The organism is Micromonospora gifhornensis (assembly GCF_016863515.1).
Classification (GTDB): Bacteria; Actinomycetota; Actinomycetes; order Mycobacteriales; family Micromonosporaceae; genus Micromonospora; species Micromonospora gifhornensis.
In genome coordinates this window covers 1-92998 of record NZ_BOPA01000001.1, presented here as the reverse complement: position 1 = coordinate 92998, position 92998 = coordinate 1, and the positions used below count along the sequence as shown (strand labels likewise).

General features: G+C 71.3%; 90 protein-coding genes and 1 riboswitch. Of the genes, 32 read left to right on the top strand and 58 right to left on the bottom strand.

The genetic code is table 11. The features are described 5' to 3' along the window. Both Vgi01_RS00445 and Vgi01_RS00440 read right to left on the bottom strand, forming a co-directional pair. A partial coding sequence (locus Vgi01_RS00445) for a deoxyguanosinetriphosphate triphosphohydrolase (RefSeq protein WP_204289796.1) occupies positions 1-1213 on the bottom strand: 1213 nt, incomplete at its 3' end. Continuing rightward, positions 1203-1556 carry a VOC family protein gene (locus Vgi01_RS00440; protein WP_013735352.1) on the bottom strand — a complete coding sequence of 118 codons (354 nt, stop codon included), beginning with the start codon at positions 1554-1556 and terminating at the stop codon, positions 1203-1205. The genes Vgi01_RS00445 and Vgi01_RS00440, both read right to left, overlap by 11 nt. A gap of 290 nt (positions 1557-1846) precedes the next feature. Between Vgi01_RS00440 and Vgi01_RS00435 the strand changes: the two genes are divergently transcribed. Beyond that, positions 1847-2350: a roadblock/LC7 domain-containing protein gene (locus Vgi01_RS00435; RefSeq protein ID WP_013735353.1), complete on the top strand. Its 504-nt coding sequence runs from the start codon at positions 1847-1849 to the stop codon at positions 2348-2350. A gap of 44 nt (positions 2351-2394) precedes the next feature. Here the strand turns inward: Vgi01_RS00435 and ppdK are convergent, their stop codons facing one another. Then, a complete protein-coding gene (ppdK, locus tag Vgi01_RS00430; protein WP_204289795.1) occupies positions 2395-5103 on the bottom strand; it encodes a pyruvate, phosphate dikinase in 2709 nt (902 codons plus the stop codon). Positions 5104-5467: 364 nt separating this feature from the next. On the opposite strand from ppdK, the gene Vgi01_RS00425 reads away from it, so the two are divergent. After that, on the top strand, positions 5468-7240 hold the full coding sequence (locus Vgi01_RS00425; RefSeq protein WP_239088739.1) for a beta-N-acetylhexosaminidase: 1773 nt from the start codon (positions 5468-5470) through the stop codon (positions 7238-7240). A 434-nt stretch (positions 7241-7674) separates the two neighbouring features. Continuing rightward, positions 7675-8328: a C39 family peptidase gene (locus Vgi01_RS00420; RefSeq protein ID WP_204289793.1), complete on the top strand. Its 654-nt coding sequence runs from the start codon at positions 7675-7677 to the stop codon at positions 8326-8328. A gap of 72 nt (positions 8329-8400) precedes the next feature. On the opposite strand, the gene Vgi01_RS00415 is transcribed toward Vgi01_RS00420, so the two are convergent. The 4 genes from Vgi01_RS00415 to Vgi01_RS00400 form a co-directional block, all read right to left on the bottom strand. Further along, positions 8401-8817 (bottom strand): nuclear transport factor 2 family protein, encoded by a 417-nt coding sequence (locus Vgi01_RS00415; protein WP_102660622.1) that lies wholly within the window; start codon positions 8815-8817, stop codon positions 8401-8403. A 29-nt stretch (positions 8818-8846) separates the two neighbouring features. Then, positions 8847-9647, bottom strand: a complete 801-nt coding sequence (locus tag Vgi01_RS00410; protein ID WP_102660621.1) for a helix-turn-helix domain-containing protein — start codon at positions 9645-9647, stop codon at positions 8847-8849. A 171-nt stretch (positions 9648-9818) separates the two neighbouring features. Next, positions 9819-10985, bottom strand: coding sequence for a tRNA dihydrouridine synthase DusB (dusB, locus tag Vgi01_RS00405; RefSeq protein WP_373306827.1), 1167 nt, complete (start codon positions 10983-10985; stop codon positions 9819-9821). Positions 10986-11067: 82 nt separating this feature from the next. Continuing rightward, entirely contained in the window at positions 11068-11262 is a 195-nt protein-coding gene (locus Vgi01_RS00400; protein WP_204289807.1) for a hypothetical protein, read from the bottom strand. A 243-nt stretch (positions 11263-11505) separates the two neighbouring features. On the opposite strand from Vgi01_RS00400, the gene Vgi01_RS30370 reads away from it, so the two are divergent. Beyond that, on the top strand, positions 11506-12126 hold the full coding sequence (locus Vgi01_RS30370) for a putative endonuclease domain-containing protein (RefSeq protein ID WP_239088735.1): 621 nt from the start codon (positions 11506-11508) through the stop codon (positions 12124-12126). Positions 12127-12178: 52 nt separating this feature from the next. On the opposite strand, the gene Vgi01_RS00390 is transcribed toward Vgi01_RS30370, so the two are convergent. From Vgi01_RS00390 to Vgi01_RS00380, 3 genes are all read right to left on the bottom strand, one after another. Continuing rightward, positions 12179-13558 carry a glycine--tRNA ligase gene (locus tag Vgi01_RS00390; protein ID WP_102660620.1) on the bottom strand — a complete coding sequence of 460 codons (1380 nt, stop codon included), beginning with the start codon at positions 13556-13558 and terminating at the stop codon, positions 12179-12181. A gap of 113 nt (positions 13559-13671) precedes the next feature. Then, positions 13672-14145, bottom strand: a complete 474-nt coding sequence (locus Vgi01_RS00385; protein WP_204289805.1) for an Rv0361 family membrane protein — start codon at positions 14143-14145, stop codon at positions 13672-13674. A 139-nt stretch (positions 14146-14284) separates the two neighbouring features. Beyond that, positions 14285-14626 carry an antibiotic biosynthesis monooxygenase family protein gene (locus Vgi01_RS00380; RefSeq protein WP_204289792.1) on the bottom strand — a complete coding sequence of 114 codons (342 nt, stop codon included), beginning with the start codon at positions 14624-14626 and terminating at the stop codon, positions 14285-14287. 29 nt (positions 14627-14655) lie between these two features. Here Vgi01_RS00380 and Vgi01_RS00375 point away from each other — a divergent pair, with 29 nt between their 5' ends. From Vgi01_RS00375 to Vgi01_RS00345, 8 genes are all read left to right on the top strand, one after another. After that, positions 14656-14913, top strand: a complete 258-nt coding sequence (locus Vgi01_RS00375; RefSeq protein ID WP_204289791.1) for a hypothetical protein — start codon at positions 14656-14658, stop codon at positions 14911-14913. A gap of 68 nt (positions 14914-14981) precedes the next feature. After that, entirely contained in the window at positions 14982-15956 is a 975-nt protein-coding gene (locus Vgi01_RS00370; protein ID WP_204289790.1) for a metal ABC transporter substrate-binding protein, read from the top strand. Next, a complete protein-coding gene (locus tag Vgi01_RS00365) occupies positions 15953-16717 on the top strand; it encodes a metal ABC transporter ATP-binding protein (RefSeq protein ID WP_204289789.1) in 765 nt (254 codons plus the stop codon). The genes Vgi01_RS00370 and Vgi01_RS00365 overlap by 4 nt, the downstream gene beginning before the upstream one ends. Further along, entirely contained in the window at positions 16714-17583 is an 870-nt protein-coding gene (locus Vgi01_RS00360; RefSeq protein WP_204289804.1) for a metal ABC transporter permease, read from the top strand. The genes Vgi01_RS00365 and Vgi01_RS00360 overlap by 4 nt, the downstream gene beginning before the upstream one ends. Positions 17584-17620: 37 nt before the next feature. Further along, complete coding sequence (locus Vgi01_RS00355) at positions 17621-17920, top strand: ArsR/SmtB family transcription factor (RefSeq protein WP_204289788.1); 300 nt, start codon at positions 17621-17623, stop codon at positions 17918-17920. Next, the gene (locus Vgi01_RS31090; RefSeq protein WP_275409838.1) at positions 17917-18048 is read left to right on the top strand and encodes a hypothetical protein; all 132 of its coding nucleotides are present in this window, start codon (positions 17917-17919) and stop codon (positions 18046-18048) included. Before Vgi01_RS00355 ends, Vgi01_RS31090 begins: the two co-directional genes overlap by 4 nt. Then, positions 18045-18443, top strand: coding sequence for a Fur family transcriptional regulator (locus Vgi01_RS00350; RefSeq protein ID WP_013735369.1), 399 nt, complete (start codon positions 18045-18047; stop codon positions 18441-18443). Before Vgi01_RS31090 ends, Vgi01_RS00350 begins: the two co-directional genes overlap by 4 nt. A 342-nt stretch (positions 18444-18785) precedes the next feature. Next, positions 18786-19421, top strand: a complete 636-nt coding sequence (locus Vgi01_RS00345; RefSeq protein WP_204289787.1) for a hypothetical protein — start codon at positions 18786-18788, stop codon at positions 19419-19421. 110 nt (positions 19422-19531) lie between these two features. Here the strand turns inward: Vgi01_RS00345 and Vgi01_RS00340 are convergent, their stop codons facing one another. From Vgi01_RS00340 to Vgi01_RS00320, 5 genes are all read right to left on the bottom strand, one after another. Continuing rightward, a complete protein-coding gene (locus Vgi01_RS00340) occupies positions 19532-20032 on the bottom strand; it encodes a DUF6328 family protein (protein WP_102661022.1) in 501 nt (166 codons plus the stop codon). Positions 20033-20285: 253 nt separating this feature from the next. Beyond that, positions 20286-21035: a sugar isomerase domain-containing protein gene (locus tag Vgi01_RS00335; protein ID WP_204289786.1), complete on the bottom strand. Its 750-nt coding sequence runs from the start codon at positions 21033-21035 to the stop codon at positions 20286-20288. Between the two features lie 115 nt (positions 21036-21150). Then, positions 21151-21981 (bottom strand): alpha/beta fold hydrolase, encoded by an 831-nt coding sequence (locus Vgi01_RS00330; protein ID WP_204289785.1) that lies wholly within the window; start codon positions 21979-21981, stop codon positions 21151-21153. Between the two features lie 26 nt (positions 21982-22007). Beyond that, positions 22008-22733 carry a TIGR03943 family putative permease subunit gene (locus Vgi01_RS00325; RefSeq protein ID WP_102661025.1) on the bottom strand — a complete coding sequence of 242 codons (726 nt, stop codon included), beginning with the start codon at positions 22731-22733 and terminating at the stop codon, positions 22008-22010. Then, on the bottom strand, positions 22730-23671 hold the full coding sequence (locus Vgi01_RS00320) for a permease (RefSeq protein ID WP_239088738.1): 942 nt from the start codon (positions 23669-23671) through the stop codon (positions 22730-22732). The genes Vgi01_RS00325 and Vgi01_RS00320 overlap by 4 nt, the downstream gene beginning before the upstream one ends. A 322-nt stretch (positions 23672-23993) precedes the next feature. Beyond that, positions 23994-24099, top strand: a riboswitch (TPP riboswitch). Between the two features lie 70 nt (positions 24100-24169). Here Vgi01_RS00320 and Vgi01_RS00315 point away from each other — a divergent pair. The 4 genes from Vgi01_RS00315 (at position 24170) to gnd (ending at position 28846) form a co-directional block, all read left to right on the top strand. Next, positions 24170-24760, top strand: coding sequence for an ECF transporter S component (locus Vgi01_RS00315; protein WP_102661027.1), 591 nt, complete (start codon positions 24170-24172; stop codon positions 24758-24760). Between the two features lie 119 nt (positions 24761-24879). Continuing rightward, positions 24880-26298 carry an ABC transporter ATP-binding protein gene (locus Vgi01_RS00310; RefSeq protein ID WP_204289783.1) on the top strand — a complete coding sequence of 473 codons (1419 nt, stop codon included), beginning with the start codon at positions 24880-24882 and terminating at the stop codon, positions 26296-26298. Further along, the gene (locus tag Vgi01_RS00305; RefSeq protein ID WP_102661029.1) at positions 26295-27095 is read left to right on the top strand and encodes an energy-coupling factor transporter transmembrane component T family protein; all 801 of its coding nucleotides are present in this window, start codon (positions 26295-26297) and stop codon (positions 27093-27095) included. Before Vgi01_RS00310 ends, Vgi01_RS00305 begins: the two co-directional genes overlap by 4 nt. 305 nt (positions 27096-27400) lie before the next feature. Continuing rightward, positions 27401-28846, top strand: coding sequence for an NADP-dependent phosphogluconate dehydrogenase (gene gnd / locus Vgi01_RS00300; protein WP_102659181.1), 1446 nt, complete (start codon positions 27401-27403; stop codon positions 28844-28846). A 155-nt stretch (positions 28847-29001) separates the two neighbouring features. On the opposite strand, the gene Vgi01_RS00295 is transcribed toward gnd, so the two are convergent. The 3 genes from Vgi01_RS00295 to recO form a co-directional block, all read right to left on the bottom strand. Beyond that, positions 29002-29187, bottom strand: a complete 186-nt coding sequence (locus Vgi01_RS00295) for a hypothetical protein (protein WP_013735380.1) — start codon at positions 29185-29187, stop codon at positions 29002-29004. Positions 29188-29252: 65 nt separating this feature from the next. Beyond that, a complete protein-coding gene (locus Vgi01_RS00290) occupies positions 29253-30029 on the bottom strand; it encodes an isoprenyl transferase (protein ID WP_199180260.1) in 777 nt (258 codons plus the stop codon). Between the two features lie 32 nt (positions 30030-30061). Next, the gene (gene recO, locus Vgi01_RS00285) at positions 30062-30874 is read right to left on the bottom strand and encodes a DNA repair protein RecO (RefSeq protein ID WP_013735382.1); all 813 of its coding nucleotides are present in this window, start codon (positions 30872-30874) and stop codon (positions 30062-30064) included. Positions 30875-31000: 126 nt separating this feature from the next. On the opposite strand from recO, the gene Vgi01_RS00280 reads away from it, so the two are divergent. Next, positions 31001-31819 carry a DUF4097 family beta strand repeat-containing protein gene (locus Vgi01_RS00280; RefSeq protein ID WP_239088734.1) on the top strand — a complete coding sequence of 273 codons (819 nt, stop codon included), beginning with the start codon at positions 31001-31003 and terminating at the stop codon, positions 31817-31819. Here Vgi01_RS00280 and Vgi01_RS00275 read toward each other — a convergent pair. The 8 genes from Vgi01_RS00275 to Vgi01_RS00240 all read right to left on the bottom strand — a co-directional run bounded on the left by Vgi01_RS00275 (position 31806) and on the right by Vgi01_RS00240 (position 39262). Continuing rightward, positions 31806-32975, bottom strand: a complete 1170-nt coding sequence (locus Vgi01_RS00275; protein WP_204289782.1) for an acyltransferase family protein — start codon at positions 32973-32975, stop codon at positions 31806-31808. The genes Vgi01_RS00280 and Vgi01_RS00275 overlap by 14 nt on opposite strands. 159 nt (positions 32976-33134) lie before the next feature. Next, positions 33135-34034, bottom strand: coding sequence for a GTPase Era (era, locus tag Vgi01_RS00270; protein WP_204289781.1), 900 nt, complete (start codon positions 34032-34034; stop codon positions 33135-33137). Next, entirely contained in the window at positions 34031-34408 is a 378-nt protein-coding gene (locus Vgi01_RS00265; protein ID WP_102659185.1) for a cytidine deaminase-like protein, read from the bottom strand. Before Vgi01_RS00265 ends, era begins: the two co-directional genes overlap by 4 nt. Further along, positions 34401-35807: a hemolysin family protein gene (locus tag Vgi01_RS00260; protein WP_199180261.1), complete on the bottom strand. Its 1407-nt coding sequence runs from the start codon at positions 35805-35807 to the stop codon at positions 34401-34403. The genes Vgi01_RS00265 and Vgi01_RS00260 overlap by 8 nt, the downstream gene beginning before the upstream one ends. Beyond that, positions 35783-36256, bottom strand: a complete 474-nt coding sequence (gene ybeY, locus Vgi01_RS00255; RefSeq protein WP_102659187.1) for an rRNA maturation RNase YbeY — start codon at positions 36254-36256, stop codon at positions 35783-35785. Before ybeY ends, Vgi01_RS00260 begins: the two co-directional genes overlap by 25 nt. Positions 36257-36272: 16 nt before the next feature. Further along, positions 36273-37331: a PhoH family protein gene (locus Vgi01_RS00250; RefSeq protein ID WP_102659188.1), complete on the bottom strand. Its 1059-nt coding sequence runs from the start codon at positions 37329-37331 to the stop codon at positions 36273-36275. A 186-nt stretch (positions 37332-37517) separates the two neighbouring features. Continuing rightward, positions 37518-38906, bottom strand: coding sequence for a serine hydrolase domain-containing protein (locus tag Vgi01_RS00245; RefSeq protein WP_204289780.1), 1389 nt, complete (start codon positions 38904-38906; stop codon positions 37518-37520). Then, a complete protein-coding gene (locus Vgi01_RS00240) occupies positions 38903-39262 on the bottom strand; it encodes a histidine triad nucleotide-binding protein (protein ID WP_102659190.1) in 360 nt (119 codons plus the stop codon). The genes Vgi01_RS00245 and Vgi01_RS00240 overlap by 4 nt, the downstream gene beginning before the upstream one ends. Before the next feature lie 94 nt (positions 39263-39356). Between Vgi01_RS00240 and Vgi01_RS00235 the strand changes: the two genes are divergently transcribed. Continuing rightward, positions 39357-40118: an SDR family NAD(P)-dependent oxidoreductase gene (locus tag Vgi01_RS00235; protein WP_204289779.1), complete on the top strand. Its 762-nt coding sequence runs from the start codon at positions 39357-39359 to the stop codon at positions 40116-40118. 22 nt (positions 40119-40140) lie between these two features. Here Vgi01_RS00235 and Vgi01_RS00230 read toward each other — a convergent pair whose 3' ends face one another. The 3 genes from Vgi01_RS00230 to hrcA form a co-directional block, all read right to left on the bottom strand. Next, positions 40141-40875, bottom strand: coding sequence for a 16S rRNA (uracil(1498)-N(3))-methyltransferase (locus Vgi01_RS00230; protein ID WP_102659192.1), 735 nt, complete (start codon positions 40873-40875; stop codon positions 40141-40143). Between the two features lie 10 nt (positions 40876-40885). Next, positions 40886-42031 (bottom strand): molecular chaperone DnaJ, encoded by a 1146-nt coding sequence (dnaJ, locus tag Vgi01_RS00225; RefSeq protein WP_102659193.1) that lies wholly within the window; start codon positions 42029-42031, stop codon positions 40886-40888. Between the two features lie 73 nt (positions 42032-42104). Next, positions 42105-43127, bottom strand: coding sequence for a heat-inducible transcriptional repressor HrcA (gene hrcA / locus Vgi01_RS00220; RefSeq protein WP_102659194.1), 1023 nt, complete (start codon positions 43125-43127; stop codon positions 42105-42107). A gap of 207 nt (positions 43128-43334) precedes the next feature. Between hrcA and Vgi01_RS00215 the strand changes: the two genes are divergently transcribed. After that, on the top strand, positions 43335-43934 hold the full coding sequence (locus Vgi01_RS00215) for a DUF4870 domain-containing protein (protein ID WP_204289778.1): 600 nt from the start codon (positions 43335-43337) through the stop codon (positions 43932-43934). Between the two features lie 15 nt (positions 43935-43949). On the opposite strand, the gene hemW is transcribed toward Vgi01_RS00215, so the two are convergent. Further along, on the bottom strand, positions 43950-45173 hold the full coding sequence (hemW, locus tag Vgi01_RS00210; protein WP_204289777.1) for a radical SAM family heme chaperone HemW: 1224 nt from the start codon (positions 45171-45173) through the stop codon (positions 43950-43952). Positions 45174-45193: 20 nt separating this feature from the next. On the opposite strand from hemW, the gene Vgi01_RS00205 reads away from it, so the two are divergent. From Vgi01_RS00205 to Vgi01_RS00195, 3 genes are all read left to right on the top strand, one after another. Further along, positions 45194-45982: an enoyl-CoA hydratase-related protein gene (locus Vgi01_RS00205; protein WP_204289776.1), complete on the top strand. Its 789-nt coding sequence runs from the start codon at positions 45194-45196 to the stop codon at positions 45980-45982. 121 nt (positions 45983-46103) lie between these two features. Beyond that, positions 46104-46967 (top strand): hypothetical protein, encoded by an 864-nt coding sequence (locus tag Vgi01_RS00200; protein WP_043721689.1) that lies wholly within the window; start codon positions 46104-46106, stop codon positions 46965-46967. Between the two features lie 218 nt (positions 46968-47185). After that, positions 47186-48091: a phytanoyl-CoA dioxygenase family protein gene (locus tag Vgi01_RS00195; RefSeq protein ID WP_204289775.1), complete on the top strand. Its 906-nt coding sequence runs from the start codon at positions 47186-47188 to the stop codon at positions 48089-48091. 171 nt (positions 48092-48262) lie between these two features. Here Vgi01_RS00195 and Vgi01_RS00190 read toward each other — a convergent pair whose 3' ends face one another. The 3 genes from Vgi01_RS00190 to Vgi01_RS00180 form a co-directional block, all read right to left on the bottom strand. Next, complete coding sequence (locus tag Vgi01_RS00190; RefSeq protein WP_013735401.1) at positions 48263-48550, bottom strand: GlsB/YeaQ/YmgE family stress response membrane protein; 288 nt, start codon at positions 48548-48550, stop codon at positions 48263-48265. A 224-nt stretch (positions 48551-48774) separates the two neighbouring features. Further along, positions 48775-50652 carry a translation elongation factor 4 gene (gene lepA / locus Vgi01_RS00185; RefSeq protein WP_204289774.1) on the bottom strand — a complete coding sequence of 626 codons (1878 nt, stop codon included), beginning with the start codon at positions 50650-50652 and terminating at the stop codon, positions 48775-48777. A 94-nt stretch (positions 50653-50746) separates the two neighbouring features. Further along, complete coding sequence (locus Vgi01_RS00180) at positions 50747-51280, bottom strand: DUF4240 domain-containing protein (RefSeq protein ID WP_102659219.1); 534 nt, start codon at positions 51278-51280, stop codon at positions 50747-50749. Positions 51281-51449: 169 nt separating this feature from the next. On the opposite strand from Vgi01_RS00180, the gene Vgi01_RS00175 reads away from it, so the two are divergent. Next, positions 51450-52436, top strand: a complete 987-nt coding sequence (locus Vgi01_RS00175; protein WP_239088733.1) for a phosphotransferase family protein — start codon at positions 51450-51452, stop codon at positions 52434-52436. Between the two features lie 123 nt (positions 52437-52559). Further along, complete coding sequence (rpsT, locus tag Vgi01_RS00170; protein WP_102659200.1) at positions 52560-52826, top strand: 30S ribosomal protein S20; 267 nt, start codon at positions 52560-52562, stop codon at positions 52824-52826. 116 nt (positions 52827-52942) lie between these two features. Here the strand turns inward: rpsT and Vgi01_RS00165 are convergent, their stop codons facing one another. From Vgi01_RS00165 to pepN, 10 genes are all read right to left on the bottom strand, one after another. Continuing rightward, entirely contained in the window at positions 52943-53398 is a 456-nt protein-coding gene (locus Vgi01_RS00165; RefSeq protein WP_204289773.1) for a hypothetical protein, read from the bottom strand. Then, positions 53395-54375 carry a DNA polymerase III subunit delta gene (holA, locus tag Vgi01_RS00160; RefSeq protein ID WP_204289772.1) on the bottom strand — a complete coding sequence of 327 codons (981 nt, stop codon included), beginning with the start codon at positions 54373-54375 and terminating at the stop codon, positions 53395-53397. The genes Vgi01_RS00165 and holA overlap by 4 nt, the downstream gene beginning before the upstream one ends. A 145-nt stretch (positions 54376-54520) precedes the next feature. Next, complete coding sequence (locus tag Vgi01_RS00155; RefSeq protein WP_373306826.1) at positions 54521-56902, bottom strand: ComEC/Rec2 family competence protein; 2382 nt, start codon at positions 56900-56902, stop codon at positions 54521-54523. An 89-nt stretch (positions 56903-56991) separates the two neighbouring features. Continuing rightward, a complete protein-coding gene (locus tag Vgi01_RS00150; RefSeq protein WP_373306825.1) occupies positions 56992-58032 on the bottom strand; it encodes a ComEA family DNA-binding protein in 1041 nt (346 codons plus the stop codon). 110 nt (positions 58033-58142) lie between these two features. Next, positions 58143-58910 (bottom strand): SDR family NAD(P)-dependent oxidoreductase, encoded by a 768-nt coding sequence (locus tag Vgi01_RS00145; protein WP_204289771.1) that lies wholly within the window; start codon positions 58908-58910, stop codon positions 58143-58145. 19 nt (positions 58911-58929) lie between these two features. Then, on the bottom strand, positions 58930-59778 hold the full coding sequence (locus Vgi01_RS00140) for a DegV family protein (RefSeq protein ID WP_102659222.1): 849 nt from the start codon (positions 59776-59778) through the stop codon (positions 58930-58932). Positions 59779-59947: 169 nt separating this feature from the next. Next, on the bottom strand, positions 59948-60574 hold the full coding sequence (locus Vgi01_RS00135) for a histidine phosphatase family protein (RefSeq protein WP_102659204.1): 627 nt from the start codon (positions 60572-60574) through the stop codon (positions 59948-59950). Beyond that, the gene (gene rsfS / locus Vgi01_RS00130) at positions 60571-60975 is read right to left on the bottom strand and encodes a ribosome silencing factor (protein ID WP_204289770.1); all 405 of its coding nucleotides are present in this window, start codon (positions 60973-60975) and stop codon (positions 60571-60573) included. Before rsfS ends, Vgi01_RS00135 begins: the two co-directional genes overlap by 4 nt. 109 nt (positions 60976-61084) lie before the next feature. Next, positions 61085-61681: a nicotinate-nucleotide adenylyltransferase gene (nadD, locus tag Vgi01_RS00125; protein WP_043721701.1), complete on the bottom strand. Its 597-nt coding sequence runs from the start codon at positions 61679-61681 to the stop codon at positions 61085-61087. Between the two features lie 72 nt (positions 61682-61753). Further along, entirely contained in the window at positions 61754-64267 is a 2514-nt protein-coding gene (pepN, locus tag Vgi01_RS00120; protein WP_102659206.1) for an aminopeptidase N, read from the bottom strand. A 65-nt stretch (positions 64268-64332) separates the two neighbouring features. On the opposite strand from pepN, the gene Vgi01_RS00115 reads away from it, so the two are divergent. Continuing rightward, complete coding sequence (locus Vgi01_RS00115) at positions 64333-64551, top strand: DUF397 domain-containing protein (RefSeq protein WP_012014682.1); 219 nt, start codon at positions 64333-64335, stop codon at positions 64549-64551. 63 nt (positions 64552-64614) lie between these two features. On the opposite strand, the gene Vgi01_RS00110 is transcribed toward Vgi01_RS00115, so the two are convergent. From Vgi01_RS00110 to Vgi01_RS00100, 3 genes are all read right to left on the bottom strand, one after another. After that, positions 64615-65001: a hypothetical protein gene (locus Vgi01_RS00110; RefSeq protein WP_204289769.1), complete on the bottom strand. Its 387-nt coding sequence runs from the start codon at positions 64999-65001 to the stop codon at positions 64615-64617. A 231-nt stretch (positions 65002-65232) separates the two neighbouring features. Beyond that, positions 65233-66405 carry a zinc-dependent alcohol dehydrogenase gene (locus Vgi01_RS00105; protein ID WP_102659208.1) on the bottom strand — a complete coding sequence of 391 codons (1173 nt, stop codon included), beginning with the start codon at positions 66403-66405 and terminating at the stop codon, positions 65233-65235. After that, on the bottom strand, positions 66402-67040 hold the full coding sequence (locus Vgi01_RS00100) for an SRPBCC family protein (protein WP_102659209.1): 639 nt from the start codon (positions 67038-67040) through the stop codon (positions 66402-66404). The genes Vgi01_RS00105 and Vgi01_RS00100 overlap by 4 nt, the downstream gene beginning before the upstream one ends. A 252-nt stretch (positions 67041-67292) precedes the next feature. Here Vgi01_RS00100 and Vgi01_RS00095 point away from each other — a divergent pair, with 252 nt between their 5' ends. Continuing rightward, positions 67293-67769, top strand: coding sequence for a DUF4383 domain-containing protein (locus Vgi01_RS00095; protein ID WP_102659210.1), 477 nt, complete (start codon positions 67293-67295; stop codon positions 67767-67769). 24 nt (positions 67770-67793) lie between these two features. Here the strand turns inward: Vgi01_RS00095 and obgE are convergent, their stop codons facing one another. The 6 genes from obgE to Vgi01_RS00065 form a co-directional block, all read right to left on the bottom strand. Beyond that, the gene (gene obgE, locus Vgi01_RS00090) at positions 67794-69278 is read right to left on the bottom strand and encodes a GTPase ObgE (protein ID WP_204289768.1); all 1485 of its coding nucleotides are present in this window, start codon (positions 69276-69278) and stop codon (positions 67794-67796) included. Positions 69279-69368: 90 nt separating this feature from the next. After that, positions 69369-69623, bottom strand: coding sequence for a 50S ribosomal protein L27 (gene rpmA / locus Vgi01_RS00085; RefSeq protein WP_013735421.1), 255 nt, complete (start codon positions 69621-69623; stop codon positions 69369-69371). Positions 69624-69634: 11 nt separating this feature from the next. Continuing rightward, a complete protein-coding gene (gene rplU / locus Vgi01_RS00080) occupies positions 69635-69949 on the bottom strand; it encodes a 50S ribosomal protein L21 (RefSeq protein WP_013735422.1) in 315 nt (104 codons plus the stop codon). Positions 69950-70224: 275 nt separating this feature from the next. Next, positions 70225-73323, bottom strand: a complete 3099-nt coding sequence (locus tag Vgi01_RS00075) for an Rne/Rng family ribonuclease (protein WP_204289767.1) — start codon at positions 73321-73323, stop codon at positions 70225-70227. 131 nt (positions 73324-73454) lie between these two features. After that, positions 73455-74189 carry a TIGR03936 family radical SAM-associated protein gene (locus Vgi01_RS00070; protein ID WP_275409837.1) on the bottom strand — a complete coding sequence of 245 codons (735 nt, stop codon included), beginning with the start codon at positions 74187-74189 and terminating at the stop codon, positions 73455-73457. 74 nt (positions 74190-74263) lie between these two features. Beyond that, positions 74264-76249, bottom strand: coding sequence for a TIGR03960 family B12-binding radical SAM protein (locus tag Vgi01_RS00065; protein WP_102659214.1), 1986 nt, complete (start codon positions 76247-76249; stop codon positions 74264-74266). A 173-nt stretch (positions 76250-76422) separates the two neighbouring features. On the opposite strand from Vgi01_RS00065, the gene Vgi01_RS30365 reads away from it, so the two are divergent. Further along, positions 76423-77961 (top strand): hypothetical protein, encoded by a 1539-nt coding sequence (locus Vgi01_RS30365; RefSeq protein WP_275409836.1) that lies wholly within the window; start codon positions 76423-76425, stop codon positions 77959-77961. A gap of 51 nt (positions 77962-78012) precedes the next feature. Further along, positions 78013-79485, top strand: a complete 1473-nt coding sequence (locus Vgi01_RS00055) for a cryptochrome/photolyase family protein (protein WP_204289766.1) — start codon at positions 78013-78015, stop codon at positions 79483-79485. 10 nt (positions 79486-79495) lie between these two features. Here the strand turns inward: Vgi01_RS00055 and Vgi01_RS00050 are convergent, their stop codons facing one another. Both Vgi01_RS00050 and ileS read right to left on the bottom strand, forming a co-directional pair. Further along, a complete protein-coding gene (locus tag Vgi01_RS00050; RefSeq protein ID WP_102659216.1) occupies positions 79496-80197 on the bottom strand; it encodes a lysophospholipid acyltransferase family protein in 702 nt (233 codons plus the stop codon). Positions 80198-80424: 227 nt separating this feature from the next. Further along, positions 80425-83601: an isoleucine--tRNA ligase gene (ileS, locus tag Vgi01_RS00045; protein WP_204289765.1), complete on the bottom strand. Its 3177-nt coding sequence runs from the start codon at positions 83599-83601 to the stop codon at positions 80425-80427. A gap of 509 nt (positions 83602-84110) precedes the next feature. Between ileS and Vgi01_RS00040 the strand changes: the two genes are divergently transcribed. Together Vgi01_RS00040 and sigJ are read left to right on the top strand one after the other, a co-directional pair. Beyond that, complete coding sequence (locus Vgi01_RS00040; protein ID WP_199180372.1) at positions 84111-84542, top strand: carboxymuconolactone decarboxylase family protein; 432 nt, start codon at positions 84111-84113, stop codon at positions 84540-84542. Next, the gene (gene sigJ / locus Vgi01_RS00035; RefSeq protein ID WP_239088732.1) at positions 84491-85417 is read left to right on the top strand and encodes an RNA polymerase sigma factor SigJ; all 927 of its coding nucleotides are present in this window, start codon (positions 84491-84493) and stop codon (positions 85415-85417) included. Before Vgi01_RS00040 ends, sigJ begins: the two co-directional genes overlap by 52 nt. Before the next feature lie 27 nt (positions 85418-85444). On the opposite strand, the gene ndk is transcribed toward sigJ, so the two are convergent. Then, positions 85445-85870, bottom strand: a complete 426-nt coding sequence (gene ndk / locus Vgi01_RS00030; protein WP_102660988.1) for a nucleoside-diphosphate kinase — start codon at positions 85868-85870, stop codon at positions 85445-85447. A gap of 143 nt (positions 85871-86013) precedes the next feature. Here ndk and Vgi01_RS00025 point away from each other — a divergent pair, with 143 nt between their 5' ends. Next, positions 86014-87465, top strand: a complete 1452-nt coding sequence (locus Vgi01_RS00025; RefSeq protein ID WP_204289764.1) for a VOC family protein — start codon at positions 86014-86016, stop codon at positions 87463-87465. 7 nt (positions 87466-87472) lie between these two features. On the opposite strand, the gene Vgi01_RS00020 is transcribed toward Vgi01_RS00025, so the two are convergent. From Vgi01_RS00020 to Vgi01_RS00010, 3 genes are all read right to left on the bottom strand, one after another. After that, positions 87473-87838: a DUF4233 domain-containing protein gene (locus Vgi01_RS00020; RefSeq protein ID WP_102660990.1), complete on the bottom strand. Its 366-nt coding sequence runs from the start codon at positions 87836-87838 to the stop codon at positions 87473-87475. Further along, complete coding sequence (locus Vgi01_RS00015) at positions 87835-89106, bottom strand: bifunctional folylpolyglutamate synthase/dihydrofolate synthase (protein WP_239088736.1); 1272 nt, start codon at positions 89104-89106, stop codon at positions 87835-87837. Before Vgi01_RS00015 ends, Vgi01_RS00020 begins: the two co-directional genes overlap by 4 nt. Before the next feature lie 173 nt (positions 89107-89279). Continuing rightward, positions 89280-91898: a valine--tRNA ligase gene (locus Vgi01_RS00010; protein ID WP_204289763.1), complete on the bottom strand. Its 2619-nt coding sequence runs from the start codon at positions 91896-91898 to the stop codon at positions 89280-89282. Positions 91899-91969: 71 nt separating this feature from the next. On the opposite strand from Vgi01_RS00010, the gene Vgi01_RS00005 reads away from it, so the two are divergent. Further along, positions 91970-92653 (top strand): hypothetical protein, encoded by a 684-nt coding sequence (locus tag Vgi01_RS00005; protein WP_102660992.1) that lies wholly within the window; start codon positions 91970-91972, stop codon positions 92651-92653. The last annotated feature ends 345 nt before the right edge of the window (positions 92654-92998 follow it).

Below are 92998 nucleotides of genomic sequence, written 5' to 3'. Positions count from 1 at the left end.
GGCGGGCGTGCCAGGCCAGGGCGGCCGGGTCGGTGAGGGAGGCCACCTGGTCGACCACCACCCGCAGCCGGCCCGCGTCGTCCGGGGCGGCGTGCCACAGCGGGGCGAACACCGGGTCGAGGGCCTCGGGGGCCTGATCGGTGAGCACCCGTACCAGGTCGGTGATGATCTCCTGTTGCCGCTGGTAGCGCCCCTGGGCCCCGGGGCGACGCATGACGTAGCGCAGGGCGATGCCCTTGAGCAGGGCGCACCGGGCCCGCAGCGAGCGGGGCACCACGAGATCGGCCGCGTAGCGACGGTGCGGTCCGGGACCGAACCGGGCGGTGGTGGCGGCGACCGCGTCCGCCACGAAGCGGCCGGTGAGCACGCTGGTCGTGGCCTTGAGCGCGGCCTGGGCGCGGTGGCTGCCGTCGTAGCCGGCCAGCGGGGCGAGCAGCGGGTCGGCCAGCACCTCCATCAACACCTGGCCGAGGTAGTCGGGCGGCTCGGCGGAGTAGGTGGCGGCCACGTCGGCGCAGAGGGCGGCCCGCTCGTCGGCGTCGGCGAGCAGCAACCCCAACGTGAGGTATCCGCCGTGGATGCCGTCCTCCACGTCGTGCACCGAGTACGCGACGTCGTCGGCCCAGTCCATCACCTGCGCCTCCAGGCAGCGCCGCTCGCCGGGCGGCGCACCCTGGCGCAGCCAGTCGAAGACCGGCCGGTCGTCGGCGTACACCCCGAACTTGCGCCGGCCCGGCCGGCGTGGCCACGGGTACTTGCTGACCGCGTCGAGGCAGGCGCGGGTGAGGTTGAGCCCGACCGAGGTGCCGTCGGCGTCGTACACCTTGGCTTCCAGGCGGGTCAGCACCCGCAGCGTCTGCGCGTTGCCCTCGAAGCCGCCGCAGGCGGCGGCCACCGTGTCCAGGGCGGCCTCGCCGTTGTGTCCGAACGGCGGGTGTCCCAGGTCGTGCGCCAACCCGGCGGTGTCCACGACGTCCGGATCACAGCCCAGCCGCGCGCCCATCTCCCGGGCGATCTGGGCCACCTCCAGCGAGTGGGTCAGCCGGGTACGCAGGAAGTCGTCCGTGCCGGCCGTGTGCACCTGGGTCTTCGCGGCGAGCCGGCGGAACGCCGCCGAGTGCAGCACCCGGGCCCGGTCCCGCTCGTACGGCGAACGGCCTCCCCCGGCGTCCTTGACCGGCTCCGTCACCCGCCGCTGCGCGTCAGTCGTCACGCGGTGCGAGTATGCAGAACTCGTTGCCCTCCGGGTCGGCGAGCACCGTCCAGTCGGTACCGTCCTGGCCCACGTCGACGTGCCGGGCACCCATGTCGACGAGCCGTTCCACCTCGGCCTCCCGGTCGGCCGGGCGCAGGTCGAGGTGGAGCCGGTTCTTGCTCTCCTTGGCACCGGTGACCGGTACGAAGACGATGCCGGGCAGCCGGTCGACGGACTGCCGGATCTCCACCTCGTCGGGCTGCTCGGTGATCACCTGGTAGCCGAGCGCCTCGGCCCACCAGCGGGCCAACCGGGCCGGATCGCGGGCGTCGATGGTCAGGCTCGCCCAGACGACGGTCATGCCGACACCTCCGGTCGGTCACCGGCAGGACCCGACAGCCCGGTACGCACACTCATCCGGCCACCCCTTTGCGACGACGGTCCTCCGGCGAGCATCAGGTTACGCCCGACCGCGCCGGACGGCGCGACGACGAACTGAGGCCGACGAGTTCACATCCTCCGATCAGACTAGAGTTGTCGTCCGATTGCCGACGGTCACGGGATCGCGTTTATCGACGCCCACGGGTAGCGTCGCCAACGCGGAACGTCACCTGTTGAGGCGGAGACACGACCGGTGGGAGAGACACGCTCGTGAACGCGGAAACGATGATGGGCACCGAGTTGCAGGCGCTGCGCCGACGCCGACCCGAGGTCACCGGCGCGGTGCTCGCCGGCACGGACGGCCTGTTGATTTCCAGCGACCTGCCCACGACGGACGCCACCTACCTGGCAGCCCTGGCCGCCGCGAACTTCGGCGTCGGCAACCGGATGGCGGCAACGGTCCGGCAGGGCCCGTTCCACGAGTCCGTGGTGCACACCGCAGCCGGTTGTGTGATCACCTATCCGGCCGGCGGGGATGTCCTGTTGACCGTGGTCACCGCCCCCGGCGCCGACCTGGTGGCGCTGCGCGAGGAGGCGCTGGCGATGGTGCATCGGGCCGGGCCGACGCTTGCCGCCTGCCGCCGATCGACGCCGATGCCACCGCTGCAGACCGACGGGCGCGCCCCGCTGGCCGTACGCACCCCGATGGCCAGCCTGCCCGGCCCACGTCCCCGTCGGGACCCGCACATCACCTGGCGGCGGCCACCGATCTGAGCACCGGCCGGGTCGGCGGACGATCGCCCGCCGACCCGATCAGTTCAGCGACTGTCCGAGCCCGCCGTGACCACGGCCGCCCGGCCCGCCTCCAGCCGGGCCACCGGCACCCGGAACGGCGAGCAGGAGACGTAGTCGAGCCCGACGGAGTGGAAGAAGTGCACCGAGTCGGGGTCACCGCCGTGCTCGCCGCACACGCCCAGCTTGAGGCCGGGGCGGGCGGCCCGACCCTCCTCGGCCGCGATCCGCACCAGCCGGCCGATGCCGTCGGCATCGATCGACTCGAACGGCGAGATGCCGAAGATGCCCAGTTCCAGGTAGCGCCAGAAGAAGGCACCCTCCACGTCGTCGCGGGAGAAGCCCCAGCCCATCTGGGTCAGGTCGTTGGTGCCGAAGGAGAAGAACTCGGCCGCCTCGGCGATCTGCCCGGCGGTCAACGCCGCCCGGGGCACCTCGATCATCGTGCCGATCAGCACCTCGACGTCGCTGCCGCCGACCACCTCGGCGATGATCTTTTCGGCCTCGGTGCGTACCGTCTCCAGTTCCTGCACCGCGCCGACCAGCGGGACCATGATCTCCGGGCAGGCGCGCACACCCTGGCGGGTGCACTCCACGGCGGCCTCGGTGATCGCCCGGACCTGCATCGCGAACAGGCCGGGGATGACCAGACCGAGGCGTACGCCGCGCAGCCCCAGCATCGGATTCTCCTCGTGCATCCGGCGTACGGCAGCCAGCAGCGCCTCCTCCTTGGCCACGTCCTCGCCGCGTTCCTGGGCCACCGCCACGTCGACGGCGAGTTGTTCCAGCGGGGGCAGGAACTCGTGCAGCGGCGGGTCGATCAGCCGGACGGTGACCGGCTGTCCGTCCATCGCCCGGAAGATCCCCACGAAGTCGGCCCGCTGCAACGGCAGCAGCGCGGCGAGCGACTCGTCCCGCTCGTTGGCGTCGCGGGCCAGGATCAACCGCTCGACCAGTTCCCGCCGATCGCCGAGGAACATGTGCTCGGTGCGGCACAGGCCGATGCCTTCCGCGCCGAAGCGCCGCGCCCGCGCCGCGTCGGCGGCCGTGTCGGCGTTGGTGCGTACCGTCAGCCGCCGGGTGGCATCGGCGTGCGACATGATCCGGTGTACGGCCCTGACCAGCGCGTCGTCGGTGGCCGCCGGGTCGAGTTCGCCCTCGAAGTACTGCACCACCTCCGACGGGGTGGCCGGCACCTGGCCCAGGTAGACCTTGCCGGTGGTGCCGTCGATGGAGACCACGTCGCCCTCGGTGACCGTCTGCCCGGCCACGGTGAACCGCCGCCTGGGCACGTCGATGTCGAGTGCGTCGGCGCCGGAGACGCAGGTCTTGCCCATCCCCCGGGCCACCACGGCGGCGTGGCTGGTCTTGCCGCCGCGTGAGGTGAGGATGCCCTTGGAGGCGATCATGCCGTTCAGGTCGTCCGGGTTTGTCTCCCGCCGGACCAGGATGACGTCCTCGCCCTGACCGGCCAGCTCGACGGCGCGGGCCGAGGTGAAGACCACCTTGCCGACCGCCGCGCCCGGCGAGGCGCCGATGCCGGTGGCGACCGCCTCGAAGCCGTGGTCGAGCTGGAAGCGCGGGAACATCAGCTGGGCCAGTTGGGCGCCGTTGACCCGGTGCAGCGCCTCGTCGAGGTCGATCAGGCCCTCGTCGACAAGTTGGCCGGCGATGACGAACGCGGCGGCGGCGGTGCGTTTGCCGACCCGGGTCTGCAGCATCCACAGCTTGCCGCGTTCGATTGTGAACTCGATGTCGCAGAGGTCCTTGTAGTGCCGCTCCAGCCGGGCCATGTAGTCGAGCAGTTCGTCGTAGGCGGCCTTGTTGATCCGCTCCAACTCCTGCAACGGCACGGTGTTGCGGATGCCGGCGACCACGTCCTCACCCTGGGCGTTGGCCAGGTAGTCGCCGTAGATGCCCTGCGCGCCGCTGGCCGGGTCACGGGTGAAGGCGACGCCGGTGCCGGAGTCCGGGCCGAGGTTGCCGAAGACCATCGCCACCACGTTGACCGCGGTGCCGAGGTCGGCCGGGATCCGTTCCTGCCGGCGGTAGATCACCGCCCGCTCGGCGTTCCACGAGTCGAACACCGCACCGATGGCCAGGTCGAGCTGCTCACGGGGGTCCTGCGGGAACTCCCGCCCGGTGTGCTTGCTGAAGATCTTCTTGTACGTATCGACGAGCGCACGCAGGTCGTCCGCGTCCAGGTCCAGGTCGTCGGCGCTGCCCTTGGCCCGCTTGGCCTCGTCGATCGCGTGCTCGAACTCCTCGCCCGGCACCTCGCAGACGGTCTTGCCGAACATCTGGATCAGTCGCCGGTACGAGTCCCAGGCGAACCGCTGGTTGCCGTTGGCCTGCGCGGCCAGCCCGACCACGCTGCGGTCGTTGAGCCCCACGTTGAGGACGGTTTCCATCATTCCGGGCATGGAGAACTTCGCTCCGGACCGTACCGAGACCAGCAGCGGGTCGTCCGGGTCACCGAGGCGTCGACCCATGCCCTGCTCCAGGGCGGCCAGGTGCACGGCGATCTGGTCGGCCAGCCCGGCGGGCTGCTCCCCGCTGGCCAGGTACGCCTGGCACGCCTCGGTGGTGATGGTGAAGCCGGGCGGGACCGGCAGGCCGAGGTTTGTCATCTCGGCCAGGTTGGCACCCTTGCCGCCGAGCAGGTCCTTGAGATCCTTGTTGCCTTCGGCGAAGTCGTAGACGTACTTGTGCTCGACCGTTTCCTGCGCTGCCACCAGAGCCTCCCACGCGCCCGGACTGACACTTAACGAAGGTTCAGTTTTGTACCCCGGAAGTACTTGCCGGCAATCCAGGGAGTTGTACCGATCGGTGGGCGAAGGTTAAGCGAACAACGAGTGGCTCGGGGCCGTTCGGTGACAATAGGCACAGCAATCACGACTGTCCGCGATCGTCGTGGTTTCTGGGAACGTTTCCATACGCACGAATACGCATTGGACGGCCTCGCCGTACTCTTGACGACACGCATTGTGACCACACCTCGCACCATTGCCACCCCTGCCGCGAATACACCCCTCGGAGCCGTCGTTGTCCTCGGAGCCCTCGTTGTCGTCGCCGCCCAGCAGCACCCCACCGCAGCCGCTGCACCCGGCCGAGAGCACCGCCACGCGTACCGCCGGGGAGTTGGCGGGCGCGGCGGACCGGGCGGCGGCGACGCAGCTCGCCCCGGCCGCGCCGGTCCGGCTCGGCGCGGCGGTACGGCTCGGCGCGGTGGTCCCGGCGCCCGAGCGGGTCGCGCCGGATCCCGACGCCGACCATGTGCTGCCCGCCGACGCGGTGATCCGGGTCAGCGCCGACCCGGCCGCACTGGCCGTCGGCGAGCAACTCGCCGCGCTGCTCCGCCCGGCCACCGGGTACCCGTTGCCGGTGACCGACGTCGTCGGGCAACCGCCGGCCGGCGGCATCGCCCTGCAACTGACCGATGAGGCCGACCTCGGCGCCGAGGGCTACCGGCTCGATGTCACACGGGACGGGGTACGCCTGCGCGCCCGCACCGCCGCCGGTCTGCACCACGGGGTGCAGACGCTGCGCCAACTGCTACCCGCCGCCATCGAGAGCCGCACGCCGGTCGCCGAGCGGTGGGTGCTGCCCGGAGGGTCGATCCTCGACCGCCCCCGGTACCCGCACCGAGGCGCCATGCTCGACGTGGCCCGGCACTTCTTCGGCGTCGCCGACGTGCTGCGGGTGATCGACCACCTGGCCCGGTACAAGCTCAACCGGCTGCACCTGCACCTCACCGACGACCAGGGGTGGCGGATCGCCATCGACTCCTGGCCCCGACTGGCCGCCGTCGGCGGCGCGACCGAGGTCGGTGGTGGTCCCGGCGGGCACTACACCCAGGCCGACTACCGGCGCATCGTGGCGTACGCCGCCGCCCGGCACATCACCGTCATCCCCGAGATCGACCTGCCCGGCCACACCAACGCCGCGCTGGTCGCCCACCCTGAGCTGGCACCGCCGGGAACAACCCCGTCGCCGTACGCCGGCACCGAGATCGGGTTCAGCTACGTCGACCCGACGAGCGAGCGGACGTACGACTTCGTCGCCGACGTGCTCGGCGAACTCGCCGCGCTCACCCCCGGCCCGTGGCTGCACATCGGCGGCGACGAGGCGTTCAAGGTGCCCGCCGAGGTCTACACCCGCTTCGTCGAACGGGTACAACGGATCGTGACCGGGCTCGGCAAGACGGTCATCGGCTGGCACCAGATCGCCCCCGCCGCGCACGCCGACGGCCGGGTCCTGCAATGGTGGGGCACCCGCCCCGACGACCCGACCACCGCCGACGCGGTACGCCGGGGCGCCAAACTGATCCTCTCCCCCGCCAACCACGCCTACCTGGACATGAAGTACGCCCCGGACACCCCGATCGGGCATGACTGGGCCGCCCACATCGACGTGCACCAGGCGTACGGCTGGGACCCCGCCACCCACCTGACCGACGTACCGGCCGAGGCGGTGCTCGGCGTCGAGGCACCGCTCTGGACGGAGTCCGTGACCACCCGCTCCGAGATCGAGTTCATGCTCTTCCCCCGCCTACCCGCGATCGCCGAACTGGCCTGGTCACCCCCGTCCGCCCAGCCCCACCGGTCCGCCCGATCCGCACAGTCTGGCGAGGCCGCCCCATCGGACCTGGCCCACCGGTCCACCCAGTCCGACGCGGCCGCCCAGTCCGACCGGGCCGCTCACGACTGGTCCGACTTTCGGCAGCGACTGGCCGGCCACGCCCCGCGCTGGACAGCGGCGGGCATCGCCTTCCACCGCTCGCCCGACCTACCCTGGCCGGCGCAGCCCTCGGTCCCCGCGCCCCGACCCGCGCCGCCTGCCGAAAGCGCGCCCCATACCGCCCAAGGGTGACGGACCCACCTGACCGGCGTGATCGACTCCGTTACGCCGGAATGGCGGTTTCCTGCCGCTCTGGACCCCGCCGTTTCGGCGTAACAGCGAGGGCGGACGGCGACGCTTCAGGCGATATGTCCGACGGATGCCCCGGTGGCCAGTGGGCTGGGTCACCGTGGTGGCGGAATCATGCCCCCAGCCCCGGCGTTGTACAGGGGGTAACCGCGAAGCCCCCTCGACGGCGACGCCCCCGGGACCGGGCCGGAATGACCGCCCCCCACCCGGCGTTACACATCCCCCGGACATCAGGGCTCACCGCCGAGAGCAGCAGCCCAACACGATGCTGCATGAGACGGCCCATCTGCTTCGCAGGATCTTCCCCCTTTCGCGCGGCACCCGCGACCCCCTACCGCTCGCCGCGCGCACCCCCGAATGAAAGGCGGAACACCATCATGCGTACCACCATGCTGCGTAAGACCGCTCTGACCATCGCCGCTGCCGCCGCCACCGCCGGTGGCATCGCCGGCCCCGCCGTCGCCGCCCAGGCCGCACCCAGCACCCCCACCGCCGTGCAGGCCGACCGCAAGCCCGGCGGCGAGCGCCAGCTCGACGTGCGCTACGAAGCTCAGCCCAACTTCTACTACTGCGGCCCCGCCGCCGCCCGTAACGCCCTGAGCGTGCAGGGCAAGAACATCGACGTCCACACCATGGCCAAGGAGATGGGCACCACCGAGAACGGCACCGACTCCATCAACGACATCACCCCGGTGCTGAACAAGGAGACCGGCAAGGACGTCTACAAGTCGGTGGAGCTCCCCGGCGCCAAGGCCGATGACAAGCAGACCGACAAGCTGCGCGAGGACATCAAGCGCACCGTCGACAGCGGCCACGCCGTGGTAGCCAACATCGCCGGCACCACCACCGACACCGACGGCGTCGTCCACAGCTTCGAAGGCGGCCACTACATCAGCGTCACCGGCTACCAGGACGACGGCGACACCGTCACCATCGCCGACTCCGCCAACCCCGCCACCGCCACCTACCAGCTCACCACCGACGACCTCGCCGACTGGATCGCCACCCGCGGTTACACCGCCACCAGCTGACGATCCACCACCGCGAACGGCAAGGGCCGACTCCGTACGGGGTCGGCCCTTGCCGTTGTTCAGCTGCGGGCGTCAACTCCGGCAGGCGGCCTCGATGGCGAGGCTGTCCTCGTAAACGTGGTGCCGGACGATCCGGCCATCGGCCACCGTGAGGTGCAGCGCGAAACGAGCGGTGAACCGTTTGCCGGTACGGCGTACGGTCTGGGCGACCTGGCCGAACACCACGGCGTCCGGCCCGTCGACGAGGATGCCGGTGACGGTCGCCTCGGCCTGACCCGGCACGGTGGCCGCAGCCAGCGTGCGGTGGTGGTCGGCGACGTCGGCACGGGTCGAGCGCGGACGGATCCACGGCACGTCGAGGTGCTCGGTGCTCGGCCAGTTGACCTGCCAGTCGACCTGGTCGGCGTACAGCTCGGCGATTCGCTCGGGTGCCGCACCGGCGACGATGCGGGACAGCAGCGTGTCGACGGTCTGCCGGGTAGCGGACACTTCACGACCTCCAAGGGCAGGGGACACGGTCACCGTCGGCTGCGTTCGCGCAGCACTGCCGCCGTACGCTCGTCCGCCGGATAGAACGACTCGATGGACAGTTCGGCCAACGTGACGTCCAGTGGCGTACCGAACGTCGCGATGGTGCTGATGAAGGCCAACTCTGCACCGTCGTGCCGCAGTCGCAGTGGCACCACGATGTCGCCTGGGCCGGGCAGTTCGACGTCCGGTTCCGGGCCGTCGCTCGGATAGCCACGTAACTCGCCGTCCAAGGCGGCCAGCCCCGCGTCACCTGTCAGTTCGACCTGCCGTGCCAGCCGAGCCAGCAGGTGCGCACGCCACTGGCCGAGGTTCGCTATGTGCGGGGCGAGGCCGTCCGGATGCAGGCTCACCCGCAGCACGTTCACCGGAGGCGCCAGCAGGTCGGGCGCGACCAGGTCGGTGAAGATGGTCAGGCTCTGATTGGCGTCCACCATCTGCCACCTGCAGTCGACCACCACCGCCGGGTACGGCTCGTGGCCGGCCAACACCTGCCCGACGGCGGCGCGGGCCGGCGCCATCCGGGGGGCGGTCAGCGCGGTCTGCGGGTACGCCGGGGCGTAGCCCGCCGCCAACAACAGCCGGTTGCGTTCGCGTAGCGGCAGGTCGAGGTGCTCGGCGAGGCGAAGCACCATCTCCGGGCTCGGCCGCGACCGGCCCGTCTCGACGAAGCTCAGATGGCGGGTGGAGATGTCGGCCCGCACGGCCAACTCCAGCTGACTCAACCGCCGCACCTCCCGCCACCGGCGCAGCGCCGGGCCGACCGAGAGCGCCGGCACGGTGGCGGTCACGGCAGCTCCGGCGGTACCGCGTCCAGCGCGGACGGGCGCAGGCTCGATCGACACAGCGGTGGGGGCAGGTTCATCGGGTTCCTCGTCCTCGGGCGTGCACGCCAGCGTGCCGGACCACCCGCGCGGAGTCGATTACCTGCCAGGTAATGCCCGAAGGCCGCCGGTCTGCGCTCAGCCGCCGGAGTCGTCCAGCTCGGCACCCTGGGGGACGGTGTCGTCGTCGCGGCTGGCCAGCCAACCGTCGGGCAGGAAGACCTTGCCCGGGGAATTGGTGCGTCCGCGTGGTTGGCCAAGCGTTTCGGTCGGGAAGGGCACTGTCGGGTCCAGCTTGCCGAGCAGGTCGTCGAGCTGGGCCAGGCTGTCGATCATGGCCAGGGCGCGGCGCAGCTCGCTGCCGATCGGGAAGCCCTTGAGGTACCAGGCGACGTGCTTGCGGAAGTCGGTGCAGCCGTCCCGCTCGCCCCGAGCCGGGTTGCGCGCCCCGGCGGTGAACTGGTCGACAAGCAACTCGGCGTGCCGGCGCATGGTCAGCGCCACCTCGCCCAGGGTGGGCAGCCGCCGGTCGGTACGCCCCGCGAAGGCCGCCTCCAGGTCGGCGAAGAGCCACGGCCGGCCCAGGCAGCCCCGTCCGATCACCACCCCGTCGACGCCGGTGTGGGCCACCATCCGCAGTGCGTCGTCGGCCTCCCAGATGTCGCCGTTGCCGAGCACCGGCACGTCGAGGGCCTGCTTGAGGGTGGCGATGGCGTCCCAGTCGGCGGTGCCCGAGTAGCGTTGTGCGGCCGTACGCCCGTGCAGGGCGACCGCGGCGACCCCGGCGTCCTGGGCGGCCAGCCCCGCCTCGACGTACGTCAGGTGGTCGTCGTCTATGCCCTTGCGCATCTTGACCGTGACCGGCACCCCGGCGGGTGCGGCGGCATCCACCGCAGCCTTGACCAGGCGGGCGAAGAGGCGGCGTCGCCAGGGCAGGGCCGCTCCCCCACCGCGCCGGGTGACCTTCGGGACCGGGCAGCCGAAGTTGAGGTCGATGTGATCGGCCAGATCCTTCTCGACCACGATCCGCACGGCGGCGGCGGTGATCTCCGGGTCGGTGCCGTAGAGCTGGAGGCTGCGCGGGCTCTCGTCCGCCCCGAAGGCGATCATCCGCAGGGTCTTCGGGTTCCGCTCGACCAGGGCGACCGTGGTGATCATCTCGCAGACGTAGATGCCGCCGCCCTGCTCCCGGCAGAGCTGCCGAAAACCGACGTTGGTGATGCCCGCCATCGGCGCGAGCACCACAGGCGGCCACACCTGGTGCCGTCCGATGCTCAACGGCCCCAGCGCAGCACTCGACATCATCACCGCCCAAGTGTAAGGAAGGGCCCCTTCTTAACGCCTCGTGCATAGGAAGGGCCCCTTGTTAACGCGACGCATAACACACTCACGGCGAGGTCGGGGCGCTGTCCACAGCGTGCGCGGTCGTCCACAGGTGCCCGGCTCGGGCGGGACACAGGCCGGCGAGTGCGGTGATGCTGCGCGGCATGCGTACCCATCCACCCGAGTTCTCCGAGCTGGCGGAGCGGCAACAGCAGATCGTCAGCCGCACCCAACTGCTGACCTGCGGCTTCGACGACATGTACCTGTACCGGCAGACCCGGCGCGCCCTCTGGCAACGGGTCCTGCCCGCGACGTACGCCCTGGTCACCGGCACCCTGACCGACGAGCAGCGGCGGATCTCGGCGGCGCTGTACGCCGGTGGCGAGGCACAGCTCACCGGCCTGGCCGCGCTGACCTGGTACGGCTTCCGACAGAGCCCGCGCAGCGACGACGTACAGCTGATCGTGCCGCATCACGCACGACGCAGATCCGCAGGTTCGCGGTGGTCTCGCGGGCTCTGGCCCTGGACGACCGGGCCCGGGCCACACCGCTGTACCCGGTGTGCTCTCCGGCCCGCGCGGTGGTCGACGCGGCGCGCGACCTGCGGCAACTCCGCCCGGTGCGCGCCATCGTGGCCGAGGCCGTGCAGCGGGGGTACGCCGATCTCACGTCCCTGGACGAGGAGATCAGGCGAGCGCGACGCAGCCGGACTGCGTTGATCAGGAAGGCGTTCGAGGAGGTGGCGGCGGGCACCCGGTCCGCGCCCGAGGCGGAGTTGCGGGAGTGTCTGGCGGGCAGCAGCGTGCTGAGCGAGATCCACTGGAATCCCCGGCTGCTCGGCGCGGATGGCACGTCGCTGCCGACACCTGACGGCTATCTGGCCGACGCGGCGGTGGCGCTGGAGGTCGACTCGCAGGAGTACCACTTCCGACCTGCGGACTGGACGCGCACGCTGGACCGGCACAACGAGCTGAGTCGGCACGGCATCCTGGTGCTGCACTTCACGCCCGCGCAGATCCGCCGCGAGCCACGCCGGGTGCGCCGCACGGTGGAGGACGCGTACGACTCCCGGCGCGGTGTCGGTGCCACTGCCCGGGTACGCGTCGGCCAGCCCAGTTGTTAACAAGGGGCCCCTCCTCTACGCCAGGCGTTAAGAAGGGGCCCTTCCTTACACCTCAGCAGCCGGGGAGGTGGTCGATCAGGTAGCGCTCGACCTGGTCCAGGGCGATGCGCTCCTGGGCCATGGTGTCCCGGTTGCGGATGGTCACCGCGTTGTCGTCCAGGGTGTCGAAGTCGACAGTGACGCAGAACGGGGTGCCGATCTCGTCCTGGCGACGGTAGCGGCGGCCGATCGCCTGCGAGTCGTCGAACTCGACCACCCAGCGCTTGCGCAGCTGCGTGGCGAGATCCTTGGCCTTGGGCGAGAGCGCCTCGTTGCGCGACAGCGGCAGCACCGCCACCTTGACCGGGGCCAGCCGCGGGTCGAAGCGCATCACGGTGCGCTCCTCCATCTTGCCCTTCGCGTTGGGGGCCTGGTCGACGTCGTACGCCTCGAGCAGGAACGCCAGCACCGCGCGGGTCAGGCCGGCGGCCGGCTCGATCACGTACGGGACCCAGCGCTCGCTCTTGGTCTGGTCGAAGTACGACAGGTCGACCCCGGAGTGCTTGCTGTGCGTGGAGAGGTCGAAGTCGGTGCGGTTGGCGATCCCCTCCAGCTCGGCGAACTCGCTGCCGCCGAACTGGAATCGGTACTCGATGTCGACGGTGCGCTTCGAGTAGTGGGAGAGCTTCTCCTTGGGGTGCTCGTAGAAGCGCATGTTCTCCGCGGAGAGCCCGAGGTCGACGTACCAGTTCCAGCGCTCGGAGAGCCAGTACTCGTGCCACTGCTCGTCGGTGCCGGGCTCGACGAAGAACTCCATCTCCATCTGCTCGAACTCGCGGGTCCGGAAGATGAAGTTGCCCGGGGTGATCTCGTTGCGGAACGACTTGCCGGTCTGCGCGATGCCGAACGGCGGCTTCTTCCGCGCCGCGTTGGCCACGTTGTTGTAGTTGACGAAGATGCCCTGGGCGGTCTCCGGGCGCAGGTAGTGCAGGCCCTCGTCGCTCTCCACCGGGCCGAGGAAGGTCTTCATCAGCCCGTTGAACATCTTCGGCTCGGTGAACGTGCCCTTGTTGCCGCAGTTCGGGCAGTTCAGCTCGGTGAGCGAGGCGAGCGGCTTGCCGTGCTTCTCCGCGTACGCCTCTTCCAGGTGGTCGGCGCGGAACCGCTTGTGGCAGGACTGGCACTCGGTCAGCGGGTCGACGAAGGCGTCGAGGTGGCCGGAGGCCGCCCACACGTCCCGGGCCAGGATCACCGCGGAGTCCAGCCCGACGACGTCGTCACGCTGCTGGACCATGGTCTTCCACCACTGCCGGCGGACGTTCTCCTTGAGCTCCACGCCGAGCGGGCCGTAGTCCCACGCCGATCGGGTGCCTCCGTAGATCTCGCTGGAGGGAAAGACGAAGCCTCGGCGCTTGGCGAGGCTGACGATGGCGTCGATACGGTCTGCTGGCATGTTTCCTCCTACGCCGACTGGCGGTCGGCGGGGACGCGGTGGGATGGAACGAACAGTTCGGGACAACGGTACGACTGCCGTGGTCCCGAACCCAGCACATTACCTGCGGCCGGTCAGTTGACTCCGCAGACCTCCATGGCACCGGTCTGCTGGTCCTGGCCGAGCACGACCTGCTGCCGTTCCTGACCACCGCCGGCGAGGGTGACGTCCACCGGCACGGTGAGCGTGGTGGTGTCCACGTTGCCGACCCGGTAGGAGACGATCTGCGGCTCGGCGGCGGCCCGGCGTTCGAACTCCTGCCGGGACTCGCGCCGCTTGGCGTCCTCGCAGAGCTGGTCGTACGCCTGGCCGTACTTGCCGTCGGCCAGGGCGCGGTAGTAGTCGCTGGAGACCGTACGGCCCTGTTCCTCGATCGCCTGCACCCCGCTGACCAGCAGGCCGACCACCGCGGTGCCCCCGCCACCGCAGCAGAGCACCAGCGCCAACGCCCCGGCACCGAGGCCGAGCCAGAGTCGGGAGCGGCGGCCCTCGGTCGGCGGCGCCGCGAACGGCGGTGCCACTCCGGGGCCGGTCGGCGGTGTCGGCACGCCTGACTCGACCGCACCGGGCGGTGCGAAGCCACCTTGGCTCGGCGGCTGGGGATTCGGCTGGCCGGGCAGCGGGGGCTGGGGTGGTGGGGCCGCCGGTCCGGGATCGGTCATAGCAGCCAGCGTAGTGCCCGACAGCTCAGCGGTAAGGACCCGCAGCGCGATCGCTGTCGACCACCACCACGTCGCCGTCGGGCGCAGCGCTGGCCAACGTCTCGTACGCGGACGGCTCGTCGATGCTCTCGGCGAGCAGCGGGATCGCCGTGACCTTGACGTCGAAGCCACCGAGCGCACGGCGGTAGGTGCCCACCGACTCCCACTCGGTGACCAGGCACCAGTGTCGCGGGTCGTCCAGCGCCCGGACCAGTTGCCCGCGCAGGTAGCCGGGGCGGGCAGCCAGGGCCGCGAGAGCGGCGTGGGCCCGTTCGGCGAAATCCTGCGCGCCGTCGTCGTCGACCACGAACCGGTTGGTCACGAGCACCGGACATTCCTCCTCGTAGAGTCTGTGGGATGCAGCGTACGCAGCGCCGGATCGCTAGCCGCCTGGCCCGGACCAACCCGACGGCCGTGTTCCTGATCACCCTGCTTCTCGTACTTGTCGCGTTCTTCACCCCGGGCCCGCTGGGCGGGCTGTTCACCCTGCTGCTCGCCGCCGTGGTGGCCGCCCTGCTGGTGACGACCTGGCCGGTGCAGACGCCGCCGACCCGGGTGATCCGATTGTTGATGTTGACCCTGCTGGTCACCGTCGGCCTGGTGAAGCTGCTCTGATCGACCTGCTCCGACATGCAATTATGCGTTTTTGACAATCATTGTCATTGTCGCGGACAGTCGATGACATGACCTTCCGCACCACCCCCCGAGTCCTGGCCACCGCCACCGCCGCGCTGCTCGCCCTGACCGGCGTCGCCGCTTGCAGCACCGACACCAGCGCCGGTGGCGACCCGGAGCGGGTCGACGTGGTGGCCGGCTTCTACCCCCTGCAGTTCCTGGCCGAGCGGATCGGCGGGGACGCCGTGACGGTGACCAACCTGGCCCGTCCGGGCGCCGAGCCGCACGACCTGGAGCTGAACCCGCGGCAGGTCGGTCAGATCATCGACGCCGAGCTGATCATCTTCCTGGACGGTTTCCAGCCCGCGGTGGACGAGGCGATCGAGCAGAACGGCGGCGACCGGGCCTTCGACGTGGCTGCGGTCGAGCCCCTGCTGGACGCCACCGCCGGCGGTCACGACCACGACCACGGTGACGAGCACGACCACGATGACGAGCATGCCGACGAGGTGTCCGACGGCGCGAAGGACCCGCACGTCTGGCTCGACCCGACCCGGCTGGCCACCATCGGCGACAAGCTGGCCGAACGGCTCGGCGCCGTCGACCCGGACCACGCCGACGAGTACGCCCAGCGGGCGGCCACCCTGCGTACCGAGTTGGAGCAGCTGGACACCGAGTTCACCGAGGGGCTGAAGACCTGCCAGCGCCGGGAGATCGTGGTCAGCCACACCGCGTTCGGCTACCTCGCCCAGCGCTACCAGTTGGCGCAGATCGGCATCACCGGCCTCTCGCCCGAGGACGAGCCGTCGCCGCAGCGGCTGGCCGCGGTCACCGAGGAGGCGCGCGAGCACGGCGCCACCACGATCTTCTTCGAGACGCTGGTCAGCCCGAAGGTCGCCGAGACGATCGCCCGGGAGGTGGGCGCGCAGACCGCGGTGCTCGACCCGCTGGAGGGCCTGTCCACCGGCAACAGCGGGGAGGACTACCTTTCGGTGATGCGTACCAACCTGCAGACCCTGCGGACGGCGTTGAGCTGCTCGTGACACCTGAAGTCATCACCGTCACGCACGGGGTGGTGGGCTACGACGGCCGCCCCGTGCTGCGGGACGTCTCGCTGACCGTGACCGCCGGTGAGGTGGTCGCGGTCCTCGGCGCCAACGGTTCCGGCAAGTCGACCCTGATCCGCGCCGTACTCGGGCTGGTCCCGCTCAGCTCCGGTTCGGTGACCCTCTTCGGCGAACCGGCACGCCGGTTCCGCCAGTGGCACCGCATCGGGTACGTCCCACAGCGCCTCGGCGCGGGCAGCGGCGTACCGGCCACGGTGGGCGAGGTGGTGGCCTCCGGCCGGCTGGCCCGCCGAGGCATCCTGCGGCCACCGGGGCGCGCCGACCGCAAGGCCGTCACCGAGGCGCTGCACGCCGTCGGTCTGGCCGACCGGGCGAAGGACCCGGTGTCCACCCTCTCCGGCGGGCAGCAGCAGCGCACCCTGATCGCCCGTGCGCTGGCAGGTAAGCCCGAACTGCTGGTGCTCGACGAGCCGACGGCCGGGGTGGACGCCGCCAGCCAGGAGGCGTTCGCCGAGGCGCTGCGCGGCTTCACCGACGGCGGGGGCACCGTCCTGCTGGTGGCGCACGAGCTGGGTCCGCTCCAACCGCTGATCAGCCGGGCGATCGTCGTACACCAGGGTCTGATCGCGCACGACGGCGCGGTGCCGGAACCGGCCGGGCACCACGCGGCGCCGGACCACGACCACGTGCATCCGCACTGTCCCGAGGAACCCGCCGGGCTGTGGGGCACGAATTGACCCTCTTCCAGTACGAATACATGCAGAACGCGCTGATCGGCGCGCTCGTCATCGGGGTGGCCGCACCGGCGCTCGGCATCTACCTGGTGCAGCGGCGGCTCGCGCTGATCGGGGACGGCATCGGGCACGTGGCGTTGACCGGTGTCGGCGCGGGCCTGCTCTTCGGCACCTCCCCCGTGATCATGGCGGTGATCGCAGCCGTGATCGGTGCGGTCGCCATCGAGTTGATCCGCGAACGCGGCCGTACCTCCGGTGACCTGGCCCTGGCCCTGCTCTTCTACGGCGGCATCGCCGGTGGTGTGGTGCTGGTGGGCCTGTCGGACAGCACCAGCGCGAACCTCAACGCGTACCTGTTCGGGGCGCTCACCACCACCTCCCGCAGCGACCTCGTCACCATCGCGGTGCTCGGTGTGGCAGTCCTGATCACGATGATCGCCCTGCGGCCCGCGCTGTTCGCGGTCTGCCAGGACGAGGAGTACGCGCGGGTCTCCGGCCTGCCGGTACGCGCCCTGAACCTGCTGCTGGCGGTCACCACCGCGATCACCGTGACGATCGCGATGCGGGCGGTCGGCGTACTGCTGATCAGCGCGCTGATGGTGGTGCCGGTGGCCACCGCCCAACAGGTCACCCGGGGCTTCCGCGCCACCATGACGGCGGCGATGACCCTCGGCCTGTTCGCCGCCGGCGCCGGCATCTGGGTGGCGGCGGTCGCCGACACCGCGCCCGGCGCCTCGGTGGTGGTGCTCGCCATCGCCTCGTTCGTGGTGATCACCCTGTTCGCCGCCGGCTGGCGTCGGATCCGCCGGACCCGACCGGAGCCGCTGCCCGCACCCGAGCCACCCGAGGTGGTGCTCCACCGGTCCTGACCACGATGACCCTGTCGGTATTGGTTACCGTTGCAGAGTGAGCAGCGAAACCGGCTACGACGCGTACGAGGGCGCCAGTGAGCTCCTGCGCGCCCTCTCCGCGCCGATCCGGCTCGCCATCGTCAGCGAGTTGGCCGGCGGCGAGCGCTGCGTGCACGAGTTGGTCGACAAGCTCGGCGTCGCCCAACCGCTGGTGTCCCAGCACCTACGGGTGCTACGCGGCGCCGGCGTGGTCCGCGGTTCCCGGCGTGGCCGGGAGATCGCGTACGCCCTGGTCGACGAACATGTTGCGCACATCGTCGCCGACGCGGTAAGCCATGCCGGGGAGGGATCATGAGCGAGCGAACCGGTCAGCTCAGAACGTCAATTCCTGAGGCCGACGCCCAGCCCGGCACCATCGTGGTCTGCCAGGTCAGCGCGACCGCGCCTCGGGGTGATGAGCAGCGCAGTGGAGTGCCGTCATGAGCGACAGTGGGACGGCGGTCCGTAACACCCGGCAGCGCTCGGCGGTGAGCGCCCTACTGGCCGAGGTGGAAGGCTTCCACAGCGCTCAGGATCTGCACGCGATGCTGCGGGATCGCGGCGAGCGGGTCGGCCTGACCACGGTGTACCGGACCTTGCAGGGCCTGGCCGACGCGGGCGAGATCGACGTGATGCGCCCGCCGGGCGGCGAGCACCTCTACCGCAGGTGCAGCGAAGGACATCACCACCACCTGGTCTGCCGGGCCTGCGGTCGCACGGTCGAGGTGGCCGGCCCCACGGTGGAGACCTGGGCCGACAAGGTAGCCGCCCAACACGGCTTCACCAACGTCAGCCACACCCTGGAAATCTTCGGCACCTGCCCCACCTGCACCCCCTAACCCCCTCCCCCCTCACCCCGCCCCCACGCCTCCCGCGCCCGCCCCCGCGCCTGCGCCTGCGCCTGCGCCTGCGCCTGCGCCTGCGCGATCTTGCACTTTGTGTCGCCGCAAAAGCCGCGAGAGGGGTATATCCGCGACCGAAAGCGCAAGATCGACGGCGCCACGGCGGGTGAAGGCGAGACGAGGGCGCATGCAGGTGGGGCGTCCACCCAGACCCACGCGATCTTGCACTTTGTGTCGCCCCAAAGGCTATATAAGGGGCGAATCGGCGACCGGAAGTGCAAGATCGATGCGGCTGGGTGGGTGAGGCGGGGGCGGGTTGGGCGTGGCAGGGTGGGCGGCGTGAAGATTTACGCTGATCGCTTTCCGGTGGCGCTGCGGCAGGTACTCACCGATCTACTCGTCGTCGCCTGGGTTTACGCGACGATCCGGGGCGCGTTGTGGTTGCACGACCTGGTGCAGAGGTTGGCCGTACCCGGGCAGAAGTTGGAAGGGGCCGGCGGTGGGCTGGCCGACAACCTGGCCGAGGCCGGCGGGAAGGTCGGACGGGTGCCTCTGGTGGGTGACGAGTTGACGGCGCCGTTCGAACGGGCGGCGGACGCGGCCCGTTCGCTCGCCGAGGCTGGGCGCGACCAGCAGGAACTTGTCGACCAGTTGGCCCTGGCGCTGTCGGTGGGGATGATGATCGTCCCGCTCGGGCTGGTGCTGTTCGGCTGGCTGCCGTTGCGGGTGCGCTGGATGCGCCGGGCCGGCTCGGCGGCGACACTGGCCGCCGCACCCGCCGGTCAGGACCTGCTGGCCCTGCGCGCCCTCGCCAACCAACCACTACGCCGACTCACCCGCATCAACCCCGACGTGGCGCAGGCATGGCGCGACGGCGACGAACAAACCATCACCGCCCTCGCCACCCTCGAACTCCGCCACCTGGGCCTCCGCACCCCCAGTACCCCACCACCCCCAGCCACCCGGCCGCGTTGATCAAGAGGTTTGCGTCAACATCGGCTCGAATCCTGACGCAAACCTCTTGATCAACGGCGAGGCGGGCGCGCGCCAAGCCGGCGGGGCGGGGCGGCGGGGCGGGTGTCGGGTCAGGTGTTGGCCAGGCCGCTGGGGTCTTCGTCGTCGTCGATGTCGTCGTCGCCCCAACTGCGGCGGGAGAACGGCAGGATCAGCCAGAAGGTGAGGAACCAGAGTCCGGTGACGGCGCTGAGCAGGAAGGCGATCGGGCGGGCGAGCACGAAGTCGGTGATCAGCAGGACCGAGCTGACCATCGCGATCAGCATCAGGGCGAGGCCGCCGGAGGCCATCAGGTGCGCGAACCGGACCAACTCCGGTTTACGTCCCTGACGGAACAGCGCGCGGTGGAACGCCACCGGCGAGATGATCATCGCGGTGGCGCCGGCCGCTGCGAGCAACGCGACGATGTAGACGTCCCGCTGGAACGGGCTGGTGCTGCCGAAGCCGTTGCTGAACGGCAGGGTCAGCAGAAAGGCGAAGAGGATCTGCACGCCGGTCTGCGCGACCCGCAACTCTTGCAACAGGTCGGCGAAGTTGCGCTGCCACCGCTGCTTCTCGGTTTCCTTGGACACCGCTGACCTCCGGGGGTACGGCCTGCCGCCGGACCGATTCGGTGACGGCGGCAACGCTGATTGCCCCACCGCCGTCGATCCGAAACCGGTTCGCAGGACCACCGCCCTCGTGCCCCGGCCAACCCGCCGCGCCACTCAAGAGCGCCACGCCACTCAGCAGCCGCACCGCACTCAAAAGCCGCACCGCCCAGCAGCCGCACCGCAATCAAAAGCCGCGCCACTCAGGAGCCACGGCATTCAGGAGCCACGGCATTCAGGAGCCACGGCGGATACGTCCCGCGTACCGGGCCTCCAGGGTGTCGTTGTGCGCGTCGCCGCCGGCGATGTTGGCGGACAGGTAGACCGGCGGACGTTCGCCCGCCGCGAGCAGCCGGGCCACCACCTCCACCACGATCTGCTGGGCCAGCAAGGCGGCGGTGATCGACGAGACCGCACCGACCGCGCCACCGTCGGGCAGCGGCAGGGTCGCGTCGCCGTACGGGGCGCCGTTGTCCAGCACCACGTCGGCGAAGTCGGCGAGCTTGCGGCCCGACGGATGGCGGGACTCCATCCGGGCCGAGTGTTCCGTCGAGGTGATCGCCACCAGCCGGTGGCCGCGCTCGCGCACCAGCGAGGCGAACTCCACCATCGCCCCGTTCACCCCCGAGTTCGAGGCGAGTACGAAGATGTCGGCCGGGTCGACCGGGGCGAGTTCGTAGAGACGGTGGGCCACCGACGGGTCCCGTTCCAGCTTCGGCCCCAGCACCTCGGTGGACGCTCCGCCGTGCAGCACCAGGTCACGCAGGGCGATCCGGTTGGTCGGCACCAGTCCACCGGCCCGGCCGGCGATCTCCATCGCCAGCGCCTCGGAGTGGCCGGTGCCGAAGGCGTGCACCACCCCGTCGGCCCGGATCGCCTCGGCGATCAGGTCCGCGGCGCGGGCCACCTGGTCCCGCTGACTCTGGGCCACCCGGTTCATCGTCGCGGTCACCACGGCCAGGTAGCCGTCGGCACTCAACGTCATCGTCACTCCGCTTCCTCGCCGGCCGGCAACTCCCGCCAGCCATTCCCAGCCCTTCCGCCAGCAACTCCGCCAGCCCGCCGCAGGCATCGAGGCACACCGGCACGCCGTGTCGCGCTCAGGCGGCAGAGCGCACCCGGGCCACGATCGCCTCGGCCAGCCGCGTCGGCACCTCGTCCGGAATCCAGTGGCTGACCCCGGCGATCTCGACGAACCGGTAGTCCCCCTGCACATGCTTGACGCACGCCTCGGCAGCCGTACGCCCGATCGCCACGTCCCGGTCACTCCACACGAAGGTGGTCGGCACGTGCGACGCGCCGGTCGCCGCCAGGTCCGTCCAGGACATCGCCCGGTACCAGTTCAGCGCCGCGGTCAACGCGCCGGGCTTGCGCATCGGTTCGGCGTACGCGGACACCCGCGCCGCGTCGCCGACACCGCGCAGCATCCGGCGCAGCCCGCGGGCCCCCAGGCCCAGCAGCGTCTTCTCGGCCACCCCGGGCCGGCGGAACAGCAGCATGTACGCCGAGCGCGCCTTCTGCTGCGCATCCTCGCTGAGGGCGTACGCCATGGCGGCCGGATGCGGCACGGAGACGGCGGTCAGTGTGCGGACCCGCTCCGGATGCTCGGCGGCCAGCGCCCAGGCCACCACGGCACCCCAGTCGTGCCCCACCACGTGGGCGGAGTCGACGCCGAGGGCGTCCAGCACGGCGGCCGCGTCGGCGACCAGCTCCGCCAACCGGTACGCCTCGACTTCCGTCGGCCGTGCGCCCGGCGAGTAGCCACGCTGGTTGACCGCGTAGGTGCGCAGACCGGCCACGTGCAGGGTCGGCGTCACGTCGTTCCACTCGCCCGCGTGCTGCGGAAAGCCGTGCAGCAGCAGCACCGGCTCACCGTGCTCCGGGCCGCCCGCCGTGACGTCGAACCGCATACCTCGGGCGTCGATGTGCATGACCCGCAGCCTACCGAGGTGGACAGTCAGTCGTACTGCTGCTTGGGGGTGGGTATCGGCCGCCAGGACTCGACCTGGAGGTAGGGGATCTCGGCGTCGTTGACCGGGTCACGACCGATCCGGTCGCTGTACCGGCCGATCACCTCGACCCAGGTGTCGTCGGGCAGACCGGCCGGCACGTCGCCGGTGAGGCCGAGCTTGACCGGCCGTCCGTCGGCCGCGCAGCAGGACAGCACCATGCGGGCCAGGATGGGGCGGCCGTCCTCGCCGGTGGCGAGGAAGCCGGTCAGCAGCACCCGCCGGTCGCCGATCGAGGCGCCTCGGTCGAACAGTGCCCGGGCCGCGTAGTCGAGGACGCTTACCGGCGCGGGGTCGGCGTCGGGCAGCGGCGGGTAGTCCGACTGTCGTGGGGCGTTCAGCGCGGTGCCGGACTGGTTGGCCGCGTACGAGCCGAGGGCCGGCGGGGCGACCAGCAGCAGGCCGAGCACGGGCAGGATGAGCAGCCAGCCGACGCGCGGTTCGTGGTGGGTGTGGTCGTCGTGGTCGTCGGCAGGTTCGTCGGAGCGGGTGAGGACCGGGCGTAGCTCGTACCAGAGGGTCATGATCGCCGCGACCACCAGCAACAGACCGGCGGCGATCAGGAACGGTCGCAGCCCTTCCTTGACGTAGCGCAGGTAGAGGTCGGAGAGGCTGGCCCGCAGCACCGCGCCGCCGAGCAGCAGCAGGACCACCGCCTGCGCCTGCCGGTTCACAGCAGCACCGCCCCGACGGCGGCGGCGACCAGCAGGGCCACCGCGAACGTGGTCGGCGCGAACCGGAAGGCGAACCGGCGGCCGAAGACACCGGCCTGCATCGAGATCAGCTTGAGGTCGACCATCGGTCCCACCACCAGGAACACCAGTCGGGACGTGAGGGAGAACTGCGACAGCGAGGCCGCCACGAAGGCGTCCGCCTCGGAGCAGAGCGAGAGCAGCACGGCGAGTGCCGCCAGCGCCAGGATGGACAGCCAGGCGTTGTCGGCGAGGGTCTGCAGCAGGCGTTCCGGCACCAGGACGTTGATGCTGGCGGCGGCCATCGCGCCGAGCACCAGGAAGCCACCGGCGTGGGTGACGTCGTGCCGGACGGCAGCCCAGAAGGCCCGCCCGCGCCGGGGGTCGTCCAACTCGGGTCGGCGCGGCATCCTGATCCACTCGGTGCGTCCGAGGCGCAGCCAGAGCCAACCCATCACCATGGCCACCACGAGGCTGGCGAGGCCCCGGGCGAGGACCATCTCGGGGTTGCCGGGGAAGGCGACAGCGGTGGCGGTCAGCACGATCGGGTTGACCGCTGGTGCCGCGAGCAGGAAGGCCAGGGCGGCGGCCGGGGTGACCCCGCGGCGGATCAGCGAACCGGCGATCGGCACGGATCCGCACTCGCAGCCGGGCAGCACCACGCCGGCCGCGCTGGCCGCCGGCACCGCCAGGGCCGGGTGCCGGGGCAGCGCCCTTGCCCAGAACGACCGGGGTACGAAGACCGCGATCACGGCCGAGAGCAGCACCCCGAAGACCAGGAACGGCACCGCCTGCACCATGATCGAGACGAACACCGTGGTCCAGGTCTGCAGGCGCGGATCGTCAAGCGCCCCGGCCAGCGGATCCCTGACGATGATCAGCAGGATCAGCAGCGCGGCCAGCACCTCCACCGAGCCGATCCGGTCGCCGAGCCATCGCCGGGATGGTGTGGAACCGTCCGGATGGGTCGCGGGCGCCTCGGTGGTGACGCCGCCGGGACGGCCCTGCGGGTCGTCGGCCGGTACGGCGTGATCCGTGTCTGTGCTCACCCTGTCGTCTCTTCACCCGGGACATTCGGCGGGCTGAGATTACCCTCCGGCACCGACAACGTCGATAAATGTCACGGAAACGGGCGGGTGTGGCGGACGGGCGTACCCGAGGGCCGGTGCCGCACCCGGCGTGACCTGCGTAGATCACATTGCCTGTTGATCTTCAAAGGTGTTAGCGTCGGCGAGACAACTTCACCTCCGACAGGGGAGCGCACAGCGCTGAGAGTGCGGGTTCGCCCGCAGACCCTCCGTACCTGATCTGGGTAATGCCAGCGCAGGGAGTTCGGTCCACCTCCAGCCCGCCACGGCCCGGCGCCGTCGGGCGCGGCGTGCGTCTTACCTGGTTCGAACACTGGACTGGGAGCAATCATGAAACTGCCGACCACCAACCGGTGGCGCACGATCGACATCGTCGTGGCTGCGGTGATCGCCGTCGCCTTCGGTGTGATCTTCTGGGCCTGGGGCCTGCTCTGGCGGGCTGTCGACCCGGCCTTCGCCTTCTTCCCGGCCAGCCAGGCCATCATGTACGGCGTCTGGCTGATCCCCGCGGTGCTCGGCGGGCTGGTGATCCGCAAGCCGGGTGCCGCGCTGTTCTGCGAGGCGGTCGCGGCGACCGTCTCCGCGCTGCTGGGCTCGGAGTGGGGCGGCGTCACCATCGTCCAGGGCCTGATCCAGGGCCTCGGCGCGGAACTGGCCTTCGCCGCCTTCCGCTACCGCTCGTTCCGGCTGCCGACCGCCCTGCTCGCCGGCGCGATGACCGGCCTCGGTGCCGCGCTGTTCGACTTCTTCGTCTGGAACACCGCGTACGAACTGGTCAGCTACCGGATCCCGTACGCGCTGTTCACCGTGCTCAGCGCCGCCGTGATCGCCGGCGCCGGCGCCCACGCCCTCACCAACTCCCTCGCCCGTACCGGCGCCCTGTCCCGCTTCCCCTCCGGCCGCACCCGAACCCTCGTCTGACCCCCGCCCCTGTTGATCAAGAGGTTTGCGTCTGTCGATCCTGCATTCCAGACGCAAACCTCTTGATCAACGGCGATGGTCGGGGTGGGTGGGTGACGGTGGGAGGAGGGAGGTACGGGGTGGGTGGGGTACGGCTGCGGGGGTTCGGGTGGCGGCATGCCGGGCGGCGGGCCTGGGCCGTGCGCGGGGTGGACCTGTGGGTACGACGAGGGGAACGGGTGTTGCTGCTCGGGCCTTCCGGGGCGGGCAAGAGCACCCTGTTGGCGGCGCTGGCGGGGCTGCTGCCGGAGGACTCCGGTGAGCAGGAGGGCACCATCGAGATCGATGGGCGGCCACCGGCCGAGGTCCGCGAACGGGTCGGCATCGTCTTTCAGGATCCGCAGTCCCAACTGGTCATGGCGCGCAGCGGCGACGACGTGGCGTTCGGGCTGGAGAACCGGGGTGTACCGGCAGCACAGATCTGGCCCCGCGTGGACGAGGTGCTGCACCGGGTCGGGTTCCCGTACCACCGGGACCGGCCCACCGCGGCGCTCTCCGGCGGCGAACAGCAGCGGCTCGCCCTGGCCGGTGCGCTCGCGCTGCGCCCCGACCTGCTGCTGCTCGACGAACCCACCGCCAACCTCGACCCGGCCGGTGCCGACCTGGTCCGCGCCGCGATCGCCCGCGCGGTCGACGGCGACACCACACTGATCCTGGTCGAGCACCGGATCGCCGATGCCCTGCCCCTGGTGGACCGGGTGGTGGTGCTCGAAGCCGGTGGCGGCGTACGCGCCGACGGTACGCCGGAAGCCGTCTTCGCCGCGCACGGCGACGCCCTCGCCGCCGACGGCGTCTGGGTGCCGGGTCGACAGTTCCCGCCACGCCCGGCCGCCGCCCCGGCCGGCGAGGTGCTGCTCACCGCCGACCGGCTCGGCCAGCCACCCCGGCTGGCTCCGACCAACCTGACCGTACGCGCCGGTGAGGCGCTCGCCGTGCTCGGTCCCAACGGCGCCGGCAAGTCCACCCTCGCGTTGCTGCTCGGCGGGCTGCTCAAGCCCGGCACCGGACGACTGTCGGCCAGCACGGAACTGGCCGGGGCCGACGCCCGCACGGCACCGCACCGGTGGCGTGCGCCCGCGCTGGCGCGCCGGATCGGCTCGGTGTTCCAGGATCCCGAGCACCAGTTCGTCACCAGCACGGTCTTCGACGAACTGGCGTTGGGCCCGCGCCGGACGGGCGCCACCGATGTGGTGGTCCGTCAGCGCGTCGACGACCTGCTGCAACGGCTGCGGCTGGACAAGCTGGCCGGGGCGAACCCGTACACCCTCTCCGGCGGGGAGGCGCGTCGGCTGAGCGTCGCGACCGCGCTGGCCACCGCGCCCCGGCTGGTGATCTGCGACGAGCCCACGTTCGGGCAGGACCGGCGGACCTGGCAGGAGTTGGTGGACCTCTTCGCAGAGCTGCGCGACGCCGGCCACGGCCTGGTGACGGTCACCCACGACACCGACTTCGTGGCCGCGCTGGCCGACCGCACCCTGACGCTGCGGCCCGTACCGTGATCGACTTCGAACCGGTCGCCCGGCCGGACGCCCCGCTGGCCCGCCGCAACCCGGTGGCCAAGCTGGCGGCGGCGCTGCTGTTCGCCTTCCCGCTGCTGGCGACGCTGGATCCGGTCGCGCCGGCGATCGCACTGGCGGTGGAGTTGGCGGTACTGCCGTTGTTCGGCCTGCGGTACCGGGTGCTGCTCCGTCGGGCCTGGCCGCTGCTGCTCGCCGCCGGTGGCGTACTTGTCACCCTGGTCCTGTTCGCCGCCGACCGGTCGGGACGGGTGCTGCTCGACGCCGGCCCGATCATGGTCACCTCGTCGGTGTTGCTCACCGCCCTCGGCCTGGTGCTACGCCTGTTCGCGGTCGCGCTGCCCGGCGTGATCGTCTTCGCCACCACCGATCCGACCGATCTGGCCGACGCGCTTGTGCAGAACGCGAAGGCGCCGGCCCGGTTCGCCATCGGCGCGCTGGCCGCGTTCCGGCTGTTGCCGCTGCTCAGCCAGGAGTGGCAGATGATCGCCATGGCCCGCCGGGCGCGAGGCGTGGACGCCGGCCGCAACCCGGTGGCCAAGCTGCGACTGTTCGCCTCGACCGCGTTCACCCTGCTCGTCGGGGCGATCCGCCGGGGCACCCGACTCGCCGTCGCCATGGACGCCCGCGGCTTCGACTCCACCACCCCGCGCACCTTCGCCCGCCACCAGCCCTTCTCCACCGCCGACTGGCTCCTGCTCATCTGCGCCCCCGCCCTGGCCGCCACCGCCCTCACCATCAGCATCACCCTCGGCACCTTCACCCCCCTAACCCCCTAACCCCCTGCCCCCTCCCCCTCGCCCTACGTCCCTAGGTTCCCGTCGATCATGCAGTTGTCGTCCCCGCAAAGGGGATAATCTCCGCGTAACGGCGACCGAAACTGCATGATCGACGAGGCGAGAGGGTGCGGGGCGAGAGAGCGCGGGGCGGCGCGGGGCGAGAGGGTGTGAGGACGGGGGGAGAGAGTGGGGTGAGGGGGCGGGGGGCGACCACATGGTGACCAGGGGTGGGGGATGACGCGGGCGGGCATCGAAGCGCGCTACCGTCGCAGCACTACTGACAGACGCGGAAGGTGGCGACGAGGATGGCGGATCGGGCTACGGCGCAGATCGGTGTGACCGGGCTGGCGGTGATGGGCCGCAACCTGGCTCGGAACCTGGCTCGCAACGGGTTCACCGTGGCGTTGCACAACCGCTCGCCGGAGCGGACCCGGTCGCTGGTGGCCGAGCACGGCGACGAGGGCACCTTCGTCCCGACGGAGTCCCTTGCGGACTTCGTCGCCGCGCTGGAGCGCCCCCGCGCAGTGATCATCATGGTCAAGGCGGGCGGCCCCACCGACGCGGTGATCGACGAGTTGGTGCCGTTGCTCGAAGAGGGCGACATCATCATCGACTGCGGCAACGCGCACTTCGCCGACACCCGTCGGCGGGAGGAGGCGCTGCGGGCCCACGGCCTGCACTTCGTCGGCACCGGTGTCTCCGGTGGTGAGGAGGGCGCACTGTGGGGGCCGAGCATCATGCCGGGCGGCTCCGTCGAGTCGTACCGCAAGCTCGGCCCGATCTTCGAGAAGATCGCCGCGCAGGTCGACGGTGAGCCGTGCTGCCAGCACGTCGGGCCGGACGGCGCCGGGCACTTCGTGAAGATGGTCCACAACGGCATCGAGTACGCCGACATGCAGCTCATCGCCGAGGCGTACGACCTGCTGCGGGCCGGTCTGGGCGCGACGCCGTCGGAACTCGCGGAGATCTTCCGGGAGTGGAACACCGGCGAGCTGGAGTCGTTCCTGATCGAGATCACCGCCGACGTGCTGGCGCACACCGACGCCGCCACCGGCGAGGCGTTCGTGGATGTGGTGCAGGACCGGGCCGAGCAGAAGGGCACCGGCCGGTGGACCGTCCAGATCGCCCTCGACCTGGGCATCCCGATCACCGGCATCGCCGAGGCGACCTTCGCCCGGTCGCTGTCCGGGCACGTCGGGCAGCGTGAGGCCGCAGTCCGGGCCTTCCCCGACTCCGGGGAGAAGTGGCAGGTCACCGACCGCGAGGCGTTCATCGAGGATGTCCGCCGGGCCCTGCTGGCTTCGAAGATCGTGGCGTACGCCCAAGGCTTCGACCAGATCCGTGCCGGCAGCGCCGAGTACGACTGGAACATCGACCTGGGCGGCACCGCACGCATCTGGCGGGGCGGCTGCATCATCCGGGCCCGCTTCCTGGACCGGATCAAGCAGGCGTACGACGAGCAGCCGGAGCTGCCCACCCTGCTGGTGGCGCCGTGGTTCGCCGACACCGTGCGCGACGGCGTGCCGAGCTGGCGGCGGGTGGTGGCCGAGGCGGCGCAGGCCGGCGTCCCGACCCCCGCCTTCGCCTCGTCCCTGGCCTACTTCGACGCGCTGCGCGCCGAGCGGCTGCCCGCCGCCCTCATCCAGGGTCTGCGGGACAACTTCGGCGCACACACCTACCGCCGGGTCGACCGCGACGGTTCCTTCCACACCCTGTGGGCCACCCCGGACCGCGCCGAGGTCGAGGCCTGAGGGTCGCACCGGACCGCGCCGAGGTCGAGGCCCAAGGTCACACCCGATCGCGCCGGGGTCGAGGCCTGAGGGGTCACACCGTCAGGTCGACGCCTGAGCTGACGCTGACGCGCCCTGTCCCGGGACACCGGGACAGGGCGCGTCAGGTTACGGGGTCAGAAGAAGCGGCGACGCCGGGCCTTCTGGGGGCGCAGCAGGTCGGCTCCCCGGGTGAGCATGCGGCTGGCCCCGGACGGGCCGCGCCGCGACTCCAGCGTGTGACTGAGCCGGCGAGCACCCGCTGCCGCCAACGGAACCGCCACGGCCATCACCGCCCACTGGGCAACGCGCTTGCGGATCATGTGGTTTCACCTCCGTCAGTGGCTGCTGCCAGCGGTGGTACCCACTCCGGGCGGACACTATGCGTTCAGGTGGTCGGTGCCACCGGGTTGGGTAGCGCGCCACCGAAGCGGCGGTCCCGCTGCGCGTACAGCTCGCAGGCGTACCAGAGGTGGCGGCGGTCGAAGTCCGGCCAGAGCGTGTCCAGGAAGACCAGTTCGGCGTACGCGCTCTGCCAGAGCATGAAGTTCGAGGTGCGCTGCTCACCGGAGGGCCGCAGGAACAGGTCCACCTCGGGCACCTCGGGGTGGTAGAGGTAGCGGGCGACGGTCTTCTCGGTCACCTTCGCCGGGTCGAGCCGGCCGGCGGCCACCTCCCGGGCGATCGCGGCGGCGGCGTCGGCGATCTCCGCCTGCCCGCCGTAGTTGACGCAGAACTGCAGGGTCAGCGTCGAGTTGCCCCGGGACATCTCCTCGGCGGTCTGCAACTCGCTGATCACGCTCTTCCACAGCCGCCCGGCCCGACCCGACCAGACCACCCGCACCCCGAGGTCGATCAGCTGGTCCCGGCGTCGACGGATGACGTCACGGTTGAAGCCCATCAGGAACCGGACCTCGTCCGGCGAGCGCCGCCAGTTCTCGGTGGAGAAGGCGTACGCCGACAGGTAGGGGATGCCCATCTCGATGGCCCCCTCGACGGTGTCGAAGAGCGAGAACTCCCCCGCCTCGTGTCCCTTGGTGCGGGGCAGCCCCCGCTCCTTGGCCCAGCGGCCGTTGCCGTCCATCACCACGGCGACGTGCTTGGGCACCGCCCCCGGCGGCAGCGCCGGCGGCCGGGCACCCGACGGGTGCGGGGTCGGCGGCACCGGCTCGCGCCGGCCGGCCCTGGTGGATCGGATCACTCGGCTCTCCCCTGTTCACGCTCTGGGACCGCTGTGGTCGCCGGGCCACCCCGATCGACCAGCGGCAGCGAGCGTAGCGTGCGCTCCAGATGCCACTGCAGGTGCGCCGCGACGAGCCCGCTGCACTCCCGGCGTACCCCGGTGTCGGTGGCGTTGGCGACCCGCCAGTCTCCGCCGACAAGCGCGGACATCAGGTCGATGGTGGCCGGGGCGGGATGAGCGGCACCCGGGGGACGGCAGTCCGGGCAGACCGCGCCTCCGGCGGGCACCGAGAAGGCCCGGTGCCGGCCGGGGGTGCCGCAGACGGCGCAGGCGGTCAATGCGGGCGCCCAGCCGGCCAGGGCCATGCCCCGCAGCAGGTACGCGTCGAGCACCAGGGTGATGGCGTGTTCTCCCTGGGCGAGGGCCCGCAGCGCGCCCAGGGTGAGTTGGAACAGCCGCAACGACGGTTCCCGCTCCACCGGAGTGAGCCGCTCGGCGGTCTCGGCGATCGCGCTGGCCGCCGTGTAGCGGGGATAGTCGCCGAGGAACCGCTTGCCGTACAGGTCGATCCCCTCGACCTGGCTGACCGTGTGCAGGGAACTGCCCAACTCCCCCTTGGGGTCACCGGCGAGTTGCAGGTCGACGTGGCCGAACGGCTCCAACCGGGCACCGAACTTGGAGGTCGTCCGGCGTACGCCTCGGGCCACCGCCCGCAGCCGGCCGTGCCGCCGGGTGAGCAGGGTGACGATCCGGTCGGACTCGCCGAGCTTCTGTACGCGCAACACCACCGCGTCGTCGCGGTAGAGCTGTCGGCGGTATCCGGCCATCGCGTCATTGTCCCTCCCGGCCGGACACCCGTCGGCACCCCGGGTCGGATTTCAGGGTCCGCTCCGGGTATCGGGGGCCGCTGACCCGGATGTGCCCCCACCAGCACCGGCGTTAGCGTGCTCGGCATGGCTGCACACCCGACCACTCCCCCTCGACCTGCTCGGCGTACCCCGGTCCGTCGGGTCGGCACGGCGATCGCCGCGGCGATCGCCCTGACCGTCCTGGCCGGCTGCAACAACCTCTCCTTCCGTCGGCTCGACTTCGACACCACCGAGGAAGCCAAGATCAGCAGCATCCGCCTGCTGCCGGGTGCCGGTGACGTGGTGGTCCGCGCCGACGGCGAACCGGACCGGATCCGCATCAAGCGGGTGGTCCGCTACCAGGGTGACGAGCCGGGCATCACGTACGAGATCAAGGGCACCGAACTGGTGCTGGACACCTCGTGCGGACGCCGGTGCAGCGTCTCCTACGAGGTGGTCGCGGGCGAGGGGGTCCGGGTCGAGGGCAGGACCGGTTCGGGCAACATCGACCTGAGCTGGGTGGGACAGGTCGAGGTGACTGTCGGTTCGGGCGACGTCCGGGTGGTCGGTGCCGCCGGCCCGGTCCGGGTGGAGAGCGGCTCCGGCGAGATCGAGGTGTACGACCTGACGTCCACCGTGGTGCTGCGGACCGGCTCCGGAGACATCACCGCCACCCGGCTGCGCGGGGAGGTGGACGCACAGGCCTCGTCGGGCAACGTGACGGTCGAGCTGGACGTGCCCGCCTCGGCCCGCGCGCACGCGTCGAGCGGCAACGTCGAGCTGCGGGTACCCGCCGGCAGCTACCAGATCCGGTCCGAGGCCGGTTCCGGTTCGGTCGACGTGAGCGTACCGAACGACCCGGCCGCCGCTCTGGTGCTCGACGTGCGGACGGGCAGCGGCGACATCTCCCTCATGACCCGGTGATGTCCCGGCCCCGCCGACCCGACACGGCGTCCTCCCGAGGCTCGGCCGACCGGTCACGCTGACCCGGTACGGCCATCTCGCCGGGCTCGGCGGCCCGATCGGGCGCGACACCGCGGCGGGGTTCCGCGTGCCCGCGGGCGGCCGGCACGGCGTGGTGGCGTCCGCCGGGGATCAACTCGGGCGGGCGCCCCGCCGCGACGTCCTCGACCCAGCCGACGAGTGCGGTGACCACCCCCACCAGCAGGAAGACCAGGATCACCCGGATCGCCAGGCCCAGCAGGTCCTGATGCGACCAGCCGAACACGTCCACCAGCGGGGTGAGCGCCACCACGAACGCCATGTGCCACAGGTAGACGGTCAACGCCCGGCGGTTCAGCACGGTGACCGCGCGACCGAAGACCGGGTTACGGTCCACCCAGTTCGCACTCGACGGGGCCCGGCCCAGCGCCACCAGGATGAACGCAGCTGACCAGAGGGCGTTGCCGAGCGGGTTGTCGTTCAGGTCGTAGCCGCGCGGCCCGGGGTGGGCCAGCAGCCAGGCACCGCCGGTCACCGCGAGGGCGAGCACGGTCGGCACCAGCACCCGGTTCGCCAGGCGGCGCAGCATCCCCGCCTGGTGGGCGAAGCCGAGCAGCCACGCACCGAAGTAGAGCCCGAACTCCCGCAGCACGCCGGGGGCGTTGGGGTAGATGCCCAACTCGATCGCCAACAGCAGGCAGTACGGGGCGAGCAGGGTGGGCAGTGGATAACGCCGGAACAGCCAGAGCGCGACCGGTGAGGCGAGCACGAACCACAGGTAGTCCCGCAGGTACCAGATCGGGCTCAGCGCCAACGCGCCCCAGTAGTTCGCCGGTGGATCGGCGACCGGGAAGAGCCAGAGCAGCACCTTCGGCGTCAGCGGCAACCCGGTCAGCAGCATCGCCGGTACGAAGATCGCGGCCACCACCCACAGCGACGGCAGCAGTCGACGCAGCCGACGGCCGACCGCGGTGGGGCCGGACCTGTGCAGCGAGGTCGCCATCAGCGACCCGGCCAGGGCGAACATCACCGACATCGCCGGGAACAGCAGGGTCAGCGACGCCCAACCGGTGACGTGGTAGACGACGACTCGCACGATGGCCAGGAAGCGCAGCAGGTCCAGGTATCGATTTCGCATCAGCCTGCATCTGTATCCGGGGGCATAGGTACGTCTCTCTACCCTCCGGGGTGGGCGGCGGAAACGCCCAGAGGCCCGGCCAGATAGTGAACCTTCCCATATGCCTGACCGGTACCGATCAGCCAGATGCGACGCGAGAAGTCCGGATTACCGGCGCTGTCAGAAGCCGAGTTTGCGCAGCTGCTTGGGGTCGCGTTGCCAGTCCTTGGCCACCCGCACATGCAGGTCGAGGTAGACCCGGGTGCCCAGCAGCTCCTCGATCTGCCGCCGGGCCGCGGTGCCCACCGCCTTGAGCCGGCTGCCCCGGTGCCCGATGACGATCGCCTTCTGGCTGGGCCGCTCGACGTACAGATCGGCGTAGATCTTCGTCAGCTGTCCCTCGGGGATCATCTCCTCGACCACCACCGCGATGGAGTGCGGCAGCTCGTCCCGGACACCCTCCAGGGCGGCCTCCCGGACCAGCTCCGCGACAAGCACCTGCTCCGGGTCGTCGGTGAGCATGTCGTCGGGATAGAGCTGCGGAGACTCGGGCAGGTACCGCGTCATCACCTCGACGAGCGTGTCCACCTGGTGGCCGGCGACCGCGCTGACCGGTACCACCTCGGCGAACTCGCCCAGCTCGCTGACGGCGAGCAGCTGCTCGGCCAGCCGCTTCTTGTCCACCAGGTCGGTCTTGGTGACCACCGCCAGCACTGTCGCCTTCAACTCGGCCAGCTCGCCGGTGATGAACCGGTCGCCACGGCCGATCGGCTCGTCGGCGGGGATGCACAGGCCGATCACGTCGACCTCGCTCCAGGTCTGCCGGACCAGGTCGTTGAGCCGCTCGCCGAGCAGGGTGCGCGGCCGGTGCAGACCCGGCGTGTCCACGAGCACGAGCTGCGAGTCCGGCCGGTGCAGCACCGCCCGGATGATGTGCCGGGTGGTCTGCGGCTTGTTCGAGGTGATGGCGATCTTCTGCCCGACGATCGCGTTGGTGAGCGTGGACTTGCCGGCGTTGGGTCGACCGACGAAGCAGGCGAAGCCCGCCCGGTAGGCGCGCGGCGTCGGCTCGGCGCTCACTCGGTCACCGTGCCGAGCACCGTGCCGTCCGGCGCGGCCACGTGCACCGGCGCATCGGCGGCCAGGTCGCGGACGGCCGCGTACCCCGCACCGTCGAGAGTGGATGCCTCGGTGACCACGGCAGCGGCCTCCAACCGGGTGGCGCCGGCCGCCGCCGCCGAGGCGACCGCCAACTGCAACGCGGTGATCGTCAACGAGGGCAGCGACACGCTGGCCGCCGCGTACGTCCGACCGTCCTGGTCGCGGACCGCGGCGCCCTCCACGGCACCCACCCGACCCCGGGCTCCCCGGGCCAGGATGACCAGCTTGCCGTCCTCGGCGCTGAGCTCGGAGCCGGCGGGTACGGCGGCTGGTACGGCAGGTGACTCAGGCATCGGCGGGTTGCCTCTCCTCTGATCGATCGGTGTCGCCCCGGGAGGCGGTCGGCCCACCGCCCGGGTTGTCCTGGGTGTCGGTCGGCTCGACCCGGCGCACCAGCACCGTGTCGATCCGGTTGCGTCGGCCGGTGGTGCCCTCGGCGAGCAGCTGCAGCCCGGCCACCTCGACCTCCGCTCCGGGGATCGGCACCCGGCCGAGGCACTGGGCGAGCAGGCCGCCGACGGTTTCCACCTCGTCGTGCGGCAACTCGGTGTCGAACAGTTCGCCGAGATCCTCGACCGGCAGTCGGGCGGTGACCCGCACCGCGCCGTCGGGCAGTTGCTCGATCGGCGGACGCTCGACGTCGTACTCGTCGGTGATCTCGCCGACGATCTCCTCCAGGATGTCCTCGATGGTGACCAGCCCGCCGGTGCCGCCGTACTCGTCGACGACGATCACCAGATGGTTGCGGGCGGCCTGCATCTCCGACAGCAGGTCGTCGACGGGCTTGGAGTCCGGCACGAACGTGGCCGGGCGCATCAGCTCGGCCACCGGCAGCTGACGGTCCTCGGCGGCACCACCCTGGGTACGCCGGATGAGGTCCTTGAGGTAGAGCACACCGAGCACGTCGTCGACGCTCTCGCCGATCACCGGGATGCGGGAGAACCCGGAACGCAGGAACAGCGCCAACGCCTGCGCCAGCGTCTTGGTCGACTCGATCCACACCATCTCGGTACGCGGCACCATGACCTCGCGGGCGATGGTGTCACCGAGCGCGAAGACCGAGTGGATCATCTGCCGTTCGCCGTGTTCGACGACGCCCCGCTGCTCCGCGAGGTCGACAAGTTCCCGCAGCTCGACCTGGGTGGCGAAGGGTCCTTCCCGGAACCCGCGACCCGGCGTGACCGCGTTGCCGATCAGGATCAGCAGCGATGCGAGGGGGTTGAGTGCCCGGCCGAGCCAGCGCACCAGCGGCGCGGCGAACCGGGCCACCGCGTACGCGTGCTGTCGCCCGATGGTGCGCGGACCCACACCCACCGCGACGAAGCTGACCACGGTCATCGCCCCGGCGGTGACCAGCGCCGCCCGCCAGCCCGCACCGAAGGTGTCCACCGCGACCAGGGCCACAAGCGTGGTGGCGGTCAGCTCGGCAAGCAGCCGCAGCAGGAGCAGCAGGTTGAGGTGGCGGACCACGTCACCGGCGACCAGTTGCAGGGTGGGCGCGCCCCGCGCACCCTCCCGGGCCAGCTCGGCGGCCCGAGCCGGCGAGACCGCGGCCAGGGCGGCCTCGGTCATCGCGATGAGACCGCCGAGCACCACCAGCCCGGCGGCGAAGGCGAGTAGTTGCAGGTCGGGTAGGCCGGTGGCGGACGCGGCCAGCGAGGTATCCATCACTGGGTGCGGGTCGACCGCCAGCTCGACAACAACCGGGCCTGGAGCCCGAACATCTCCCGCTCCTCCTCCGGCTCCGCGTGGTCGTAGCCGAGCAGGTGCAGGACGCCGTGCACGGTGAGCAGGTGCAGCTCGTCGGCGGCGCTGTGACCCGCGGTGGCCGCCTGCTTCGCCGCCACCTCCGGGCAGAGCACGATGTCACCGAGCAGGGCCGGCTCTCCGCCGACGGCCGCGTTCTCGCCCGGCCCGTGGTCGATGCTGCCCTCGTCCATGGGGAAGGCGAGCACGTCGGTCGGGCCGTCGCCGCCCATCCAGCGATGGTTCAGCTCGGTCATGTAGCCGACGTCGACAAGCAGCACGGACAGCTCGGCGAGGGGGTTGACCCCCATCTCGTCGAGTGCGTGCCGGGCGACGGCCAGCACGGCGTCGGTGTCGACGGCGACACCCGACTCGTTGGCGATCTCGATGGACAACTGTCTTCCCTCGGTCTTAGCGGCGCCGACCGGCGCGGTTGCCCTGGGCGTTGCGCCCCGGCACCGCGTGCACGGCCTGCGCCTGCTGATTCTCCCGCTCGGCGTCCCAGCGGGCGTACGCGTCGACGATCTCACCCACCAGTCGGTGGCGTACCACGTCGGCGCTGGACAGCTGCGCGAAGTGCACGTCCTCGACGCCGGCCAGGATCTCCCGGACGACCCGAAGGCCGCTTGTCGTCCCACCGGGCAGGTCGACCTGGGTGACGTCACCGGTCACCACGATCTTCGAGCCGAAGCCGAGTCGGGTGAGGAACATCTTCATCTGCTCGGGCGTGGTGTTCTGCGCCTCGTCGAGAATGATGAACGCGTCATTCAACGTGCGGCCCCGCATGTACGCCAGCGGGGCGACCTCGATCGTGCCCGCCGCCATCAGCTTCGGGATCGTCTCCGGGTCGAGCATGTCGTGCAGCGCGTCGTAGAGCGGACGCAGGTACGGATCGATCTTCTCGTTGAGCGTGCCGGGCAGGAAGCCCAGCCGCTCCCCCGCCTCGACGGCGGGCCGGGTCAGGATGATCCGGTTGATCTGCTTGGCCTGCAACGCCTGGACCGCCTTGGCCATGGCGAGGTAGGTCTTGCCGGTACCGGCCGGGCCGATGCCGAAGACGATGGTGTGCGCGTCGATCGCGTCGACGTAGCGCTTCTGCCCGAGCGTCTTGGGCCGGATGGTGCGCCCGCGCCGGGAGAGGATGTTGAGGGTGAGCACCTCGGCGGGTCGTTCCGTGCCACCCTGTTCGAGCATGCCGACGGTACGCCGGACAGCATCTGTGGTCAGGGTCTCGCCTTTCTCGATGAGTTCGAGCAGCTCGCTGAAGATCCGCTCGGCGAGGGCATTGTCGGCGGGCGCGCCGGTGATGGTGATCTCGTTGCCCCGCACGTGCACGTCGCTGTTCACCGAGCGCTCGACCAGTCGCAGGATCTCGTCACCCGCGCCGAGCAGGTTCACCATGATCTTCGAGTCGGGGACGGTGATCCTGGTCTGCACCCGGGGTGGGCCGGGAGGTGGGGTGCCGGTCATAGGTCGGGCCGAAGGGCCCTGCGCCACCTGCTCTCGATCTCGGTGCCGGGCCTGGCGCCACGGCATGCTGACGTTACCTCCATCGTATCGGGTCGCCCGCGCGGACACGCTGCCCAATTCCGCTGGCACGACACAGGCGTACACGAGCGGACGAAACGCTACAAAAGGCGCGGCTGTCCGGGCGGGTCAGGCCCGGAAGTCGTACCCGTCGAAGGCCTCCTGGTGCCGGGTGAACCGGTATGTCGCCCAGTGCATCCGGACCACCACCCCGTCACCGTCGCGGGTCAGCCGGAGCAACTCGCCGACCTCCCGCCCGGCGACCGTACGGAACACGTCCGGCCGGTCCGGTTGCGGCGCGAAGACCGCCGGCGGCTTGCCCGGCGGATCGTCCGCGCCCCGGGCCTGGAGGGTCCCGTCCCGCCAACTGAACACGTACTGGAAGCCTTCGCCCCACCAGCGGCCGAGCAGCCCACGCAGCTGGGCGGGGGCCGGGTCGCCGGGTCGCCACGGAGTGATCTCGGCGGGGTCGTGCTCGACGGCGGCGGCGAGCAGCCGGTGCGGCAGCTCCAGCAGCTCCGCCGAGGTGCCCGAGGAGCCCAGCACGGCAGCCCCGAAGGCGGCAGGGGTGCCCTCGCCGCCCCGGCGGCCGTACGCCCCGGCCAGGAATCCGGGCATGGCGCCGTCGTGCCCGACGTGCACCACCCGGTCACCCTGCGGCACCAGGATCAGGCCGAGGCCGAACCCGGCGTTCCAGAGCGCCTCGTCGGTGACCGTGACCGGCCAGCGCATCTCTTCCAGGGTGGCCGGGCCGAGCACCCGGCCGGTCGCGTCCATCGCCGCCGGGTCGGCCAGGAAGGCCGCCCAACGGGCCATGTCGGTGGCCGTGCTCCAGAGCTGGGCGGCCGGGCCGACGGCACCGAAGTCGCTCGGCGGCTCCGGATGCGCCTCGTCGGAGTACGCGTCGACCAGGTAACCGGTGGCCGCCCGGGGGCCTGGCGAAACCGTGGTGCTGGTCAGTCCGAGCGGAGTCAGCACCCGCTCGGTAAGCACCTCGGCCCAGGTGCTTGCGCGTACCTGCCCGACCAGCCGGCCGAGCAGCGCCATGCCGAGGTTGGAGTAGTGGAACCGCCGGCCGGGCGGCAACACCCGCTCGGCCCGGTCCAGCTCGGCGACGAGCCGGTCGGCGTCGGGCACCCGCAGCGTGTCCCAGACGTCGCCGTACGGCTCGCGTTGCAGGCCCGCGGTGTGCGACAGCAACCGGCGTACGGTCAGCTCGCCGTGTGCCGGCAGGTCGAGGTGCCGGTCCAACCGATCGTCGAGGTCGAGCAGCCCGTCGTCGCGACACTGCATGACCAGTACGGCGGTGAAGGTCTTGGTCACCGACCCGATCCGGAACCGGGTCTGTTCGTCGAGCGCGGTGTCGTTGCCGGTGCCGCCGACCGTGCACGTCCACAGCGCCCGGTCGGCCCGGTGCACGGCGGCCGAGACCGCCGGCACCCGAGCCTGCGCCTGGACCCGCCGCACCAGCCGTTCGAGCTGCTGGGCGGCGGCGGTACGGCCGGCGGCCGAACTCACGCCACGCTCCGGGCCAACATCGGTCCGAGCGGCGCACCGCCCAGCACGTGCGCGTGCACGTGGAACACCTCCTGGCCGCCGTAGGGGCCGGTGTTGAACATCAGCCGGAAGCCGTCGCCGAGCAGCCCCTCGTCCTCGGCCACCGCGGCGGCCGTGGCGAGCACCTCACCGGCCAGCGCCGGGTCGCCCTGGCCGAGGGTGGCCACGTCGGCGTAGTGCTCCTTCGGGATGACCAGCACGTGCACCGGCGCCTTCGGGTCGATGTCGCGGAAGGCGAGCGTGGTGGGGGTCTCGCGGACCACCGTGGCCGGGATCTCCCCGGCGACGATCCGGCAGAACAGACAGTCAGTACTCACCCGGGCAGTGTAAGGAAGGGCCCCTGCTTAACGCCTCAGGTAGAGCAAGGGCCCCTTGTTAACACCACCGCGCAGGTACGGCAGGATGTCGCCCATGGCGGAACGGGCAGTGCTGGTCACGGGCGGTTCACGGGGCATCGGGCGGGCGGTGGTGCAGGCCTTCGCCGCCTCCGGCGACCGGGTGGCGATCCACCACCGCGACTCGGCCGACCTGGCCGAGCAGCTGCGGGCCGAACTGCCGGGCACCGGCCACACCGTGGTCCGCGCCGACCTCGCCGACCCCGACGCCGTACGGGCGATGGTGGACGAGGCCGCCGACCGCCTCGACGGGCTCGACGTACTTGTCAACAACGCCGGCGTGTTCGGGCCGGCCGACCCGCCGCACCCCGTCTTCGGCAGCAGCTACGAGCAGTGGCGGCAACGCTGGCGCGAGGTCTGCGACACCAACCTGTTCGGGGCGGCCAACGCCGCCTGGTGCGCCGCCCAGCACATGCGCACGCGAGGTGGGCGAATCGTCAACGTCTCCTCGCGCGGCGCGTTCCGCGGCGAGCCGACCAATCCGGCGTACGGCGCCAGCAAGGCCGGTCTCAACGCGATGGCCCAGTCGTTGGCGGTGGCCCTGGCACCGTACGGCATTGCGGTGGCCACGGTCGCGCCCGGCTTCGTCGAGACGGACATGACCAACGAGCACCTGAAGGCACCGCGCGGCGACGCCATCCGGGCGCAGAGCCCGTTCGACCGGGTGGCCCGGCCCGAGGAGATCGCCGCCGCCGTGCACTGGCTGGCCAGCCCCGAGGCGGAGTGGGCCTCCGGCACCATCATCGACCTCAACGGCGCCTCCTACCTGCGCACCTGACGCAGCAGGCCGACAGCGGGGTCTACCAGCGCAGGAGGCGGGTGGCGAGGACGGCCAGGGCGGCCACGCCGGCGGTGGAGGTACGCAGCACCGAGGGGCCGAGGCGGACCGGGTGCGCGCCGGCCTCCTCAAACGTTGCCAGCTCGGCCGGGGTGATGCCGCCCTCGGGGCCGACCACCAGCACGATCTCGCCCGCCTCGGGCAGCTCGACGGTGGTCAGCCGGTCGGTCGCCTCCTCGTGCAGGACGTAGCCGGCGGCGGCGCCGGAGATGCGTCGGGCCACCGATGCGGTGGACTCGTCCGGCGCGCCTGCCACCACGGGCAGCCACGCCCGGCGGGCCTGCTTCGCCGCCTCGCGGGCCGTGGCCACCCACTTGTCCCGGGCCCGTACGCCCCGGTCTCCGCGCCACTGCGCGACCGACCGGCCGGCCGCCCAGGGGACGATCTCGTCCACGCCCGCCTCGGTCATCGCCTGTACGGCCAGTTCACCCCGGTCGCCCTTGGCGATGCCCTGCACCACCACCAGCCGGGGGTTCGCCGCGTCGACGTACCCCCGGTCGGTGATCTCAAGGTCGAGGGTGCCCCGGCCGACGGCGCTGACCACGGCGGCGGCCGTGCCGCCCCGGCCGTCGCCGAGCAGCAGTTCCTCGCCGACCCGTAGCCGTTGCACGGTGGCGGCGTGGTGCCCTTCGGGGCCGTCGAGCACCATCGTGTCGGCGGCGGGCAGCGACTCGACCAGGAACAGCGGAGCGGACACGGGACGCCGGTCAGCCGTGACCGTTGAACGCGTCGCGCATCCGGGAGAAGAAGCCGCCCTGCTTGGTCAGCTCGGCGACCTCCTCGCCCCGGGTCTTGGCGAAGTCGCGCAGCATCCGCTCCTGGTCGGCGTCGAGCTTGGTCGGGGTACGCACGTCGAGGTGGACGTAGAGGTCACCACGACCGGTCCCACGCAGGTGGGGTACGCCCCGGGCCCGCAACCGCAACGTGCTGCCGGGCTGGGTGCCCGCCTTGACGTCGACCGGTTCCTCGCTGTCGAGCGTCTTGATGGTCAGCCGGGTGCCGAGCGCCGCGGCGGTCATCGGCACGGTGACCCGGCAGTGCAGGTCGTCGCCCTTGCGGGAGAAGACGTCGTGCGGCCGCTCGTGGATCTCGACGTAGAGGTCACCGGCGGTGCCACCACCCGGACCGACCTCGCCCTGCTGGGCCAGCCGGATCCGCATGCCGTCCTCGACCCCGGCCGGGATCTTGACGGTCAGCGACCGGCGGGTCCGCACCCGCCCGTCACCGGCGCAGGTCGGGCAGGGGTGCGGGATGGTGGTGCCGTAGCCCTGGCAGACGGTGCACGGCCGGGCGGAGACCACCTGACCGAGGAAGGTGCGCTGCACCGACTGCACCTCGCCCCGGCCACCGCACGCCTCGCAGGTCGCCAGGTGGGTGCCGGCGGCGGTGCCCGCACCGGAGCAGGTGGTGCAGAGCACTGCGGTGTCCACGGTGATCGGCGCTTCCACCCCGAAGGCGGTCTCCTGCAGGTCCAGTTCCAGCCGCAGGATCGCGTCGGCACCCGGTCGGGTACGCGGTCGCGGTCCCCGGCCGGCGCCGGTGGCCCCGCCGAAGAAGGCGTCCATGATGTCCTGGAAGCCGACGAACGGCCCGGCGCCGCCGGGCCCGCCCGGGCCACCGGCACCGCCACCGCCCGGGGCCAACGGGTCGCCGCCGAGGTCGACGATCTGTCGTTTCCGATCGTCCGAGAGGACCTCGTACGCGGCGTTGATGTCCTTGAACTTCTCCTGTGCCTCCGGATCCGGATTGACGTCCGGGTGGAATTGCCGCGCGAGCTTGCGGTACGCGCGCTTGATCTCGTCATCGGAGGCGCCCCGGCTGACGCCGAGAATGCCGTAGTAGTCCCTGGCCACTGCGTTCCGTGTCCTCGTGTTCGTCTCGCGTTACGCCGGTCGGCGGCGGCAGCCCACCGTCGGCCCTGACTGATCAGTTCTGGGCCAGCAGCTCGCCCACGTAGCGTGCCACGGCCCTCACCGTGGCGATGGTCCCGGGGTAGTCCATCCGGGTCGGCCCCAGCACGCCCATCCCCCCGACGATCGTCGCGCCCGGGCCGTAGCCGGTGCTGACCACGGAGGCCGCCCGCAGGTTGTCGATCTCGTTCTCGTCACCGATGCGTACCCGTAGCGTGCTCGGCTCCACCTCGCCGATGAGTTTGAGCAGCACGACCTCCTCCTCGAGGGCTTCGAGGATCGGCCGCAGGGAACCCTGGAAGTCCAGTAGACCGCCGCGGGCGAGGTTGGCGGTGCCGGCCAGCGCGATCCGCTCCTCGTGCCGCTCGACAAGTGTCTCCAGCAACACGGTGGACAGGGTGGTCATGGCACCACGCAGATGCGGAACGCACTCGTCGATGAGGGCCTGCACCAGCGGTGGGGTCTCCGACAACTGGATGCCGACCAGCTTCTCGTTGACCGTCCGACGCAGGTCCAGCACGTCGTCGGCGTGGATCGGGGCGGGCAGTTCGACCAGCCGCTGCTCGACCCGCCCGGTGTCGGCTATCACGACGAGCATCAGTCGGGTGGTGGAGATCGGCACCAGCTCCAGATGCCGTACGCGGGACCGGGCCAGGCTCGGGTACTGCACCACGGCGACCTGCCGGGTCAGCTGCGCCAACAGCCGGACGGTGCGGTGCACCACGTCGTCGAGGTCGACCGCGCCGGCCAGGAACCGCTCGATCGCCCGGCGTTCGGCCGGGCTGAGCGGCTTGACCCGGCTCAACCGGTCGACGAACAGCCGGTAGCCGCGGTCGGTGGGCACTCGACCGGCGCTGGTGTGCGGCTGCCGGATGTAGCCCTCTTCCTCCAGCACGGCCATGTCGTTCCTGACGGTGGCCGGCGAGACACCGAGCTGGTGCCGCTCGACCAGGGCCTTGCTGCCGACCGGCTCCTGGGTGGCGACGTAGTCCTCGACAATCGCCCGCAGTACGGCGAGCTTGCGGTCGTCGAGACCCATCTCCCACCTCCTGTCGCAGGTCAGTGTCGAGCGTCACCCACCGTCGGCGGGCGCCCTGGCACTCGACTGTAGCGAGTGCCAGTCTACGTCGAGGCTCCCGGCAGCGCGATGATCAAGAAAACGGAGTTGTCCGCAGTCCGATCGGGGACTTGACACTCGCCGGTGTCGCTATGGTGCGCCATTGCCGCTGGCACCTACCGTGAGCCCATGACTGAACCACCTCGTCCCCCGAGTTTCGGCGACGATCCCACGGCTCCCGTTTCCGGATCGTCTGGCCAGGGCGGCTATCCCCCGCCCGGCGGCTACCCGCCGCCCGGTGACCAGCCCCCGCCGGCCGGCTACCCGCCGCCGGGTGGTTATCCGCCGCCGGGTGGATATCCGCCGCCCGGCGGTTACCCGCCCCCCGGTGTCGGCTACCCGACCGGCGGCTACGGCGCGCCCGGCGGCGGCTACGGCAACAACGAAGACAAGACCTGGGCCCTGATCGCCCACTTCGGCGGCCCGCTCGGCGTGGTCGTCGGTGGTGGCCTGCTCGGCTGGGTCGCGCCGCTGATCGCGAACATGACCCGCGGGCAGCAGTCCCCGGTCGTCCGGGCGCACGCCGTCGCGGCCCTGAACTTCCAGCTCACCTGGGCGGTCGTCGGGCTGCTGAGCTGGGTGCTCACCGCGATCACCTGCGGCATCCTCTTCTTCGTCCCGATGCTGGTCTGGATCGTGCCGGTGATCTTCGGCATCATCGGCGGCGTCAAGGCCAATGAGGGCACCCTCTACCGGTACCCGATGAGCTACTCCTTCGTGAAGGCCTGATCCCTGAGCCCGTCATCAGGGCAGCAGGTCACGCACCACGGCGTCGGCGAGCAGCCGGCCGCGCAGGGTCAACACCGCGCGGCCGGCCGCGTGGGCGGGAGCGGCCAGCAGGCCGTCGGTCACCGCCCGCGCCGCCGCCGCGCGACCGGCGTCGTCGAGCACGTCCAGCGGCAGTCCGTCGGCCAGCCGCAGCCGGAGCATGACCTCCTCCATCCGGGCCTCGTCGGCGGTCAGCACCTCCCGCGCCAGTCCGGGTGACCGGCCGGCGGCCAGGCGTTGGGCGTACGCCGTGGGGTGTTTGACGTTCCACCAGCGCACCCCACCGACGTGGCTGTGCGCCCCCGGCCCGAGGCCCCACCAGTCGCCGCCGGTCCAGTAGAGCAGGTTGTGCCGGCACCGGCCCGATGGCGTACGGGCCCAGTTGGACACCTCGTACCAGGAGAAGCCGGCCGCGTCGAGGGCGGCCTCGGCGGCCAGGTAACGGTCCGCGGCGACGTCGTCGTCCGGGTACGGCAGTTCACCGCGACGCATCCGGGCGGCCAGTCGGGTGCCGTCCTCGACGATCAGGGCGTACGCGCTGACGTGGTCGGCGCCCGCCGCCACGACCTGGTCCAGCGAGGCGGCGAAGTCCTCCGGCCGCTCCCCCGGCGTCCCGTAGATCAGATCCAGGTTGACGTGGTCGAACCCGGCGTCCCGGGCCTCCAGCGCGGCGGCCGTGGCCCGACCGGCGCTGTGTCGACGGTCGAGCACGGCGAGCACCCCGGGGGCGACCGACTGCATGCCCAGCGAGATCCGGGTGTAGCCGGCGGCCCGCAGCTCCTTGAGGGAGGCAGGGGTGACCGACTCGGGGTTGGCCTCGGTGGTCACCTCGGCGTCGGCGGCCAGTCCCCAGGTGCGGTCGATGGCGTCGAGGATGCGGGCCAGGTCGTCGGCGGGCAGCAGGGTGGGGGTTCCACCGCCGACGAAGACGGTCTCCACCCGGCGGGGCGGACGGTCGCCCAGCACCCGCGCGGCGAGGGCCAGCTCGGCCAGCACGGTGTCGGCGTAGCCGTCCCGGCTCGCGCCGCCGCCCAGCTCCTGCGCCGTGTAGGTGTTGAAGTCGCAGTAGCCGCAGCGGCTGGCGCAGAAGGGCACGTGCACGTACACGCCGAAGCCCTGGTCACCGACGCTCGCTCGGGCGGATGCGGGCAACGACCCGTCGGTCGGGACGGGTTCGCCTGCTGGAAGGACGCCGGGCATGGCCACTAGTGTGCCCTCCCATGACCTCTCCCGACGCGCTGGTACGGGTCACCACGGCCCGCGGGGTGAGCACCCTCACCCTGGACAGCCCACACAACCGCAACGCCCTCTCCACGCCGTTGATGACCCAACTGCTGGCCGGGCTGGACGCCGCGGTCGCCGACGACACGGTCCGGGTGATCGTGCTGGACCACACCGGCTCGGTCTTCTGTTCCGGGGCGGACCTGAAGGAGACGGCGGCGGCGTACGCCAGCGGGACGGTGCCCGCCGGGATGCTGGGTGACGTGCTCGCGGCGGTCCGGCAGTGCCCGAAGCCGGTGCTGGCCCGGGTCGCCGGCCCGGCCCGAGCCGGTGGTCTGGGCCTGATCGCGGCGGCCGACCTGGCGATCTGCGCCGCCGAGGCCACCTTCGCCTTCACCGAGGTACGCATCGGGGTGATCCCGGCGGTGATCTCGGCGACCGTGCTGCCCCGGCTGCATCCCCGGGCGGCGGCCGAGCTGTACCTGACCGGCGACACCTTCGACGGCCGGCGGGCGGCGCAGATCGGTCTGGTCACCGCCGCGGTGCCGACCGACGAGTTGGACGCCGCGGTGCAGCGCTACCTCGACTCGCTGGTGCGGGGCGCTCCGTCGGCGCTGGCCGGGGCGAAGGAACTGCTGCGCCGCCCACCCGCCACCGACCTGCGCGCCGAACTTGCGGAGCTGGGCACCCTGTCCACCCGCTACTTCCTGTCCGGCGACGGCATCGAGGGGGTCACCGCGTTCCGGGAGAAGCGTCCGCCGCGCTGGGTCGCCGAACTCGACAGGTGAGGATCGGCCGCCATCGGGGAACTTCCGTCCCGACGCGGATCGCGCGCTCGCGGTGGAACTGGACGGACGACCCAGGTCGGGCGCTGAGGGACGTACGCTTTCGGCGGACGTCGTACGGGAGGTGTGGGTGCGAACTCGGGTGGTCGTGGGCGGTTTCCTGGTCGTCGTGCTGGTCGCCGTGATCGGCATCGTGCTCGGCATGCGGCAGGTGGGAGAGCGACTACGGCTGCCCTTGGCCAGCCGGGCCTGCACCGTGCAGGCCGACGGGAAGGTGACCCTGGACGCTCATCAGATGGCCAACGCGGCGACCATCGCGGCCATCGGCATCCAGCACGAGCTTCCCGACCGGGCCGTGGTGGTGGCGCTCGCCACCGCCTACCAGGAGTCCGGGCTGCGCAACCTGGCCGGCGGGGACCGCGACTCGGTAGGCCTGTTCCAGCAGCGGCCGAGCCAGGGTTGGGGCAGTCCCGAGGAGATCCGTGACCCCCGGTACGCGGCCGACCGGTTCTACGCCGCGCTGAAGAAGGTGCGCGGCTGGCAGGACATGCGGGTCACCGACGCGGCGCAGAAGGTGCAGCGGTCCGCCTTCCCGGAGGCGTACGAGAAGTGGGCCGACGAGTCGGAGGTGCTCACCCGCGCGCTGCTCGGCCACGCCACGGGTGCGGTGGTCTGCACCTTCGGCGACGATCCGGCGATGCGGGGCGAGGCTGCCGCCACCGCGCTGACCCAGGGTCTCAACCTCGACTGGGGGTTGACCGGCTCGGCGACCACGGCGCATCTGACCGGGCTCACGGTCACGGCGGCGAACCAACTCGATGGCTGGCGGTACGCGCACTGGCTGGTCGCCCACGCCAACGATCACGGAGTGAAGCGGGTGCGCTTCGGCGACCTGGAGTGGACCAACCGGGGTGGTTCGTGGAGCCGGGTCGGTGACGGTTCGCGGGAGCATGCCGAGGTCGTCGCCGAGGTCTTCGCGGACGCCTGACAGACCCCGATCTCCTTACCCGCAGTAACCGCAAAAACCGGCATTCCGCCATTAATGGCCCGGCATCGCCACTCTGAGTGACTAGCGGTAGTCGCTCAGCTGCGCTGCGTCGTCATCATCGCAGGGATCGATGCGGGCGGTCCGACAGCCGGTGCGATCGCGCGTTACGATCGGCCACCTGTGCCAGAAATGGTTTCACCTCTTGGGGAGGGTACGACGTGGCTTTCGACTACGGCGACCGCACCGGCTATGAACCGATCAGTGACGTCGACCGCAAGGAGTTCCACGAGCAGGGATTTCTCCTGCTGCGCAACGTCCTGACCGAGGACCACCGGGCCGCCCTCGAAGCCGCGGTCGACCGGGTGTACGCCGAGGAGAAGGCCAAGGGCAAGACCACCAAGGACGGCACCCTGCACCTGCTGGGCTTCCTTGAGCGCGACGAGCTCTTCGGCGACCTGCTCACCCACCCGATCGCCTTCCCGTACATGTGGGGCCTGGCCGGGTGGAACATCTACAGCCACCACAACCACCTCGACGTGACTCCTCCGGCGCTGGAGCCGGAGAAGCCGTACTGGGGGTGGCACCAGGACGGGTACCGGCAGAACTCCGACCCGGAGACGATGGACCCGAACCTGCCCCGGCCGATGTTCTCGCTGAAGGTCGCCTACGTGCTCTCCGACCTGTCGGAGACCGGCCGCGGCGCCACCAAGGTCATCCCGGGCAGCCACCTGTGGAACTCGCTGCCGCGTCCGGCGGACACCACGGTGCACAACCCGGACCCGGAGGGCACCGTCGAGATCACCGCCAACCCGGGCGACGCCTTCATCTTCGACCGCCGCCAGTGGCACTCGCGGTCGACGAACCTGTCGAACATCACCCGCAAGATGCTCTTCGTCGGCTACACCTACCGGTGGATCCGTCCCCTCGACGAGCTGCACATCGACAAGAACGGCGAGTGGTGGAACAACCGCACGCCGGTGCAGCGCCAGCTCTGCGGTGAGGGCACCCACACCGCGAACTACTGGGGCATCAACTGGGACGGCTACATCGACGACGAGATCCCGCTGCGCAAGGAACTCAAGCAGCGCGGCCTGCTCAACCGCAACATCCCCTGGCTCCGCTGAGCATGCAAGGAAGGGCACCTTATTAACGCCTCGCGTACTAAAAGGGTGCCCTTCTTAACACCCGGCAGCACCTCGCGGCACCCACCGCCGCACCGGTGCTGATGAGAGCAAGATGCGCACGAGAAAGGCACCCGACCACTCAGGTCGGGTGCCTTTCTTTGTGATCAGCGGTTACCGGTGGGTGACGCCCCGGCGACTGCGGCCGACCCCGGCGACCAGCGCGACCGCGATGGCGGCCAGCAGCACCTGGAGCATCAGCTCCCGCCAGTCGATGCCGGCGGTCTCGGCGAAGCCGGAGGCGCGGGCGATCACGGTACCGAGCAGCGCGGCACCGACACCGATGAGCATGTGCAGCCAGATCGGCATGGGCTGACGGCCCGGCACCACCAGGCGGCCCAGTGCGCCGACGATCAGACCGACGATCAGCGCGGTGATGATGCCCCAGACGGTGAGCTCCATGGTCGCTCTCCTTCACAAAAGACGATCCACATTTGTGGTTTTCCTGTCGTGACCGCCTAATGCCCGACCCGCGAAGAACTCAAACCGACCTATGCCGGTCGACAGTCCACCGGTCTCACCGCCCTGCCCGTACCCGTGGGTCAACACGGTTTCGCCGCAATGGCGGTCACCGGATTGCCTGGTGACTGCCATTGCGGCGAAACGACTACCGCACCCGAGGGGGGCTACTTCTTGCCGGTGGGCTTCCCGTCCCCGGAGTCGGAGGAGAGCGCGGCGATGAAGGCCTCCTGCGGGACCTCCACCCGGCCCACCATCTTCATCCGCTTCTTGCCTTCCTTCTGCTTCTCCAGCAGCTTGCGCTTGCGGCTGATGTCACCGCCGTAGCACTTGGCGAGCACGTCCTTGCGGATCGCCCGGATGGTCTCCCGGGCGATGACCCGGCTGCCGATGGCGGCCTGGATCGGCACCTCGAACTGCTGGCGCGGGATCAGGTTGCGCAGCTTCGCGGCGATCGTGGTGCCGTAGGCGTACGCCTTGTCCTTGTGCACGATGGCGCTGAACGCGTCCACCGGCTCGCCGTGCAGCAGGATGTCGACCTTCACCAGGTCGGACGCCTGCTCGTCGGTGGGCTCGTAGTCCAGCGAGGCGTAGCCCTTGGTGCGGCTCTTGAGCTGGTCGAAGAAGTCGAAGATGATCTCCGCCAGCGGCAGCGTGTAGCGCAGCTCCACCCGGTCGGCGGAGAGGTACTCCATGCCGAGCAGGCTGCCCCGACGGCTCTGGCACAGCTCCATCACCGCACCGACGTAGTCGTTCGGGGTCAGCACACTGGCCCGCACCGTCGGCTCGTACACCTCGGCGATCTTGCCCGTGGGGTACTCGCTCGGGTTGGTGACCACGACCTCCTGGCCGTCCTCGGAGATGGCCCGGTAGACCACGTTCGGCGCGGTGGAGATCAGATCCAGGTTGAACTCCCGCTCCAGCCGCTCGCCGATGATCTCCAGGTGCAACAGGCCGAGAAAGCCGCAGCGGAACCCGAAGCCGAGCGCACCGGAGGTCTCCGGCTCGTAGGTCAGCGCGGCGTCGTTGAGCTTGAGCTTGTCCAGTGCGTCGCGCAGGGCCGGGTAGTCCGAGCCGTCGATCGGGTAGAGGCCCGAGTAGACCATCGGCTTCGGGTCCTTGTAGCCGCCGAGCGGCTCGGCCGCCGGGCGCCCGTTGATGGTGACCGTGTCACCGACCCGGGACTGGCGGACGTCCTTCACACCGGTGATCAGGTAGCCGACCTCGCCGACGCCGAGCGCCTCGGACTTCACCATCTCCGGCGAGATGACGCCGATCTCCAGCAACTCGTGCACCGCGCCGGTGGACATCATCTTGATCCGGTCGCGGGCGCTGATCCGCCCGTCGATCACCCGGACGTAGGTGACCACGCCCCGGTAGACGTCGTACACCGAGTCGAAGATCATCGCGCGGGCCGGCGCGTCGGCGTCACCGACCGGCGGGACGAACTGCCGGACGATCTCGTCGAGCAGGTGCGGCACACCCTCACCGGTCTTGCCGGAGACCTTGATGCAGTCCGCCGGGTCACCGCCGATCAGGTGGGCCAGTTCCTCGGCGTACTTCTCCGGCTGGGCGGCCGGCAAGTCGATCTTGTTGAGCACCGGGATGATGTGCAGGTCGTTCTCAAGGGCGAGATACAGGTTGGCCAGGGTCTGCGCCTCGATGCCCTGGGCGGCGTCGACAAGCAGGATCGCGCCCTCGCAGGCGGCCAGCGAGCGGGACACCTCGTAGGTGAAGTCGACGTGCCCCGGGGTGTCGATCATGTTGAGCACGGCCTGCTCGCCGGCCCGCTCACCATCGCGGATGGTCCACGGCATCCGTACGGCCTGGCTCTTGATCGTGATGCCGCGCTCGCGCTCGATGTCCATCCGGTCGAGGTACTGCGCACGCATCTGCCGAGGGTCGACCACGCCGGTGAGCTGCAACATCCGGTCGGCCAGGGTCGACTTCCCATGGTCGATGTGAGCGATGATGCAGAAGTTCCTGATCCGCGCCGGGTCGGTGGCACCAGGAGCGTTCGCGCCGGTATCGAGCGTCGGTGGCACAGCGGTCCGTTCTGGTCGGCTGACGTGAGCAGGCCGGCTCGTGCCGGCCCCCTCTATGCTCCCACGTCCCCGCCGAGCGTCGGCCGGGCGTCCGTCACTCCTGTGGCGGCTCCACGAACAGGGCCGCGAGCTTGGGCAACCGACGCCGGGCCTCGTCGGCGTCGTCGAAGTCCCAGAAGTCGTTCAGGTCGGGCACCGGCGGCGATTCGCGGTCGGTGGGGAGTTCGGTCGCGGTCGCCTTGCGGTACGCGTCCCACGGCACCGCCAGCATGTCCTCGCACTCGAACTCCTCGCCGCTGAGCGAGGCGGACCGCACCCGCGGCAGGTCGGCCAGCGAGTCCGGCTCGGCCACCGCGCGGGCGAAGACCTCCCGGCCCTGTGCCATCAACCAGCCCCGGAAATACTCGAAGCCGTCGTCGGAGGCACCGCCGTTGATCAGGTACGCCGCACCCCAGAGGTCGACCCGGTAGGAGGCGGTGAGGACGCGCTGTTGGTGGCGGGCGTACCCGATGATCTCCTCGGGGTCGCGGGCCGCGAGCAGCGCGACCGCCCGAGCGGCGATGGCGTCCGGCTCTCCCCCACCGGACCGGGCGCTGTCGATCAACTGCCAGAACTCGTCGGTCCTCATGGCCTGGCAGTCTGGCAGACGCCGCCACCACCACCGCACGGCGCGCGGACGCCACGCGCGGTTGCCGGCCACCCTTGCGTGGTCGCTCCCCGGCCGCGCCGGCCGGCCGCGCCGCGCCCCTCGGTAGCCGGGCCGCGCGGTGGCGCTGCCACCGGGGCAGCATGGTGGGGTGAGCAACCCGTCTGCGTCACCCGTGTCGTACCACGCCACCGCCCAGCGGCCCGGCTGGGCGGCCCTGCCGGCGGCGGTCCGGGCCGCGTTGTCGGCACGCCTCGGCGCGCCGGTGGTCCAGGCCCGGGTCGCCACCGCCGGGTTCACCCGGGGTTTCGCCGCGGTGCTGCGCACCGCCGACGGCGGCAGCGCGTTCGTCAAGGCCGCGGCCCGCGCCGAGCAGCCACACCTGGTCGACTGGTACGCCCGGGAGGCCGCCATCCTCACCCGGCTACCCGCCGGGCTGCCCGTTCCACGACTGCGCTGGACGCTGTGGGAGGCGGGCTGGTACGCGCTCTGCCTCGACCCGGTCGACGGGCACACACCCCGACTGCCGTGGGACCCGACGGAGTTGGACGCCACCCTCGCCGGGTTCGTCGACATCGCCGCCGCGCTCGCCGAGCCGCCGACCGAACTCGCCGACCTCGGGCTGCCCCGCCTCGCCGACCTGGCCCGCGAGGACATCCTCTGGTGGGGCGAGGTGGCCGCCGGCCGGGAAGCGGCACCACCGCTACCCGCACCGGTGGCGGGCCGGCTGGCCGAACTGGTCGCGCTGGAGTCGAAACTGCCCGGGTACGCCGCCGAGGCGACCGGCCTGACCCACGGTGACCTGCGGGTGGACAACGTCCTGATCGGTGCCGACGCGACCGCCTGGTTCTGCGACTGGACCTGGCTGTGTCACGGACCGGCCTGGTTCGACCTGGCCGGGCTGTTGATCACCGGGTACGCCGGCGGGCTGGACGTCGACACCCGTTTCGCCGCCCACCCGGCCGCCGCCGACGCGCCGGCCGACGCCCTGGACGTGACCCTGGCTGCCCTGGCCGGCTACCACCTGACAGCCGCCGCCTCTCCCCCACCGACCGCGTCGGCCCAGCTACCCGCCCACCAGCGGTGGACCGGCGAGCAGGCGCTGGCCTGGCTGGCCCGCCGCCAGGCGTGGACCTGACTGGTCGGGTGCCGTTTTGGCTCGTCCGAGCCGACCTGGTAACCTGGCTCTTCGCGCAGCGATGACGCATGCTCGTCGCGCGCACAAGCTGACCAACCCGAGCTATCAAGACGAGGCTGTCGCGTGGCGAACATCAAGTCCCAGATCAAGCGCAACCGGCAGAACGAGAAGCGCCGGCTGCGTAACAAGTCGGTCAAGTCGTCGCTGAAGACCGCCATCCGCAAGTTCCACGAGGCTGCGGAGGCCGGTGACGCCGAGAAGGCCACCGCGCTGATGCAGGACGCCTCCCGGAAGCTGGACAAGGCGGCCAGCAAGGGCGTCATCCACGCCAACCAGGCGGCGAACCGCAAGTCGGCGATCGCCAAGCGCGTGGCGTCGCTCGCCTCCTGAGCCAGCGACCGCTGACCTGACGTAAGCCCCGGGGCACTGCCCTGGGGCTTACTCTCGTCATCCACCCGCTCCGGTTATCCACCCGCTCTCGTCGTCCACCCGTCGACTGGCCGGGCTTACTCTCGCCTGCCTGCTGACCGGCCGGACGCTGCGTCGGTGCCGTCGGCGGGTTTGACGCTGTCCGCCGGCCCGACCCGGACCACCACACCGGGCACGCTGTGCGGCAGCCAGTCGACCTGGGCCCGCCCCACGACCGGTTCCACCTGCCGCCGGAACCGGTCGCGTTCTTGCTCGGGCACGGCGGCCGCCGAACGGACCACCATCGCGACCACCAGGTCGTTGAGCTTGACCATGACGGCCACCGCCGTCGGCAGCACCACGATCGCCCACCACTTGACCAGTTCGGCGAGGACGAGCAGGGTCGCCAACGCGATCGCACCCTCGAAGAACAGGAAGCAGAGCACCCCACCCGGATTGACGAAACGCAGCCTCAGCGCCCGGGCGTAGAACGGGCGGTACCGCTGCTCGTCCGCCGGGATCGTGGCCCACGAGCCACGGGAGGCTCCGCTCATCTGTTGCCGTCCCGCCGCGCGGCGGCCACTGAGAAGACGGCCCGTTCCAGCGCGTACGCCCGGTCGTCCGAGCCGCCCTTGACCGCCGCGTTGCACTCGGCCGCCGCCTGCATCGCCTGGACCAGCCCCTCGGGCGTCCAACCACGTGCCTGCCGCTGGGCCCGTTCGACCTTCCACGGCGGCATGCCCAGGCTGCTCGCCAACTGATAGGGGCTGCCCCTCCCGGCGGAGGCGACCCGGGCGACGGTGCGGATCCCGTCGGCGAGCGCATCGGCGATCGGCACCGGGTCCACCCCGACGTGCAGGGCCCACCGCAGTGCCTCCAGCGCACCCGGCAGGTCACCGACCATGGTGGCGTCGGCCACGGTGAAGCCACTCACCTCCACCCGGCCCCGGTAGTAACGGGCCACGGTGTCGGCGCCGATCCGACCGTCGGTGTCGGCGATCAGCTGTGCGCAGGCCGCGGCGAGCTCCCGCAGGTCGTTGCCGACCGCGGCGATCAACGCCTCGGCGGCGTCGTCGGTGCACCGCCCACCGGCCCGACGGAACTCGTCCCGGACGAAGGCCACCCGGTCACGGTGCCCCTTCAGCTTGGCCGCCGGCATGACGTGGGCACCGGCCGCCTTCAGCCCGTCGGCGAACGCCTTGCCCTTGGCCGCACCGAGATGCTGCACGATCAGCTGCACGTCCGGGTCGGGATTCTTCGCGTACGCCAGCAGGGCCGCGACCAGATCCTTGCGGGCGTCCTGACCGGAACGCAGCACCAGCACCCGGCGACCACCGAACAGCGACGGGCTGAGCATCTCGTCGATCTCGCCGACACTGAGCTGACCAGCCTGGTATTCGCGGACGTCGACGTCCGGGTCGGCGGCCCGCGCGGTGGCGACGGTTTCGGCCACCGCACGCGTGGCGAGCAGCTCCTCGTCACCGAGGACGAGCACAATAGGAGCGGCACTGGCGGCGGTCACGCCGCCCATATTCGCACGCTCAGCGGCCCGGTCCAGTCCGGTCGGCCGCACCGCACGGGCGGACCCCGCACACAGCGCAAATCCAGACATATATCTAATTTGCCGCTAATCTCCATAAATTGGGGTCTATTCCCTGGTCGATGATGAACCTGCTTCACGGGGTGGACCGACTCAGGTCGACACCGCCCAGCACCACGGCCAGCCCGGACGCGGCGAGCACCACCGCCACGTCCCCGTCGATGTCGGTACGCAACACCCGCGCTCCGCCTCGGGACAACCGGGCCAGCACCGCGTCGCTCGGATGCCCGTAGGTGTTGCCCGCACCCACCGGCACCAGCGCGACCGCCGGTGCGATCGCGTCCAGGAAGGCTGCGTCCTGGAACGCGCTGCCGTGGTGAGCAACCTTCAGCACGTCGGCCCGCAGCCGGTGTACGGGCAACCGTTCCCGCAGTGCCTGCTGCTCCTCGGTCTCGGCGTCGCCGGTGAGCATGATCCGCACCCCGGCCACCGTGGCGAGCAGCATCAGCGAGTTGTTGTTCGGATCCGACCGGGTTCCCCGCATCGGGTAGGGCGGGCCGACGACGAGCAGGTCGACCGCGCCAGCCTGGTACCGCCACCCGGCCGCCACCGGCACCACCGGGGTGCCGTGGGTGGCGGCGGTGTCGTGGACCTGGTTTCGCCCGGTTGCCGGCTCAGGCCACTGCGGAGTCGACACCAGGTCGACCCGCCGCCCCCGGAACACCCCCGCCACACCAGCGGTGTGGTCGGCGTGGAAGTGGCTGACCACAAGCAACGGCACCCGGCGCACGTCGAGCCGGCGTAGACAGGCGTCCGCCGCCCCCGGATCCGGGCCGGTGTCGATGACGACCGCCCGCCCGGGCGCCACCGGCAACACCACCGTGTCACCCTGACCGACGGCGCAGACCGCGATGACCCAACCCTTCGGCGGCCAGCCCGGCGCGATCACCCGCACCGGCACGGTGCCGAGCATCACCGCGACCGTGCCCACCGCGACCAGGCGGCGCACCACCGGCCGCCGGGCGGCGACCAACAGGGCCACGGTCAGCCCCGCCAGCAGCAACGCCCCGGTCACTCCGCCCGGCCAGGGCAGGTTCCCCATCGGCATGCGTGCGCCGTACCGGGCGACCAGCACCAACCACCACGCCGGCCAGTGCGCCAGCCAGGCCGCGATCTCGGCACCGAACGGCCAGACCGGCGACACCGTCGCGGCCACCACACCGAGCACGGTGGCCGGGGCGATCGCCGGCACCACGAGCAGGTTCGCCGGCACCGCGACCAGGCTGACGGTGCCCGACAGGCCGGCGATCACCGGCGAACAGGCCAACTGCGCGGCAGCCGGCACCGCCAGCGCCTCGGCCGCCCCCGGAGGTACGCCCCGCCGCCGCAGCCCGTCGCGCCACCGTGGCGCGAGCAGCAACAGACCGCCGGTGGCCATCACCGACAACGCGAAGCCGGGGTCCCCGGCCAGATCCGGGTCGACAAGCACCAACACCGCCACGGCGGCGGCCAGCGCCGGTACCGCTGCTCGGGGGCGGCCGGCGGCCAGCGCGGCGAGCCCGATCGCACCCATGGTGGCCGCCCGGACCACGCTCGGCGAGGGACGCACCAGGATCACGAAGCCCACGAGTGCCAGCCCGCAGAGCACGGCGGCCAGGGTGGGGCCGGCCCGCGCCCAGCGGGCCACCAGCAACACCGCCCCGGCGATGATCGCGACATTGGAACCGGATACCGCATTGAGATGCGTCATTCCGGTGGCGCGGAAGTCCTCCTCGACCGCGTCGGGCAGCCGGCTCGTGTCGCCGACCACCAGCCCGGGCAGCAGGCCACCGGGCTCGTCCGGCAACGGCGCACACGCCTGCTGCAGACCGGCACGCAGCCGACCGGCGACCCGCTGCAGCGCCGAGGGTGTCCCGAGCCGGTCGGGCGGGCCGGCGGCCAGCAGCACGGCGGCGGTCAGATCACCACCGCGCGGTTCGGTCAACCGCCCCTCGGCGGTGAGCCGTTGCCCGGGCAGCAGGTGCCGCCAGGCCGGATCGTCGGTGAGCACCAGCACGCGGGCCGGTACGGCCACCCGCTGCCCCTCCGGGCCGGTGACGTTCACCAGTTTGGCCCGTACCAGCAGGGTGGGCGGGCGGCCCACGATGCCGCCGCGTACCGGCCGTGGATCGTCCCGGACGACCAGTTCGGCGGTGACCTGGGCCCGGTCGTCGACAAGTGCGCGGATCGGCTCGGCGTCGCGTACGGCCAGCCGGGCCGAGGTCGCGGCACCACCGCAGACGACGCCGATCAGTACCGACACCACGATCCAGCCGTATCGGCGTGCGACCGTGCCGGGACGGCCGGCCACCCCGATCAGGTGCAGTGCCACCAGCACGGCCAGACCGGCCGCGACGGCGGCCACCAGCAACGCCCGCCCGGCGTCGACGTGCAGCCCGACCAGGGCGGTCAGCCAGGCTGCCACGGCCAGCCCAGCCAGCCGGAGATCGGGGATCTGGGCACCGTCCAGGCCGACGATCGCCCCGGCCGCTCCGAAGGTGCCGTCGCCCGAGCGCCTCAGCTCGGCCACCGCCGAGGTGCGCCGAGACGAGGATGCCCCGTCCGTCGTCACACCGTCACCAGGTCTTTGAGTTCCTCGTACCGTGCGTCGCCGATGCCGTTGACCTGGCGTAGATCGCTGACGGACCGGAAGCCGCCGTGCTCGTCGCGGTGCTCGATGATGCGTCGGGCCAGCACCGGCCCGACCCCGGGCAGCGTTTCCAGTTGGGACTGGCTCGCGGTGTTGAGATTGAGCCGGCCACCCGGGGCCGCGCCCGCCGCCGGGTCGGCACCTGGGGCGGCCCCCACCGCCGGGGTGGCCGCCGCCACGCCGACCAGGATCAACTCGCCGTCGGCGACCTTGCGGGCCGGGTTGAGCATGGCCACGTCCACTCCGGGCAACGCTCCGCCGGCTGCCTCGACGGCATCGGCGACCCGCGCACCGGCCGGCAGTCGCACCAGTCCGGGGCGCCGGACCTTGCCCGCCACCGCGACCACCACCTCGCCGGTCGCCTCACCGGTCGCCCCGTCGGCCTGCTCGTCTCCCGAACTGTCGGACGGGACCGCGGTGGGTGCGCCGGTTACCGCGCTGACCGGTTCGACCTGTGGTCGGGAGCGCCAGGTCCAGCCGGCGGCACCGAGCACCACCAGGACCGCGACCACGGCCAGTGCCCGAACCCCCCGCCGGCCCGGATCGAAGGCCCCCGGCCCCGGCAACCGCGACGCCGACGCGGCCTCGGCCGCGTCGAGCCCGGACCGCGAATCGGTCGACTCCGGCCCGACCGACGGCCCCGGATCAACCCACCCCGGCCCAGTCAGCCGGGCAGGCCCGACCATGGATGGCCCGGCCACGGTCGGCGGGAGGGGGTTCCGGTCGATGGTGGCGGGGCGGACGGGCAGCGGGACCGTCGGCCAGTCCAGCGGCGTGGAGGCCGCCACCGACGCCGAACGAGGGCCGCGCAGGCGGAACTCGGGCATGCCTGAGTCCTCGGATTCCGGCTCGGCCGCAGGTGCGTCGGGCACCACCGGTGCGTCAGCAGCGTGTTCGGCCGCGTCGGGCATGAGTCGCCACAGGCGCGCCCGTACCGCCGTCTCCTCGTCGTTGGACACCGCGCGAGGCTAGGACGATCGGGCCGGTGCCCGTTGGCCACGAACGCTTCGCTGTGGACAACCAGCGCCCTGTGGACAACGCCCTGATCATGCCCTCGATGTGCTAGTGCCTAGGCCGACTCCGGGTCGAGGCCGAGCACGCTGCGCCCACCGTCGACCGGCAGGATCACGCCGTTGACGAAGCCGGCGGCCGGCGACAACAGATACGCCACCGCCCCCGCCACGTCCTGCGGCTGTCCGATCCTGCCCACCGGGTGCAGCCGGGCCAACTCCGCCTCGATCCGTTGCACCTCACCGGCGTCCTGGCCGGCGAGGAACGCCTCGTGCCGCTCGGTCGTCACCGAGCCCAGCGCGACGGCGTTGCTGCGGATGCCGTACCTGCCGTACTCGACCGCGAGCGCCCGGGTCAGTCCTTCCACGGCGGCCTTCGCGGTGGCGTACGGCAGGCAGCCCGGCACGGGGCGGCTCGCCTGGTGGGACGAGACGTTCACGATCGCGCCAGGGGTCTCGGCGGCGAGGAAACGCCGTACGGCGGTGGCCGCCCCGACCACGGCGGGCCGCAGGTTGCGCGTGATCAGGTCGAACACCTCGCCCACCGGGGCGTCATGCACGGAGGCGTCCCGGAACACCGCGGCGTTGTTCACCCATCCGGTGAGCGGCTGGTGCCGTTCCGCCAGGTCGGCGGCCCGGTCTGTGACCGCCTCGTCGGCGGCGTCGCCCACCACGGCGGTCAGGCGGTCCGCGTGGGGATGCCCGGGCACCCAGGACACCACGTCGGCGTCCCGCTCGATCACGACCACGGTCTCACCAGCGGCGAGCAGGTGCTCGACGATCCCCCGTCCGATCCCCCGCCCGCCGCCGGTCACCACACAGGACATCCGCCACCCCGTTCACGCTTCACGGTCGTCGGTGGATCACCACGCAGGCCAGGCCGGGGCCGACGTGGGCGGCGACGGCCGCACCGGCCTCGGTGACGTACGTGTCGTGAAGTCGGTCGCCGAGCCGAGCCGTCAGCGCACCGAGCAGATCCTCGGCGCGTTGCGGCGCGGCGAGGTGGTGGACGGCGAGATCCACCTGTGCGTCGCCGGCCGCCTCGACGGCCAGGTCGACCAGGCGCGCCACCCCTCGACTGGCGGTACGCACCTTGTCCTTCAGCACGATGCCGCCGTCGGGCATGTGCAGGATCGGTTTGACCGACAGTGCCGTGCCGAGCAGCGCCTCAGCCGCGTTGATCCGGCCGCCCCGCCGCAGCAACTCCAGCGTGTCGACGTAGAAGAAGGTTGCGGTACGCCCCGCCGCGTCGACGGCCTCGGCGCGTACGCCTGCCAGGTCTACGCCCTGCGCGGCGGCCCGGGCCGCGGCGAGGTTCGCAAAGCCGAGGCCCATGCCGCAGGAGCGGCTGTCCACCACCGTCACCTGCCCGCCGAACTGGGCCGCCGCCAACTCGGCGGCCTCGACGGTGCCGGAGAGCGCGGCCGACAGGTGCACCGAGACGATCCCTTCCGCGCCGGCCTCCAGCAGGCTGCGGTAGGTGCGGGTGAACTGTTCTGGCGACGGGCGGGAGGTGCTCACCGAGACCCGTCGCGCACTCAGGGCCCGGGTGGCGTCGGCGGGGAAGACCTGCACTCCCTCCAGCCCTTCGACGCCGTTGAGCACCACGGTCAGCGGCACCACGGTCAGTCGGTGCGCCAGCACCAGTTCCGGTGGCAGATAGGTGGTGGAGTCGGTCACGACCGCGACGGGCATGCCGGCACCGTAGCGGATCATCCCCGCCCCCACCCCCACCGGTGCAACCCCGAAACCCTCCGTGGGCCCCGAACCACCTGGTTGATCAAGAGGTTTGCGTCACCGATCGACGCGACCACGACGCAAACCTCTTGATCAACTGCTCAGGCGGCGGCGCCGGCGGTGCGGTTCAGACGGGTTCGGTGGGGGGTGTGGTGATCGGGCCCACGTTGTGGGCGCGCAGGTGCCAGCCCTGTTCGGGGTGGTGGCGTAGTTCGGTCCAGTGGCAGTTGCGCAGGGGGCCGACGGTACGCAGCACGGCATGGTCCCAGCCCAGCAGGTGCCCGCAGCCCTGGCGCGCCGCGCCGCCGTGGGTCGCGACGACGATCGTGCCACCGGCCATCTCGTCGGCGATCTCGTGCAGGGCGGTGCCGATCCGCTTGCCCAACTCGTCGAGGGGTTCGACGTCCGCGCCGGGTGCCGGGTCACCGGCTCGCCAACGGGCGTACTCGTCGGGGAACTGTGCGGCGACCTCGGTGAGCAGCAGCCCCTGCCAATTGCCGAAGTGGCGTTCCCGCAGCCGGGCGTCGGAGCGTACCGGCAGGCCGGTGAGCGCGGCCAGCGCGGCGGCGGTGTCCGCCGCGCGGCTCAGGTCGCTGGCGACGATCGCGTCCGGACGCAGCGCCGCGAGCAACGGTGCGGCCTCGCGGGCCTGCTCCCGGCCGAGATCGTTGAGGGGGATGTCGGTCTGCCCCTGCACCCGGCTGGCGGCGTTCCAGTCGGTGTTGCCGTGCCGCCAGATCAGCAGCCGGGTCACTCGCCCGATCCGGCGGCGGCCTCGGCGCGAGCCAGGTCCCGGTCGACGAACGGAATGGTCGGGCAGTCCTTCCAGAGCCGGTCGAGGGCGTAGAACTCGCGCTCCTCGGTGTGCTGGACGTGCACCACGATGTCGACGTAGTCGAGCAGCACCCAGCGCCCGCCGCGCTCACCCTCGCGCCGAATCGGCTTCGCCTTGTCCGGCAGGTTGAGCAGGGCTTCCTCGATGGCGTCGACGATGGCCAGCACCTGCCGCTCGTTCGACGCTGCGGCGAGCACGAACGCGTCGGTGATGGCGAGCTGGTCACCCACGTCGATGATGACGATGTCCTGAGCCTTCTTGTCCGCCGCCGCCTGGGCTGCGGCGATCGCCAGCTCGTGAGCGCGCTCGGAAACTGTCACCGTTCTCCTTCGATCAACCGTGCGATACCCAAGCCTCTCACACGGCCCGCGAGTGCGACCCGCCAGTTTCAGCCCGGAATCGGCATTATCTATCGCATAAGTGGACGTATCACTGCTGATAGAGACGCCGTTTCGCGATGTACTGCACCACACCGTCCGGCACCAGATACCAGACCGGCTCACCGCGGGCGACCCGCGCCCGACAATCGGTGGAGGATATCGCCATCGCCGGCACCTGGACCAGGCTGACCGTGTCGGCGGGCAGGTGAGCGTCGGACAATGCGAATCCCGGTCGGGTCACCCCGATGAAGTGGGCGAGTTCGAAGATCTCGTCGAGGTTCTTCCAGCTCAGGATGCGTTCCAGCGCGTCCGCACCGGTGATGAAGAACAGTTGCGCCTTGGGCCCGTACATCGCGTGCAGGTCCCGCAGGGTGTCGACCGTGTAGGTCGGGCCGCCCCGGTCGATGTCCACCCGACTGACCTGAAAGCGTGGATTGGAGGCGGTGGCGACCACCGTCATGAGGTAACGGTCCTCGGCCGAACTGACCGGAAGATCCGCCTTCTGCCACGGTTCGCCGGTCGGCACGAAAATCACTTCGTCCAGCCCGAACCGGTCCGCGACCTCACTGGCGGCCACCAGGTGCCCGTGATGGATCGGATCGAAGGTGCCGCCCATGATCCCGATCCGCCGGTTGTCTTCCGTCACCCCATGATCGTAGTCCGAGCCGGCCTCATTTCAGGCTGGGCATGACGGACAGCTCACGTCCCGCCACGCAGATCAGGCAGTGGTGGCAGCCACCGCCGTCCGCGCCACCAGGGCACGACGCAGGTCGTCGTCGGCGTCGGTGATCACCCGGCGCAGGCCGGGCGTGAGGTCATCGCGGGACAGCAGCGCCGCGGCCGCCTCCCGGGTGGGCTGCGCCACCGCGTAGCGGGGGAAGGCGAGCTTCGCCACCTCGTCGGCCACCCAGGGCGTACGCAGCCGCGCCATGGCGGGCATGTCGGCGAAGAAACGCGGCACGTACTCGGCGGTCAGCTCGGCCTGCTCGGGCTGCCAGAAGCCGGTTGCGGTCGCCTCGATCAGCCGGTTGGAGACCGTGGTGTCGGTCACGATCATCTCCCATGCGGCCTGCTTGGCTGCCGGATCCGGCAACGCGGCTCGGCACCGCGCGGCATGCTCGGCACCTGCGGCGCTCCGATCGGCCGTCGCCTCCGCCTCGATCTCGGCCGCACCCGCCGCACCGAGCACCACCAGCCGACCCAGGATCTTCCAGCGCAACTCGGTGTCGATCGCCAGACCGTCCGGGACACCTCGGCCGTCGAGCCAGCCGGTGAGCAGGGCGGCGTCGGTGGTCGCGGCGATCCGGCCCCGCGCCGCGGCCAGCTGCATGGACCCGCCGGCGAGAGCGGTGTCGAGCATCCGCCGGCAGGCTTTGTCGATCACCGCCAGGGCGGTCTGCCGCATCGACGGATCGAGGTAACGGTCGACAAGCGAACGACTCAGGGCCAGCACGTCCTCGGCGATGATCACCTCGGTCTCGGTGGGCAGCGCCTCCCCGATCAGCTCCACCACCGCCATGACCGGCCGCTCACCGTCGGTCGCCGCGTCCAGCGCCTCGCCCCACAGCAGAGCGCGGGCCAACGGGTCGGTCAGCCGGGGAAGCAGCAGCGGCACCGCGTCGAACGAGGCAGGATCGAGACGGATCTTGGCGAAGGTGAGATCGCCGTCGTTGGGCAGCAGGACGGCCGACGCCGGCTCACCGGCCAACCGGTCGAGCACCGTCCGGCCACCGTCGGTGCTCGGATCCAGGTCGACCTCGAAGCGGTCGGCGCTGCCGTCGACGGCGTACCGTCCCACGCCGATGCGGTGCGGGCGCAGCACCGGATGCGTCGACGGCGCGGTCTGCAGGACCGCCACCTCCCGGTACCGGCCGTCGGCGTCCAGGGCCACCTCGGCCCGCAACGTGTTGACCTGGGCGGCACGCAACCACGCCTGCGCCCAACCGGCCAGGTCCCGCCCGCTCGCCGAGCCGAGGCTGGCGAGGAGATCGGCCAGGGTGGCGTTGCCGAACCGGTGGCGGGAGAAGTGGTCGTTCAGCCCGGCCAGGAAGGGCTCGTCGCCCAGCCACGCCACCAGTTGCCGCAGCACACTGGCACCCTTGGCGTACGAGATGCCGTCGAAGTTGAGCAGCGCCTCTGCCGCGTCGGACAGCTCGTCCGGAGCCACCGGATGGGTGGAGGGACGCTGGTCTGCCGCGTACCCCCACGCCTTGCGGCGCATGGCGAACGTCGTCCATGCCTGGTCGAACCGGGTGGCCTCGGCGGTGACCCGGGTGCCGAGGTATTCCGCGAACGACTCGTTGAGCCACAGGTCGTCCCACCACCGCATGGTGACCAGGTTGCCGAACCACATGTGGGCCATCTCGTGGGCGATGGTGGTGGCCCGCAGCTCCCGCTGGGTGTCGGTGACCGCGGATCGGAAGACGTAGTCGTCGCGGAAGGTGACCAGCCCGGGATTCTCCATGGCACCGGCGTTGAACTCCGGCACGAACGCCTGGTCGTACTTGCCGAACGGGTAGCGCTCGTCGAACAGCCTGTGGAAGCGGTCCAGGCACTGCTTGGTGACGGTGAAGATCTCCTCGGCGTCGGCGTCCAGGTGCTCGGCCAGGGAACGCCGGCAGTAGATGCCGAGCGGAACGCCGTCGTGCTCGTCGCGACGGACGTGCCAGGGCCCGGCGATCAGGCTGAACAGGTAGGTCGAGATCGGCAGGGTGGGGGCGAACTCCCAGCGCCCCGGCCCGGGCTGGGCGGCCAGGTCGGCGTTCGCCGCGACCGTCCAGTGTGGCGGTGCGGTGACCGAGAGGGTCACCGGGGCCTTCAGGTCGGGCTGGTCGAAGGCGGCGAAGATGCGCTGCACGTCGTCCAGGAAGGACATGGCGTAGAGGTAGGTCTCCCCGTCGGCCGGGTCGACGAACCGGTGCAGTCCTTCGCCAGTGTTGGTGTACGCCATCTCCGCCTCGACGGTCAGCGTGTTCTCCTCGACCAACCCGGTCAGGGCCAGCCGGTTGTCGTCCAGCGCGGCCGGATCGAGGTCGACGCCGTTGAGGCGTACGGCCAGCAGTTCCGCGGGCTTGACCTCGGCGAAGGTCTCGGTGCCGGTGGCGGTGAACCGGATCGTGACCTGCGACCGGAACCGCTCGCCGCCCCCGGTCAGGTCGAGATCCACGTGGTACGACTCGACGGCGATCGACGCGCCACGCGCGGTCGACTCTGCACGGCTCAGGCTCGGCATCCGCTTATCCTGCCGGATGGGGTCGCACGGAGCGCCCCCACCCACCGACGCTGGAGGACTGGACCATGACAACGCACCCCAAGGGCGACTTCGACCTCTCCCGGGCGGTCTGGCAGCGTGCCGAGGGGGACACCTCCGAGGCCGCCGTGGAGGTCGCCTTCGTCGACGACCTGATCGGCATGCGCAACTCCGCCGAGCCGGACGGCCCGGTACTGGTGTTCACCCAGGCCGAGTGGGACGCCTTCGTCGCGGGCGCCCAGGACGGCGAGTTCGACCTCGACTGACCGGCGGGACCCACCGCCCCGGTCGGCGGGCCCGACCCCGCCGTGCCGGACCGGGGCGATCCCTCAGACGACATCGCCATCACCCCACCCCAACCCACCGGGCCCCGGCGCGTGATGGAACCCCGGATGGCCGGCGACGTCGACGCAGCGCTCGCCGTCGGGGCCGACCGCCCCGCAGAACAGCCGCTCGGCCCGCCGCCAGTCCTCGGCCGGGGACACCGCAGCCGCCCCGAGCGCCACCTCGGCCCGCAACACGCTCAGCGCCTCCGCGTATCCGACCGCCGTTTCCCGGGCGGTCGCCAGATCAGGCGCGGTGAAGCCGAGGTGCGCGGTGAAGCACCGATCCGGCCGGACCACCCGCCGAGGCGGCCCGATCAGTGGTGGGTCGCCGCCACCACACAGCGCCCCGGCCATCCACCGCCGCCAGTGTGCCGGCCTGTTGTCCCGCATGCGTCCTCCCCCGCGTGCCCGCCGGCACACTTGCCGCACCCCGCCCCGCCGACGCTCCGCCGCAAGCCGGCCGGCCGACGCGGTGCGCACCGCCCGGGTGGGCGGCGTCGCCGACGCTGACCGCAGTCAACCAGGAACGTCTGCTCCCGGGAGGGGCCAGCTGGCCCACACTGCCGAATCGGCAACGGCCCACCTGGTGACGCCGGGGCCGCAGCCCCGGCGCGTCAGGCGTCAGGCCGGGTGCAACACCGTCCGCAGGCACCCGTCCTGCTTCTTCTCGAAGATCTCGTAGCCGCGGGCGCCCTCCTCCAGCGACATCGGATGGGTGGCCAGGTAAGCGGGATCGATCTCCCCGGCGACGAGCCGCTCCAGCAGCATCGGGATGTACCGCTGGGCGTGCATCTGCCCCATCCGCAGCACCAGGGCCTTGTTCATCGCCGCACCCAGCGGGAACTTGTCCACGAAGCCCGCGTAGACGCCGACGATGCTGACCGTGCCGCCCTTGCGTGCCGCCAGGATGGCCTGCCGGACCGACGTCGGCCGGTCCAGCTGCGTCCGGGTGGCCTGCTTCGCCCGGTCGTACGCGTACGCCGGGCCGACGTCGTGCGCCTCCATGCCGACCGCCTCGATGCAGGCGTCCGGTCCACGGCCGGCGGTCATCTCGCGCAGCGCCTCCAGCACGTCGGTCTCGGCGTAGTTGACCGTCTCCACACCGAGCCGGTCGGCGGCGGTGGCCAGCCGTTCCGGCAGCCGGTCCACCATGATGACCCGCTCGGCGCCGAGCAACTGGGCGGCGCGGGCGGCCATCTGACCTACTCCCCCGGCGCCCCACACCGCGACCACCTCGCCGCCGGTCAGGCCACAGAAGTCCGCGGCCATCCAACCGGTGGGCAGCGCGTCGGAGGCGAAGACCACGGAGTCGTCCGGTACGCCGTCGGGCACCTTGAACGCACCGATGTCACCGAACGGCACCCGGACGTACTCGGCGTGGCTGCCGGAGTAGCCACCGGCGGCGTGCGAGTAGCCGAGGATGCCGGCCGGTGAATGGCCCCACAGCTTCTCGGTGAACACCGGCTGCGGGTTGGAGTTGTCGCACAACGAGTACTGCTCGGTCCGGCAGTACCAGCAGCCGCCGCAGGCCACCACCGAGCCGACCACCACCCGGTCGCCGACGGCGATCCGTCGTACGCCCGGCCCGGTCTCCACCACCTCGCCCATGAACTCGTGGCCGAGGATGTCCCCCTCCCGCATGGCGGGCAGGAACCCGTTGATCAGGTGCAGGTCGGAGCCGCAGACGCTGCTGGCCCGCACCTTGACGATGATGTCCCCGTCCGCGCGTACCGTCGGCTCCGGCACGTCGCGCACCTTGAGTTTGCCGACTCCTTCCCAGCACAGCGCCCTCATGCCCGTCCTCCCGCCGACAGCCGCTCACGCACCTTGTCGGTGGCGCGCTCCTGCATCCGGCCACGACCGGACGGGTCACGTCGGGTCTCGATGATCTGACCGCACTCGATAAGCGACTTCACCCGGCGCAGCGTGTCACGCAGTCGCAGGTCCGGCTCGTGGTCACCGGCGAGGCCGAGTACCCGGCGCAGCGGACCGGAGCGGTACCGCAACTCGGCCCGGATCTCGGTGCCCCGGCCCTGCGGGGCTGTCACCAACTCCACCGTGCCCTGCTGTTCGGGCCCGTCGGTGACCTGCCAGCTCAATCGGCCCGGACCGGTGACGGTGATATCGGCCCGCCACTCGACGCCCTCGCCCGAGTCGTCGCGCGCCACGCACCGCCAGTGTTCGTCGTCGATCCGTTCCAGGGTCGCCCACTCGGCCAGGGCACGGTCGAGCCGTTCCTGGTCGGTCCAGAAACCGATGACCGCCTCGACCGGCCGGTCGACCGTCACCCCGCGCCGCACCACGTACCAGCCGTCCTGCTTGACAGGCTGGTGCCGATGTCGCCGCCGGGCCACCGCCCGGCCGACGCCGACCGCGGTCACGGTGGCGGCACCGAGCAACGCCCACCTCGCACCCTTGCTTGTCGTCATGTCTCCTCCACTCGGACGTCCGGCGTTGAACCGTCCACTCCGAGCGCTACCCGGACAGCGGTCGACGAAACGACACGTCAGGCGCTTCCGGTCGACAGGTGCCGGGTCGTGTCTGATTGGTCGTTTCGCTGCGGGAGCACCGCTGGGCTTACGACAATGGAGGACCAACGGGCCGGCGAGATCGCCAGGCCGGTGCCCAGCCTCGCCGCCCCCTCGGCCGCGCGCGTATCCAGATCCACAGGGGTGACATCAATGGCGCATCACGCACGCCGCGGTCGGCCCGGACGTAGCCGCGTCCAACTCGCCGCCCTGGCCGTGGCAGCCCTCTTCCTGGTCCTCGGCGTGGCAGGCTTCATCCCCGGCATCACCACCGGGTACGGCGACATGACCTTCGCCGGGCACCACTCCGGCGCGAAGCTGCTCGGCCTGTTCCAGGTCTCGATCCTGCACAACCTGCTGCATCTCGGCTTCGGCCTGATCGGGCTGGTGCTGGCCCGCCGGCTGGCCGGCGCGCGGATCTTCCTGACCGCCGGCGGGGCCGTCTACCTGGCCCTGTGGCTGTACGGGTGGGCGACCGAGGACGACAGCAGCGCCAACTTCATCCCGGTCAACGGCGCGGACGACTTCCTGCACCTCGGGCTCGGTTTCGGCATGCTGGCCCTGGGCCTGCTGCTGTCGAACAACGTCGGCACCGGCGGTCGACTCGACGATCCCCTCGACCGCCCCTGATCTTTCGCAGCGGCGGCCGTCGGCCTACTCGGCGTCGTCCGCCGCGATGGCCGCCGTACCCTCGGTGGCCGCCGTACCCTCGGGTGCCGCCTCCACCTCGTCGGCGGGCCGCTGCCGGCGAGCCTTGCGGGCCGCCAGCCGTTCGGCCGCGCTCGCCCGGGTCGACTTCTCCTCCAGCCGGATGTCACGTCCCCGGCTCCCGGGCGTGAACTCGGCACCCGCGTAGAGGGTCGGCTGCCAGTCGAACTCCCGCTCACCGATGCGGACCAGGTCGCCCGGTTGGGCGCCCGCCCTGGCCAACTGGTCCTCGACACCGAGTCGGGCCAGCCGGTCGGCGAGGTAGCCCACCGCCTCGTCGTTGTCGAAGTTCGTCTGGCGCACCCACCGCTCGGGTCGGACACCCCGCACGGTGTACGAGCCGTCCTGCTCCGCCTCGATGGTGAAGCCGGCGTCGTCGACCGCCTTCGGCCGGAGCACGATCCGGGTCGGCTCGGTCGGCGGCGCCGCGGCGCGCGACTGCTCCACCAGCTCCGCCATCGCGTAGGTGAGCTCCTTGAGCCCTTCCCGGGTGGCTGCGGACACCTCGTAGACCCGCAGTCCGCGCGCTTCAAGGTCGGGCCGGACGATGTCGGCCAGGTCCCGCCCGTCGGGCACGTCGATCTTGTTCAACGCGACCAGTCGGGGCCGGTCGGCCAGACCGCCGTACTCCGCGAGTTCCGCCTCGATGGTGTCGATGTCGGCCAACGGGTCCCGACCCGGCTCCAGGGTCGCGGTGTCGATGACGTGCACCAGCACGGCGCACCGCTCGATGTGCCGGAGGAACTCCAGCCCCAGGCCCTTGCCGGTGGCCGCACCGGGGATCAGGCCGGGCACGTCGGCCACGGTGAAGGTGTGGTTGTCGACCCGGACCACACCGAGGTTCGGTACCAGGGTGGTGAACGGGTAGTCGGCGATCTTCGGCTTGGCTGCGGAGATCACCGAGATCAGCGACGACTTACCGGCCGACGGGAAACCCACCAGACCGACGTCGGCGACGCTCTTGAGTTCCAGCACCACGTCCAAGTGCTCACCCGGCTCGCCCAGCTCGGCGAAGCCGGGGGCCTTCCGGCGGGCGTTGGCCAACGAGGCGTTGCCCCGGCCGCCACGACCACCCCGGGCCACCTCGAAGGTCGTGCCGGCACCCACCATGTCAGCGAGCACGGTGCCGTCGAGGGTCTGCACGACCGTGCCGTTGGGCACTGTGATCACCAGGTCCGCGCCGTTGGCGCCGTCCCGGTTGGAACCGGCACCCCCGCGACCGTTCTGCGCCTTGATGTGCGGGCGGAAGTGGAAGTCGAGCAGCGTGTGCACCTGCGGGTCGACCACCAGGGAGACGCTGCCGCCGTGCCCGCCGTTACCCCCGTCGGGGCCGCCGAACGGCTTGAACTTCTCCCGGTGGATCGAGACACAGCCGTGCCCACCGTCGCCGGCCTGCAGGTGCAGGACGACCCGGTCAACGAACATCGTCACGCCGCAATCCTTCCAGCGGGGAGCAGCCCCGCATCTGAAAAGGCGAAGCGGGCCGGGACATCAGGTCCACGGCCCGCTCACGCCGGAGAGTTACTGCTGCGGCACGATGCTGACGGTCTTGCGACCGCGCTTGCTGCCGAACTGGACCGCACCGGCGGCCAGCGCGAAGAGCGTGTCGTCTCCGCCGCGGCCGACCAGGTCACCGGGGTGGAACTTGGTGCCACGCTGCCGGACGATGATCTCGCCCGCGCTGACGACCTGACCACCGAAGCGCTTCACGCCGAGCCGCTGGGCCGCGGAGTCCCGGCCGTTACGCGAGCTGGACGCACCCTTTTTGTGAGCCATCTTGAGACGACCTACTTCCCGCTGGAGATGCCGGTCACCTTGACCTGGGTCAGCGGCTGGCGGTGACCCTGGCGCTTGTGGTAGCCGGTCTTGTTCTTGAACTTGTGGATCCGGATCTTCGGGCCCTTGGTGTGTGCGGCGATCTCGCCGGACACCTCGACCTGCGCGAGCTTGGCCGCGTCGGTCACCAGGTCGTCACCGTCGACGAGGAGCACCGCGGCGAGCTTCACCGCGTCGCCGGGAGCACCGACGAGCTTCTCGACCTCGATCACGTCGCCTTCGGCGACCTTGTACTGCTTGCCGCCGGTCTTGACGATCGCGTACATCGGAGGCGCACTCCCTGTCGTTGAGGCTGCTAGCGTCTTTACCCACCGTTGCCGGTCGGTCGTCCCCGCGGCGGCTCGCCGGGTAGCAGAGGCACGGCGGCGCGGGCACGCGAGAACTCGGCACACAAGGGTGCGCCGCAGGCAAGCGTACGCCATGCCTGCCCTGCGCCCCAAACCGCCCCCGCCCCACGCCGGGCACGGCCCGGCGGGGAGCACGCAGCAGCCCCTCCTCGCGGACGTCACCGCAGGGAGGGGCCACCACGAGCATGCTCAGGTCAGGGCCGGGTACGGCGCCGAGCACCGGCCCGGCGGGAGCGCCGGCGACCGGAGCCGCTGTCGTCCTCGTCGTCCTCGGCGAGCGCATCCGGGTCGTCCGGTGCGGCCAGCCGAGCCGACTCACCCTGCTGACTGTCGGCGACGTCCGGCGTGGCCGGGGTCTCCGCCTCGTAGCGCGACAGGTCGTAGCCCATGGTGTCGTGGTAGTCGGCGTCGGCGCTGCTCGTGTCGTCGACCTCGGCGACCTCCACCACGGCCCGCTCGGCCGCAGCGCTCTTGCGAGCCCGACGCCGGGACGAGGCGGTCGGCTGCTCCGCCGTCGTCGGCGCAGCGGCCGAGGCGACCGCCTTGACCTTCTCCGCGCCACCGGAGCGGGGCTTCTCCGGCACCGGCTCGGTGTGGATCACCAGGCCTCGGCCCTTGCAGCACTCGCAGGTCTCGCTGAACGCCTCCAGCAGACCGGCGCCGATCCGCTTACGGGTCATCTGCACGAGGCCCAGCGAGGTGATCTCGGTGACCTGGTGCTTGGTACGGTCCCGGCCCAGGCACTCGGTCAACCGGCGCAACACCAGTTCCCGGTTCGACTCCAGCACCATGTCGATGAAGTCGATCACCACGATGCCGCCGATGTCGCGCAGCCGCAGCTGACGGACGATCTCCTCGGCCGCCTCCAGGTTGTTGCGGGTGACCGTCTCCTCCAGGTTGCCGCCGGCACCTGTGTACTTGCCGGTGTTGACGTCGACCACGGTCATCGCCTCGGTCCGGTCGATGACCAGGTGGCCGCCGGAGGGCAGGAAGACCTTACGGTCGAGCCCCTTGAGGATCTGCTCGTCGATGCGGTACTCGGCGAAGACGTCAGTGGTGCCCACGTGCCGGCGCAGCCGGGCGAGCAGGTCCGGCGAGACGTGCGACAGGTACGACTCGACCATGTCGTACGACTGGTCACCCTCGATCACCAGCTCGCGGAAGTCCTCGTTGAACAGGTCCCGGACCACCCGGATGACCAGGTCCGGCTCCTCGTAGAGCAGCACCGGCGCGCCGCCCTCGGCGGCCTTGGCCTGGATGTCCTCCCACTGCGCCTGGAGCCGCTTGACGTCGCGGGCCAACTCGTCCTCGCTGGCCCCCTCGGCCGCGGTCCGGACGATCACCCCGGCGCCGTCGGGCACCAACTTCTTCAGCACGTCACGCAGGCGCTTGCGCTCGGTGTCGGGCAGCTTGCGGCTGATCCCGGAGGCGTTGCCGCCGGGCACGTACACCAGGTGCCGACCCGAGAGCGCGACGTGGCTGGTCAGCCGGGCGCCCTTGTGTCCGATCGGGTCCTTGGTGACCTGCACCAGCACCGAGTCGCCGGACTTGAGGGCCTGCTCGATCGAGCGGGCCCGACCCTCCAGGCCGCTGGTGTCCCAGTTGACCTCTCCGGCGTACAGCACCGCGTTGCGACCGCGACCGATGTCGACGAACGCCGCCTCCATGCTGGGCAGCACGTTCTGCACCTTGCCGAGGTAGACGTTGCCGGCCATGGTGCCGGTGGAACTGCGGGTGACGTAGTGCTCGACCAGCACGCCGTCCTCGAGCACCGCGATCTGGGTGCGGTCACCGCGCTGGCGTACCGCCATCACCCGGTCGACGGCTTCCCGGCGGGCCAGGAACTCGGACTCGCTGAGGATCGGCGGGCGCGTACGGCGCTGCTCACGACCGTCCCGACGGCGCTGCCGCTTGGCCTCCAGCCGGGTCGAGCCGGAGACGCCCTGCACCTCGTCGACCGTACGACGGGGCTCCCGGATCTTCACCACGGTCGGCACGCCGTCATCGGCGGCGCCCTCGGTGTCACCGGCACCGCGCCGACGACGCCGACGACGCCGACGGGTCAACCCGTCGCCTTCGGTGTCGTCGCCGTTCTCGTCGGTCTCGGCCTCGGCCTCGGCTTCGGTCTCCCCCGCCTCGCCGTCCTCGGTCGCGGTGGCCTCCTCGGCCTCGCCGTCCTCGGCCTCTTCCGCGCCACCCTTGCCGCGTCCCCGGCCCCGACGACCACGCCGACGGCGACGTCGGGCGCTGGCGGACTCCTCGTCCTCGTCCTCCTCGGCGGCCTCCTCGGCCTCCTCGACGGCGGGTTCCTCGTCGGCCTCGACCGTCACGACCGGCTCGGTCTCGCGCCGGCTGCGCCGCCGGCGGCGGGAGGGTTCGGCCGGTTCCTCGGCGACCTCCTCCTCGGCCTCCAGCGCGGCGGCGGCGATACGGGCCGCGGTGATCTCCTCGGGGGCCATGAACAGCACCGTCGGGGCGGTGAGCGCGGCCCGTCGGCGGCGCGACCGAGGCTCCGGCTCCGCGACCGCCTCCGGCGCCGGTGGCACCTGCGTCACCGGTGGCGGCACCGCGCCCGGTGCCGGCTCTGCCGCCGCGCCCGCGGTCGGCGTCTCCGCCGTCGGCTCGATCTCTTCGGTGGACTCGTCAGGTGCGGGGGCAGCGCTCTCGGCCGGGACGGCTGCGGCTCCGAAGTCGGTTCCGGCGGCGGGTTCGGCCGCGGTCTCCGGCTCTTCGGCGCTCGGCACCTCGGCCGGGGTCTCGACGGCCGGCTCGACCGCCGCGGGCGTGGCCTTCCGCCGCCGGGTACGGGTCACCTTGACCGGCGGTACGACGTCACCGGCGGTCGCCTCGACCTCGGCAGCGGCCAGGGGCTCCTCGGTGCTCTTCGCCGCGGTGGTGGCCTTGCGGCGTCGCCGCGTGGTCTTGGGTGCGGCGTCGAGGTCACCGGAGACCGGGGCGAAGACCTCTGCCTGCGGGGCTTCCGCACTGCCCACGGCCGGCGTGTTCTGCGCGTCCACCGGGGCGTCGGTCTGCTCGGGCTGGCTGACCGGGGTGGCGCGCCGCCGGGTGGTCCGCCGCCGGGGCGGTGTCTCGCCGGTGGGCACGCCGGCCAGGTCGGCCGTACCGCTCACCGTGTCGGTGGCGTCCTGTGACGTGGTGCCACCCGCTCCGGGGGCAGTGGTCTCCTGCGGCGCAGCGGTGCCGCCGGCCCCGCTCGCCGCGTCGACGGTGGTGGGCTCGGCGGCCGGGTTCGCACCGGTCTGTTCGCCGCCCTCGGGCTCGTTCTCGAGCATGGACGTTCTCCAGTTCTGGCTTCCCCGGGCGCGGGTGAGCGCTGCCACGCAGGGATGCCGCAAAAGGTGTTTCCCCGGGCGCACGGCGTGCGCGACCGGCGAAGTCTGCCTGCCTGGACGCCAACCGTCGGTCAGCGTCCGCCGATGGTTGCCCCGTCGCGGTCCGCGTCCAGCGGATCCACGATCGCACCCTGCGCGGTCAGCGTGCCCTGAGCCAGCCGGATCACCTTCGGGGCCACCGGCGGCTCCAGGCCGGCCACCACGCGGAGGCCGGAAAGGACGTCATCGGGTCGTACGGACGGGGTGACCTGCCGTACAACCAGTTCGAGTATCGCACACGGTACGGCTGATGCCTCGGAAGGCGTCGCCGATGCAACGTCCACATCGATGGAGATGACTGCGGCCCGCGCGTCGAAGGTGCGCCGGCCCTGTTTGGTCATCCGCTCGACCTGGACCTCCTCGGCGGCGCTGAACGCGGCCACGGCCTTGGCGAGCACCTCCGGATCGACCTGCGGCAACTCGACGCGCCACTGGGACGCCTCGATCCGGTCGGCCAACCCGCTGCCGGTGGCCACCACGGCGTCGAGCACGTCGATGCCGGGCGAGAGCGCGGCGTCCAGCGCCAGACGCAGCGCGTCGGGATCGACCGGTTCACGCAGGCCGATCTCCAGGTACTCGGCCTCGCTCGCCACCCCGGTCGGCGCCGCACTGGCGTACGAGATCTTGGGGTGCGGGGTGAAGCCCTGCGAGAAGGCCATCGGCACGCCGGCGCGGCGCAACGCACGCTCGAACGCCCGGGCGAAGTCCCGGTGCGAGGTGAACCGCAACGGGCCGCGTTTGGCGTACCGGATCCGCACACGCTGCACGACCGGCGCCTGGCCACCTTCGGGCTGTGGTCTCTTACTGATCTTCATGCTCCTCGTTGAGAGACCCGATCAGATCACTGCTGGGCGCCGGTGGGCAGCTTCAGTCCGTTGACCGGGGTCAACGGGAGCAGCTTCCGGCCGGTGGGGCCGATCTGGATCTCGGTGTCCATGGTCGGGCAGACGCCGCAGTCGAAACACGGTGTCCACCGGCAGTCGTCCTGCTCGTACTCGCTGAGCGCGTCCTGCCAGTCCTGCCAGAGCCAGTCCTTGTCCAGGCCCGAGTCCAGGTGGTCCCAGGGCAGGACCTCCAGCTCGTCACGCTCACGGGTGGTGTACCAGTCGAGGTCCACGCCGAAGGTCGGCAGCACCTCGGCGGCGGCCTCCACCCAGCGCTGGTACGAGAAGTGCTCGCTCCAGCCGTCGAACCGGCCGCCGTTCTCCCAGACCTTGCGGATCACCGCGCCGACCCGGCGATCGCCCCGGGACAGCAGGCCCTCGATCAGCGACGGCTCACCGTCGTGGTAGCGGAAACCGATCGCGCGGCCCAGCGAGCGGTCCGCGTTGATCGCCTGCTTGAGCAGCTTGAGTCGGCCGTCGATGACCTCCGGCCGTTCCATCGCCGCCCACTGGAAAGGGGTGTGCGGCTTCGGCACGAACCCGCCGATGGAGACCGTGCAGCGGATGTCCTTGGAACCGGTGGCGGCCCGGCCGGCCCGAATGACCTCGTGGGCCATGTCGGCGATCTCCAGGACGTCGGAGTCCGTCTCGGTGGGCAGGCCGCACATGAAGTAGAGCTTCACCTGCCGCCAGCCGTTGGTGTACGCGGTGACCACCGTACGGATCAGGTCGTCCTTGGAGACCATCTTGTTGATGACCTTGCGGATCCGCTCCGACCCGCCCTCCGGGGCGAAGGTCAGACCGGTCCGCCGCCCGTTGCGGGACAGCTCCTGGGCCAACTCGATGTTGAACGCGTCCACCCGGGTCGAGGGCAGCGACAGCGACACGTTCGTGCCCTTGTACTGCTCGGCCAGGCCGGAGCACATGTCGCCGATCTCGGAGTGGTCGGCCGAGGAGAGCGACAGCAGCCCCACCTCGTGGAAGCCGGAGAACTCCAGCCCCTGCTGCACCATCTGCCCGACGGTGGTGATGGACCGCTCGCGTACCGGTCGGGTGATCATGCCGGCCTGGCAGAACCGGCAACCCCGGGTGCAACCCCGGAAGATCTCCACCGCGTACCGCTCGTGCACCGTCTCGGCCAGCGGTACCAGAGGCTTCTTCGGGTACGGCCAGGCGTCCAGGTCCATCGTCGTGCGCTTGTGCACCCGGAACGGCACGTCCGCCCGGTTCGGCACGACCCGCTGGATCCGGCCGTCGGGCAGGTAGTCCACGTCGTAGAAACGCGGCACGTAGACGCTCTCGGTACGCGCCAGCCGCAGCAGCAGCTCGTCGCGGCCACCCGGGCACCCCTCGGCCTTCCAGTCCCGGAGAATCGCGGTGATCTCCAGGACCGCCTCCTCGCCGTCGCCCAGCACCGCGGCGTCGACGAAGTCGGCGATGGGCTCCGGGTTGAACGCGGCGTGCCCGCCGGCCACGATCACCGGGTCGGCGTCGGTCCGGTCCGCCGCGAGCAGCGGGATGCCGGCCAGGTCGATCGCGGCGAGCAGGTTCGTATACCCCAGCTCGGTGGCGAACGACACGCCGAACAGGTCGAAGTCGCGCACCGGCCGGTGCGCGTCGACGGTGAACTGCGGCACGCCATGGGCGCGCATCAGCTTCTCCAGGTCCGGCCAGACCGCGTAGGTCCGCTCGGCGAGGGTGTCGGGCAGTTCGTTGAGCACCTCGTAGAGGATCTGCACGCCCTGGTTGGGCAGGCCGACCTCGTACGCGTCCGGGTACATCAGCGCCCAACGTACGGTCGCCGAGTCCCAGTCCTTGACCACTGCACCCAGCTCGCCACCGACGTACTGGATGGGCTTGGTCACCTGGGGCAGCAGCGGCTCCAGCCGGGGCCACACGGAATTGGCCGCGACGGGGCGCGGTGTGGTGGACGGGACGCTCATGATGCCCAAGGGTACGCGCCCGCCCGTCGACGGCCGCGCCACACCTGTCCCCCCGGCACGCCGGGCCACCGGTCCCCCTCAAGCGGCCGACCACCGGGACCGGACGCGGCCTGATTCGGACACGCTGGCACGACGGTACTAACCTCGGGTCGGCGTGAGAGGAGATTGCCGCGATGCCGGAGCCGCAGCCGGGTACCGACCGGCCGGTCGACGGGAACCGGCCGGACGCACACCGCGACGGGGAGCCCGCGGTCACCCAGGAACAGCCCACCCCGGTGGTCCTCGGGGCCCCCACCGGCCCTGACGGCACCCAGGTGCTGCCTGCCGACGCGCCCGACCCCACCCGCCCACCGCGTGACGCGGACCAGCCGACGCGGGAGGACAACCCCGTCGGTAGCGACCCCACGGCAGCCCCGCCGGCAGACGCCGATGCCACGGCACCGACCGCCACCGCACCGGGACAACCCGACGACGAGCCGCGCAGCCCCGGGCAGGCCGCCAGCGGCTCCGGTGACGCGCAGCGCACCGCAATCGACCCGGGCGACGCGCACCCCACCGCCATCGACCCGGGCGACGCGCAGTCCGCCGGCACTCCGCCGACGGCTGTCGGTCCGCAGGGCACCCGCCTCATGCCGCAACCGCTGCCGGACGAGGAGCCCGCGCCGCGCTGGAGCGGGTCGGCCGCCGTACCGCCGGCAGCGCCGCGCCGCCCCAGTTGGGGCGAGTCGGCCGAGCCGACCCCGCCGCCACCGGCCGCCGCGGCCCACCAGCCGGAGCACCAGACCCCGGTCGACCCGTGGGCGGGGGTCGACACCAGCGGATGGGAACTGCACTCGGCCGACTTCCCGGCGCTGCCGCCGACACTGTCCTACCCGGCGCCACCGCCGACCACGCCGTACTCCGGACCACCGGCCCACCAGCCACCGCCCGCCAACTTCCCCCCGCTGGCTCCCCCGATGCCACCGGCACCTCCGGCGTATCCGCAGGCAGGCTATTCGCCGCCACCGGCTCACCAGGCGCCCGCGCCGTCCGCGCGTCCCGCCGCCCGACCGCCGGCCCCGGTCGGGCCACCACCACCGCCCGCCCGAGGGCGAAAGGCGAAGAAGCTGCCACCGGCCGCGCCGCCGCCCGGCTGGCAACCGCCCCCCGGGAACGTCCGGGCCCGCAAACGACGCCGCTGGCCCTGGGTGCTGCTGCTGACCCTGGCGTGCTGCTGCGGCTGCCCGGCCTACTACGGCATGCCGATGGCCACCCAGTACCCGGCAGATGCGGCGCTACCCAGGCAGGTGGCGGATCTGCGCCTGCGGGAGGATCCGCGCAACGCGCAGACCGCCCGGAAACTGGAAGCCCAGACGCGCCAGGCGCACCTGCTCTCCGACAACATCTTCGCCGGGGTGTACACCACGAGCGTCGGCAAGCGGGTGACGGTGTTCGGTGGCACCGGATTCCGACTCACCCCCTCCTCCGACGCCGACGCCGAGATCGAACGCCTCACCGAGGAGTACTCCCTCGGCGCGGCGGAGGTGGTGGACAGCGGCGTCCGGGGGCGGCACGGGCGCTGCGCGGTGGGCAACTCCGACGGCGTCGGGGTGGTCGTCTGCACCTCCGTCGACCACGGCAGCCTCACCACCGCGGTGTTCACCGGCCTCTCGGTGGACGACAGCGCCCGGCTGCTCGACACCCTGCGGGAAGAGATCATCACGCCTGCCTGACCTGAACCGGTTTCCACCCCGGCCCGCGCCCGCTCGGGGGACAATCGGGTCATGTCTCGGCGTTGGCTGTTCGCCGACCAGCTCGGACCACACTTCCTCGACGAGCGCCGCCAACCGGTGCTGCTGATCGAGTCGAAGGCGGTCTTCCGTCGTCGGGCCTTCCACCGGCAGAAGGCGCACCTGGTGCTCTCCGCCCTCCGCCACCGGGCGGCCGAACTGGGCGACCAGGCGATCTTCCTACGCGCCGAGACCTACCGGCAGGCACTGCGGCGGGTACGCAAACCGCTGGAGGTCTGCCACCCGACGTCCCGGGCCGCGCTGGACTTCGTCCGTGGGCTGGACCAGGTGACCGTGCTGCCGCCCCGCGGCTTCGTCACCGGGCTGGACGAGTTCGCCGACTGGGCGGACGCTCGGCGCGGCGCGCTGCGGATGGAGACCTTCTACCGGTTCGCCCGGGAACACCATCGGGTGCTCGTCGACGGTGCCGAGCCGGTCGGCGGGCGGTGGAGCTTCGACACCGAGAACCGCCAGCCGCCGCCGAAGGGTGTCGAGCGGCTCGACGTACCGCCTCCGCCGATGCCCCGCGAGGACGACATCGACGCCGAGGTGCGGGAGGATCTGGACCGCTGGGAACGGGAGGGCATCCGTTTCGTCGGGCGGGACGGTCCGCGACGATTCCCGGCCACCACCCGCGAGGCTCAGGCACGGCTGCGGCACTTCCTCAAGCACCGGCTACCCCACTTCGGCCCGTACGAGGACGCCATGCTCGCCGGTGACCCGTGGCTGGCGCACAGCATGCTCTCCTCCTCGTTCAACCTCGGGCTGCTCGACCCGATGGCGGCGATCCGTGGCGCGGAGCAGGCGTACCGCAAGGAGAAGGTGCCGCTGCCCAGCGTGGAGGGCTTCATCCGGCAGATCCTCGGCTGGCGGGACTTCGTCTGGAACCTGTACTGGTACTTCGAGCCCGGCTACCAGCGGAGCAACGCGTTGGGTGCCCGCGCGGCGATGCCGGGCTGGTTCCGTGACCTGGATGCCGACGCGGTGCAGGCGCACTGCCTGTCGGATGTGCTGGCCGATCTGCGTGACCACGGCTGGGTGCACCACATCCCCCGGCTCATGGTGCTCGGCAACTACGCGTTGCAGCGCGGCTGGCGAACGGCCGAGGTGGTGGACTTCTTCCGCCGCAGCTTCGTCGACGGCTACGACTGGGTGATGACCGTCAACGTCGTCGGCATGAGCCAGTACGCCGACCTGGGGCGGATGAGCACCAAGCCGTACGTGGCCGGCGGCTCGTACATCAACCGGATGAGCGACTACTGCGGTGGCTGCCGGTACGACCCGAAGGTCCGCCTGGGTGAGCGGGCCTGCCCGTTCACCGCCGGCTACTGGTCGTTCCTCGATCGCAACCGCGACCGCATCCCGGCCAACGCCCGGATGGCGCGCACGATGGCGCAGATGAACCGGCTCGGCGACCTCGACGCCGTACGCGACCAGGAGAAACGCCGCTCCTCGAAGGCGCCGTGACCGGCGTCGGTCAGTCGGCGCTCGACTCGTCGGTGGTCTTCGGCTGGGCGCGCGGCGGGGCGTACCGCGGCACGTACTCCTGACCGGTGAGCTTCTGGATCTCGGCCATCATCTCGTCGGTCATCTTCCGCAGCGAGAGCCGGTCGTCCGGTCGTCCGGTGAAGTCCAGCGGTTTGCCGAACTTGACGGTGATCTTCTTCCCGGTGAAGGGTCGCGGCACCCGAGCGCCGATCGGCTGCACCTTGTCGGTCCCGATCATGCCGACCGGGATGATCGGCACGCCGGCCGCGATGGCGAGACGGACCGCTCCGGTGCGGCCCCGGTAGAGCCGCCCGTCCGGCGAACGGGTGCCCTCGGGATAGACGACCACCAGGTCACCGCCCTTGAGCGCGGGGATGGCCGCGTCGAACGCGGACAGCGCCGCCCGCCCACCGGCCCGCTCCACCGGGATCGCGCCGAGGCCGGTGAGGACGAACTTCGAGAAGCGCCCCTTGAGGGTGGTGCCCTTGAAGTACTCGGATTTGGCCCAGAAGGCGAGGTGCCGGGGGACGACCGTGCCGAGGAACAACTCGTCGGCCACCGACAGGTGGTTACCGGCGAAGATCGCCCCACCGGTCTCCGGTACGTGCTCCAGACCCTCCACGGTCGGTCGGAACGCCACCCGCAGCGTGGGTGCCACGGTGAGCTTGCCGATGGTGTAGAGCAGCGGCACTGGTCCTCCGACGATGGGGTGATGTACGCAGTGGGGCGCTGACACCGTAGCGGACCGACGCACGTCGTGATGCGCGAGGTGGCGCGGATCCGCTGGCTGGACTACGGATGGTGACAGGGGCCCCGCTGCTGCCCGAGGGCATTGACAAGGGCCCCTGCTCATCCGTCAGGCGCGGCGACCACGCCCGCCTGTTCCGTCACACGCGGCCGACCGCGCCCGCTCAGTCGTCAGACGCGGCGGACCGAGACGGTGACCCGCTCGCCCTCACCGGCCTCGCCGGCGAACCCGTCGATTCCATCGGCGAAGTCGACCCGCTCGGCCAGCACCTCCCGGGCCACGAAGTCGGCGTACGCCGACACCGCCTCCCGTACCTGCGCCGAAGCGTCGACGGTCGCCACGATCCGGTCGGAGATGTCCAGGTCGGCGTCGCGCCGGGCCTGCTGCACCACCCGGACCACGTCGCGGGCCAGCCCTTCGGCGGCCAGTTCCGGGGTGACAGTGGTGTCCAGCACCACCACCCCCTCACCGCCGGGCAGCGGTGCCGAGTGCTCGGCGTCGGCCGCGATAAGGCGCAGCTCGTACTCACCCTCGGCGAGGGTGACCCCGGCGGCGACCGGGTCGCCGTCGACCAGTTCCCACTCCCCCGCCTTGACCGCCTTGATCACCTGCTGGACCTGCTTGCCGACCCGCGGCCCGAGCGCCCGGGGCACCACGGTCAGCACCTGCTGGCAGTACGCCGACACGTCGCCGGTGAAGACGACCTGCTTGACGTTCACCTCGTCGGCCACCAGGTCGGCGAAGGGACGCAACTGCTCGGCGACCGGGCTGGCCACGGTCAGCGTGGACAGCGGCAGCCGCACCCGCAGACCCTTCGCCTTGCGCAGCGACAGCGCCGCCGAGGCGACCGCCCGGACGTTGTCCATCGCGGCCACCAGCTCGTGGTCGGCCGGGAACTCGTCGGCGACCGGCCAGTCGGTCAGGTGCACCGACCGCTCACCGGTCAACCCGCGCCAGATCTCCTCCGCGGTCAGCGGCGCCAGCGGCGCCACCACCCGGCACAGGGTCTCCAGCACCGTCGACAGCGTGTCGAACGCGTCGGCGTCGCCGGACCAGAACCGGTCCCGGGAGCGGCGCACGTACCAGTTGGTAAGCGCGTCCAGGTAGGACCGCACGGTGCCGCAGGCGCCGGAGATGTCGTACGCGTCCATCTGCGCGCCGACCGTCGCCACCAGCTCGTTCGTCTTGGCCAGCACGTACCGGTCGAGCAGGTGGGTGCTGTCCGTCCGACGCCGGGCGGTGTAGCCGTCGGCGTTGGCGTAGAGCGAGAAGAAGTACCAGACGTTCCACAGCGGCAGCAGCACCTGTCGGACGGCGTCCCGGATGCCCGACTCGGTGACCGGCATGTCCCCGCCACGCAGCACCGGCGAGGACATCAGCATCCAACGCATCGCGTCAGACCCGTACGAGTCGAAGACGTGGTACACGTCCGGGTAGTTGCGCAGGCTCTTGGACATCTTGCGTCCGTCCGAGCCGAGCAGGATGCCGTGGCTCAGGCAGTTGCGGAACGCCGGCCTGTCGAACAGCGCGGTGGCCAGCACGTGCATGGTGTAGAACCAGCCACGGGTCTGCCCGATGTACTCGACGATGAAGTCGCCCGGGTAGTGGTGCTCGAACCAGTCACGGTTCTCGAACGGGTAGTGCACCTGGGCGAACGGCATCGAACCGGACTCGAACCAGCAGTCCAGCACCTCCGGCACCCGACGCATCATCGACTTGCCGGTCGGGTCGTCCGGGTTGGGACGAACCAGGTCGTCCACCGCCGGCCGGTGCAGGTCGGTCAGGCGTACGCCGAAGTCCCGTTCGATGTCGGCAAGCGAGCCGTACACGTCGATGCGGGGGTAGTTCGGGTCGTCCGAGCGCCACACCGGGATCGGCGAGCCCCAGAACCGGTTCCGGCTGATCGACCAGTCCCGGGCGTTGGCCAGCCACTTGCCGAACGAGCCGTCCTTGATGTGGCCGGGCGTCCAGTTGATCTGCTGGTTCAGCTCGACCATCCGGTCCTTGAACTTGGTCACCGCGACGAACCACGACGACACCGCCTTGTAGACCAGCGGGGTGTCGCAGCGCCAGCAGTGCGGGTACGAGTGGGTGTAGGTGTCCTGCTTGAGCACCACCCCCCGGTCCTTCAGTTCCCGGATCACCGGCTTGTTGACGTCGAAGACCTGCTCGCCCTGATACGGCGGGACCAGCGAGGTGAACCGGGTGTGGTCGTCCACCGTGACGATGGTGGGGATGCCGGCGGCGTTGCAGACGTTCTGGTCGTCCTCACCGAAGGCCGGGGCCAGGTGCACGATCCCGGTACCGTCCTCGGTGGTCACGAACTCCGCCCCGAGCACCTGGTACGCGTTCTCACCGGCCTGCTCGACCAGGAAGTCGAACAGCGGGGTGTAGCGCCGCCCCACCAGGTCCGCGCCACGCACCGTGCCGACCTGCTCGTACCCCTCGAGTTCCTTGGCGTACGCGGCCACCCGCCCGGCACCCACCACGTACCGCTCGCCGTCGCGTTCCAGCACGGCGTACTCGATGTCCGGGCCGACGGCCAGGGCCAGGTTCGACGGCAGGGTCCACGGCGTGGTGGTCCACACCCCCAGCTTGACCGGGCCACGGACCAGTTCCGGCGCGGACTCGTCGGCGGTCAGCTCGAACCACACCGTCAGCGTCGGGTCGTGCCGGTCCCGGTAGACGTCGTCCATCCGGGTCTCGGTGTTCGACAGCGGGGTCTCGCACCGCCAGCAGTACGCCAGCACCCGGAAGCCCTCGTAGACCAGACCCTTGTCGTGCAGGGTCTTGAAGGCCCACATGACGCTTTCCATGTAGTCCAGGTCGAGGGTCTTGTAGTCGTTGGCGAAGTCGACCCAGCGGGCCTGCCGGGTGACGTACCGCTCCCAGTCCTGGGTGAACTCCAGCACCGAGGTGCGGCACGCCTCGTTGAACCGGGCCACGCCCAGGTCGAGGATCTCCGCCTTGCTGGTGATGCCGAGCTGCTTCTCCGCCACCACTTCGGCGGGCAGGCCGTGGCAGTCCCAGCCGAAACGGCGCTCCACCCGCCGACCGCGCATGGTCTGGTAGCGCGGCACCACGTCCTTGACGTACCCGGTGAACAGGTGCCCGTAGTGCGGCAGCCCGTTGGCGAACGGCGGGCCGTCGTAGAAGACGTACTCGTTGTCGGCGTCTCCGCCGCCGGCGCCGGTCTCCGACTGCCGGCCGGAGGCGGGCCGCTGCTCGACGCTGGCTTCGAAGGTCTTGTCGGCCGTCCAGTGCTCCAGCACCCGGCGCTCGACCGCGGGCAGGTCCGGGCTCGCCGGGACACCGGCGGCGGTCGGGTCGTGCAACGGATAGGCCATCGCCTGTCGCTCCTCGCTGACACTCACTGTGTGTGGGTCTTGCGAGGACGAGCCCGTCACCGGTACGCCGTCACCAGCGCCCCGGGCCAGGCCCGCGGTACCACCCCGCTTGACGGTCAGGATCAACCGCCCGCTCGTTAGGCCGGCTGTAACGGGCCGAACCCGTCCGGTTCTACTCGGGCACGAGGCCCTTTCTTCCGGAGGCTCCCCGGTGATGGCCGGATCGTCGCCAGTCCCCCCATCCTACCCGCCCCACCCACCCCCCTCACCCCCATAACCTCCCCCACCCCTCCCCCACCCCCTCTCTTCCGCGATCTTGCACTTCTGGTCGCCCTTACGCGGCTTCTGCATGGATATGCACCGACACAAAGTGCAAGATCGACGGCGCGAGGGAGGCAGGGGGCGGGTGCGGGGGTGGTGGGGGTCACAGGGGCGGGGTGTCACGGCGGGGGTGGGGTGGGGCGTCGTGGGGGTGTTGGAGGCACTGTCAGGAGGTTGTCGTGCAGCGGATGAACGTGGCCGAGGTGGCGCCGGAGGCGTACCAGAGTGTGCTGGGGTTGGAGAAGTACGTCCGGGCCAACGTGGATCACACCGTGCTGGAGCTGGTGAAACTGCGCGCGTCGATGCTGAACGGCTGCGCGTACTGCGTCGACATGCACAGCCGGGACGCGATGGACGCCGGGGAGTCGCATCGGCGGCTGTTCGCGGTGGCGGCGTGGCGTGAAGCGCCCTTCTTCGACGAACGGGAGCGGACCGCGCTGGCGCTCACCGACGCGGTCACCCGCCTCGGCGAGCACGGGGTACCCGACGACGTCTGGGAGGCCGCCGCGAAGGTCTGGCCGGAGAGGGCCCTCGCCGACCTGGTGCTGGCGATCGCCACAATCAACGTGTGGAACCGGATCGCGGTGACCTTCCGCACGGACCTGCCGACCGAGGTCTGAGCCTGATCGACGCGGTGGAGGCGGCCGGTGCGCTCGAAGCGCACCGGCCGATGCTGCTCGGTCTGGCCTACCGGCTGCTCGGCAGCCGGCACGACGCCGAGGACGTCCTCCAGGAGGCGTACCTGCGCTGGATGCGGGTCGACCGGGCCGGCGTGGCCGAGCCGCGCCGCTACCTGTCCCGGGTGGTGACCCATCTGGCCATCGACCGGCTCCGCGCCCGGCAGACGGCCCGGGAGGCGTACGTCGGGATGTGGCTGCCGGAGCCGGCGCCCACCGCGCCGTCGCCGTTCGGCCCGCTGGAACGCGCCGAGTCGCGCGATTCGCTCTCCACGGCGCTGCTGCACCTGCTGGAACGCCTCACCCCGCCGGAGCGCGCGGTCTACGTGCTGCACACCGCCTTCGAGCTGCCGTACGCCGAGATCGCCGAGCTACTGGACCGCTCGGTCGAGGACTGCCGGCAACTGCATCATCGGGCCGGCGTGCGGATCGGCCGCGACCAGCGCCGCTTCACCGTCGACCGGGCGGAGCAGCAGCGGCTGCTGGACGCCTTCATCGCCGCCGTCGACGACGGCGACCTGGCCGCGCTGACCGACCTGGTGGCCGCCGAGGCGACCGCGTGGAGCGACGGCGGCGGCCGGGTGCGGTCGGCCCGCAACCCGGTGACCGGCATCGACCGGGTCACCCGCTTCCTGCTGGGCATCCGCGACAAGGGCTGGCCGCTCACCGTGCACCGCACGGAACTCAACGGCCAGCCGGCCGCCGTCGTGGTCAGCGCAGCCGGCCACCGGTACGCCCTCACCCTCGCCACCGCCGACGGTCGGATCACCGACGTCTTTCTGATGGCGAACCCGGACAAGCTGACCTGGGTGGCGTGAACCGGCCACCCGGTCGAGGACCAGGCGTCAGCTCAGCTCGGGGAACCAGAGTGCGATCTCACGCTTGGCGCTGTCGGCCGAGTCGGAGGCGTGCACCAGGTTCTCCCGGTTGGACAGCGACAGGTCACCCCGGATGGTGCCGGCGGCGGCCTTACGCCCGTCGGTGGCCCCGATCAGGCCACGCACCACGTCGATGACCTGGTCACCGGAGAGCACCAGGGCGACCAGCGGGCCACCGGTCATGAAGGTCTTCAGCGGCGGGTAGAACGCCTTGTCCACGTGCTCGGCGTAGTGCTCGTCGGCCAGCGCGGCGTCCATCGTCCGGGACACCATGGCGTCGATCCGCAGCCCCTTGCGCTCGAAGCGGGAGATGATCTCGCCGACCAATCCACGGCGGACCGCATCGGGCTTGATCAGTACGAGCGTACGCTCGTCCGGGCTGCTGCTGGACACGCTGGGTTCCTCCTCAGAGCGGAAGCCGGTCGGGCTGGGTACGGTCAGCCTAGCGACCCGGTCCCGGCGCCGGCGCGGTGGTCGGTGCTTCCCCCGATCCCCGATCCGGCCTAGCCTGACCCTGACCACCCGGGAGGTCCACTGTGGCGAACGGCGGGAACCGACCCATCGCACCGGTACGCAAGTTGGTCGCTACGGTGCTCGGTGCCGTGGCGACCTTCGTCATCCTTTTCGGCCTGGGCATGACCAGCTGGGCCATCGTGGCGCTGGGCGTCGCCGTGCTGGCCCTGGCGATCGCGCTGGCCACGGTCCGCGCCGGCGGGCGCACCTGGGTCGTGGGTGCCGGACACGTGCACAGCGCCTCGGAGCCACCCACCCAGTACGCCTTCGGGCGCTGCGAACTCCAACTGGTGATCGACGCCCCGGGCCTACCGCCTCGGTCGAAGAAGATCATCGAGCCTCGGGTGCCGGTCTCGAAGTGGCCGTCGCTCGGCCAGAGCCTGCCGATCCGGGTGGCCCTGGACGACCCACGACACGTCCGGGTGCTCTGGGACGAGGTGCCCACCCACACCGAGACCGACCCCACCGACCCGCCTCCCGAGTACGCCACCCCGGTACCGCCGGACGAGGTCCTCATCGGGCAGGAGGCCCCACCGTGGGCCGGTCGGGCACCGGAGGACGACTTCCCGCTGAGCGATCCGCTGGCTGGTCCCGGCGGTGACGATCCCGTCGAGCCGGTCGAGCCACGGGAGCCGGTACGGGTCCGTCAACGTCCGGGCGGGCCGGTCGTGCTGGAGGGGACGGTGGTGGAACAGTCGAACGACCATCCGCTGCCCCGCCGGGCCACGCCGGCACCGCGTACGCCGGCCGAGGAACGGTTCGCCGCCGCCACCGCGCCCGCGGAAGCTCTGGTCGACGCCCAGCCGAGCGGGGCCCAGCCGAGCGCGGCCCGGCCGACCGACCCGGCCCCCCGCTCACCCGACCCGCTCGACCCGCTCGACCTCCCGTTGGATGACCCGGAGCCACGACCGACGACCGCGAGCGACCTCACGTCAGGGCCGTCGACGGCGAGCGACCCGGCACCGGTCGCCGTGGACAGCCAGACCACCGTGGACAGCCAGGCCGCGGTCGACGAGGCCGTCGAGGCCCGCAAGCTGGACGAGGCGATCTTCGGGTACGACCCGGAGGCCGTCGACGTGGGCACCGTGGACCCGGCCGCGCCGATCAGTGGTGTCGGCATCACCCTGCTGGTCACCGACCTTGCCCGCTCCCTGGCGTTCTACCAGGGGCGGCTCGGCTTCACCGAGGTCGACCGGGGCGCCGGCAACGCCGTACTCGCCTCCGGGGCCACCCGACTGGTGCTGCGCGAGGTGTCCGGCGCCCAGCCGGTCAGCCGCCGACTTGTGCACGTCAACCTCGATGTCGACGACATCCAGGGGGCGTACGAACAGCTACGCGACTCCGGTGTCCGGTTCACCTACGCCCCGAGGATCGTCAACCGGGGCAACCGGCTGGAGGTGTGGGCGGCCGCGTTCCGTGACCCGGACGGTCACGGCATCGCCCTCACCCAGTGGCGGGAGCGCGCCGACGCCTGAGCACGGCTCAGCCGAGGATCACCCGACGGACATGCCAGGCGTACGCCCACACCAACGCGAACATCACACCCAGTACGAGCAGGGACCAGTGCAGTAGCCCGGAGAGCAGCAGCAGCCCCTGCAACACGGTGCCGGCGTTCCACGCCCACGGCCGGCCCATCAGACCGGCCAGCATGGCGGCGGCCACGGCCAGCGCCACCACCGCTCCGATCGCGGCAGCGCTCAGGTCACCGCCGACCAACCGGATCGGTTGGATGGCCAGCAGCAACACCAGCGCCTCCAGGGCCAGGGTGCCGGCACCGAGACCGCGTACCGCCCGCTGCGGGTCACGCAGCCCCGAGCGCCGCTGCTGCGGGCCGTCCGGTCCGCTCATCGCTTCAACAACCGGCGCGCGTCGGCCACCGTCACCACCGAACCGGTGACGATCACGCCGACCCCGGCCAGTTCGCCCGGTACGTCCTCCTCGGCCAGCGCCACCGCCGCCTCGATCGCGTCCGGCATCGCCTCGGCCACCTCGACCCGGTCAGGCCCGAACACCTCGGCGGCGAGCGCGGCCAACTCCGTGGCCGGCAATGCGCGTGGCGAACTGTTGCGGGTCACCACCACCTGATCGACGACCGGCTCCAACAGCTCCAGCATGCTCGCCGCGTCCTTGTCGGCAAGGGTGCCCACCACGGCGACCAGCTTGCTGAAGGCGAACTCCTCCTGCAGGGCGGTGACCGTGGCCGCCATGCCCTGCGGGTTGTGCGCGCCGTCGAGCAGGATCGTCGGGGCGTTACGCACCCGCTCCAGCCGACCCGGGGAACTGGCGGTGGCGAACCCCTCCCGGACCGTCTCCAGGTCGAGCTGACGCCGGGCACCGGCACCGAGGAACGCCTCCACGGCGGCGAGCGCCACCGCCGCGTTCTGCGCCTGGTGGGCGCCGTGCAGCGGGAGGAACACCTCCTCGTACACCCCGCCGAGGCCCTGCAACGTGAGCACCTGCCCGCCGACCGCCACCGCCCGGCGCAGTACGCCGAACTCCGAGCCCTCGCGGGCGATGGTGGCACCGACCTCGGCGCAGCGTTGCAGGATCGGCCGCGCGGCTTCCTCCTCCTGGGCGGCGGCGATGACCGTCGCGCCCGGGTGGATGATGCCGGACTTCGCGACCGCGATGTCCTGCAACGTGTCACCGAGCCACTCGGTGTGGTCCAGCCCGATCGGGGTCAGTACGCACACCCCGGCCTGGATCACGTTGGTGGCGTCCTCGGCACCGCCCAGCCCCACCTCGACCACCGCCACGTCGACAGGTGCGTCGGCGAACGTGGCGAACGCCAGCGCGGTGGTCATGTCGAAGTAGGTGAGCGGCTCGGCAGAGCGGTCGTCGACCAGCTCGGCGAGCGGCTTGACCTCCTGGTACACGGCGGTGAAGCGGGCCTCGTCCACCGGCTCGCCGTCCAGGCTGATCCGCTCCCGCACGGTCTCCAGGTGCGGGCTGGTGTACCGCCCGGTGTGCAGCCCGAACGCCCGCAACAACGAGTCGATCATCCGAGCCGTGGAGGTCTTGCCGTTGGTGCCGGTCAGGTGGATCGACGGGTACGCCCGCTGCGGGCTGCCCAGCAGGTCGAGCAGGTCCGAGATGCGGTCCAGCTCGAAGACCATCCGGGTGAAGCCGCGCCCGGCCAGTTCCGCCTCGATCTCGGCGAAGGCGGCCCGCTCGGCGGACTTGCCCCGACCGGCGCGTTCCGGGTTGGTGCGCTCATCGGCGCGGCCGGGCCGGCCGGCGTCCGCCGGTCGGCCCGCACCGCTGCGGTCGTCGTGTTCGTTGCTGTCGGTCACGAGGGCAGCGCCTCCAGAGCGGCGTCGATGCGGGTGAGGTCGGCCTCGGCGGCGGCGAGCCGGTCGCGGATCTTGGCAACCACGTGTTCCGGTGCCTTACCGACGAACGCCGGGTTGTCCAGCTTCGCCCGCGCCTGCCCGGCCTCCTTCTCGGCCGCCGCGCGGTCCTTGGTCAGCCGGGCGCGTTCGGCGGCGATGTCGATCGACCCCCGGGTGTCCAGCGCGACGCTGACCTCCCCCGGCATGGCCAGCGTCGCGCTGGCCTGGAAGTCGTCACCGGCCGCGTCGAGCCGGGCCAGGGAGCGGATCAGCGGCTCGTGCGCCGCGACACCGGCACCGGCCAGCCCGTCGAGCCGGGCGGCGACCCGCTGGGTCGGACGCAGCCCCTGGTCGGAGCGGAACCGCCGGACCTCGGTGACCACCCGTTGCAGGGTGGCGATCTCCGCCTCGGCGCCGGTGTCGATCCGGGCCCGGTCGGCAACCGGCCAGGCGGCCGTCATCACCGTCTCGCCACCGGTCAGCGCGGTCCACAGTTCCTCGGTGACGAACGGGATCACCGGGTGCAGCAGCCGCAGCAACTGGTCCAGCACGTGCCCGAGGACCCGGCGACTGGTGTCGGCGGCAGCACCACCGGCGGCCAGCACCGGCTTGCTCAACTCCACGTACCAGTCGCAGACGTCGTCCCAGGCGAAGTGGTAGAGCAGGTCACAGACCTTGGCGAACTCGTACGCCTCGAACTGCTCGTCCACCTCGGCGGTGACCTGCGCCAGCCGGGACAGGATCCACCGGTCGACGGTCGACAACTCGGCCGCGCCCGGCAGCGGCCCCGCGGTGTGCGCACCGTTGAGCAGCGCGAAGCGGGTCGCGTTCCACAGCTTGTTGCAGAAGTTGCGCGACCCCTGGCACCAGTCCTCGCTGACCGGCACGTCACCGCCGGGGTTGGCGCCCCGGGCCAGGGTGAACCGGGTCGCGTCGGCCCCGTACCGGTCGATCCAGTCCAGCGGGTCGACCACGTTGCCGAAGGACTTGGACATCTTCTTGCCGTGCTCGTCGCGGACCATGCCGTGCAGGGCGATCACGTCGAAGGGCTGCTTGCCGTCCATCGCGTACAGGCCGAACATCATCATCCGGGCGACCCAGAAGAACAGGATGTCGTACCCGGTGACCAGCACGCTGGTCGGGTAGAACTTCGCCAGTTCGGCGGTCTGCTCGGGCCAGCCGAGGGTGGAGAACGGCCACAGCCCGCTGGAGAACCAGGTGTCCAGCACGTCCTCGTCCTGGTGCCAGCCCTCGCCGGTCGGCGGCTGCTCGTCGGGGCCGACGCAGACCACCTCGCCGTTCGGGCCGTACCAGACCGGGATGCGGTGGCCCCACCACAGCTGGCGGGAGATGCACCAGTCGTGCATGTTGTCGACCCAGGCGAAGTAGCGCTTGGCCAGATCCGCCGGCTCGATCGCCACCCGGCCGTCGCGCACCGCGTCACCGGCCGCCTTGGCCAACGGAGAGGTGTTGACGAACCACTGCAACGACAGCCGCGGCTCGACGGTGGTCCGGCACCGCGAGCAGTGCCCGACAGCGTGCACGTACGGCCGCTTCTCCGCCACGATGCGCCCTTCGGCGCGCAGCGCCGCGACGATCGCCGGGCGGGCCTCGAACCGGTCCAGCCCTTCGAACGGGCCGGGTGCGGTGATCACACCCCGCTCGTCCATGATCGTCAACGCGGGCAGGTCGTGTCGCTGCCCGATCTCGAAGTCGTTCGGGTCGTGCGCCGGGGTCACCTTCACCATGCCGGTGCCGAAGGCCGGGTCGACGTGCGCGTCACCGACGATCGGGATCCGACGGCCGGTCAGCGGCAACTCGACCTCGGTGCCGATCAGGTGCCGGTACCGCTCATCGTCCGGGTGCACCGCCACAGCAGTGTCGCCGAGCATGGTCTCGGCCCGGGTGGTGGCCACCACCACGTCGTCGCTGTAGCGGATCGAGACCAGCTCACCGTCGTCGTCGGAGTGCTCCACCTCGATGTCGGACAGGGCCGTCAGGCAGCGCGGACACCAGTTGATGATCCGGTTCGCCCGGTAGATCAGGCCGTCGTCGTACAGCTTCTTGAACATCGTCAGTACGGCCCGCGACAGGCCCTCGTCCATGGTGAAGCGCTCCCGGTCCCAGTCGACCGAGTCGCCGAGGCGACGCATCTGGCCGAGGATCGAGCCGCCGGACTCCGCCTTCCACTGCCACACCCGCTCGACGAACTTCTCCCGACCCAGGTCGTGGCGGGACAACCCCTGCGCGGCCAGCTGCCGCTCGACCACGTTCTGGGTGGCGATGCCGGCGTGGTCCATGCCCGGCAGCCAGAGCGCCTCGAACCCCTGCATCCGCTTACGCCGCACCAGGGCGTCCTGCACCGTGTGGTCGAGCGCGTGGCCCATGTGCAGCGATCCGGTGACGTTGGGCGGGGGGATCACGATGGTGAACGGTGGCTTGTCACTGTGTGCCGACGCCCGGAACCGACCGTCGGCTACCCACTGCTCGTACCGTCGCTGCTCTACCTCGCCGGGCTGGTACTGGCCGGCGAGGGTCGGGGCGTCGGGGCGTCGGGTATCCAGGTTCTCGGTCACCTAAGAAAGTCTACGGAGGGCTTCCGCAGACCCGACGTCCACCACCGGTGCTTTCGCGTACGGTGGCGGCTATGTCGGACGCACATCGCACCGCGCGCCAGCTGGATGAGGGGGCTCCGCCGCTTGACCTCACCGACGAGCCGATCGAGCTGAGCAACCGCGACCCGCAGGACGGGCCGGAACGCACCACGGTCCGTGGCCGCCGGCGCCGCATCGCGATCACGCTCCTGGCCGTGCTGGCACTGACGGGTGTGGGTGCGTTCGGCGCCTGGGGCTGGCGGATCATGCAACAGAAGGACACAGTGATCGCCACGCCGGACACGATCGCAGGGCTCACCCGGGACGACAGCGAACGGGCCGTGAGCACCGCCGACTACCTGCGCAGCGGCCTCGCCGCCGACATCCAGCTCGACACCAGCTTCGGTGCCGTCTACCAGGACCCAGCCGACGCACGCCAGTCGGTCCTGTTCTTCGGCGGCACCACCCTGCTCTGGCAGCCCGAGCGAGACTTGGAGAGCCTCTTCAGCCTGATGTCCGACGAGACGGGTGCGGTGACCGGCCTGCGCGACATCACTCCGGGCCGACTGGGCGGCGTGATGAAATGCGGAACCACAAGCGGCGAGGGTGGCGACTTCGCAGTCTGCGGCTGGGCCGACCACGGCAGCGTGGCCATCGCCATGTTCCCCTTCCGCCCCGTCGACGACGCAGCCGGGCTCCTCCGCGAAATCCGGGAAACCGTACAGACCCGCGACTGACCCTCCACCCGGTCCTCTCGCGCCAGTCTCGCCAACGCCCTCCCTCGCCAGCGTCCTCCGGCGACAGCGTCCTCTGTCGCCGGCGGTCTCTGTCGTTGAGTAGCCCTTTGCTCTGCTTCAACCCACGCACTGGCTCTCGCCGCTGGCTGTTGCGTCGGTTGAAGCAGAGCAAAGGTGCCCGGAGGATGACTAGCCAGCCGGCCGTGACAATTGCGTGAGGTCATGACCCGGCGCGAGCTGTTACGGGCGGAGAGCCGGCACCGTATCGCGCCCGCAGAGCCGTTCCCAACCCCGAATCAGCAGTAGCTCTCCTAGGGCTAGACACGTTTGAGGGCCACCCCAACA

What these genes read in the sequence shown, in the direction of transcription:
- Vgi01_RS00055 (WP_204289766.1), top strand. Translation starts at nt 78,013, where the DNA reads ATGTCTCGGCGTTGGCTGTTCGCCGACCAGCTCGGACCACACTTCCTC.
- Vgi01_RS00330 (WP_204289785.1), bottom strand. Translation starts at nt 21,981, where the DNA reads ATGCACATCGACGCCCGAGGTATGCGGTTCGACGTCACGGCGGGCGGC.
- Vgi01_RS00020 (WP_102660990.1), bottom strand. Translation starts at nt 87,838, where the DNA reads ATGAGCGGACCGGACGGCCCGCAGCAGCGGCGCTCGGGGCTGCGTGAC.
- hrcA (WP_102659194.1), bottom strand. Translation starts at nt 43,127, where the DNA reads ATGGGTCTCGACGACCGCAAGCTCGCCGTACTGCGGGCGATTGTCGAG.
- ileS (WP_204289765.1), bottom strand. Translation starts at nt 83,601, where the DNA reads ATGGCCTATCCGTTGCACGACCCGACCGCCGCCGGTGTCCCGGCGAGC.
- Vgi01_RS00040 (WP_199180372.1), top strand. Translation starts at nt 84,111, where the DNA reads ATGAACGTGGCCGAGGTGGCGCCGGAGGCGTACCAGAGTGTGCTGGGG.
- Vgi01_RS00105 (WP_102659208.1), bottom strand. Translation starts at nt 66,405, where the DNA reads ATGAGGGCGCTGTGCTGGGAAGGAGTCGGCAAACTCAAGGTGCGCGAC.
- Vgi01_RS31090 (WP_275409838.1), top strand. Translation starts at nt 17,917, where the DNA reads ATGAGCGAGCGAACCGGTCAGCTCAGAACGTCAATTCCTGAGGCCGAC.
- Vgi01_RS00140 (WP_102659222.1), bottom strand. Translation starts at nt 59,778, where the DNA reads ATGCCCGTCGCGGTCGTGACCGACTCCACCACCTATCTGCCACCGGAA.
- Vgi01_RS00215 (WP_204289778.1), top strand. Translation starts at nt 43,335, where the DNA reads ATGACTGAACCACCTCGTCCCCCGAGTTTCGGCGACGATCCCACGGCT.
- Vgi01_RS00315 (WP_102661027.1), top strand. Translation starts at nt 24,170, where the DNA reads ATGAAACTGCCGACCACCAACCGGTGGCGCACGATCGACATCGTCGTG.
- Vgi01_RS00065 (WP_102659214.1), bottom strand. Translation starts at nt 76,249, where the DNA reads ATGAGCGTCCCGTCCACCACACCGCGCCCCGTCGCGGCCAATTCCGTG.
- Vgi01_RS00180 (WP_102659219.1), bottom strand. Translation starts at nt 51,280, where the DNA reads ATGAGGACCGACGAGTTCTGGCAGTTGATCGACAGCGCCCGGTCCGGT.
- Vgi01_RS00420 (WP_204289793.1), top strand. Translation starts at nt 7,675, where the DNA reads ATGCGTACCACCATGCTGCGTAAGACCGCTCTGACCATCGCCGCTGCC.
- Vgi01_RS00110 (WP_204289769.1), bottom strand. Translation starts at nt 65,001, where the DNA reads ATGCGGGACAACAGGCCGGCACACTGGCGGCGGTGGATGGCCGGGGCG.
- Vgi01_RS00275 (WP_204289782.1), bottom strand. Translation starts at nt 32,975, where the DNA reads ATGCGAAATCGATACCTGGACCTGCTGCGCTTCCTGGCCATCGTGCGA.
- hemW (WP_204289777.1), bottom strand. Translation starts at nt 45,173, where the DNA reads ATGCCCGGCGTCCTTCCAGCAGGCGAACCCGTCCCGACCGACGGGTCG.
- holA (WP_204289772.1), bottom strand. Translation starts at nt 54,375, where the DNA reads ATGGGCGGCGTGACCGCCGCCAGTGCCGCTCCTATTGTGCTCGTCCTC.
- Vgi01_RS00295 (WP_013735380.1), bottom strand. Translation starts at nt 29,187, where the DNA reads ATGATCCGCAAGCGCGTTGCCCAGTGGGCGGTGATGGCCGTGGCGGTT.
- recO (WP_013735382.1), bottom strand. Translation starts at nt 30,874, where the DNA reads ATGGCCGGATACCGCCGACAGCTCTACCGCGACGACGCGGTGGTGTTG.
- gnd (WP_102659181.1), top strand. Translation starts at nt 27,401, where the DNA reads ATGGCGGATCGGGCTACGGCGCAGATCGGTGTGACCGGGCTGGCGGTG.
- rpmA (WP_013735421.1), bottom strand. Translation starts at nt 69,623, where the DNA reads ATGGCTCACAAAAAGGGTGCGTCCAGCTCGCGTAACGGCCGGGACTCC.
- Vgi01_RS00165 (WP_204289773.1), bottom strand. Translation starts at nt 53,398, where the DNA reads ATGAGCGGAGCCTCCCGTGGCTCGTGGGCCACGATCCCGGCGGACGAG.
- Vgi01_RS00145 (WP_204289771.1), bottom strand. Translation starts at nt 58,910, where the DNA reads ATGTCCTGTGTGGTGACCGGCGGCGGGCGGGGGATCGGACGGGGGATC.
- Vgi01_RS00235 (WP_204289779.1), top strand. Translation starts at nt 39,357, where the DNA reads ATGGCGGAACGGGCAGTGCTGGTCACGGGCGGTTCACGGGGCATCGGG.
- Vgi01_RS00095 (WP_102659210.1), top strand. Translation starts at nt 67,293, where the DNA reads ATGGCGCATCACGCACGCCGCGGTCGGCCCGGACGTAGCCGCGTCCAA.
- Vgi01_RS00350 (WP_013735369.1), top strand. Translation starts at nt 18,045, where the DNA reads ATGAGCGACAGTGGGACGGCGGTCCGTAACACCCGGCAGCGCTCGGCG.
- Vgi01_RS00400 (WP_204289807.1), bottom strand. Translation starts at nt 11,262, where the DNA reads ATGTCGTCGAAGCCGCAGGTCAGCAGTTGGGTGCGGCTGACGATCTGC.
- pepN (WP_102659206.1), bottom strand. Translation starts at nt 64,267, where the DNA reads ATGCCGAGCCTGAGCCGTGCAGAGTCGACCGCGCGTGGCGCGTCGATC.
- Vgi01_RS00335 (WP_204289786.1), bottom strand. Translation starts at nt 21,035, where the DNA reads ATGACGTTGAGTGCCGACGGCTACCTGGCCGTGGTGACCGCGACGATG.
- Vgi01_RS00280 (WP_239088734.1), top strand. Translation starts at nt 31,001, where the DNA reads ATGGCTGCACACCCGACCACTCCCCCTCGACCTGCTCGGCGTACCCCG.
- Vgi01_RS00015 (WP_239088736.1), bottom strand. Translation starts at nt 89,106, where the DNA reads ATGGTCTTCGAGCTGGACCGCATCTCGGACCTGCTCGACCTGCTGGGC.
- dusB (WP_373306827.1), bottom strand. Translation starts at nt 10,985, where the DNA reads ATGATGTCGAGTGCTGCGCTGGGGCCGTTGAGCATCGGACGGCACCAG.
- Vgi01_RS00100 (WP_102659209.1), bottom strand. Translation starts at nt 67,040, where the DNA reads ATGACGACAAGCAAGGGTGCGAGGTGGGCGTTGCTCGGTGCCGCCACC.
- Vgi01_RS00370 (WP_204289790.1), top strand. Translation starts at nt 14,982, where the DNA reads ATGACCTTCCGCACCACCCCCCGAGTCCTGGCCACCGCCACCGCCGCG.
- Vgi01_RS00440 (WP_013735352.1), bottom strand. Translation starts at nt 1,556, where the DNA reads ATGACCGTCGTCTGGGCGAGCCTGACCATCGACGCCCGCGATCCGGCC.
- Vgi01_RS00075 (WP_204289767.1), bottom strand. Translation starts at nt 73,323, where the DNA reads ATGCTCGAGAACGAGCCCGAGGGCGGCGAACAGACCGGTGCGAACCCG.
- rplU (WP_013735422.1), bottom strand. Translation starts at nt 69,949, where the DNA reads ATGTACGCGATCGTCAAGACCGGCGGCAAGCAGTACAAGGTCGCCGAA.
- Vgi01_RS00190 (WP_013735401.1), bottom strand. Translation starts at nt 48,550, where the DNA reads ATGGAGCTCACCGTCTGGGGCATCATCACCGCGCTGATCGTCGGTCTG.
- Vgi01_RS00205 (WP_204289776.1), top strand. Translation starts at nt 45,194, where the DNA reads ATGACCTCTCCCGACGCGCTGGTACGGGTCACCACGGCCCGCGGGGTG.
- Vgi01_RS30365 (WP_275409836.1), top strand. Translation starts at nt 76,423, where the DNA reads ATGCCGGAGCCGCAGCCGGGTACCGACCGGCCGGTCGACGGGAACCGG.
- Vgi01_RS00390 (WP_102660620.1), bottom strand. Translation starts at nt 13,558, where the DNA reads ATGCCAGCAGACCGTATCGACGCCATCGTCAGCCTCGCCAAGCGCCGA.
- Vgi01_RS00375 (WP_204289791.1), top strand. Translation starts at nt 14,656, where the DNA reads ATGCAGCGTACGCAGCGCCGGATCGCTAGCCGCCTGGCCCGGACCAAC.
- Vgi01_RS00005 (WP_102660992.1), top strand. Translation starts at nt 91,970, where the DNA reads ATGTCGGACGCACATCGCACCGCGCGCCAGCTGGATGAGGGGGCTCCG.
- Vgi01_RS00265 (WP_102659185.1), bottom strand. Translation starts at nt 34,408, where the DNA reads ATGCCTGAGTCACCTGCCGTACCAGCCGCCGTACCCGCCGGCTCCGAG.
- Vgi01_RS00115 (WP_012014682.1), top strand. Translation starts at nt 64,333, where the DNA reads ATGACAACGCACCCCAAGGGCGACTTCGACCTCTCCCGGGCGGTCTGG.
- Vgi01_RS00250 (WP_102659188.1), bottom strand. Translation starts at nt 37,331, where the DNA reads ATGACCGGCACCCCACCTCCCGGCCCACCCCGGGTGCAGACCAGGATC.